This window comes from Chryseobacterium sp. PET-29 (assembly GCF_025736815.1).
In the GTDB taxonomy this organism is placed as follows: Bacteria; Bacteroidota; Bacteroidia; order Flavobacteriales; family Weeksellaceae; genus Chryseobacterium; species Chryseobacterium nepalense.
Genome location: NZ_CP107053.1, coordinates 980,413 through 1,095,755, shown reverse-complemented (window position 1 = coordinate 1,095,755; position 115,343 = coordinate 980,413). Strand labels below are relative to the sequence as shown.

The 115,343-nt window shown below is 36.8% G+C and carries 108 protein-coding genes (2 of these 108 only partly in view); 67 read left to right on the top strand and 41 right to left on the bottom strand.

The window, feature by feature from the left end; translation table 11 throughout:
* The 5 genes in view from ODE14_RS04865 to ODE14_RS04845 are tightly spaced (at most 38 nt apart) and all read left to right on the top strand, a layout consistent with a single transcriptional unit that may run on beyond the window.
* On the top strand, positions 1-1,916 hold the 3' portion of the coding sequence (locus ODE14_RS04865; RefSeq protein ID WP_263603175.1) for a response regulator. It extends 1,702 nt beyond the left edge of the window; the window shows 1,916 of its 3,618 coding nt (coding positions 1,703-3,618); its start codon lies beyond the left edge, outside the window; its stop codon occupies positions 1,914-1,916.
* A 15-nt stretch (positions 1,917-1,931) separates the two neighbouring features.
* The gene (locus tag ODE14_RS04860) at positions 1,932-2,297 is read left to right on the top strand and encodes a response regulator (RefSeq protein ID WP_263603174.1); all 366 of its coding nucleotides are present in this window, start codon (positions 1,932-1,934) and stop codon (positions 2,295-2,297) included.
* Entirely contained in the window at positions 2,297-3,127 is an 831-nt protein-coding gene (locus ODE14_RS04855) for a CheR family methyltransferase (protein WP_263603173.1), read from the top strand. The genes ODE14_RS04860 and ODE14_RS04855 overlap by 1 nt, the downstream gene beginning before the upstream one ends.
* Positions 3,127-3,705 carry a chemotaxis protein CheB gene (locus ODE14_RS04850; protein WP_248393278.1) on the top strand — a complete coding sequence of 193 codons (579 nt, stop codon included), beginning with the start codon at positions 3,127-3,129 and terminating at the stop codon, positions 3,703-3,705. Before ODE14_RS04855 ends, ODE14_RS04850 begins: the two co-directional genes overlap by 1 nt.
* A gap of 38 nt (positions 3,706-3,743) precedes the next feature.
* Positions 3,744-4,106, top strand: coding sequence for a response regulator (locus ODE14_RS04845; protein WP_072882970.1), 363 nt, complete (start codon positions 3,744-3,746; stop codon positions 4,104-4,106).
* Between the two features lie 68 nt (positions 4,107-4,174).
* On the opposite strand, the gene ODE14_RS04840 is transcribed toward ODE14_RS04845, so the two are convergent.
* A complete protein-coding gene (locus ODE14_RS04840) occupies positions 4,175-4,474 on the bottom strand; it encodes a hypothetical protein (protein WP_263603172.1) in 300 nt (99 codons plus the stop codon).
* A gap of 154 nt (positions 4,475-4,628) precedes the next feature.
* Positions 4,629-6,806 (bottom strand): outer membrane beta-barrel protein, encoded by a 2,178-nt coding sequence (locus ODE14_RS04835; RefSeq protein WP_263603171.1) that lies wholly within the window; start codon positions 6,804-6,806, stop codon positions 4,629-4,631.
* Between the two features lie 372 nt (positions 6,807-7,178).
* Here ODE14_RS04835 and ODE14_RS04830 point away from each other — a divergent pair, with 372 nt between their 5' ends.
* Positions 7,179-8,345 carry a cytochrome-c peroxidase gene (locus ODE14_RS04830; protein WP_263603170.1) on the top strand — a complete coding sequence of 389 codons (1,167 nt, stop codon included), beginning with the start codon at positions 7,179-7,181 and terminating at the stop codon, positions 8,343-8,345.
* Between the two features lie 327 nt (positions 8,346-8,672).
* Positions 8,673-9,134, top strand: coding sequence for an Lrp/AsnC family transcriptional regulator (locus ODE14_RS04825; RefSeq protein ID WP_248393285.1), 462 nt, complete (start codon positions 8,673-8,675; stop codon positions 9,132-9,134).
* Between the two features lie 103 nt (positions 9,135-9,237).
* Here the strand turns inward: ODE14_RS04825 and ODE14_RS04820 are convergent, their stop codons facing one another.
* Both ODE14_RS04820 and ODE14_RS04815 read right to left on the bottom strand, forming a co-directional pair.
* Positions 9,238-9,831 (bottom strand): Crp/Fnr family transcriptional regulator, encoded by a 594-nt coding sequence (locus ODE14_RS04820; RefSeq protein ID WP_263603169.1) that lies wholly within the window; start codon positions 9,829-9,831, stop codon positions 9,238-9,240.
* A gap of 194 nt (positions 9,832-10,025) precedes the next feature.
* Complete coding sequence (locus ODE14_RS04815; protein ID WP_263603168.1) at positions 10,026-10,622, bottom strand: ferritin-like domain-containing protein; 597 nt, start codon at positions 10,620-10,622, stop codon at positions 10,026-10,028.
* 175 nt (positions 10,623-10,797) lie between these two features.
* Between ODE14_RS04815 and ODE14_RS04810 the strand changes: the two genes are divergently transcribed.
* A complete protein-coding gene (locus ODE14_RS04810; RefSeq protein WP_263603167.1) occupies positions 10,798-11,565 on the top strand; it encodes a succinate dehydrogenase/fumarate reductase iron-sulfur subunit in 768 nt (255 codons plus the stop codon).
* A 154-nt stretch (positions 11,566-11,719) separates the two neighbouring features.
* Here ODE14_RS04810 and ODE14_RS04805 read toward each other — a convergent pair whose 3' ends face one another.
* Positions 11,720-12,322, bottom strand: a complete 603-nt coding sequence (locus tag ODE14_RS04805) for a hypothetical protein (RefSeq protein WP_263603166.1) — start codon at positions 12,320-12,322, stop codon at positions 11,720-11,722.
* 165 nt (positions 12,323-12,487) lie between these two features.
* On the opposite strand from ODE14_RS04805, the gene amyA reads away from it, so the two are divergent.
* Positions 12,488-13,963 carry an alpha-amylase gene (amyA, locus tag ODE14_RS04800; RefSeq protein WP_263603165.1) on the top strand — a complete coding sequence of 492 codons (1,476 nt, stop codon included), beginning with the start codon at positions 12,488-12,490 and terminating at the stop codon, positions 13,961-13,963.
* Between the two features lie 72 nt (positions 13,964-14,035).
* Here the strand turns inward: amyA and ODE14_RS04795 are convergent, their stop codons facing one another.
* Positions 14,036-15,406: a T9SS type A sorting domain-containing protein gene (locus ODE14_RS04795; protein WP_263603164.1), complete on the bottom strand. Its 1,371-nt coding sequence runs from the start codon at positions 15,404-15,406 to the stop codon at positions 14,036-14,038.
* Between the two features lie 291 nt (positions 15,407-15,697).
* Entirely contained in the window at positions 15,698-17,101 is a 1,404-nt protein-coding gene (locus ODE14_RS04790; RefSeq protein ID WP_263603163.1) for a helix-turn-helix transcriptional regulator, read from the bottom strand.
* A 203-nt stretch (positions 17,102-17,304) separates the two neighbouring features.
* Between ODE14_RS04790 and ODE14_RS04785 the strand changes: the two genes are divergently transcribed.
* A complete protein-coding gene (locus ODE14_RS04785; RefSeq protein WP_248393306.1) occupies positions 17,305-18,105 on the top strand; it encodes an HAD family hydrolase in 801 nt (266 codons plus the stop codon).
* A 61-nt stretch (positions 18,106-18,166) separates the two neighbouring features.
* Here the strand turns inward: ODE14_RS04785 and ODE14_RS04780 are convergent, their stop codons facing one another.
* On the bottom strand, positions 18,167-18,583 hold the full coding sequence (locus ODE14_RS04780; protein ID WP_248393309.1) for a hypothetical protein: 417 nt from the start codon (positions 18,581-18,583) through the stop codon (positions 18,167-18,169).
* A gap of 357 nt (positions 18,584-18,940) precedes the next feature.
* Between ODE14_RS04780 and ODE14_RS04775 the strand changes: the two genes are divergently transcribed.
* Positions 18,941-20,524 (top strand): Na+/H+ antiporter, encoded by a 1,584-nt coding sequence (locus ODE14_RS04775; RefSeq protein WP_263603162.1) that lies wholly within the window; start codon positions 18,941-18,943, stop codon positions 20,522-20,524.
* Here ODE14_RS04775 and ODE14_RS04770 read toward each other — a convergent pair.
* A complete protein-coding gene (locus ODE14_RS04770; RefSeq protein ID WP_248393315.1) occupies positions 20,510-20,839 on the bottom strand; it encodes a hypothetical protein in 330 nt (109 codons plus the stop codon). The two genes, ODE14_RS04775 and ODE14_RS04770, sit on opposite strands and share 15 nt — an antisense overlap.
* A gap of 388 nt (positions 20,840-21,227) precedes the next feature.
* Entirely contained in the window at positions 21,228-21,875 is a 648-nt protein-coding gene (locus ODE14_RS04765) for a DUF1349 domain-containing protein (protein ID WP_263603161.1), read from the bottom strand.
* A gap of 93 nt (positions 21,876-21,968) precedes the next feature.
* Here ODE14_RS04765 and ODE14_RS04760 point away from each other — a divergent pair, with 93 nt between their 5' ends.
* The 8 genes from ODE14_RS04760 to ODE14_RS04725 all read left to right on the top strand — a co-directional run bounded on the left by ODE14_RS04760 (position 21,969) and on the right by ODE14_RS04725 (position 29,904).
* Complete coding sequence (locus ODE14_RS04760; protein ID WP_263603160.1) at positions 21,969-22,736, top strand: response regulator transcription factor; 768 nt, start codon at positions 21,969-21,971, stop codon at positions 22,734-22,736.
* A 209-nt stretch (positions 22,737-22,945) separates the two neighbouring features.
* Positions 22,946-24,202 carry an aminotransferase class I/II-fold pyridoxal phosphate-dependent enzyme gene (locus ODE14_RS04755; protein WP_263603159.1) on the top strand — a complete coding sequence of 419 codons (1,257 nt, stop codon included), beginning with the start codon at positions 22,946-22,948 and terminating at the stop codon, positions 24,200-24,202.
* A 7-nt stretch (positions 24,203-24,209) separates the two neighbouring features.
* Entirely contained in the window at positions 24,210-24,839 is a 630-nt protein-coding gene (locus ODE14_RS04750; protein WP_066439332.1) for a TetR/AcrR family transcriptional regulator, read from the top strand.
* Between the two features lie 99 nt (positions 24,840-24,938).
* Positions 24,939-26,024 carry a DNA polymerase III subunit gamma/tau gene (dnaX, locus tag ODE14_RS04745; protein ID WP_263603158.1) on the top strand — a complete coding sequence of 362 codons (1,086 nt, stop codon included), beginning with the start codon at positions 24,939-24,941 and terminating at the stop codon, positions 26,022-26,024.
* A gap of 71 nt (positions 26,025-26,095) precedes the next feature.
* Positions 26,096-26,638, top strand: a complete 543-nt coding sequence (locus tag ODE14_RS04740) for a hypothetical protein (protein ID WP_263603157.1) — start codon at positions 26,096-26,098, stop codon at positions 26,636-26,638.
* Between the two features lie 400 nt (positions 26,639-27,038).
* Positions 27,039-28,118, top strand: a complete 1,080-nt coding sequence (locus tag ODE14_RS04735) for a bifunctional 3-deoxy-7-phosphoheptulonate synthase/chorismate mutase type II (RefSeq protein WP_263603156.1) — start codon at positions 27,039-27,041, stop codon at positions 28,116-28,118.
* Positions 28,119-28,226: 108 nt separating this feature from the next.
* Positions 28,227-29,153 carry a ribosome small subunit-dependent GTPase A gene (gene rsgA, locus ODE14_RS04730; protein WP_263603155.1) on the top strand — a complete coding sequence of 309 codons (927 nt, stop codon included), beginning with the start codon at positions 28,227-28,229 and terminating at the stop codon, positions 29,151-29,153.
* Positions 29,154-29,487: 334 nt separating this feature from the next.
* Positions 29,488-29,904, top strand: a complete 417-nt coding sequence (locus tag ODE14_RS04725; RefSeq protein WP_029293064.1) for a nucleoside-diphosphate kinase — start codon at positions 29,488-29,490, stop codon at positions 29,902-29,904.
* Between the two features lie 313 nt (positions 29,905-30,217).
* On the opposite strand, the gene rpe is transcribed toward ODE14_RS04725, so the two are convergent.
* The gene (rpe, locus tag ODE14_RS04720) at positions 30,218-30,868 is read right to left on the bottom strand and encodes a ribulose-phosphate 3-epimerase (protein ID WP_263603154.1); all 651 of its coding nucleotides are present in this window, start codon (positions 30,866-30,868) and stop codon (positions 30,218-30,220) included.
* 328 nt (positions 30,869-31,196) lie between these two features.
* Positions 31,197-32,270, bottom strand: coding sequence for a M42 family metallopeptidase (locus ODE14_RS04715; RefSeq protein WP_263603153.1), 1,074 nt, complete (start codon positions 32,268-32,270; stop codon positions 31,197-31,199).
* Positions 32,271-32,321: 51 nt separating this feature from the next.
* On the opposite strand from ODE14_RS04715, the gene ODE14_RS04710 reads away from it, so the two are divergent.
* Positions 32,322-33,026, top strand: a complete 705-nt coding sequence (locus ODE14_RS04710; RefSeq protein ID WP_248393363.1) for a DUF4294 domain-containing protein — start codon at positions 32,322-32,324, stop codon at positions 33,024-33,026.
* Between the two features lie 34 nt (positions 33,027-33,060).
* Here ODE14_RS04710 and ODE14_RS04705 read toward each other — a convergent pair whose 3' ends face one another.
* Positions 33,061-33,477, bottom strand: a complete 417-nt coding sequence (locus tag ODE14_RS04705; protein ID WP_248393364.1) for an NUDIX domain-containing protein — start codon at positions 33,475-33,477, stop codon at positions 33,061-33,063.
* Between the two features lie 379 nt (positions 33,478-33,856).
* Here ODE14_RS04705 and ODE14_RS04700 point away from each other — a divergent pair, with 379 nt between their 5' ends.
* The 5 genes from ODE14_RS04700 (at position 33,857) to ODE14_RS04680 (ending at position 36,967) form a co-directional block, all read left to right on the top strand.
* On the top strand, positions 33,857-34,855 hold the full coding sequence (locus ODE14_RS04700; protein WP_263603152.1) for a LacI family DNA-binding transcriptional regulator: 999 nt from the start codon (positions 33,857-33,859) through the stop codon (positions 34,853-34,855).
* An 18-nt stretch (positions 34,856-34,873) separates the two neighbouring features.
* Positions 34,874-35,779 (top strand): carbohydrate kinase family protein, encoded by a 906-nt coding sequence (locus ODE14_RS04695; protein WP_263603151.1) that lies wholly within the window; start codon positions 34,874-34,876, stop codon positions 35,777-35,779.
* Between the two features lie 107 nt (positions 35,780-35,886).
* Positions 35,887-36,021: a bacteriocin-like protein gene (locus tag ODE14_RS04690; protein ID WP_072882896.1), complete on the top strand. Its 135-nt coding sequence runs from the start codon at positions 35,887-35,889 to the stop codon at positions 36,019-36,021.
* A gap of 118 nt (positions 36,022-36,139) precedes the next feature.
* The gene (locus ODE14_RS04685) at positions 36,140-36,652 is read left to right on the top strand and encodes a DUF421 domain-containing protein (RefSeq protein WP_263603150.1); all 513 of its coding nucleotides are present in this window, start codon (positions 36,140-36,142) and stop codon (positions 36,650-36,652) included.
* A gap of 132 nt (positions 36,653-36,784) precedes the next feature.
* Positions 36,785-36,967 (top strand): hypothetical protein, encoded by a 183-nt coding sequence (locus ODE14_RS04680; RefSeq protein ID WP_263603149.1) that lies wholly within the window; start codon positions 36,785-36,787, stop codon positions 36,965-36,967.
* Between the two features lie 272 nt (positions 36,968-37,239).
* On the opposite strand, the gene ODE14_RS04675 is transcribed toward ODE14_RS04680, so the two are convergent.
* Positions 37,240-37,554: a DUF4286 family protein gene (locus tag ODE14_RS04675; RefSeq protein WP_248393375.1), complete on the bottom strand. Its 315-nt coding sequence runs from the start codon at positions 37,552-37,554 to the stop codon at positions 37,240-37,242.
* 148 nt (positions 37,555-37,702) lie between these two features.
* On the opposite strand from ODE14_RS04675, the gene gyrA reads away from it, so the two are divergent.
* Together gyrA and ODE14_RS04665 are read left to right on the top strand one after the other, a co-directional pair.
* Positions 37,703-40,282, top strand: coding sequence for a DNA gyrase subunit A (gyrA, locus tag ODE14_RS04670; protein WP_248393377.1), 2,580 nt, complete (start codon positions 37,703-37,705; stop codon positions 40,280-40,282).
* A gap of 29 nt (positions 40,283-40,311) precedes the next feature.
* Entirely contained in the window at positions 40,312-41,346 is a 1,035-nt protein-coding gene (locus ODE14_RS04665) for a tetratricopeptide repeat protein (protein ID WP_263603148.1), read from the top strand.
* A 69-nt stretch (positions 41,347-41,415) separates the two neighbouring features.
* Here ODE14_RS04665 and pncA read toward each other — a convergent pair whose 3' ends face one another.
* A complete protein-coding gene (gene pncA / locus ODE14_RS04660) occupies positions 41,416-42,021 on the bottom strand; it encodes a bifunctional nicotinamidase/pyrazinamidase (RefSeq protein WP_072882881.1) in 606 nt (201 codons plus the stop codon).
* A 156-nt stretch (positions 42,022-42,177) separates the two neighbouring features.
* On the opposite strand from pncA, the gene ODE14_RS04655 reads away from it, so the two are divergent.
* From ODE14_RS04655 to ODE14_RS04585, 15 genes are all read left to right on the top strand, one after another.
* Entirely contained in the window at positions 42,178-42,714 is a 537-nt protein-coding gene (locus ODE14_RS04655) for a YfiT family bacillithiol transferase (RefSeq protein ID WP_248393381.1), read from the top strand.
* Positions 42,708-43,169, top strand: coding sequence for a DUF1569 domain-containing protein (locus ODE14_RS04650; protein WP_248393383.1), 462 nt, complete (start codon positions 42,708-42,710; stop codon positions 43,167-43,169). The genes ODE14_RS04655 and ODE14_RS04650 overlap by 7 nt, the downstream gene beginning before the upstream one ends.
* Complete coding sequence (ytxJ, locus tag ODE14_RS04645) at positions 43,166-43,543, top strand: bacillithiol system redox-active protein YtxJ (protein ID WP_263603147.1); 378 nt, start codon at positions 43,166-43,168, stop codon at positions 43,541-43,543. Before ODE14_RS04650 ends, ytxJ begins: the two co-directional genes overlap by 4 nt.
* Positions 43,543-44,139, top strand: coding sequence for a Crp/Fnr family transcriptional regulator (locus ODE14_RS04640; protein ID WP_248393388.1), 597 nt, complete (start codon positions 43,543-43,545; stop codon positions 44,137-44,139). Before ytxJ ends, ODE14_RS04640 begins: the two co-directional genes overlap by 1 nt.
* A 538-nt stretch (positions 44,140-44,677) precedes the next feature.
* Positions 44,678-45,274: a Crp/Fnr family transcriptional regulator gene (locus tag ODE14_RS04635; RefSeq protein ID WP_263603146.1), complete on the top strand. Its 597-nt coding sequence runs from the start codon at positions 44,678-44,680 to the stop codon at positions 45,272-45,274.
* 44 nt (positions 45,275-45,318) lie between these two features.
* The gene (locus ODE14_RS04630; protein ID WP_263603145.1) at positions 45,319-45,933 is read left to right on the top strand and encodes a Crp/Fnr family transcriptional regulator; all 615 of its coding nucleotides are present in this window, start codon (positions 45,319-45,321) and stop codon (positions 45,931-45,933) included.
* Between the two features lie 214 nt (positions 45,934-46,147).
* Positions 46,148-46,945 carry a KGG domain-containing protein gene (locus ODE14_RS04625; RefSeq protein WP_263603144.1) on the top strand — a complete coding sequence of 266 codons (798 nt, stop codon included), beginning with the start codon at positions 46,148-46,150 and terminating at the stop codon, positions 46,943-46,945.
* 75 nt (positions 46,946-47,020) lie between these two features.
* Positions 47,021-47,653: a ferritin-like domain-containing protein gene (locus ODE14_RS04620; protein ID WP_263603143.1), complete on the top strand. Its 633-nt coding sequence runs from the start codon at positions 47,021-47,023 to the stop codon at positions 47,651-47,653.
* Between the two features lie 133 nt (positions 47,654-47,786).
* Positions 47,787-49,928 carry a catalase gene (locus ODE14_RS04615; RefSeq protein WP_263603142.1) on the top strand — a complete coding sequence of 714 codons (2,142 nt, stop codon included), beginning with the start codon at positions 47,787-47,789 and terminating at the stop codon, positions 49,926-49,928.
* 333 nt (positions 49,929-50,261) lie between these two features.
* A complete protein-coding gene (locus tag ODE14_RS04610) occupies positions 50,262-50,762 on the top strand; it encodes a CinA family protein (RefSeq protein ID WP_263603141.1) in 501 nt (166 codons plus the stop codon).
* A gap of 5 nt (positions 50,763-50,767) precedes the next feature.
* Positions 50,768-51,565 (top strand): SDR family NAD(P)-dependent oxidoreductase, encoded by a 798-nt coding sequence (locus ODE14_RS04605; protein ID WP_263603140.1) that lies wholly within the window; start codon positions 50,768-50,770, stop codon positions 51,563-51,565.
* Between the two features lie 6 nt (positions 51,566-51,571).
* Positions 51,572-52,324, top strand: coding sequence for an SDR family oxidoreductase (locus ODE14_RS04600; RefSeq protein WP_263603139.1), 753 nt, complete (start codon positions 51,572-51,574; stop codon positions 52,322-52,324).
* A gap of 16 nt (positions 52,325-52,340) precedes the next feature.
* The gene (locus tag ODE14_RS04595; RefSeq protein ID WP_263603138.1) at positions 52,341-52,508 is read left to right on the top strand and encodes a hypothetical protein; all 168 of its coding nucleotides are present in this window, start codon (positions 52,341-52,343) and stop codon (positions 52,506-52,508) included.
* A 21-nt stretch (positions 52,509-52,529) separates the two neighbouring features.
* Positions 52,530-54,053, top strand: coding sequence for an FAD-dependent oxidoreductase (locus ODE14_RS04590; protein WP_263603137.1), 1,524 nt, complete (start codon positions 52,530-52,532; stop codon positions 54,051-54,053).
* Between the two features lie 10 nt (positions 54,054-54,063).
* Positions 54,064-54,720 (top strand): DUF6766 family protein, encoded by a 657-nt coding sequence (locus ODE14_RS04585; RefSeq protein ID WP_263603136.1) that lies wholly within the window; start codon positions 54,064-54,066, stop codon positions 54,718-54,720.
* 266 nt (positions 54,721-54,986) lie between these two features.
* On the opposite strand, the gene ODE14_RS04580 is transcribed toward ODE14_RS04585, so the two are convergent.
* Positions 54,987-55,496: a pyridoxamine 5'-phosphate oxidase family protein gene (locus tag ODE14_RS04580; protein ID WP_263603135.1), complete on the bottom strand. Its 510-nt coding sequence runs from the start codon at positions 55,494-55,496 to the stop codon at positions 54,987-54,989.
* Between the two features lie 407 nt (positions 55,497-55,903).
* Here ODE14_RS04580 and kdsA point away from each other — a divergent pair, with 407 nt between their 5' ends.
* The 3 genes from kdsA (at position 55,904) to ODE14_RS04565 (ending at position 59,651) form a co-directional block, all read left to right on the top strand.
* Positions 55,904-56,713: a 3-deoxy-8-phosphooctulonate synthase gene (kdsA, locus tag ODE14_RS04575; RefSeq protein WP_248393417.1), complete on the top strand. Its 810-nt coding sequence runs from the start codon at positions 55,904-55,906 to the stop codon at positions 56,711-56,713.
* A gap of 117 nt (positions 56,714-56,830) precedes the next feature.
* Positions 56,831-59,050 (top strand): TonB-dependent receptor plug domain-containing protein, encoded by a 2,220-nt coding sequence (locus ODE14_RS04570; RefSeq protein WP_263603134.1) that lies wholly within the window; start codon positions 56,831-56,833, stop codon positions 59,048-59,050.
* 127 nt (positions 59,051-59,177) lie between these two features.
* Entirely contained in the window at positions 59,178-59,651 is a 474-nt protein-coding gene (locus tag ODE14_RS04565; RefSeq protein ID WP_263603133.1) for a DUF3347 domain-containing protein, read from the top strand.
* 75 nt (positions 59,652-59,726) lie between these two features.
* Here the strand turns inward: ODE14_RS04565 and ODE14_RS04560 are convergent, their stop codons facing one another.
* The 3 genes from ODE14_RS04560 to ODE14_RS04550 form a co-directional block, all read right to left on the bottom strand.
* Complete coding sequence (locus tag ODE14_RS04560; RefSeq protein WP_263603132.1) at positions 59,727-60,176, bottom strand: hypothetical protein; 450 nt, start codon at positions 60,174-60,176, stop codon at positions 59,727-59,729.
* 66 nt (positions 60,177-60,242) lie between these two features.
* Entirely contained in the window at positions 60,243-61,109 is an 867-nt protein-coding gene (locus ODE14_RS04555) for an RNA polymerase sigma factor RpoD/SigA (protein WP_002979276.1), read from the bottom strand.
* A gap of 555 nt (positions 61,110-61,664) precedes the next feature.
* On the bottom strand, positions 61,665-62,456 hold the full coding sequence (locus ODE14_RS04550; protein ID WP_263603131.1) for a S1/P1 nuclease: 792 nt from the start codon (positions 62,454-62,456) through the stop codon (positions 61,665-61,667).
* A gap of 311 nt (positions 62,457-62,767) precedes the next feature.
* On the opposite strand from ODE14_RS04550, the gene ODE14_RS04545 reads away from it, so the two are divergent.
* The 4 genes from ODE14_RS04545 (at position 62,768) to ODE14_RS04530 (ending at position 67,324) form a co-directional block, all read left to right on the top strand.
* Complete coding sequence (locus ODE14_RS04545) at positions 62,768-63,709, top strand: hypothetical protein (RefSeq protein ID WP_263603130.1); 942 nt, start codon at positions 62,768-62,770, stop codon at positions 63,707-63,709.
* 55 nt (positions 63,710-63,764) lie between these two features.
* Positions 63,765-64,679, top strand: a complete 915-nt coding sequence (locus ODE14_RS04540; protein WP_263603129.1) for a TssN family type VI secretion system protein — start codon at positions 63,765-63,767, stop codon at positions 64,677-64,679.
* A gap of 12 nt (positions 64,680-64,691) precedes the next feature.
* Entirely contained in the window at positions 64,692-65,831 is a 1,140-nt protein-coding gene (locus tag ODE14_RS04535) for a hypothetical protein (RefSeq protein ID WP_248393427.1), read from the top strand.
* A 311-nt stretch (positions 65,832-66,142) separates the two neighbouring features.
* Positions 66,143-67,324 (top strand): aminotransferase class V-fold PLP-dependent enzyme, encoded by a 1,182-nt coding sequence (locus tag ODE14_RS04530; RefSeq protein WP_263603128.1) that lies wholly within the window; start codon positions 66,143-66,145, stop codon positions 67,322-67,324.
* Positions 67,325-67,484: 160 nt separating this feature from the next.
* On the opposite strand, the gene uvrA is transcribed toward ODE14_RS04530, so the two are convergent.
* Positions 67,485-70,277 (bottom strand): excinuclease ABC subunit UvrA, encoded by a 2,793-nt coding sequence (uvrA, locus tag ODE14_RS04525; protein WP_263603127.1) that lies wholly within the window; start codon positions 70,275-70,277, stop codon positions 67,485-67,487.
* Between the two features lie 349 nt (positions 70,278-70,626).
* On the opposite strand from uvrA, the gene ODE14_RS04520 reads away from it, so the two are divergent.
* Both ODE14_RS04520 and ODE14_RS04515 read left to right on the top strand, forming a co-directional pair.
* On the top strand, positions 70,627-72,438 hold the full coding sequence (locus ODE14_RS04520) for a TonB-dependent receptor plug domain-containing protein (protein ID WP_263603126.1): 1,812 nt from the start codon (positions 70,627-70,629) through the stop codon (positions 72,436-72,438).
* A 75-nt stretch (positions 72,439-72,513) separates the two neighbouring features.
* Positions 72,514-73,236 carry a DUF2490 domain-containing protein gene (locus ODE14_RS04515; protein WP_248393432.1) on the top strand — a complete coding sequence of 241 codons (723 nt, stop codon included), beginning with the start codon at positions 72,514-72,516 and terminating at the stop codon, positions 73,234-73,236.
* A 55-nt stretch (positions 73,237-73,291) separates the two neighbouring features.
* On the opposite strand, the gene ODE14_RS04510 is transcribed toward ODE14_RS04515, so the two are convergent.
* The 10 genes from ODE14_RS04510 to ODE14_RS04465 form a co-directional block, all read right to left on the bottom strand.
* Positions 73,292-73,738: a phosphohydrolase gene (locus ODE14_RS04510; RefSeq protein WP_248393434.1), complete on the bottom strand. Its 447-nt coding sequence runs from the start codon at positions 73,736-73,738 to the stop codon at positions 73,292-73,294.
* Between the two features lie 102 nt (positions 73,739-73,840).
* Entirely contained in the window at positions 73,841-74,122 is a 282-nt protein-coding gene (locus tag ODE14_RS04505) for a hypothetical protein (protein WP_263603125.1), read from the bottom strand.
* 157 nt (positions 74,123-74,279) lie between these two features.
* Positions 74,280-76,058 (bottom strand): acyl-CoA dehydrogenase family protein, encoded by a 1,779-nt coding sequence (locus ODE14_RS04500; RefSeq protein WP_263603124.1) that lies wholly within the window; start codon positions 76,056-76,058, stop codon positions 74,280-74,282.
* A gap of 18 nt (positions 76,059-76,076) precedes the next feature.
* Positions 76,077-76,208, bottom strand: coding sequence for a four helix bundle protein (locus ODE14_RS04495; RefSeq protein ID WP_263603123.1), 132 nt, complete (start codon positions 76,206-76,208; stop codon positions 76,077-76,079).
* A gap of 53 nt (positions 76,209-76,261) precedes the next feature.
* A complete protein-coding gene (locus ODE14_RS04490) occupies positions 76,262-77,440 on the bottom strand; it encodes an acetyl-CoA C-acyltransferase (RefSeq protein WP_263603122.1) in 1,179 nt (392 codons plus the stop codon).
* 136 nt (positions 77,441-77,576) lie between these two features.
* Positions 77,577-79,970: a 3-hydroxyacyl-CoA dehydrogenase/enoyl-CoA hydratase family protein gene (locus tag ODE14_RS04485; RefSeq protein ID WP_263603121.1), complete on the bottom strand. Its 2,394-nt coding sequence runs from the start codon at positions 79,968-79,970 to the stop codon at positions 77,577-77,579.
* A gap of 102 nt (positions 79,971-80,072) precedes the next feature.
* On the bottom strand, positions 80,073-80,522 hold the full coding sequence (locus ODE14_RS04480; protein WP_248395005.1) for a MarR family winged helix-turn-helix transcriptional regulator: 450 nt from the start codon (positions 80,520-80,522) through the stop codon (positions 80,073-80,075).
* Between the two features lie 163 nt (positions 80,523-80,685).
* A complete protein-coding gene (locus ODE14_RS04475) occupies positions 80,686-81,609 on the bottom strand; it encodes an ABC transporter ATP-binding protein (protein ID WP_263603120.1) in 924 nt (307 codons plus the stop codon).
* A gap of 238 nt (positions 81,610-81,847) precedes the next feature.
* Positions 81,848-82,819, bottom strand: a complete 972-nt coding sequence (locus ODE14_RS04470; protein WP_248393440.1) for an iron ABC transporter permease — start codon at positions 82,817-82,819, stop codon at positions 81,848-81,850.
* Between the two features lie 15 nt (positions 82,820-82,834).
* Positions 82,835-83,389, bottom strand: a complete 555-nt coding sequence (locus ODE14_RS04465; protein ID WP_248393441.1) for a TlpA family protein disulfide reductase — start codon at positions 83,387-83,389, stop codon at positions 82,835-82,837.
* Between the two features lie 28 nt (positions 83,390-83,417).
* On the opposite strand from ODE14_RS04465, the gene ODE14_RS04460 reads away from it, so the two are divergent.
* Both ODE14_RS04460 and ODE14_RS04455 read left to right on the top strand, forming a co-directional pair.
* Positions 83,418-84,542: a flavin reductase family protein gene (locus ODE14_RS04460; protein WP_248393442.1), complete on the top strand. Its 1,125-nt coding sequence runs from the start codon at positions 83,418-83,420 to the stop codon at positions 84,540-84,542.
* A gap of 26 nt (positions 84,543-84,568) precedes the next feature.
* Positions 84,569-85,156 (top strand): ElyC/SanA/YdcF family protein, encoded by a 588-nt coding sequence (locus ODE14_RS04455; RefSeq protein WP_322926132.1) that lies wholly within the window; start codon positions 84,569-84,571, stop codon positions 85,154-85,156.
* Here ODE14_RS04455 and ODE14_RS04450 read toward each other — a convergent pair.
* On the bottom strand, positions 85,153-87,750 hold the full coding sequence (locus ODE14_RS04450) for a BamA/TamA family outer membrane protein (protein WP_248393444.1): 2,598 nt from the start codon (positions 87,748-87,750) through the stop codon (positions 85,153-85,155). The two genes, ODE14_RS04455 and ODE14_RS04450, sit on opposite strands and share 4 nt — an antisense overlap.
* Between ODE14_RS04450 and ODE14_RS04445 the strand changes: the two genes are divergently transcribed.
* Entirely contained in the window at positions 87,736-88,470 is a 735-nt protein-coding gene (locus tag ODE14_RS04445) for a TrmH family RNA methyltransferase (RefSeq protein WP_263603119.1), read from the top strand. The two genes, ODE14_RS04450 and ODE14_RS04445, sit on opposite strands and share 15 nt — an antisense overlap.
* A 68-nt stretch (positions 88,471-88,538) precedes the next feature.
* Here the strand turns inward: ODE14_RS04445 and ODE14_RS04440 are convergent, their stop codons facing one another.
* The 5 genes from ODE14_RS04440 to porQ all read right to left on the bottom strand — a co-directional run bounded on the left by ODE14_RS04440 (position 88,539) and on the right by porQ (position 91,706).
* On the bottom strand, positions 88,539-89,036 hold the full coding sequence (locus ODE14_RS04440; protein WP_248393446.1) for a phosphoribosyl-ATP pyrophosphatase: 498 nt from the start codon (positions 89,034-89,036) through the stop codon (positions 88,539-88,541).
* Between the two features lie 3 nt (positions 89,037-89,039).
* Positions 89,040-89,348 (bottom strand): phage holin family protein, encoded by a 309-nt coding sequence (locus tag ODE14_RS04435; RefSeq protein ID WP_248393447.1) that lies wholly within the window; start codon positions 89,346-89,348, stop codon positions 89,040-89,042.
* An 80-nt stretch (positions 89,349-89,428) separates the two neighbouring features.
* Positions 89,429-89,776: a YtxH domain-containing protein gene (locus ODE14_RS04430; protein WP_248393448.1), complete on the bottom strand. Its 348-nt coding sequence runs from the start codon at positions 89,774-89,776 to the stop codon at positions 89,429-89,431.
* A 94-nt stretch (positions 89,777-89,870) separates the two neighbouring features.
* The gene (gene cmk / locus ODE14_RS04425) at positions 89,871-90,545 is read right to left on the bottom strand and encodes a (d)CMP kinase (RefSeq protein ID WP_263603118.1); all 675 of its coding nucleotides are present in this window, start codon (positions 90,543-90,545) and stop codon (positions 89,871-89,873) included.
* Between the two features lie 168 nt (positions 90,546-90,713).
* The gene (porQ, locus tag ODE14_RS04420; protein ID WP_263603117.1) at positions 90,714-91,706 is read right to left on the bottom strand and encodes a type IX secretion system protein PorQ; all 993 of its coding nucleotides are present in this window, start codon (positions 91,704-91,706) and stop codon (positions 90,714-90,716) included.
* Between the two features lie 282 nt (positions 91,707-91,988).
* Between porQ and pyrH the strand changes: the two genes are divergently transcribed.
* Positions 91,989-92,696, top strand: coding sequence for a UMP kinase (gene pyrH / locus ODE14_RS04415; protein ID WP_248393451.1), 708 nt, complete (start codon positions 91,989-91,991; stop codon positions 92,694-92,696).
* Positions 92,697-92,759: 63 nt separating this feature from the next.
* Complete coding sequence (gene frr, locus ODE14_RS04410; protein WP_263603116.1) at positions 92,760-93,314, top strand: ribosome recycling factor; 555 nt, start codon at positions 92,760-92,762, stop codon at positions 93,312-93,314.
* Between the two features lie 63 nt (positions 93,315-93,377).
* Here frr and ODE14_RS04405 read toward each other — a convergent pair whose 3' ends face one another.
* From ODE14_RS04405 to ODE14_RS04385, 5 genes are all read right to left on the bottom strand, one after another.
* Positions 93,378-94,232: a hypothetical protein gene (locus tag ODE14_RS04405; RefSeq protein ID WP_263603115.1), complete on the bottom strand. Its 855-nt coding sequence runs from the start codon at positions 94,230-94,232 to the stop codon at positions 93,378-93,380.
* 110 nt (positions 94,233-94,342) lie between these two features.
* Positions 94,343-94,984, bottom strand: coding sequence for a hypothetical protein (locus ODE14_RS04400; RefSeq protein ID WP_263603114.1), 642 nt, complete (start codon positions 94,982-94,984; stop codon positions 94,343-94,345).
* 100 nt (positions 94,985-95,084) lie between these two features.
* Positions 95,085-96,545 carry an LptF/LptG family permease gene (locus ODE14_RS04395; RefSeq protein WP_263603113.1) on the bottom strand — a complete coding sequence of 487 codons (1,461 nt, stop codon included), beginning with the start codon at positions 96,543-96,545 and terminating at the stop codon, positions 95,085-95,087.
* Positions 96,546-96,686: 141 nt separating this feature from the next.
* Positions 96,687-97,334: a LolA family protein gene (locus ODE14_RS04390; protein WP_248393456.1), complete on the bottom strand. Its 648-nt coding sequence runs from the start codon at positions 97,332-97,334 to the stop codon at positions 96,687-96,689.
* Between the two features lie 161 nt (positions 97,335-97,495).
* Positions 97,496-100,006, bottom strand: a complete 2,511-nt coding sequence (locus tag ODE14_RS04385; protein ID WP_263603112.1) for an FtsK/SpoIIIE family DNA translocase — start codon at positions 100,004-100,006, stop codon at positions 97,496-97,498.
* 419 nt (positions 100,007-100,425) lie between these two features.
* Between ODE14_RS04385 and ccsA the strand changes: the two genes are divergently transcribed.
* The 11 genes from ccsA to ODE14_RS04330 form a co-directional block, all read left to right on the top strand.
* Positions 100,426-103,680, top strand: a complete 3,255-nt coding sequence (gene ccsA, locus ODE14_RS04380) for a cytochrome c biogenesis protein CcsA (RefSeq protein ID WP_263603111.1) — start codon at positions 100,426-100,428, stop codon at positions 103,678-103,680.
* Between the two features lie 269 nt (positions 103,681-103,949).
* Positions 103,950-104,816, top strand: a complete 867-nt coding sequence (locus ODE14_RS04375; protein ID WP_263603110.1) for an SPFH domain-containing protein — start codon at positions 103,950-103,952, stop codon at positions 104,814-104,816.
* A 50-nt stretch (positions 104,817-104,866) separates the two neighbouring features.
* Entirely contained in the window at positions 104,867-105,055 is a 189-nt protein-coding gene (locus ODE14_RS04370; protein ID WP_263603109.1) for an Arc family DNA binding domain-containing protein, read from the top strand.
* Between the two features lie 329 nt (positions 105,056-105,384).
* Complete coding sequence (locus tag ODE14_RS04365) at positions 105,385-106,935, top strand: aldehyde dehydrogenase family protein (protein ID WP_263603108.1); 1,551 nt, start codon at positions 105,385-105,387, stop codon at positions 106,933-106,935.
* Between the two features lie 118 nt (positions 106,936-107,053).
* Positions 107,054-108,376: an L-lysine 6-transaminase gene (lat, locus tag ODE14_RS04360; protein WP_263603107.1), complete on the top strand. Its 1,323-nt coding sequence runs from the start codon at positions 107,054-107,056 to the stop codon at positions 108,374-108,376.
* A gap of 61 nt (positions 108,377-108,437) precedes the next feature.
* Positions 108,438-108,668 (top strand): DUF2007 domain-containing protein, encoded by a 231-nt coding sequence (locus tag ODE14_RS04355; RefSeq protein ID WP_248393463.1) that lies wholly within the window; start codon positions 108,438-108,440, stop codon positions 108,666-108,668.
* Positions 108,669-108,895: 227 nt separating this feature from the next.
* Positions 108,896-109,408 carry a GNAT family N-acetyltransferase gene (locus ODE14_RS04350; protein ID WP_263603106.1) on the top strand — a complete coding sequence of 171 codons (513 nt, stop codon included), beginning with the start codon at positions 108,896-108,898 and terminating at the stop codon, positions 109,406-109,408.
* 117 nt (positions 109,409-109,525) lie between these two features.
* Positions 109,526-109,978: a transcriptional regulator gene (locus ODE14_RS04345; protein WP_248393465.1), complete on the top strand. Its 453-nt coding sequence runs from the start codon at positions 109,526-109,528 to the stop codon at positions 109,976-109,978.
* Between the two features lies 1 nt (position 109,979).
* A complete protein-coding gene (locus tag ODE14_RS04340) occupies positions 109,980-111,167 on the top strand; it encodes an efflux RND transporter periplasmic adaptor subunit (protein ID WP_263603105.1) in 1,188 nt (395 codons plus the stop codon).
* Between the two features lie 3 nt (positions 111,168-111,170).
* Positions 111,171-114,317 (top strand): efflux RND transporter permease subunit, encoded by a 3,147-nt coding sequence (locus ODE14_RS04335; protein WP_263603104.1) that lies wholly within the window; start codon positions 111,171-111,173, stop codon positions 114,315-114,317.
* Positions 114,318-114,396: 79 nt separating this feature from the next.
* On the top strand, positions 114,397-115,343 hold the 5' portion of the coding sequence (locus tag ODE14_RS04330; protein ID WP_263603103.1) for a TolC family protein. The gene runs 469 nt beyond the window's last position; the window shows 947 of its 1,416 coding nt (coding positions 1-947); the start codon lies at positions 114,397-114,399; its stop codon lies beyond the right edge, outside the window.

The window sequence follows — 115,343 nt, the reverse complement described above, 5'->3', positions numbered from 1 at the left end:
AAGTAATTCAAAGCTCAGGAAGCAGCCTTCTGACGCTGATTGATGAGATTCTTGATCTTGCAAAAATAGAATCCGGAAAAATGACACTGGAATATCAGGATGTGGAAATTAATGATATCGTTAAAGATTTAAAGAACCTCTTTAACCCGGTCTTCCAGGAGAAAAAGCTTCAGTTTAACGTGCAGATTGACAGGGAGCTGAACAATACCATTGAAACCGACCGTTTAAGAGTAGATCAGGTATTAAGGAATTTATTGTCAAACGCTCTGAAATTTACCACAGAAGGAAGTATCAATTTAAATATTAAAAAAGACAATAAGAAGAAAGACTTTATTGTTTTCTCTGTAAAAGATACGGGAATAGGTATTGCAGAAGACAAGCAGAAAATTATCTTCGAAGCATTCCAGCAGGCAGATGGTTCCACAAGAAGAAAATTTGGAGGTACAGGTCTCGGTTTGTCCATCAGCAGAGAAATTGCAAGGCTTTTAGGTGGTGAACTCACCCTGGAAAGCAAAGTAAATGAAGGAAGCGAATTCTGTCTTAGTATTCCGGTAAGCGCAATAACTGAATCTGAAATAGCACCAATGGAAACTGATCAGGATCTTGTAGAGATCATCCGAGAAGATGTGGAGGAAATAAAAAACATTCTGGATGACGGAGAAGAAGAGTATTATAACGCCATCAATTCCCTGGAAATTCCGGAAGATGTAGCTGATGACAGAGAGAGTATCCAGGATGGTGACAAAGTAATTCTTATTATTGAAGATGACACCAATTTTGCCAAAGCGCTTTTAAAATATGCCCGGATGCAGAAATATAAAGCTGTTGTAGTGGTAAGGGGAGATCACGGTATTTCTGCGGCATTGAAATATCGTCCGCACGCGATTCTCCTTGATGTTCAGCTACCGGTAAAAGACGGATGGCAGGTAATGGATGAACTGAAGTCCAACCCTGAAACCAGACATATTCCGGTACATATGATGTCTGTGCTGCATGTAAAAAAGGAAAGTCTGATGAAAGGAGCTATTGATTTCATCAACAAGCCGGTTGCATTAGATCAGATGACTGAAGTGTTCAGAAAGATTGAAGAAGTACTCAGCAAATCTCCGCAGAAAGTACTTATTGTTGAAGAAAATGCGAAGCATGCGAGTGCACTTTCGTATTTCTTAAGCAATTTTAATATCTCGTTATCGGTGCAGACGAATGTGGAAGATAGTGTAAAAGCACTTACCGCCAGTCATGTAGATTGTGTAATTTTAGATATCGGATCTTCAAAAGGAGATGAATACCAGATTATTGAATCCATAAAGAGCTATGACGGTCTGGAAAATCTTCCGATTATCATATTTACGGAACGGAATTTGTCTAAGTCAGAAGAACTGAAAATAAAGCAATATGCAGATTCTATCGTTGTAAAAACGGCACACTCTTACCAGAGAATTCTGGACGAAGTAGGATTGTTCCTGCATTTGGTTGAAGAAAAAAATAATTCTCTTGAAACCGTAAGAAGTAAAACACTGGGATCTTTAACTGAAGTATTAAGCGGTAAAAAAATACTGATTACCGATGATGATGTACGAAATATTTTCTCTTTAACAAAAGCACTGGAAAAATATAAAGTGGAAGTAGTTGTGGCAATGGACGGAAAACACGCCTTGCAGCAGATCAAGGAACATCCTGATGTAGATGTTATTCTGATGGATATGATGATGCCGGAAATGGATGGCTACGAAACGATAAAGCAGATTAGAAAAATGCCGATGTATACAAGGTTGCCGATAATTGCCATTACCGCAAAATCAATGATCGGGGAACGTGAAAAATGCATCACTGCCGGTGCTTCGGACTATATTTCGAAACCCGTGGATATTGATCAGTTATTATCCTTACTTAGAGTTTGGTTATATGAAATGTAAACAGCTAAAATTCTGATGAATAAAAAAATTTTGATTGTGGACGATGATCCGCGAAACATATTTGCCCTGAAACTGACCCTGAAATCCAGGGGATATCAGATAGAAAGCTGTACCATGGCTCAGGAAGCTATTAATATTCTTAAAAAAGACAATCAGTTTTCTGCTGTTCTTATGGATATGATGATGCCGGAGATGGACGGTTATGAAGCCACCAGGATCATCAGAAGCACGCCTGCAATCAGTGAAGTGCCGGTGATTGCCGTTACGGCTCAGGCTATGCCGGAAGACCGTCAGAAATGTATTGATGCAGGAGCCAATCATTACATATCAAAACCGATTGATGTGGATCAGTTAATAAATGCCATTGAAAAATTACCATAATGCTGGAACCTAGTATCATAAAAGATGAAGAGGTAGAATACTTGATTAAAGATGTTTATGATATGTATGGCTACGACTTTTCAGAGTATAGCAGGGCGTCTTTTAAACGCAGGGTAAACCGTATCTGTTTAATAGACCGTTTTACCAGTTTTGCCGAACTGCGCTATACCATTCTGAATGATCCGGAATATCTGAAGCGCTTCATTGAAGAAATTACCGTAAACGTTACGGAAATGTTTCGGGATCCGTTATTTTTTAAAGCATTAAGGGAAAAAATATTGCCCCAGCTGGGAACATATCCGCTGATAAGAATCTGGGTGGCAGGATGCTCTACGGGAGAGGAAGCCTATTCAATCGCGATTCTTCTGAAAGAAGCCAATCTTTACCACAAATCCCTTATTTACGGAACAGATCTGAATCCCTCAGTATTGGAAAAGGCAAGATCGGGAGTTTTCCCGCTGCAGCAGATGAAATTATATTCTGAAAATTACATATTATCAGGAGGAAAAAAGGATTTTTCGGATTATTATACAGCGAATTACGACAGTGTAAAATTTGATAAAAGTTTACAGGAAAAATTAATTCTTTCAACTCATAACCTGGTTTCAGACAGCTCTTTTAACAGTTTTCAGCTGATTATATGCAGAAATGTGCTGATTTATTTTGACCGGGGTTTGCAGGAAAGAGTTTTCCGTTTATTTGATAATAGTCTGGAAAATTTAGGTTTTTTAGCATTAGGTGCGAAAGAAACCCTAAGATTTTCTAAATTAGATGAAAATTATCATCAGGTTGACGATCAGAGAATCTGGAAAAAATTAGATCATAATTAATGATATTGAATAACGAAAATATAAAAACAGAATTAGTAATTATAGGAGGTTCCGCAGGAAGCCTCAAGGTTATTCTTGATATGATTAAAAAACTAAATGATGTAATATCTGTTCCTGTTTTGCTGGTGCTTCACCGGAAAGCACATTCTACCAATATTCTTCAGGCATTACTGCAGCAGTTATCGCCGCTGGATGTTGTAGAGATAGATGATAAAACAGAGATTGAAAACAATAAAATATATATTACCCCCGCAGATTATCATGTCCTTTTTGAGGATAAAAAAGTGATGTCGCTGGACAGCTCGGAAAAAATGAACTATTCCCGTCCGTCTATTGATGTAACCTTTAAATCTGCTGCTGAAATTTATGGTGAGCATCTAATCGGTGTACTTTTGTCGGGCGCCAATGCCGATGGTGTGGAAGGTTTATCTTATATCAAAAAAAACAGGGGGAAAGTATGGATTCAGGATCCGGAAACAGCAGAGGTTGATTATATGCCCAGGCATGCCATAGAAGCAGTACCGTATGACAAAATTATAAAACCCGAAAATCTATCCGAATATATCAATCAGTTATAATAAATATAAAAAGTAATCCCTAACAACTAAGTAAGAATATGAACAAAAAGAAAATCCTGATTTTTGATGATGACACTACGATTCTTGAGGTGATCAGCATCATTTTTGAAGAAAATGGTTATCAGGTGGAAATTTCCGAAACTTCGCACGATATTCTGGAAAGAGTGGCGCAATATAAGCCGGACGTTATTCTTATGGATAACTGGATTCCGAAAATCGGCGGGGTGGAAGCTACAAGACTTCTGAAAAATCATGAGGAATTTAAACACATTCCGGTCATTTATGTAACGGCCAATAACGACATCGTGGCTCTCGCCAAACAGGCTCAGGCAGACGATTATGTTGCAAAGCCATTCAATCTTGAAGATCTCGAAGAAAAGGTCGCCAATTTTTTACAGTAAAAAATGACAAGAAATTTACAAGCTATTTACACATAAATAATCCCGGTATTCGTACCGGGATATTCTTTTTATATCATCTGCATATGCTGAGAATCATTTCCGCGCAAAGATTTAATCTTTTCCATAATAAATTCCATACTGCATTTTTCATTATTAATTTCGATAATCAGTGATGTCAAAAACAATTTCAGTCCCGGTCTCGATAATATATTTTTCGTGAAAGTAGGAGCAACAATTGTTTTTTTAGAAACTAAATTTTCCGTTAGAGCATATTCTTTTTCAAGATTTATGTCAAGATCAAATTGTGATTTAACAGATATCGTTAAATATTTTTTAATCATCCTTCTTATTTCAGAGCTTGGTGTCATCTTAAGTATTTTTTAATATCTATAAAATATCCGTGCCATAATCCATAAAAATAAGACATTTGGCAATTTTTTATGATTGTTTAATGAAAGCTTAAAAGACGGATGATGAGCAATAAAGCTTCAACATCCGTGCTCTAAAATAAGGATGAATAATTTACTTACCTCCACCGCCGTTTTTCTCAACATCGGTCTTGGTGTTTTCTTTCACTTTCTGGTTTCCGAAACGTTTTACAAATGAAATGGAAGCACCGTACCAGTCCCATTTTGAAGAACTCCTTACAAATCCCTGCTGGTTGTACGTTGTGGCGTCATAATTCGGTCTCTGGAAAATATTCATCAGCTGAAGGCTGACTTCCATCTGTGTTTTAGGGAATATTTTGGTTGCAGAAATATTATGGAATACATTGGCTCTGTTGGTGGTGGAATTTCCATTATTCTGATTAGAAACTTCTACCCAGGCACTCAGGTTAATATTTTTATTAAAAAGGTTGGTGTAAGACAAATTGGTGGAAGCACTCAGGTAACTGATGTAGGCATTGCTTTTAATACCATTTTTCGCATTAAAATCACTATTGTCGATGTAATACCATCCAAGCCCGAGATTCACGGTAAATTTATTCTTAAAGAAAGTCTGGTTGGTGTTTGCATAAAGATAATATTTGTGAACTTTCCCGGTGAAGTTAGAAGGCTGAGTAATATTAATAGTTTCTTTTTTACCATTCACATCAATTTCTTCTTTAACATAATCCGTCCAGTAATCCTGATCGGTAAACATATACCTTGCAGAGATAAAATATTTTTTCAGGATTCCAAGCTTCATATACAGCCTGTCACTTGGATTGGGATTGAGTTCTATATTCCCGCGGCTGTAAATTCCGTCGGTATTCGGGGTCATAAACGGATTAAATTCTGCGTACCAGGGTCTCCAGATATTTCTGTTGTAAGTTAAACTCAGCTCATATTTATCGGAAAATGTATATTTCAGCAAAATATTAGGAAGAAAACTGCCGTAGCCGTCTTTTCGGTAAGCACTTCCTACATCCTGACGGATCCTGTAATCAATATATTCATAACGAAGCCCGATTCTTGTTTCCAGCTTTTTGAAGAATGTTCTGCTGTAGTTGGCATATAACGATGTAATCTGATCTTCATAATGAAAAACGTCATTTGCACTTAGTCCGCTCAGCATATTTCCGTATAAATTATTGGGGATCATGTTGTTGTTGAAGTTTATTTTACCGCCTACTTCAAAATTCGCACCCTCTTTTCCGATTGGTTGTGTATAATCAATCTTAGCATAATAATTTCTGTTTTCCGTATCTGTGATTACGCCCAGGTCTCTTGTGGATGATCCGTCTGCTACTGAGAAGATATTATTGATAAAATAGCTGTCATCGGATTGCCCATAATAATTGGTTCCCAGATTTACATCCAGAATTTTATTTTTTTCTTTATCATACCATTTGTAGAAGATATTGGTTCCCAAATTACGGTTAAGCCCTTTTGAATTCTGGTTTTGCTCGTAAGAACTTGTGAAATCGTTATTAATGAAATCTTTTCTGTTGGCTTCAGAATTGGAGTTAGAATTGCTTTGGTAGTATTCCAGAATGATACCTACCGTATTTTTATTGTTAATTTCAAATTCCGATGTTGATGAAACCGACGGACTTTTGCTTCTTCCAATAATATAGCTGTCGATCTGGTTGGTAGAATTATCCTGATACCATGTATAAAAGCTCGAATTTCTCTGAACATAAGTATTGTCACTATAGCTTCCGATAAGTGTTTGTGTAAAATTTTTCCTGTGATAATTCAGGTTAAAGTTGGTATACTGGGAATTTTTTGTATTCTGTCTGTTGTTAAGCGTAACACTGCCTTTTAGTCCTTCATCATCCCGTTTTTTAAGAACAATATTGATAACGGTTCCTGTAGCTTCATAACGGGAAGAAGGGCTTGTAATCACTTCTATTTTCATAAGATTGTCCGCCGGAATGGTTTTTAAATATTCCTTAAGCTCTTTTCCTGTAAATACGGATTTCCTGTCATTGATATAAACCGTTACAGATTCTCCCTCCGCCTTTATCGCATCATTATTATCAATACTTACCAGCGGTGTCATTCTCAGAACATCCCATGTTGTATTTCCTGCAAGGATTGAGCTGTTGGCAACATTGAAAACAGTGCGGTCTACTTTAGACTCTACAGTCGGCTTTCTTGCGGTTACCGTTACAGCTTCAATCTCTTTCTCCTGCGTTTTTATCGTGTCCTTTTCTGTTTGTGCAAAGGTAAGTATGCCGGCCAATAGGGCGATAGGTATTAAAATGGTTTTCATTAAAACTAAGTTTTAGATATAAGACACCTTTGTGTGGGTTATTGTTACATCGCTAGAATTAATTCTACCACATATTTTTCATTTATTTTATTTTTTTTAAATTATTTTTATTGATTATTTCTCAGCAAATATCCGTGTGTTTTTTATAAGCAGTTCATTATAGTGCTGTTATGGAAAATAAATAAGAGGGGCAGAAAAAAATATCAGGCAATTATAAATAAAAAAATTATAAATTAAATTTTCTTAATAATGCTGAAATAAAATGAAACAGCCGCGAATTACCGGCAATGTTTTTTTTGAAAGTGAATTTTTCAGTTTTTGCTAAATATAAATTATCCTTAAAAATATCTATTTTTGCTGAAATTGAATGCCATGAAGAATGCGATCAGCTGGATTCTCGTTTTATTTATTCTTGTATCAGTCTTAAACAATTGCCTGAATACTTCCGTAAAAAAGGAAATCAGGGAAAAGGCTGCTTTTATGGATAAACTGAGAAATTTGTATTCTTCCGGTGATCCTTCCAAATGGCCTAAACCTGTTCTTGATCCCGAATCTATCTCAACCTTCTCTGAAATAGGACATTTACCGGAAAATTCTTTTCCGTCTGATAATCAATATTCTTCCGAAAAAGAATTGTTGGGAAAAACACTTTTCTTTGATCCGCGTCTTTCAAAATCGGAACAGATAGCCTGTGCATCGTGTCATGATCCTGAGTTGGGATGGTGCAACAACAGAACTTTTTCTTTTGGCCACGACCGCCAGCTTGGAGTGCGAAATGCCATGAGTATCATCAATACAGCATATGCTAAAAATCCTTTCTGGGACGGCCGTGTCAATTCCCTGGAAGAACAGTCACAAAAACCCATTGAAGACCAACGGGAAATGAGCGGGCATATGGATATGGCAGCCGGTAAGATTGCTGCTATAAAAGGTTATCAGGTTTTATTCGAAAAAGCATTTGGCGATAAATCCGTTACTAAAGAACGTATTTCAAAAGCGATTGCAACCTTTGAGAGAACGGTTAGAAGTTCCGCCAGTAAATTTGATTATTTTATTGACGGCAAAGCTGATGTGTATACCGATGACGAATTAATGGGACTTCATCTTTTCAGAACAAAAGCTCAGTGTATCAATTGCCATAATTCAGGATATTTTTCCAACAATACATTTGAAAATATCGGGACATCGTTACTAGGGGAGCAGGGAGAGGATCTGGGAAGATATCTTGTAACAAAAAATGTAGATGATGCCGGAAGGTTCAGGGTTCCCGGATTAAGAGAAGTTTCCCGTACGGGACCTTATTTTCACAACGGATCTATGGCTACTTTACAGGAAGTAATAGCGTTTTATAGCAGAGGAAATCCCGAGTATTCCCAAAAACGGACTACCATTCATGAAGGCATTACTTTAAAATCGGAAAAATCCGGAATGGTACGAATGCTTGAACTGTCTGATAGAGAAATTGCCCAGCTTGAAGCTTTTCTGAAAACCTTGTCTTCTAAAGCAGAAAGAATTACAATCCCTGAATTACCAAAATAAAAAAGCAGTTATACAAAAAATGTAAAACTGCCTCCCCTAAGATTAATTTACTAATTGTAATTTTTAACTATATTATATTTGTTCTTTCTAAAAAAGAGAGCACTCCAGAAAAGGAGCGTCTCTCACATAAAATATTCCCTTTACTTTTTATTGAAACCATTCAGCGGAGTACGCTTAATGAGTTATTGTCTTTAGTAAAAATAGGGATAAAGAATAATATATTATACAATTGGAATTTATTAAGCAAAAAATACTTTTTTTAATGAATATTAAAGAATAAAATTCTTTATATTTGGTCCTGTATCAATATTTAAAGAATATTATTCTATGGACAATCTGGACGACAAAGATTTACAGCTGCTAAGATTACTGCAAAACGATTCAAAACTGACGGTGAAAGAACTTGCAAAAGAAGTAAACCTCTCACCATCACCTGTCTTCGAGCGGGTTAAAAGATTGGAGCAGGAAGGATATATTAAAAAATATGCCGCTATTCTGGATGCCGAAAAATTGAATCTTGGTTTCACGGTATACTGTCAGCTAAAGCTAAAGAGCAACGACAGCTATCTCGCCGTGGAATTTGAACGGGAAATCCTTGAAATTGAAGAGGTAGCAGAATGTTACAGTATTTCCGGTGATTTTGATTTTCTTCTGAAAGTGTATGTACGGGATATGAAGCAGTATCAAAACTTTGTTTTCAATATATTGGGAGCAGTTCCTTCCATCGGAAGTACACACAGTACTTTTGTCATGGCCCAGGTAAAGAACACCCATGGACTGACAATTTAAACAGTTATAATAACATTCGTCATTTAAAAATCAGATATACAACATAAGAGATTCCAGGAACCTGAAATCTCTTAATCAAATCATATAAAAAGTAATTCTATCTCTAATAATAAATTTTTCTGTTTTCTATTTTCACGAGGTTGCTGTTGTGCATTTTCTTGATGGTTCTTATTACTGTTTCCACACGGAGACCTGTAAGATTTGCAAGCTGCTGTCTCGTAAGCGGAACTTCGTATGAGTACTGGTTTTTATTGTTGTTCCCCTTAAGACAATCCATTACTGTTTTTATTTTCGATATTGGATCCGAAGAAGAAATATTAAAAAGCATAATATATTTATTGTATAAAATATCTGCAAGACACCGGAACATTTTTGAAGAAACTTCAGGATTATTCTTCAGAAGATTGATAAAATCATTTTTAGGAAGTTTAAGAATCTTGCATTCGGTTTTAGCCGTTGCGTTGGTAGGATACAATTTGTCGTCAAACAAAAAAGATTCTCCTAAACTCTGGCCCTGTCTTAAAATATTCTGAGTAAATTCCTTGCCGTCCTCATGATAGTTATTAAGCTCTACAATACCGCTGGAAATCTGAAAATAAAATTTAGGCATATTTCCTTCATAAAAGATCGTTTCACCGGGTTCATAATTTTCATAAAATGCCCCATATTTTAGTAATAAATCTTCACTAATTATCATATATTAAATTTTATCGTCCAACAATGAATTTTAGTTGAATTACTTTTAAATAAAATCAAATAATAAACCATGTGGTAGGGATATTATTAAAAAAAAATACCACATTTATACGATTTCTATAATATTTTAAATATTTAACCAAAAAAAAGAGACCTTTTGAAAAAGATCTCTTATTAATATGCTAAAATTTGCGTTTACATAGCTTTACTGTTAAGATTGGTATCGGCTACCTTAGTCAACAGTTCATCACATTTTTTTTCTTCATTTAGTGTTTCAAGAAGATATTTTAGGCAGTCTTCTTCTTTTAAGACTTTTGCAAATGCGGCAAGTGTTCCGTAGGTTGCAATTTCGTAATGTTCAACTTTCTGGGCTGCTGCAATAATTCCGGCATCTCTTACAGTTCCCGGCTCGGTTTCTTCAATAATGCTTTTTGCCTCATCAAGAAGTCCCTGCATGGCATCACATTTTTTTGCCTGTGCCTTTTTACCCAAAGCTTTAAAACATTCTTCAAGTCGTACTACCTGATTTTCTGTTTCGGCAAGGTGGTTTTCAATAGAGGTTTTCAGCTTTTCATCCGTAGCATTTTTCATCATTGTAGGCAATGCTTTTACCAGTGCTTTTTCTGCCCAATAGATATCTTTTAATGAATCTTCAAAAAGATCTTTCAGCTCTTTCGCTGCGCTTTTTTTAGCAGGAGTTTTTGCTGTTGATTTAGATGATGTTTTAGAAGAAGATTTAGAAGTTGTTGTTGTTTTTGCAGCCGTTTTTTTAGCTGGTGTTTTAGTTTCCATAATAAATTATATTTAGTGATTATTGATTGGTGATGAATCTGCAACTATAAGACCATCTTTGCACAAAATTCGTATATGTGGTATCTAAATATTTAGCTGAATATGAGGATGCTCATAAAAGCAGCAATGATTTTAAGTGTATATTTAAAAATTACCCAATCAAAAAAATAATTATATGACTGCTAAAAAAACACTGAATCTTACCTTGAAGATCTGGAGACAAAAAAACAGCAAAACAAAAGGACAATTTGAAATATATAAAGTTTCTGAAGTTTCTGTTAATTCATCTTTTCTGGAAATGCTTGATATTCTGAACGAACAACTGATTCGTGAAGATAAAGAGCCAATCGCTTTTGACCACGACTGTCGTGAAGGAATCTGCGGTACATGTTCTTTATATATCAACGGAAGGGCACATGGTCCGGATACCGGAATTACTACCTATCAGCTTCATATGAGAATGTTTACGGATGGTGAAACAATTGTTATTGAACCCTGGAGAAGTGTTGCCTTTCCTGTAATTAAAGATCTTATTACAGACCGCAGTGCTTTTGACAGGATTATGGCAGCGGGAGGGTTTATTTCCGTCAACACTTCAGGGAATACACTCGATGCCAATGCGATTGCTGTTCCGAAAGAAAATGCCGATAAAGCGATGGATGCTGCAGCCTGTATCAGTTGTGGTGCCTGTGTTGCCTGTTGTCCAAACGGTGCCGCGATGCTGTTTGTGGGAGCTAAAGTTTCTCATTTTGCACTGCTTCCGCAGGGAAGGGTAGAAGCCAGAAGAAGAGTTCTGAATATGGTAAAAGCAATGGATGAAGAAGGTTTCGGAAACTGTTCTGTGATAGGAGCATGCGAAGTGGAATGTCCGAAAAATATTTCGCTGGACAATATCGCAAGGATGAACAGAGAATATATTAATGCATGGATCACAACGAAATGATCAAGAAAGCAAGCTGGACTAAAAATTTGTAAGATAAACCTATTTATAATGCCTCTGAAATAATAATATATCTTCTGCAATTATTTACTCAAGACATACAAAACTGGGCATATGCAGAAGCGGCCACACTGCGGGAATGATATAAATTTAATTTTTAAAAATCAAGAAGACCTTGGGTAAGAAGTTTCCACTGTATCTTGGCGATACCGATCATTCCTCCGGCTGCAATCATGAAATTCCTGACTTTATCCATAAATACGGCATTAAAATTAGGTTTCTCATTCCTGCCGTAAACACCGACTTTCAGGATATTGCCTTCTTTAGCAATCATAATATTTGATGTTGCCGAACGATTGTAGAAATGAGCAATACGTCCTTTTGGCTGATGAGGATCCCTTGACGGTCTGCACGAAATAAGAAAAGATTCGCAATGATCTGTTTCCCGGTGGGCAATATTTACAATTTCTACCCAGTCATATCCTCCGGCTTCTTCCGTACCCGGGCCAGGAATGCCGATTCTTATGAAATCTCCTCTTTGAGGAATTCTCGTAACCGGCTGCCCGGATTCACTAAAATGTTTAAATTCTGAAGATGCCTTTCCGCAATACTTTTTCCATTCATTAATGGAAAAAAAACGTTTTTTAAGGATTTCAAATTGGGCATCTATTTCAATATCTTTATATGGCTTTGTACTTTCGGTATCATGAAATCCTCCGCTTTTCTGCTTGGGGACTCCGGGAATGTGTTTTGCTTTCATACAATTATGTTTATAGGTGTTTAACAAAGATAGTATCAATATTATGAACTAATTATGAGCAAAGTCACAATCATCTATTTCGAATTGAGTGCAATCATAATTTTTAATAAATTTATTTAAGATATTCGTTTAAATCAAATGAATAAGCGTAGAGTAGTATAGATTATGAACGGAGTAATTATACAATATTTCCATTGGTATTACAAAGGTAAGCTTTGGAATGAATTTGCAGAAAATGCAGAATATTTAAAAAGCCTTGGAATAAGCGCTGCATGGCTTCCGCCGGCTACAAAATGCAATCTGGGTCTCGAAGGAAGGGGATACGATATTTATGATCTTTATGATCTGGGAGAGTTTGATCAGAAAGGAGGAATTGCTACCCGTTACGGAACAAAAGAAGAATATGTAAATGCCATTGAAAAAGCGCATCACCACGGAATTGCAGTATATGCCGATATCGTGCTTAACCACAGAATGGGTGCCGATGAAGCTGAAAAAATAAAAGTTCACCAAGTGGACGAGGAAGACCGTAACAAGATTATTTCAGAACCATTTGAAGTAACTGCACAGACCAAATTTACTTTTCCCGGAAGACAAGGAAAATATTCGGATTTTATATGGGATTACCAATGTTTTAGCGGGATTGACATTGTTTATAAAGATGGCGGAGAACAGACCGGAATTTTTAAAATTCATAATGAATACGGTACAGAATGGACTGACGACGTAAGTCATCAATTAGGAAATTACGATTACCTGATGGGAGCTGATGTAGAATACCGGAATCCTCATGTTGTTCAGGAAATGAAAAACTGGATCAAATGGTATCTCGAAACCACCAAGGCAGACGGATTGCGATTGGATGCGCTGAAACATCTATCTTCCGATTTTCTGAAGGAATGGATTACTTACATAAAAACAGAGCTGAATCCTGATTGCTATATTTTAGGGGAGTTCTGGAAAGATGATGTTAAAAAAATAACGGCTTTTTCCGATAAAATGAATGATCTGATTTCCTGTTTTGATGCTCCTTTGCATTATAATTTTTTTAAAGCATCGGAAGAAGGAAAAGCGTACGATCTTAGCCGTATTTTGGAAGGAAGCTTGCTGGAAGAAAAACCTGTTTTTTCGGTTTCATTTGTTGAAAATCACGATACACAGAAGCTTCAGGCTTTGGAATCTACAGTGCGTGACTGGTTTAAACCTATTGCCTATGCCATTATTTTGCTTTCCGAAGATGCTTATCCCTGTATATTTTATCCGGATCTTTTCGGAGCGGAATATACCGATCTTGTAGACGGAAAAGAGGTAAGTGTTACCATGCCTAAAATTGAAGCGTTGCCAAAACTGCTGATCGCCAGGCAAATGTTTGCAATAGGGGAACAGATCAGATATTTTGATCATCCTGATTGTATTGCCTGGGTAAGAAAAGGTACCGATGAAAAATTCGGCTGTGTAACGATTATCTCCAACGGTGATGAAGGTTTCAAGGAAATAGATCTTGGACAGGAAAATGCGAATTCAAAATTTAAAGATTTTCTTGGTCACAGAACAGAGGTAATAACAACAGATGAAGCCGGTAAAGCAGTATTTTCAGTGAATGGCTGTTCAGTAAGCGTCTGGATAAAACTGCAGCCATAATTTTATAAAAAACCTGAGAACTTCAATATGAAATCCCCAGGCCATCCTAATTTACCGAATCTTTACTTTTTATTATTCTTTAATGATCTTTTTCACGGATGTGGCACCATTTTCCAATGTTACTTTCAGGAGATAAAATCCTTTAGCAGTACTGGAAAAATCAACCTGATTATCTGTAATCTTTGCATTAACAATCTGCCCGGAGGCGCTTATTATTTCCGCGGATCTTATTTTAGACCCGCTTTTAATTGTAACCGTTCCGTGGGTAGGATTTGGATATACTGAAAATGAGTCGTTATTTTTAACATCATTTACGGACAGCGCATTTAATGAAATTCTTTTTAAATTTGTTCCGTTCTCTGAATACGCTACAACCAGGTAATTATTCACAGGATCTACGGCAATATCATTAAAAGTAGAAACTCCGGATGAAATAAAATTTCCTCCCACTTTTATCCAGCTTCCGGTAGAAGCATCAAAGCGATATACAAAATTTCTTCCGTTATCGGAGCTGGAACTGTCCCAGACGGCAGCAATAACATATGGCGTTCCGTTTGGGGATACAGCAATGGCCGTGTTGTTTACAACAGTATCGGAAAAGTTGGCATTACCTACCTGTACCCAGGATGTACCGTTGAATTTTTTTACATTGAGTTTTCTTCCTTCTGCAGTACTGGAAACATATACTACAAAAGGAGTATCATTATACATCGCAATATCGGAATAAGAATTATCCGAGCTGTAAGCGTTTCCTGCCGGAGTACCGCCAACCAGTGTCCAGGAATCTGATGATGAAGCATTGGCGCTGATTCTGTAAACATTTACAGTACCACCTGTCACCTGACACGCATAAACATTATTATCAGAACCCACTGCCATTTCAGCAAAAGTGGCACCTCCCGCAAAGCCTGCATTTCCAAGTTGTTCCCAGCTTCCGTTGCTGTTATATCTCCTTACGGTTCCGGATCCGTCTGATCCATAAGCAAAAAGCGTGTTGTTAGATGATACCGCAAGCGCCTGATAGTTTACGATAGAATTGGTAGCTTGCGTAAGCACACTCCATGATCCTGCACTGAATTTTCTTACCGCCATTCCGGTAGTCGGGGAAAATGACTGATTACTGTAATAAATATTTCCCTGATTATCTGCAACCAAAGCGTTATAAGTGGCTGTTCCCTGAGTAATACCGGGAGATCCGCCAAGATAAGACATAGAGGTTCCGTCGAATTTTTGTACAGATCCCTGGGCAACAGATACATCATAATAAGAAACATAATAATTACCCAAGGCATCAACTGCCAGATTGTTATAACTCGAATTCCCTGCTGAAATAACTGAGGATGAGCCCACATTTTCCCATGACTGGCTGTGTACAAAACCAGTAAGTCCCAATCCAAAAAGAATGACAGCCTTTCTTAAACTAAAAGAAGCGTTTTTTACCATAATAATGTATTTGAATAAATGTTAAAAAATTAAATTACGGAAAGGGAATATTTGATGATATATGGTGTGATTCAGTCGGACAAATTTATATATTGGATTTAATTATTCATGTATTTTTTTAATGAATTAATAAGTATACAGATACTCATTTGATACTTTTAAGGGTGTTTAGTGTTTATTTTTAAACTTTTAATAATATTATTATTTTTTTTAGATCGATGTACAAGATAAAGAATCAGGCTTTGAAATAAATTTCAAAGCCTGATTCTTATGATTTTCGACAATGGCAATTTAAATAGTATCAATCCAGTTATAGATATCTACCGATTGAGGAATTTCTAGTTTTTTCCGTAATCTGTATTTTTTGTTTTGAACCGTCCGTGTTTCAATAAAAGTATATCTGGCGATTTCTTTCGTGGTAAGCTTTAATTTTAAAAGTGCACAAAATTCTATTTCCGACTGCTGGAGTTCCGGGTTGATCTTTAACAATTTGTCGGAAAATTCCGGGAATGCATTTTCAAAAGCAAACATAAAACCGGGATCATTATTTTGGATCAGTGTGATGAGATGATTATAAAGTTCATGAAGGTTGTGATTGTTTTCAATAGTCTTTTTCTTTTTAAGTCTCATATAAAAAAATACAGATGCAGCCAAAACAGCAATAACTGAAAAAATCCAGATTAAAAAACTTCTGAGCCTGTTTTTATTTTGTTCTTCTTCATCTTTATGGATAACTTCCTGCAGCGAATTGTATTTACTCTGAAGGATCTGCAGATCTTTTTGCTTGATCTTATTCTCATAATAAGCGGCACTGTCTTTTTTACCGGTTTCCGTATAAATTTCCTGAAGTGCAAGGTATGAATCGTTGAGATTAAGTTCAACACCGGTTCTGTGGATTATTTTGAGCGCTTTATGAAAATTTTCCACAGATTTTTCATACTCTTTTTTCTTTTTATAATACTTTCCGAGTACCATAAAGTTACTGGCCATGGATTTCTCTTCTGCCGTGACCATGGGTTTTATGCTGATCGATTTTTGAGCAAAGAAAAATGCGGAATCAATATCATATTCAGCATAAATGCTTGCGAGATTAGAGTAATTAAGATATTGAAAATCGGCATATTCATTCTTGTCATGAATTTCTTTACCGCTTTTTATTTCTTCCATTATCTTTTGAGCGGCCTTTCTCGGTTCGCCTTTGTCTAAATAAAGATTGGCAAAACTGCTGAGAAGATTGGCTTTTGCATAAAATACTTTCTTACTGTTCGATTGGTCCTTTTGAAGAAAGGAATAGGCTTTATTCAGATGAACAATGGCCTTGTCATAAAACTTATTAATGGAAAAGCTTTCAGCCATATAAACATTGGCCATGGCCTGATAATATACATCTTCATATCGTTCTGAAGCATTCTGAAGCTGATATGAAGAAAGAATAAGGCTGTCTACAAGGTTTTTATTGTAAAAATATCTGCACTTTTTCTCCAGAAGCTGCATTTCGGATATAGAATCTTTTAATATTCTGGAAGTTTTAATGAGACCGTTGATTTCAGGATAAGCCTTATTGATATCCGATGTGAAAAGTTTGGAATTTGCTTTTACTTTAAGTTTAAATTCTTCGCGGCTTGTTCTTGATTGTGAGTATGCTGTAATACAGACACATAAAAATAATAATAATGTCAGCCGGACGTTTTTCATTACTGAGAAATAAAAACTTTAGATTATGAATTTTGGGTAAATTTAAGAATAAAATTAATATTTAATTCATATTTTAAGATAATATAAATATAATTGGAAAGTATTTGTTGTATTGTTAATTAATATAGCAACGTGAATAGTAAAATTCTATTAAAATTTTAAATAATATATTTGTTTAAATTTTGACACTGAAAAATATTTTTATGGATGATATCAGGATGATTGTAACGGATATGGATGGTACTTTTCTCAATTCTGAGCATGAGGTAAGCCCCGAATTTCCGGAAGTATATGAAGAGCTTAAAAAAAGAAATATCTTATTTGTTCCGGCCAGTGGAAGACAGATGCTCGGCATTACCAAATATTTTGGGGATCTGGAAAACGAAATGGCATTTATTGCAGAAAACGGAGGTTATGTAATCTACAGAAATCAGGAACTGTTTGCCGATAAAATGGAACAGGAGCACATCGTTGAAATCATAAAATCTATCAGAAAAATTCCTGGTGCAATGGCGGTTCTGTCGGGTAAGAAAAAAGCGTATGTTGAAACCGATGAAGCTGCTTTTATCAAATATATTTCCCAATTTTATACTGATAATGAAATTGTAGATGATTTAACTTCAAAAAAAGACGATAGTGTATTTAAAATTGCAGTATATCATCCTGAAGGATCTGAATTAAACGTTTATCCTTTTGTAAAAGATTTTGAAAAATATAATCTGGAAGTTGTGGTTTCCGGGAAATACTGGCTTGATATCATGAATAAGAACATCAATAAAGGAAATGCTTTGGAAAAACTCCAGAATGCCCTGGATATTTCTCCACAGCAGACGATGGCTTTCGGAGATTATATGAATGATATTGAAATGCTGAAGAATTCCAAATATTCTTATGCGATGAAAAATGCACATCCTTCCGTAAAGGAAGCTGCAAGTTTTGAAGCATGCTCCAATGATAATTTCGGAGTTTTAAAGATCATAAAGAATTATCTGGATAAGAACTAAAAAAAGAAGCTGTTTCAACATTTGAAACAGCTTCTTTTCTGAATTAGAAAATATATTATAATTAAGATTCGGTGCCTACTAACCGGTAGCTCATGGTTGCCGGCTCTTTTCCGAACAGACATGAGAAAATATTCTGAAACTCATGAATATACTTACATCTGATCGAATTTCCATAGATTTTCAATCCCTCTACGATTTTTCTTGAGCTTAGGTCAATATCGTATTTAATAAATGCTTCCGGTCTTTCGTATCTGATACGTTGTTCAGAACTGTATGTTCTTGAAAAACCGAATTTTTCCAGCCATTCTTCAGTAATGTGTATCGGCTTTATTGATGCTGCCGGAACAGAAAAACTGTGAATGTCGTTTTCAATTTTCACAAAATAATCTTTTTCATTATCCTGAAAAATTTCAGTGATATTATAAATCTGATTTTTGTATTCTACTAAATTATTGATTTTTAAATCTGCAACGTTCATGATATTTTGTGTGTTTGAGTTATTATTCAAAGTTGGGTGAATGTGTTGATAGTAATGTTTACAAATACTATGCCTTATGTTTTGAATAATATCTTATTTAACGATTAATTTTTATTTTATTTATCTTGCAAACAACTGTATAACCCTTTACAATAAGCAGATTAACAGTTAGAAGCAGGAATTGGCAAAGTTAAAAATGTGGTACTCGTGTGGTAGGTGAAATTTTAACATTTTTGAAATTTATCAAATTTAAGTGATATAAAAATTTACGATATATAAAGTTATCTTATGTTTATTCTTTTCTTAAAGAAGATTTATTGCAGAAAATTATTACATTTAATGTTGAAAAATCACCGGATGATACAAAACTTTCCTTTCTATTTAGTACTGATTATTATTATTGTCCTTCTTATTATGCTGGCTAATAAAATTAAGGTTGCGTATCCTGTTTTATTGGTTGTTGCAGGTTTGATTATCAGTTCGATACCCAATATTCCTGTAGTAAAAATAGACCCTGAACTAATCTTTATCATTTTTCTGCCGCCTTTATTATATGAGGCTGCATGGGCAATTTCATGGAAAGAACTTTGGAAGTGGAGGCGGATTGTAGGGAGTTTTGCCTTTATTGTGGTATTTCTTACTGCTACAACAGTTGCATTCGTGGCCAATCATTTTATTCCGGGATTTTCTCTTGCGCTGGGTTTCTTATTGGGAGGTATTGTTTCACCACCGGATGCTGTAAGCGCTGGCGCTATTCTTAAATTTGTGAAAGTGCCGAAAAGAATGTCTTCCATTCTGGAAGGCGAAAGCCTTTTGAATGATGCTTCTTCCTTGATTATTTTCCGTTTTGCCATGATTGCCGTTGCAACGGGTCAGTTTATTTGGCATGAAGCTGCATTAAGCTTTTCATGGATGCTCATCGGAGGAATCGGCATAGGTGTGCTTGTCGGCTGGCTGTTTATGAAAGGCCAGAAAATTCTTCCTACGGACGCTAATATGGATACTATTCTTACCATTGTAGCGCCGTATCTGATGTATATTGCAGCGGAAGAAGTTCACAGTTCCGGCGTTTTGGCGGTGGTAAGCGGTGGATTATTGCTTTCGAATAACCGTCATAATTTCCTCAGTACCTCATCTCGTCTTCGGGGAATTAACGTTTGGGAAAGTCTCGCATTTGCTTTAAACGGAATTGTTTTTATTTTAATAGGTCTTGAACTCCCGGAAATTACATCCGGACTGGAAGGGGTGAGTATTTCATCGGCTGTCGGTTATGGTTTATTGATTACGGCTGTTTTGGTATTGGTAAGAATCCTTTCTGCGTACGGAGCCGTTGTTGTAACGCTGATTGCCCGAAATTTTATTGCGGTTGCAGACAGCAGGAATCCTGGGTTTAAAGTGCCGGCTATTCTGGGATGGACGGGTATGAGAGGAGTAGTGTCTTTAGCGGCCGCCTTATCGATTCCCGTAAAATTATATCCGGGAGGACCGGATTTTCCTCAGCGAAACCTCATTCTTTTTATTACATTCATTGTTATTCTCACCACGCTGGTTGTTCAGGGACTTACGCTGCCGCTTATCATCAGAAAAGTTGATCTTCCTGAATATGACGATCATCTGCCGGACGAAGAAGCGGAAGACATGATTCGTCGTGAGCTTGCTAAACTGACGGTTCAGCATTTAAAAGAAAATCATAGCGAGCTTCTCGGTAAAAGTGTTTTTCTGCAGCAGATTCATGAAAAATGGAAAGGTAAAATTGAAGAAGAATCTGATATTAAACTTTCCTCCGAAACCAAAAATGCCTATCTCCATCTTCTTGATGCACAAAGAGCATGGCTTATTGAGCAGAATCATGATGAAAAGCAATATTTTGATGAAGATCTTATCAGAAAGCACCTCATGAAAATTGATCTGGAGGAAGAAAGGATATTACTGGTTCATTAGGAACATCATAACCTTCTGCAGATATTCATCTTCTTTCAGAACTTTATTGTACGATTGCCTTGCATATACCGGTGATAGCTCGTAATTATCCGGTTTGGAATTGATATCTTCATTCTCAATATAGTTAAGGTGGCGGGTGTAGTCTTTAATAAGTTTGTTGATCGTCTTTCTTTTCATTTTGCATAAGGTATTGTTCTTTATCTTCTGCAGAGAATTAAGAATAAAAGATTTGTCACCGTGGAAGTTTACAACATTTTTCACAAAAGAAAGGTTGTGATTATCCTGCATTACAGAATGTTCATCTTCAAAAATCATGATCGTAAAAGGTATTAATTGTTTAAAATGGTTTCAAAACACTTATGGTTGATTTTGAAAATCAATTGACGGGTATGGAAAAAGACTTCCAAAATACCTTAATAAGGCAGTCTTTCTGAATAATAAAGTGAGTTGACATACTATTAATTTTAATGTTGGTGTGTAAAAAAAATAAAGACTTATTGTTTAAAATTTCATATTCAAATATCTAACCAAAAAAAGTAATTATTTTAAAATTATTAAATATTTGTAATAAATCCTCTTAAAATTGAAATAATTAACAATAAAAATGCAAAAACGTGGTATCTTCCGAATAATTATTAAATGAAAAACCTCTCTAATCAGGAGAGGCTGTAATAAAATTGACTATGTATTGAGTATTCTCAATCTATTTATTGCTTTCCAGCCATTTCAGACGGCGAAGATCCGGTAAATGTTTAACACTGAAATTTTCAAACACGGCATTAAAACCGTTCCCGTCCGGACATGCTGCCATAAGACCAACCATTACAGGTGAATTATCCTGAAGATAGGCATTGCGCATCATCGTATAGTTTTTATCATCAAAAGAGTAGAAAATTTCTACGGCGTCAAGTCTCCTTACGGCTTTTATCCAAACCTCCGAGGGCGTTTTATCAAGTGTGATAACACTCCAGTCGCTGGTAGTGTGGGTTACTACCGTACTCAGATTATACTTGCCGTCTACAAATTCAATTCCAGCTTTGATGTAATTTTCCTTATCAATCCTTAACATGAGCCCGGACTGGTCGAATCTGGTTTTGTAATTTCCTCTTATTTTCACCTTAGCTTCAAATTCTCCTCCGTACATGGTGTATAAGAACGGAGCATCATCAACAGTAAAGCCGTAATGAGAAATCCGCCAGTAATCGCTTTGAGGTGTTACAAACATATTCAGGGTGTTGTTTTTAATTTCCCATTTTTCAGGCTCGTTAAACCACATCATTTTTTCCAGTGTCTGTGCCATAGCTTTATTAATTATACATAGTGCAAAAAAACTTAAAAATATTCTCTTCATTCTTTATACGATATTTCCAATAGCTTTAATATTATTAACTTAGCAAAAATATCATTTAAAGACATTGTACTCAATACTGAAAAATAACCATTTATGGAGATCGTAAAAAAACTTAATCAGGTTCTTCTTCAGGAACAATATGATAACAGAAAATGCATGATGGACACGGAAGTGTACAAGAATATTGCAGATATGTATACAAAAACGGAGCATTCAATAGCCGTGCTCAGTGATATGCAGAATAACAGGAGTTATGTATTCAGTTCGGGAATAGCCTTGGAGCTTGGTCTTAATTTCCAAGATCGTCCTACAGTGATAGATTCTATATGGGAAGAAGAAATCCTAAAAAAAATGCATCCTGATGATAAGCTTAAGAAATATGTTCATGAGCTCAGATTTTTTGAATTTTCATTAGAAACGGAACCTGAAAAACGTTCAGAATTCAGCGTGCTTTCAAGAATAAGAATAAAAAATAAAGAAGGAATCTATAAATTTGTTGTACACAGGATGTTTTACTTTTTCTCACCATACAACACAAAATTACGATTTGCGCTCTGTCTGTATAATCTGGATTTTGATCAGTCTAAACTTTCACAGCCATCTTTTTCGATTATCAACTCGGTAAAAGCAGAAGTGGTTATAGAAGATAAACTTAATTATACCACTATTCTTTCTAAACGCGAATTAGAAATCCTGAAATATATTGGTGAAGGGTGTACCAGCAAGGAAATCGCAGGAATTCTTTCAATTAGCATCAATACAGTAAACAGGCACAGGCAGAATATCCTTGAAAAATTAAAGGTGAAAAATTCTGTAAGTGCTTTTAGCGAAAGTTTAAACTATAATCTTGATAAATTGTAAATATTTGAAAATAATATCTTTATCTTTTTATAATCCCTAAACGTTTATTGTCTTTTTATTGTTTTTTCATTGTATCTTTTGAAAATATAAACAGGTATTATGATTTTTTAATAGAAATTTTACAGCCTTATTGAAAAATACTAGTGAAATAGAGATTTGTTTTTTAAATTAATGTTATATTTGTTATAATAACAATTAACATAAAAAGGATGAACATTAATTTTTCAACAGCAACTTTCAAAGATTTTGAAAATATCCCGGGAATGAATATGATGGAACGAGCAGACATTTACTACGACTTTCTGGAGTATATGAAAAAGAACGGCCACAGATACAGATTACAGAATAATACAGGATGCAGCTCTGTAATGAGAGTCGGTACGGAAGAAATAACGAAAGAGTTCGTAAGTTTTGTAACAAGTGATTACCTGGGATTTACCCAGCATCCAAAAGTAAAACAGGCCGCTATAGAAGGGATAGAAAAATACGGTACGGGAACAGCTGCCACACCTCTTATCGGGGGGTATTATTCTTATCATAAAGATCTGGAAGCAAAAATATCTTCTTTTTTTGGCAGAACACAGGATGAAGCCGTAATTTTTACAACGGGATATACTACCAACAGCGCAACATTACAGATTCTTCTTCAGAAAGAAGATATTGCCATTTTAGATATGGCGGTACATGCCAGTGTTTATGAAGGATGTATCCTTACCAACAGAAAAACATTTCCTCATAATAATCTTGACGCACTGGAGCAGATTTTAAAAAAATCTGAAAACCAGTTCCGTACAAAACTCGTAGTTATTGATGGTGTCTATTCTCAGGATGGGGACATTGCTCCTATTGAAGAAATTTATAAATTAGTAAAAAAATACAATGCCTATCTGATGATTGATGACGTGCATGGAGTAGGGATTTTAGGAAAAACAGGAAGAGGAACAATTGAAAACACAGGATTGTTGGACAAAATAGATATCATTACCGGAACATTCAGCAAAACATTCGGTAATCTTGGAGGATATGTTATTGCAAATAAGACACTGGCCAATTTTATAAGATTCCAGTCACGTCAGCAGATTTTTTCTGCCACCACACCTCCTTCCACTGCAACAGGTATCATAAAGGCGATAGAATTGATAGATGAAGAACCACACTGGCGCATAAAGCTTTGGGAAAATATCAATTATTTTAAAAAAGGACTTGATGATCTGGGGCTTGACACCGGAACTACCTGCTCTGCGGTTATCCCTGTAAAAATAGGAGATCCTCATATTACAGGAGATGTAGGCAAAATGTTGCTGGATCGCGGGATTTATACAAACCCTATAATTTATCCTGCAGTAGCAAGAAAAGATGCAAGAATAAGAATGAGTATGACGGCAACACATGAGCGAGATCATATCGATAAAACACTCAATGCATTTGAAGATATCAATAAAAAATTGCATATTGCGAAAAAATAAATAACAAATGGCTAGAAAAGTTGTACAAGGCCCTATTAGGGATAAAGAAAAGACCAAGCAAAAGCTGCTGGGCGCGGTTGGAAAGATCTTAAGAACAAAAGGTTACTCGGGTCTGAAAGTAAGTAAAATAGCAGCTGTGGCAGGTTTTGATAAAAAACTGATTTATGAGTATTTTGGAAGCACCGAAAAACTGATTGACGAGTATATCAGAACTCAGGATTATTGGAGCAAAATGAATCAGGATAATATTGAAGTGGATATATCAGATGGTGGAAGGGAATTATCTAAAATGGCCATCCTTAATCAGTACGAACATATTAAAAAAAATAAAGAACTCCAGAAAATTATCCTTTGGGGACTTTCGGAAAGCAAACCGATTCTTAAAAAAATAGCAGACGAAAGAGAAGAGATGGGAGAAATGCTCTTTAAAAATATTGTAGACCCTTATTTTCAGGAAAAATCAACAAGATACCGTGCCATTGCCGCTGTTCTTGTATCGGGAGCATATTATCTTAACCTCTATACAGCGCACAATGCCAGTATGTTTTGCGGTATTGATCTGAAATCCGAAGAAGGTAGAAAAGAAATCGAAAAAGCAATCACTGAAATCATTGATTTCGCTTATGATCAGAAATAATGATGAGAAAAAATTTTCCTATTGACCAATGCTAAGTTTTTGTGGATAACTTGAAATTGAAAATTTTCAAATTACAACTATATTTCTTACTTTTGGCCAATGGAAAATTTTATCGTATCTGCACGTAAGTATCGCCCACAACAATTTGATACTGTTGTAGGGCAATCACATATTACGGATACTTTAGAACATGCGATTGGAGAAAATCAGCTGGCTCAGGCTTTATTGTTCTGCGGTCCCAGAGGTGTAGGAAAAACTACCTGCGCCAGAATCCTGGCCAGAAAGATCAATGAAAAAGACGGCTCCGTTTCAGAAGACGGTTTTGCATACAATATTTATGAGCTGGATGCGGCCTCCAATAACTCTGTAGATGACATCCGCGAACTGATAGACCAGGTACGTTTTGCCCCTCAGGTGGGTAAGTACAAAGTATACATCATCGACGAGGTGCATATGTTGTCTTCAGCAGCTTTCAACGCTTTTCTTAAAACTCTCGAAGAACCGCCTGCCCATGCGATCTTTATACTGGCAACAACCGAAAAACACAAGATTATTCCTACCATCTTGTCACGTTGTCAGATTTACGATTTCAAAAGAATCACTATCGAAGATATTCAGGGACATCTTAGAAGTATTGCTCAGAAAGAGAATATTCAATATGAAGATGACGCCCTTTATCTAATCGCCCAGAAAGCAGATGGCGCACTAAGGGATGCACTATCCATTTTCGACAGACTCTCTACATTTTCACAAAAGAACATTACTTTGGCAAAAGCCGCTGAAGTTTTAAATATTCTTGACTATGATCAGTATCTTAAAATTGTTGATCTTGCCAAAGAAGGTAAAATTCCAGATGTACTTGCTGCATTTAATGAGATCGTAAAAAAAGGATTTGATCCTCATATCTTTATTGCAGGACTTGGAAATCATTTCAGAGACCTTATGATGGCTCAGAATGCTTCTACGATTGACCTGATTGAAGTGGGAGAGCAGACAAAAGTTAAATTCGTTCAGCAGGCACAAAATTGGAATGCACAACAGTTGATTGATGCAATAGAAATATGTAATCACGCTGACATTAACTACAAAAATTCCAAGAATCCAAGACTTACGGTAGAAATTGCATTGATGCAGCTATCCTCACTTACTGCAGGTGCAGACATTTCAAAAAAAAAAAGTTTATAATATTAGCTCCTTTTCTCAATGAAAAACAGGAAATAAAAATACCTGCACAGATTATTGAAAAAAAAGAGGAGTTGGTTCAGTCTCAGACACAGGATATTACCAAGCCTCAGGAAGTAGAAATTAAGAAAACTACAAAACCTCTAACCAAGAGGGTAATTTCTTCAGAATTCAGCATTAATGCCCTTTTAAATAAGGAAGATATAGCTGAAGAGGAAGAAACTGTTGTAGTCAAAACAGAAGCTCTTCCTCAGAATCATTTTACGGAAACAGATCTGCAGGCAGAATGGAATCTATTGCTGAAACAGTTGCAAAAGAAAGATACATTCGTTTTCAATGCTATCAAATCATTCAAACTCGTTAAATCAGCCGAAAACCAGATTACCGTTTTCTTCCCTTCTGATTCTGCAAAGGTGGAGTTTGATAAAGTAGGCCGAGAGTTTTTTAATCACTTTAAAACAAAAGTTCACAATTTTTCTATTGAGATTATATACCAGCGTGATGTTGAAAATCTTAAGATTGAAGTAATGACCAAAAGAAAAATCTTCGAAAAATTCGCTGAGAAAAATCCGCTCCTTAAAGACCTTGACGACCTGATGCGATTTGACCTTACTTAAATTTTATAATTCAGGATATTCTACTTTAAATAAATTTTATATATTTGCTGAATATTTGTCCTGAAAATGCATTTTCGGCAAAATAAAATGTAACAAAAGCTTACAACAAACGATCAGCAATTGGAAAATTTAGTAAAACCATTTCTATCTGTTTTTAGACCCGCTACTTTTTTTAGCGGTTATTTTAGCTTTTCTACAGTGTATTACAGAAGTTCAGAAAAGAAGTATCGATTTTATTATTGGTATTGCTAACTGAATTTCTTTCCAAAAAATAACAGGAGAACAACAGCCTGATTCCTGATTCCATTAATATTTTTAACGGCATTTTTTAGAAAGAATTATAAAGTAACTTTATGATGCAATTGCTGTGGCTGTATATCAACAAAAATAAATAAGAATAATGAATTTAAAAGAATTGAAGAACGACTGGATTGATGCTTTCCCTCAACCGATGATGATTGCAGGGCCATGCAGTGCAGAAAGTGAAACCCAGATGCTGGAAACAGCGAGGAGAATAAAAGAAACACAAGCGCAAGTGCCTATTTTCCGTGCAGGAATATGGAAGCCGCGTACAAAACCAAACGGATTTGAAGGGGTAGGAGTAATAGGGCTCAACTGGCTTAAAAAAGTAAAAGAAGAGTACGGCTTCAGAACCGCTACCGAAGTTGCCAATGCACACCATGTGTTTGCTGCGCTTGAAGCTGATGTAGATATTTTATGGATTGGGGCGCGTTCTACTGTAAATCCTTTTACCGTACAGGAAATTGCAGTAGCACTCAGAGGAACAAAAAAGACCGTACTTGTTAAAAATCCGGTAAATCCAGATCTTGCCCTTTGGATCGGTGCTTTGGAGAGACTTTTAGGTCAGGACATCCAAAATCTGGGTGTTATTCACAGGGGATTTTCAACCTACCAGAAAACAAAATACAGAAATAACCCAAACTGGCAGATTGCTTTAGATTTTAAAAGCCAGTTTCCAAATATTCCTATGCTGATTGATCCGTCACACATCTGCGGAAACAGAACCGGCCTGGCAGATATTACCCAGGAAGCGCTAAACGTTGGATACCAGGGAGCTATTATTGAAACGCATGCTAATCCGGATGAAGCATGGAGTGATGCGGCCCAACAGATTACACCGGAAGTTCTGGCAGAACTTATAAGCAACCTTAAAGTAAGAAGTACTGATCTTGCAGGTTTTGAAGGAGACATGGGAAGACACAGGACATTAATTTCCGATATTGACTTCCAGCTGATTGAACTGTTATCCCAAAGAATGAAAATCTCCGAAAAGATAGGAAAACTTAAAAAAGAAAATGATATCGCTATATTCCAGCCGGAACGATGGAAGGTGATCACGGAATATGCAACGCAAAAAGCAGTGGAAACCGGCATGTCTAAAGAATTTATTGAAAAGGTATTTAAAACAATTCACGAAGAATCAATAGAAGTTCAGAATAATATTATGATCGACAGATAATCATATACTGATAATATTTAGTAATTCGGGGCTGAGAACTCAGGGGATGGTATAAACATTAGCCTGAATTCTTAGCCCTATTTTCTTATATTTGCAATAAGTTAATATATGAAAGGAAAAATCATTAAATCTACAGGAAGCTGGTATCAGGTTTTGGAAATGGAAACCGGGAGAATCTTTGAAGCAAGAATCCGGGGTAAATTCAAGCTTATAAAAACCAGGCTTACCAATCCGCTTGCTGTTGGTGATTTTGTAGAATTTCAGCTGGAACAAGATGATATTGCCTGGATCACGAAAATAGAACCCCGCAGAAATTACCTGATCAGGAAATCCGTAAACCTTTCGAAAGAAGCCCATATTATTGCTTCCAATATTGACCTTGCGTGTTTTATCTTTACTTTAAAACATCCGGAAACATCCCTCGGATTTCTGGATAGATTCCTGGCCTGTTGTGAAGCTTACAATATTACTCCTCTTATTTTATTCAATAAAATTGATGTTCTTCATGAAGAAGAGATTGAGATCGTAAAAGATGTAGAATTCCTTTATAATGAAATCGGATACGAGACACTTGAAATTTCGTCTTATTCCAGATTAAATCTCGATCAGCTCCAGGAACTTTTAAAGGATAAAACCTCTGTATTTTTCGGTCATTCAGGATGCGGTAAATCTACTTTGGTAAATGCTTTGCAACCAGATCTCAATTTGAAAACATCGGAAATTTCAGATACCCATCTTAAAGGAAAACATACAACCACTTTTGCGCAGATGCATTTCTGGAGTTTTGGCGGTAATGTAATTGATACACCCGGCGTGCGTGAATTTGCTATGATTGATATTGAAAAAGAAGAAGTGCAGCATTATTTTCCTGAAATCTTCAAAAAAAGAGAAGAATGTAAATTTCACAACTGCCTGCACATCAACGAACCAAAATGCGCCGTTATTGCCGGCCTGGAATCAGGAGAGATTCAGCATTCAAGATATTCTACTTATATCAAGCTGATGGAAGAAGCCGAGGAAGCAGCTCAAAAATAACTCAATTTTCTTTAAAAATAATTCACATTACTGTTCATTGATTTAAAATGAAGCAATAAATAGCTGGTTCTATTGCTGTTACGTTTAATGTCTCTTTTTTAATGATAAGAAATCGCTGAAAGTACTATAAATAAAAAACCCAGCCTAAGCTGGGTAAAAACTAATAACCATGAAAACTCAAATTAAACATGAGAATCGGAATATAAGAAACAATTATTATGCCAAACTTTTGTGAGTGATTTGTTAACAAATGTTATTTTAATGTTAAAATTTGTTTAAAATCTAACTAATCGTTTTTTTTTGTATTTTTGCGCCATTAAAAAAATATACATATATGTCTAACATTACATTCACCATGATTAAGCCTGATGCAGTTGCAGACGGACATATCGGTGCTATATTAGGTAAAATCGCAGAAGGAGGTTTCAAAATTAAAGCATTAAAACTTACACAGCTTACTGTAGCTGATGCTAAAAAATTCTATGAAGTGCATGCTGAAAGACCATTTTATGGAGAATTGGTTGAATTCATGAGTTCTGGACCAATCGTTGCTGCAGTACTTGAAAAAGATAATGCTGTAGAAGATTTCAGAACATTAATCGGTGCTACAAATCCTGCAGAAGCTGCAGAAGGCACTATCAGAAAAATGTTTGCAAGAAGTATCGGTGAAAACGCCGTACACGGTTCAGATTCTGACGAAAATGCTCTTATTGAAGCAAGATTTCACTTTTCAGGAAGAGAGATTTTCTAGTTAGAAAATTGCTTAAAAATACAGATCCGGTGAATGTTATTCACCGGATTTTTTATTGTTTGAAATAAGAAGCCTGAAAATCAGCTTCAAACCTTTATGAACAAAAGGAAATCCGTATAAATACCTAACGGTAAATTACGTATTTGTACGGATGGTTTTTATATAAAATTTCATCAATTTTACATCATAATTCAGAAGAGAATTACATAGTAAAAAAAGTCTTAACTAATAACCATAAGGACTCTGATTTTTAGCAAAGAAGAAAAGGCAGCCTCTTGAGCTGCCTTTTTGTCATATCTAACTTTAAAAAAATTTAAATTTTTAATAGTTCAATGGTTCTTTCCGGACTCTCTGCCGAAAAGACAGCATTGCCTGCTACCAGAACATCTGCTCCTGCTTCAAAAAGTTTCGCAGCATTGTCCACGTTTACACCACCGTCAATTTCAATAAGTGCGGTAGAATTGTTGCTAAGAATCAGATCTTTTGTCTCAGCAATTTTCTTATAAGTGTTTTCAATAAATTTTTGCCCGCCAAAACCCGGATTTACACTCATCAGTAATACAAGGTCAACATCAGCAATAATGTCTTCCAGCATGAGCACAGGAGTGGAAGGATTCAGGACCACACCAGCTTTTGCACCCAGACTCTGAATGTGATGAATGGTTCTGTGAAGATGTGTACACGCTTCATAATGTACTGAAACAAGATCTGCTCCATGATCGATAAATTCTTCAACATATTTTTCAGGCTCTACAATCATAAGATGCACGTCTACAAATTTTCTTGCATGTTGCTGAACGGTTTTCATCACCGGAAACCCGAATGAAATATTCGGGACAAATCTTCCGTCCATTACATCTACATGGAACCAGTCGGCCTGGGAGTTGTTTACCATTTCAATATCTCTCTGTAAATTTCCGAAATCTGCAGCGAGAAGGGAAGGGGCAATAAGCTTCGTTTTCATTTTACTTTTATACTTTACTTTGTTTTTATTTCTTATCTGCAAAAGTTTTAATACAAATACAGGAAAAAGCTGCCAAAAATAATGGTCTCAATAATTGCTAATTTAATATTGTTAATTTTGAGTACCAACAATCTGTCAATTATAAAATCCCAAAGGGACTATACTGAAGATGAGAAGCGTTTCGAGGACCATCTTGTACGAAGAACCAATTTTGGGAGGATCAAACCATTTATATACAATACCAAAAATAATATATCCGAAATATAATGCTGTCATAACAGATATAAATGTCGGCTTTCTGATAAGATGATTAAAAAAGCGCTTCATATTAATGATATTTCAGCTTCATTTCCGGCTGGATTTTTAACAGCGTTTCGTAAATCAGTTTAATCACATTTCCAACATCTTCTTTAGAAACCATTTCTACAGTCGTGTGCATATAACGAAGAGGAAGTGAAATCAATGCACTGGGAACGCCACCGTTAGAATGCGCAAAAGCATCAGTATCCGTACCGGTCATTCTGCTGGCCGCAGCCCGTTGATAAGGAATTTCCTTTGTTTTAGCCGTTTCAATGATCAGTTCCCGGATGGTATGATGAACACTTGGTGCAAAAAATACTACCGGACCGGCACCACATTTCTGATCGCCTTCCTTTTTCTTTTCGATCATTGGAGTCGTGGTATCGTGTGTGACGTCAGTAACGATAGCAATGTTAGGTTTTATGGTGTCTGCAATCATATCTGCACCATACAAACCGACCTCTTCCTGAACGGAATTGGTAATGTACAAACCGAAAGGAAGCATTTTTTTATTTTCCTTCAAAAGACGCGCAACTTCGGCGATCATAAATCCGCCGATTCTGTTGTCTAAAGCCCTGCACACAAAATAACGATCATTCATTTCAAAGAATTCGTCGGGATATGTAATCATACAGCCAACATAAATTCCCATATCTTCAACTTCTTTTTTAGATGTTGCACCGCAATCAATGAATATATTTTCAATTTTAGGGGTCGGTTCATTCTGATTGGTTCTTGTATGGATCGCAGGCCAGCCAAACACTCCTTTTACAATTCCGTTTTCACCATGGATGTGTACGATCTTGGAAGGTGCGATTGTCTGATCAGAACCTCCGTTACGGATCACATAAATAAGCCCGTCATCAGTAATATAATTTACATACCAGGAAATTTCATCGGCATGCGCTTCAATGACAACTTTAAATTCTGCTTCAGGATTGATAATTCCGTAACATGTACCATAATGATCTACCTCGATTTTGTCAACATAAGGCTTGATGTAATCCATCCAGACTTTCTGTCCTTCATGCTCATAACCGGTGGGCGAAGAGGTATTTAAATATTTTTCTAAAAACTTAAGGGATTTCTTATCAAATTTCATAAAAAGGAATGATTTTTGCGTTCTATTTTCTTTCTAATAGGTGTAAAAATAATGAAATTTAGCAAGATTATTTGTCTTTATCTTTTCTTTTTTGGGGTGAGTGTTTTCGGGCAGAGAGACTCTGTGATCGCAAAACCTTTAAGCCAATATCCTCAGGAACTTTTAAAGGTAGACGAATTCGGAAATAAATATTTTTATGATGAAAGACAGAAGGCCAAAATTTACGAGATCAATGGTGAAACGGTAGTGGTAATGGATGAACTTGTCTTGCTGAATAAACCAAGGTTTAATAACCAGCTCGACAGAAACTATTACTATTTTCTTAATAAAAAACTCTACAGGGTTTATCCTTTGTTTTTAACTGCCCTGCAACAATACAGGGATATTCAGGGTGAGATGAATAATCTGGACAGCAAAGCGAAAAGAAAATACATTAAAGACCGGCAGAATATGCTTGCCGACCAGTATGAGAAACAGCTGAGAGATCTTACAACAACCGAAGGACAGATCTTTGCAAAACTAATGAACAGAGCTACCGGCAAAAATGTTTATGAAATCATAAAAGAATTAAGAGGAGGATGGAGTGCCTTCTGGTGGAATGTAAAAGGTAAAATGGCAGATATAGACCTTAAGGATAAATATGATCCGCATGTAAACAGAACGGATGAATATCTTGAATCACTGCTTCAGTCTAACTGGAACTCAGGCTATTTGCAACCATACCCAGGAGCGGCAAATTTCAGAGTCTACAAATAATAAATCAATATAAAGAAAAATTCCTGTAATATTTTTACAGGAATTTTTCTTTCAGCTTATCGAAAACAACTTTATCGATGGGAAGAACAAAAGGATTGTCTGCTCTGTCAATATCAATCCATTCTGTTTTTTCAATGCAAGGGTCAAGAATAAGGAAATCTTCTTCATTAATGATATTCACGAGATAATAAACAGTAAGCAGTTGTTCATTCTCCCTAAAACGCGAAACCATAAAATTTTCCTGGGTGTAAAAATGTTCCAGGATCTCTATTTTAACATTCAGTTCTTCGTCAAACTCGCGGTGCAGGCATTCTATCAGCCCTTCCCCAAATTCAAGCCCGCCTCCTGGAAACTTCATTAAAGGTTCACCTGCATACTCCTCAAACAAAGTCAGAACTTTATTATCCTTCACCGCACAGGCATAAACCCTAACGTTTATCTTATCTATCATACATAATAATTTGTATAGCTAAAGTAAGAATTATGAAGGAGGAGACAAAACGAAAATCATTTATAAGATAAAAAATAAAGTTTCCATTCAGGATAAATTTTCTCTTCTGATTTGAATTACGTTTATTTTTGATTATATTTAAGTATAAACGTTTAACCAAAATAATCCGTAAATGTTATTATTTTAATTTTTTGCATAAAATAAACAAAAAAGTGTAATTTAAATAAAAGATTAAATAATTGTAAATCAGAAACTTATTTGTATCACCGTCACCCTTTAATAAATCCGCGAAACTACAATTATTTTTCAAACATCCAAAAAATAATCCTATTGTTTTTTATATCTATAATAGAATATTTTTGCGATAAAGCCAACAATTATGAAGCGAGCTTCAATAAAAGATATAGCAAGAATTGCAGGAGTTTCAGTAGCGACAGTATCTTATGTTCTTAACAAAAAAGAAGGAAGCCGGATTAGCGAAGCAACCCGGGATAAAATTCTGAAAGTTGCACAGGAAATCAATTATACACCCAATAAAATCGCCAAAAGCCTTAAGATGAGTAAAAGTAAATTGATAGGTCTTATCGTAGCTGATATTTCCAACGATTTTTACTCAAATATTGCCAGAAGTATTGAAGATGAAGCCATGAAAATGGGATATACACTTCTGATTGGCAGCTGTGACGAAAATCCTGAAAAATTCGGAAAACTTACCGAATTGTTTTCTGAACAGCAGGTTGACGGGATGATTCTTGCTCCTGTAACTGGATCTGATGATGCTATTAACAGGCTTGTACGCGAAGAATATCCTATTGTGACCATCGACAGATACCTGAAGAATATAGATCTTCCGGGAGTGATGATCAATAATTTTGAAATCTCGGAACAGATTTGTGACCATTTACTCATGAAAGATTTTGATGAGCTTATTTATGTAGGCTATGACACAGAACTGCCACATTTGCTCGACCGGCAACACGGTTTTGAAACAAGAGCCGAAAATTCTGATGTTACCATCAAACGGATTTTAACGGGAATTCATAATATCACCGAAGAAGTTCATCTGCAGCTTCAAAATAATCTTGATCTTTCTAAAAAAACGGCTATTTACTTTTCAAGCAACAAGCTCGGAATCGCAGGATTACGCTATCTTATCGATAATAATATTAAAGTTCCCGAAAGTGTTTCATTGGTTGCGTTTGATGAGACGGAAGCTTATTACCTTTTTCCAACCGAAGTAAGTTTTGTTCGCCAGCCTTTGGAAGAAATGGCCCGCGAATCCGTAAAGCTTCTGGACAGCCAGATCAACAGCTATATACAACACGGTAAAAGAGCGACATTGCAGGCAGAATTTGTAGAACGAAATTCTGTAGAATAATAAAAATTTATTGATTTAATGACAGATAAACAATCTTATATAGTATGTTTCGGCGAAGTTTTATGGGATCTATTTCCTGAAGGTTCCAGAGCAGGCGGGGCGCCCTTTAATGTAGCATATAATGTGCATAAAATGGGTATTGATGTAAAGGTGATCAGCAGAACCGGAAACGACAATCTGGGTGAAAAATTAAGACAGCAAATCATTAGCTGGGGGATTTCTACTGAACTGATACAGGTTGATCAAAATTATCCTACCAGTACCGTCATCGCAAAAATTGATGAGCATAATGAAGCAACTTATGAAATCACCAATAACGTAGCCTGGGATCATATCGAATATTTTCCTGAGTATGATAATTGGCTGTTCAATGCTGAAGCTTTTGTCTTCGGAAGTCTTTCTTCAAGAAACGATGAAACAAGAAATACGTTATTAAAACTTCTCGATAAAGCAAAGCTCAGGATATTTGATGTTAATTTCAGACCTCCGTTTATTGATAAAGAATTAATAAAAACACTTTTACATAAAGCGGATATTGTTAAGATAAACCAATCCGAGCTGCAGCAGATCATTGAGCTGATAGGGGAAAAATTTCAGACGGACGAAGAAGCGGTGAAAGCTATTCAGGGAAGTTTTGCTGTTGATGAAATCGTTTTAACCAAAGGAAGTAGAGGAGCGAGCTATTTTGTGCATGACAAAAGCTACACACTTCCGGCTGTACCGATTACGGTTGCAGATACCGTTGGAAGCGGCGATGCTTTTCTTTCAGGATTCATTTCAAAAAGAATTACCAATGAAGATCCGGAAGAAATTATCAGAAATGCAGTGGCACTCGGTGCATTTATCACTTCTAAAGCCGGAGCATGTCCGGATTATGATTATTCCGATTTTGAAAAATTTAAAAGAATGCACTTTCAAAAATGATTTAAAAATTTTATTTAATAAATGAAAATCATGAAAAAATAAAATGAAAATCTGTAATAATCTAGAATAAAATTCGTTCTATATTGAACCAACAAAATTAAAACGATATGAAAAATTTAAAGAAACTAACAAAGACGGAACTTAAATCCGTGTACGGAGGGCAGCCAAAACAATATTGTGTGTACTGCGAAAGATTAAATAAGCTTGTCTGCAGTGAAGCTCAAATTTCACAATGTCCTTAATACTTACAGCCGCTTTAAGCGGTTTTTTTATTTTCTATAGACCATTCTAATCTTTACTTTTATTCATTTTTCAAATTATACGCAAAAATTGTTACATTTATTGTATAATTAAATTGTAGTGAATCCCATTTTAGATGTCGTTCTACGCTCACTTTGTGTTTATCTTTTCATGGTAATCGCAATCCGTCTTTTTGGTAAAAATCAGCTTTCACAGCTTAATGCCGGCGATGTTGTCCTGCTGCTGCTTATTTCCAACGCAGTACAAAACGCAATGGTGGGGGAAAACACCTCGCTACAGGGAGGGCTTATAGCTGCACTTGTTCTTTTTATTGCGAATTTTATTGTTAAGCGTTTTATGTTTTCCAACAGGAAATTCGAGAGTTTCCTGGAAGATGATCCGGTAATTCTTGTAAAAGATGGTAAAGTGGATGAACAAGCTTTAAATAGGGTGAAAATTAGCAGAAGCGAACTAGATGAAGCGGTGAGGGAACATGGAGTAGACGGCATTGAGAATGTAAAACTATCTGTTCTTGAAGTTGATGGGAATATTAGTGTAATCTCCGAGGATGAGCATAGCAAACAAACACATTATTCAAGAATTAAAAGAAAATATAAGCGAAAATATCATTAATTCTATTTTTTGTTTTCAGGTAATATTGCATGTAAAGACTGTTTAACAACGGTTTTTATCATTTTTTAACATAAAATCATTTTTTTTTGGCATTAACATTGTTGCCTTAACCTGAATTTGAAAAGTGAAAAAATGAAAGGATTGATTAAAATTGTTGGAGTGACAACAGTGATGATGATGACTTCATGTATTGTTCATGAACATCATGGTAGAAGAGGGATGCCTCCGGGACATGCAAAGAAAGTGTATATCTACGAGAAAAGAGGACATGGTCCTGGCCACGGGCATCACAGAGGACATGGACGTCACAGGTGAAAATGAAAAAAAATAAAAAGCATCGGATTATCCGGTGCTTTGTCGTTTAGTTGTGTTTCAGTTGCTTTATAATTTGGCATTCCGCTTGATACCTATATATCAATCACAAAAACTGTTTTTATGAAAAATTTATCCAAAATGTTATTGGCGCTGGCGCTGTTTGCCGCGCTTTCTTCATGTCTTCCAAGACCACCGGCTCCGCCAAGGCCGCCGGAACCACCGCACAGACGATAAAAAAACAAGCCCGGAAATTTTCCGGGCTTTTATTATATTTAAAATCTTGTCTTTCTTGGATTCAAAAAAGTATTAAAAATCATTACTTCAGTTCCGAACCTGGCTTCTACACGTTCTGCAATATTCTTAAGTTCGCTTTGTACAAAGTCTTCCCTTAGATCATCATTATCAAAAACCAGCAGGAGATTATAATTTTTTCCTTCATCAATATAATCACTATGCACCTCAGACAGGATATATTTATTGACATCCAGTAAATTTTCTGCCATCAGAATCAATGTTTCATCGATATAATTTTCCCATTCTTCCAGATTGTTTTTCGTACAGTGGAAAGTTATACTTAATACGCTCATATTTTATGATTTTTTTAATATTTTGAGTAAAATTCTACGGCAAAAATCGGCAAATTTTTCGTAAATTAGCCCGTTAATAAAAATTCAAAAAAAATAATTTTCAGACATACAGCTAAGGGTCTGACTGTCATTATAATAAAATTTGTTTATGCAAAAAGAAGGAGAAAGACTGATTCCCATCAATATTGTTGATGAAATGAAGTCGTCTTATATCGATTATTCGATGTCTGTTATCGTTTCAAGGGCGTTACCTGACGTGAGAGACGGCTTGAAACCCGTTCATAGAAGAGTACTTTACGGTATGTATGGATTAGGGGTTTTTTCTAATAGAAAATATTTAAAATCTGCTAGAATTGTTGGAGACGTTTTAGGTAAATATCACCCTCACGGAGATTCTTCTGTATACGATGCAATGGTAAGAATGGCTCAGGACTGGAGCCTTCGTTATCCTCAGGTAGACGGGCAGGGTAACTTCGGTTCAATGGATGGTGATCCGCCGGCAGCAATGCGTTATACCGAAGCAAGATTAAAAAAGATTTCTGATGAAGTACTTTCAGACTTAGACAAAGAAACGGTTGATTTTCAGAATAACTTTGACGACAGCTTGCAGGAGCCAACGGTTTTACCTTCTAAAATCCCCAATCTTTTAGTAAACGGAACTTCCGGTATTGCGGTAGGGATGGCCACCAATATGGCACCACACAATTTATCGGAATCGGTGGATGCTATATGTGCTTACATCGATAACAGGGAGATCACTATTGATGAACTGATGCAGCATATTATTGCTCCGGATTTCCCTACAGGAGGTATCATTTACGGATATGACGGCGTAAGGGATGCATTCCACACCGGGAGAGGAAGAGTAGTCCTTCGTGCTAAAGTTGCTTTTGAAGAGATAGGAAACAGAAATGCAATCATTGTAAATGAAGTTCCTTATCAGGTAAATAAAGCCGAAATGATTGCCAGAACGGCAGAACTGGTGAAGGAAGAAAAAATCCCGGGAATCTACGAAATCAGAGATGAATCAGACAGAAGAGGACTTCGTATTGTTTATGAATTAAAAAATGATGCAATTCCGAATGTTGTCTTAAACTTATTATATAAATATACTTCACTTCAGACTTCTTTCAGTGTTAATAATATTGCGCTGGTACATGGGAGACCGGAGCAGCTGAATCTGAAAGACATCATCCACCATTTTGTGGAGCACCGTCATGAAGTAATCGTAAGAAGAACCCAATTTGAGCTTAGAAAAGCAAAAGAAAGAGCTCATATTTTGGAAGGTTTCATGAAAGTGATCGGAACACAGGATTCACTAGACAGAGCCATCTCTATCATTCGTCACTCTGCCAATCCGCAGGCTGCAAAAGAAGGATTAATAGAGGCCTTTGAGCTTTCTGAAATCCAGGCGCAGGCAATTCTTGATTTACGTCTTGCCCGTCTTACAGGAATGGAGCTTGATAAGATCCGCGATGAGTACGATACGATTATGAAAGAAATTGCTGATCTTGAAGATATTCTGGCTAATGAACCAAGAAGATTCCAGATCATCAAAGATGAATTAATTGAAGTTAAGGAAAAATATGGTGACGAAAGAAGAACCGAAATCGATTATTCGGGAGGTGAAATGTCTATCGAAGATATTATTCCTAATGAATCTGTAGTACTTACCATTTCGCATGCCGGATATATCAAGAGAACTTCGCTTTCAGAATACAAAATTCAAAGCAGGGGAGGTGTAGGAAATAAAGCGGCAACAACAAGAGACTCTGATTTCCTTGAGTATATCGTTTCCGCCACCAATCACCAGTATATGCTGTTCTTCACAGAAAAAGGAAGATGTTACTGGTTAAGAGTATTCGAAATTCCTGAAGGTTCCAAAACGGCCAAAGGAAGAGCGGTTCAGAATTTGATTAACATCGAACCGGATGATAAGATTAAAGCTTACATCAGAACCAATAATCTTAAAGATTCTGAATATGTAAACCAAATGAGTGTAGTAATGGTTACTAAAAACGGGACCATCAAGAAAACATCACTGGAAGCGTATTCAAGACCGAGAGTAAACGGGGTTAATGCCATCGAAATCCGTGATAATGACCAGCTATTAGGAGCTTATCTTACCAATGGTACATCACAGATTATGATTGCTACTAAAAATGGTAAATGTATCCGTTTCCCGGAAGAGAAAGTAAGAGAAGTAGGAAGAGGATCTATCGGGGTACGTGGAATTGCAATGGATGATGATGATGAAGTAATCGGGATGATTGTGGTAAACGATGTAGAAAAAGAAACCGTTCTGGTAGTATCTGAAAAAGGATACGGAAAAAGAACTGCCGTAGAAGATTACAGAATTACCAATAGAGGGGGAAAAGGAGTTATCACTTTAAATATTACTGAAAAAACAGGAAATCTGATTGCCATCCAGAATGTAACGGATGAAGACGGATTAATGATCATTAATAAATCCGGAGTTGCCATTAGAATGGGAATGGATGAAATGAGAGTAATGGGAAGAAATACCCAGGGTGTACGATTGATCAACCTTAAGAAAAATGATGAAATTGCTGCTATTGCAAAAGTAGCAATGGATAAAGAAGTAGAAGATTCTGAAGAGAATGAAGAAATAGAAGGAACAGTAGCTGATAACCACGAAAACGATACAGAAGCTCCGCAGACAGATCATAATGCAGAAGACAGTGAGAATTCTGATTCGGAAGAATAAAATTGTATAATTAATATAAAATAGTGATTATGAAAAAGCTAATTTTAGGGATGGCTATCGTAGCATCAGCTTTTGTTTTCGCACAAAAAGGAGATGTGAACGCTCAGCTACAAGAGGCTAACAAAACAGCAATGGATGCATATAATGCTAAAAACTATGCTGTAGCGGCTCCTAAGTTTATGGAAGTTTACAACTTACTTAAATCGAATGGACAGGACAATAAAGTATATATGTATTACGCAGGACTTAATTATGCTTTGGCAAATGATTATCCGCAGGCTTCAAAAATATATACCGATCTTATCAACTCTGGCTATACCGGCGTTGAAACAACCTATACTGCAAAAGATAATAAAACAGGACAGGTGTCAAGTTATGATCAGAAAACATGGGAAATACTGAAGAAAACAGCTTCCAAAGATTATTCTGACTTCAAAACTCAACAATCGCCTAGTGTAGAATCTGATCTTTATGAAACTTTAGCAACGATTTTACTGAATACCAAGAAAAATGATGAAGCACTGGCTATCATTGAGAAAGGTTTGGCAAAGTTTCCCAATAATGCTAAATTAAAAGAATATCAGGGAACTGCATTGTATGCATCCGGAAAAACAGATCAGTTTATGCAGAATCTTAAGGATCAATTGGCTAAAAATCCTAATGATGCTACCAACTGGTATAACCTAGGAGTTCTCCAGTCTAAAAACCCAGCGACGGTAAATGAGGCTATTACTTCATTACAAAAAGCTATTGAACTGAAGCCGGACTTTGGAAATGCTTACCAGAATCTTGTTTACGCCGTAATTGGTGATGATGAAAAAGCAGTGAATGAAATCAATGCATTAAGAAAAACAAAACCAGACGAAGCAACAAAGCTTATTGAAGCAAGAAAGGACAGATTCAGCAAAGCATTACCATACGGAGAAAAATGGTTGCAGGCAATGCCGAATGACCTTACAGCTGTTCAGACTATGAAAGATGTCTACAACACAACAAAAAATACAGCTAAAGCTAATGAAATGAAAGCTAAAGAAGCTGAACTTCAGGCCAAACAGGCAAAATAAATAGAAAAACCGAAACAACATTGTTTCGGTTTTTTTTATGTTTAAATCAGGGATTAAATACAATCTCGATTATCCGAGAACAGTTACTCCCTTCTGAATCATATCATAGATTGCATCTCTGCCGTTATCCGGCTTTACATTCACAGCTCTTGTCCCGTTAAAATGGAGACAAGTAACATATCCGTTGTCTACAGCATCAGTACATGTATATTTTACACAATAATCCATAGCAAGGCCAACAATCTCCAGGAGCTGAATATCATGATATTTCAAAAAATCATCAAGTCCGGTTTTCATGAAATGATTATTATCCTGAAAACCGCTGTAGCTGTCAATCTCAACATTTTTTCCTTTCTGGATAATGTGGGTAACTTTATCTCTGTTAAGGTCTTTGTGAAATTCTGCACCAAAAGTCCCCTGAATACAGTGGTCCGGCCACATGAACTGCGGAACGCCGTTTAAAATAATACTTTCTCCTACTTTTCTGCCATTATTGCTGGCAAAACTTTTATGATTAGCAGGATGCCAGTCCTGTGTCAAAACAATCTGATCGTATTCATTTTCTTCCATCAGGGCATTGATGTACGGAATTACCTCATTGGCTCCCGGAACCGCCAGTGCGCCGCCTTCACAAAAATCATTCTGCACATCTACGATTATTAACGCTTTTTTCATATTTAGAATTCTCGAATTTTTGATAAATTTACAAAAACAAACAGCAAATAGTCATCCAAATCAGATTTATCGGACAAATAGACATTTATGAAATTCTCTACATTCCGGGACTTCAGGACAATCGGTGATTAAAACGATTTAAATCTCAATAAAAAAATGAACGATATTGAACAAAAAAAGTTCCCTATAGGTACCTTTGAAGTACCTGAAAATATTTGTGATATTACACTCGACGAATATATAAAAGTCATCAAAGATTTTCCCGGAAAACTTAAAAACCTGATTGAAGACTTCTCCGATGATCAGCTTGACACCCAATACAGACCAGGAGGCTGGACCGTACGACAGCTGGTAAACCATATTGCAGACAGCCATATCAACAGTTTCATCCGATTCAAACTGGCGCTTACAGAAGAAAATCCTACAATAAAACCTTATGACGAAGCGAAATGGGCAGAACTTCAGGACAGCCTGAATATGCCTGTAAAACCTGCCATGAGAATGATCCGGGGAACGCACCAAAGGTGGACAACATTGTTGAAAAGTATGACCAACAAGCAGTTTGAAAGAACCTTTCATCATCCGGAACATAACAAAAACTATGATTTAAGACATTGCCTTGCCTTGTACGCCTGGCATTGCAACCATCATTTTGCTCATATCGAAAATCTTAAGAAAGAAAAAGGGTGGTAAAAAAAAGCCTTCATAACCCTGAATGTTTTGAAGAAATCATAAACAGAATTCATCTTCTGGACAAAAATTCCCATGCGCTGTGGGGCAAAATGAATGTCTGCCAGATGATGAGACACTGTAATCATGTGCTTCAGGTTCCGCTCGGGAAAATAAAACTTCCGGAAATTAACCGTTTGTTTGCAATGGTTGGAAAGATCACCAAGTGGGAGATTCAGGTTTTTAATAACGGAATTCCCAGAAATATGCCTACTTTTCAAAAACTTATTATTAATTTTGAATGTGATTTTGAAGAAGAAAAAGAAAACCTTCTGCAAACGCTTGAAGAATACAGCACATGTTACAAGAATAATAATCTCCCGGGACGCCATGTTCTTTTCGGTTTAATGAAAGAAAAAGATTGGGGATTTCTGGAATATAAACATCTTCATCATCATCTAAAACAATTTAAGGTATGAGTTTTTTTGACAAAATATTCGGTGGAAAAGAAGAAGGTTCTGAAAAGAATCAGCTCTGGAAATATATAGAATCTGAAGAGAATCTTAAAAAAGCAATCGAACATTCCTTCACCAGGAAGATTGCCATCTTCAAACATTCCACAAGCTGTTTTATCAGTAAAACGGTTTTAAGGAATTTTGAAAAAGAAATTGAAAACTCAGACCAAAAACCGGACTTGTATTTTTTGGATCTGCTTGCCCACAGGGACTTATCCAATAAAATAGCTTCGGATCTTGGTATAAGACATGAAAGTCCCCAGTTACTGGTGATTGAAAACGGAACAGTAATCAGCAATGCTTCGCATCAACATATATCGGCAGACCAAATCGTATAATGAAGAATATCAATAATTATTTATCCAAAGTTCTGGACGTTCCTTTAGAAAAAGTGAATTTGTGTAGTCTGCATTATGAAGTAAAGAAAATACCTAAAAACCAGTTTCTTTTGCAGTACGGCGAAATATGCAGATACATTTATTTTGTTGAAAAAGGATTGCTCAAAATGTATTCTATTGATAAAAACGGCAAAGAACATATTATTCAGTTTGCTCCGGAAAGCTGGCTTATTTCAGACCGTAGCAGTCTTTATTTCAATGAAAAATCCATTTATTATATAGAAGCGGTAGAAGATTCGGAAGTTTTGCTCCTCCATCCTGATTTTATCAATAAGCTGATTGGTGAGTTCCCCAACAGTCTTGAAAAAAGCGATATTCTTCTCCAGAAACATATAAAAAGCCTTCAGGACAGAATCAATTCTTTATTAGGAGAAACCGCTGAAGAACGCTATATGAAATTTATAAAAATGTATCCGGACCTGCTGATGAGAGTTCCACAATGGATGATTGCTTCTTACCTGGGAATTACTCCCGAAAGTCTGAGCCGCGTACGAAAGGAGCTTGCAAGAAAGAATTTTGTTCCGGACAGCAAATAGACTAAAATATTGAAATTGACCATAGCTAGCTATCGGTCTTTTTTTATGATCATAATCATGTTTTTTCTAATAGAATATATTTAACTTTGAAAGACACACCAAAATATAATATTATGAAATTTACAATTCCAGAGCATATTCGGCTTATCACTGCAAACGGATTCCGGACAGAATCCTGAAGATTGCAAATTACCTTAACAATAACCACTACTAGCCATTCTACCAACTGTTATTGAAACAGCTGATAAAAAATATACCTATTTCTGATAAAAAATTAACCGTTTATTAGTAAACGGCTTTTTTATAGTTATATATCAAAAAATCATTATTGAATTTAATAATGTCAAATAGTTAATGATGTTGACAATTAATAATTTTTATATTGAAAATAGATATTAAAAATTAAAACATAAACATTAATACATTAAATTGATTAAACAAAATGCAATAAGGTTCAAAATTTGCATTCATATTAATATGAACTAACCAATACTATTTACTAGGAATGCTCACTATTTAACATTTAAAAACAGCTAACATGGTTATTAAAGAAGAAGTTCTGCATTCAGTAGGCGCAATTATCAGGCATTACCAGCCTGGAGAAATTATTTTTAACGAAGGAGATGTGCCAAAATATTATTATCAGATCATAACAGGCCAGGCAAAACTGAATAATTACAGCGACGATGGTAAAGAGATCATACAGACTCTTTTGGAAGAAGGTCAAAGTATAGGAGAATCATTACTTTTTATTGATAAACTATATCCTGTCAATGCTGTTGCCATTACAAAATGTTCTGTCCAAAGGCTGCCTAAAACGGTTTTTCTTGATTTGATTAAATTGTATCCTGAGATTTCATTTGAAATGAATAAAACACTTTCTCAGAAGCTTTATTTCAAGCTGATTATGGCACAGAATCTATCATCCCAGAACCCAACAGCAAAACTTACGGTATTAATGGATTATCTGAAAAGTTTTCAGGAAAATCAATCACAATACTCTTTCATGATCCCACTTACAAGACAACAGATGGCAAGTCTTACAGGTCTTTGTGTAGAAACGGCCATCAGAACCATTAAAATAATGGAAAGAGATAAAATTGTAAAGATTAAAGACAGGAAAATTTTGTATTAAATCTAATTTTTTTTAATTTAATACGGTCTTAAAAACTTTTAAAAATGAAAACAGTCAGCTGCATGAATATCGAGCCTGAACTCCTTTTCTCATACGGTGCCGAAAATAAATTGTACAGGCATAATGAGATGATATACAGAGAAGGTGACCATGCGGCTTATTACTATCAGGTTGTTAAAGGAAAGGTAAAACTAAACAGCTATAACGAAGAAGGAAAGGAATTCATCCATAATATTGTCGGTGAAAAGCAAAGCTTCGGGGATGCCATGATTTTTGTTGAAAATTTCTATGTAATGAATGCTGTTTGCATCGCTGATGCAGAACTCATAAGACTTTCCAAAAACAACTTTCTTAATCTTCTTAAAAACAATCCCGATGTATCCCTTGAAATGAATGCCTGCTTATCGCAAAGATTATATTTCAAGGCTATTATGTTGCAAAACATGTCTTCACAAAACCCCGTTATCCGCCTGGAAGGATTACTCAATTACCTTAAAAGCTATCACGACGGAGATTGCGGACAATGTTTCCCTGTAGAACTCACCAGACAACAGATTGCCAATCTTACCGGTCTTAGGGTGGAAACCGTAATCAGAACTCTGAAAAAAATGGAAAAACAGGGAAAACTTACCATAAAAGACCGAAAAATTTTATATTAATATCTTTCAACATGATTTGGGTCATAAAATGGTGATATATTCTAACGTACATTTGAGTTAATTAATTCATCCATATTCTTAAAGCCTCGTACTGGGGTACATCTTAAGCTCTTTAGCTTTTATGTTCATGTAAATTAACCAAAACTCATTGCTGTCTAATACTAGTCACGGCCGGCAATACCATCACTATAATATTAATATAAAAAATTCAGTTATGAACACTAGAAATTCAAGAAATCGTAGAGGAAACTCCGGTTCATCAAGCAATCTCGAAGAAATTTATCAGTTAGGTTATGACCATGGTTATAACGATGCGTCACAGGACGAAGAATATGATGATGATTTCTCAGAGTATGAAGATTACTTTGACGAAGATGATGATGAAGACGAAGATTACGACGATGAAGACTATGATGATGAAGATTACGATGATGAAGATTATGAAGATGAAGACTACGATGACGATGACGACGATAATAGAGGAAGAGGCAGAGGAAGATCAGGAAACGGAAACCAGCAGAGAGACAGCCAGGGAAGATTTACTTCCGGAGGCGGTAGAGGCGGTTCTCGTGGAGGATCAGGACGTGGTTCTGGTTCTGGATCAGGATCATCGGGAAGAGGAAGAAATTCAGGAGGTTCCGGAGGATCAAGATCAGGAGGAAGAGGCAGATCTTCAGGTTCATCAAACTCAAACAGTGATAACTATGATCACAGACATGATAATCCGGGCAGGCCAAGAGGAAGCAGGAACGGAGGTGGAAGATCTTCAGGATCAGGATCCGGCTCAAATTCCGGTTCAGGCAGATCAGGATCAGGATCAGGAAATAATGGCGGTTCAGGTCGAGGTTCCAATTCAGGTTCTGGTAACGGATCATCAAGAAGAGGTTTTGCTTCCATGAGTAAGGCAGAACGTACAAGAATCGCTCGTATGGGCGGACAGGCCTCTCACGGCGGCGGAAGATCTTCAGGTTCGGGCAGATCCGGATTTGGAGGCAGACGTAATAATTCATAATTCTTTTTCCATGATTACCTCTTTATTAATTTTTTAAAGGGGTAATCTTTTAAAATCAAACACCACATTCACATTATGGCAACAAAAACATTAGATAATAAAGATAACAGTACTAACGGTACTGGGACATCATCATCCACCACTGGATCAACAGGTTCATCAAAAAAAACAGCTTCGGTAGACAATGCTACCGTAGATCAAAATGAGATGCAAAACTCTCCATTACACAAATTCTTCGTTTCTGCACTGAAAGATGTGTATTATGCAGAAAACGCGATCATTGAAGCGTTGGGAACAATGCAGGAAGCAGCTACCACCGACGAGCTGAAAGAAGCTTTTGAAGATCACCAGCTGCTTACCCGGAAACACGTAAGCAGACTTGAAAAAGTTTTCAAGCTGATTAATGAAATGCCTGAGAAAAAAGAATGTAAGGCTATAAAAGGGATCATCGAAGAAGGTGAAGAAATCATCAAATCCACGGAAGAAGGTTCCATGACACGGGACGCTGCCTTAATTATCGCTGCACAAAAAGTTGAACACTATGAGATCGCAACCTATGGCGGACTGGCACAGCTGGCTATTACCATGGGGCATGATAAAGCGGCAGACCTGCTTGAAAAAACATTACAGGAAGAAGAAGATACCGATTATGAACTGACGGAAATCGCTGAAACCTTCATCAATTTTGATGCGGAACAGGAAGATTAATCATACAATAATATCAGCCATATGGAGCTTTCTGTATGGCTTTTCTTAAATCTAAAAATAGCTAATGATAAAATTCTATTATTTCTGAATAGTTTATTTAAACTAAAAAATACCACACCAAATATAAAGAATTATGAAAGACAACAAACCGAACAACGAAAAACTGAACCAGCTGGAAGCTCACATGACATCCAATGAAAATGAAAAGCTGACGACCAATCAGGGGCTGAAAATCAATAACAATCAGGATTCCCTGAAAGCGGGAGACAGAGGTCCTACTTTGCTTGAAGATTTTATTTTAAGAGAAAAAATTACCCATTTTGATCATGAAAGAATTCCTGAAAGAGTAGTTCATGCACGTGGATCAGGAGCACACGGCGTATTTAAACTTACCAAAAGCCTCGCAGAATTCACAAGAGCCAATTTCTTATCCGAAGTCGGAAAAGAAACTCCTGTTTTCGTAAGATTTTCAACGGTTGCCGGAAGCAGGGGGAGTACTGATCTTGCAAGGGATGTAAGAGGATTTGCCGTAAAATTTTATACTGATGAAGGAAATTATGATCTTGTCGCCAATAATATGCCTGTATTCTTCATTCAGGATGCTATTAAATTCCCGGATCTTGTACATGCCGTAAAACCGGAACCTCACAACGAAATACCGCAGGCGCAGTCTGCACACGATACCTTCTGGGATTTTATCTCTTTAATGCCTGAAAGCATGCACATGATCATGTGGCTGATGAGTGACCGGGCAATCCCGAGAAGTTTTTCAAGAATGGAAGGATTTGGAGTTCATACCTTTAAATTAATTAATGATGAAGGAAAAGTACACTTTGTGAAATTCCATTTTAAACCGAAATTAGGAGTACATTCTGTAGCGTGGGATGAAGCTCAGAGAATCTCGGGAGTTGATCCTGATTTCCACAAAAGAGACCTTTGGGAATCTATTGAAAACGGGATGTTCCCGGAATGGGATTTCGGAGTACAGCTGATTCCTGAAGAAGATGAATTCAAATATGATTTCGACCTTCTTGATCCTACTAAGATTGTACCCGAAGAAGAAGTTCCGGTTCAGCTTATCGGAACATTAACATTAAATAAAAATCCGGAAAACTTTTTTGCTGAAACGGAACAGATTGCTTTCCATCCCGGACATGTGGTTCCCGGAATTGATTTCACTAATGATCCGCTCCTTCAGGGAAGACTGTTTTCTTATACCGATACACAACTTATCAGATTAGGTGGCCCTAATTTCCATGAAATCCCTATCAACAGATCCGTAAATGTTGTTCATAATAACCAGAGAGATGGTTATATGAGACAACAGATCGCGAAAGGAAAAGTAAGCTATGAACCGAATTCAATCGGCGGAGGATGTCCTTTCCAGGCAATGATGAAAGAAGGAGGTTTTGTTTCCCAGGAAGCAAGAGTTTCCGGAGCTAAAGTAAGAGAAAGAAGCAAAAGCTTTGTAGATCATTATTCACAAGCCAAATTATTCTACAATAGCCAGTCGATGCCGGAAAAAATGCACTTGCAGAATGCACTGATTTTTGAGCTTTCAAAAGTGACCATCCCTGCAATCAGAGAGAGAATGGTAAGCCAGCTTGCTTTTGTTGATAAAGCTCTTGCTTCAAAAGTTGCGGCTAAAGTAGGGGTTGAAGTAAAAGAACTCAACTTCCCGAATCAAAGTATTCCTGCAGACGCAGATCCTTCAACGTTACAAAGCGAAGAAAGAGAACCTGAAACAAAAATTTCAGAAGCATTAAGCATGCAGAATACCGTTAAAGATACCATTATGGGCAGAAAGATCGGCTTTATTATGGGAGACGGGGCAGATGCAGCAGCAATTAATGATTTAAAAACTCAGCTGGAAGCAGAAAATGCAGTGGTAGAGATCATCGGAACAAGTATGGCTCCCGTAAAGGTAAGTGACGGCTCATCACTTATTCCGAAACATTCTTTAACAAGCAATTCCAGCGTTTCCTTTGATGCTCTTTACATTGCGGCAGGAGAAAATTCCACCAAAGAATTACTGACTCCCGAAAACAAGCAGCCTGCTCTGAATTATATCAACGAAGCATACAAACACTGTAAAGCCATTTATTTTGGCGAAGGGACCGAACCATTATATATGAACAGTAATATAAGCATGAAAGATCATATCGATCCTGCTATCGTTATCGCTGAAGATGAAAATCCTGCAGATAAATTTATTACAGCAATTGCAAATCACAGAGTCTGGGATCTTGAAATAGAAAGAAATGCCAGAAAATAATTAGGAAGGCAGTAAGAAGGGGAGGTATCGTCCAATTTTAGATGTTTATCCGGTAAATTATGATAATTTCAAACTTGGACAGATTTTTGATAAAGTATTACTATCAAGGCCGGCCAGTGCAACGTTCATGCAATTATTGATGAATTGATGGATCATGTGCAAAGCGGCAGAGTAAAACTGGATGATATTATCCCCATCAGCTTTCACTTGAAGAGGTTTCAAAAGGATACGAAATCTTTGATAAAAGCAGACGGATGTAAAAGAGGTCCTTGATCCCCGTAAGACTTCACGTCTTAAAAAAAAATACACACTAACACACTAAATATTAGAATTATGGAATTTCAAAAAAATCTTCTGGAGTATATCAGCCAGTCATTAATGACCACTGATGAAACGATTTCAGTTGCAGAAAGCGTTACCTCAGGATGTTTACAGCTTGCTTTCTCACAGATGCCCAACGCTTTAATGTTTTACAAAGGCGGCCTTACTTCATACACCTTGCAGGAAAAAGTAAGGTTATTGGGAGTCGATGCACATGAAGCAGAAGAATGCGACTGTGTTTCAGAAAATATAGCTGAAACAATGGCCCTCAATGTTGCAAAACTTTTCGAATCCGACTGGTCGATTGCAACAACAGGGTATTGTACCCCTATACGCAATTCTTCATACAAAATTTTTGCCTTCTTTTCATTTTCTTACAAAGGAGAGATTATTTTAACGAAAAAGCTCGAACTTCATCCTAAGACACAGGCCTTAAATGCCCAGTTGTATTATACTGAATTTATTTTAGGATGTTTTAAAAGTGAGATCAATCAGTTATTAATTCTAAAGTAAGGTCTATGAACAGAAAAAATGAATATGCGCTGGTTACGGGAGCAACCAGTGGGATCGGTTATGAGCTTGCAAAACAGTTTGCAAGCAACGGATATGATCTTGTGATGGTTGCCCGCAATCATGATGAGCTGAAAACAAGAGCCGATGAATTTAAAAGTTTCGGCATTAATGTAATTACCATCGCTAAAAATCTTTTTATTGAAGAAGACGCCTATTCTTTATATTCTGAATTAAAATTAAATGGTATCAGTCCTTCAATCCTTGTGAACGATGCAGGGCAGGGCGTTTATGGAAAATTTCAGGATACGGATCTGCACCGTGAAGTGGATATTGTTAATCTGAATATCGTTTCTGTCCTTATTTTGACCAAAATGTTTTTGAAAGACCGCTTACCGAAAGGTTCCGGAAAGATCCTGAATCTGGCTTCTATTGCAAGTAAGGCTCCGGGTCCGTGGCATTCGGTGTATCATGGGACCAAAGCATTTATTTTATCATGGTCGGAAGCCATTAGAGAAGAATTGAAAGATACCGGAATTACAGTAACAGCCTTATTACCCGGGCCTACGGATACCGATTTCTTCAATAAAGCAGATATGAATGAAAGTAAGATCCTGGAAGATAAAGACAATCTTGCATCACCGGAAGAAGTAGCTATTGATGGTTTTAATGCCTTAATGAATGGTGATGACAAAGTTGTTTCGGGATTAAAAAATAAACTCACCGTAGCCATGTCCAATATTGCAACAGACAGCATGGCCGCACACAGAATGGGAGAAATGCAAAAACCGGTCAATGAAAAATAGATTATTATGGCAAATTTAAAATTAGAAAATAAAACAGCACTCATCACAGGAGCAGACAGCGGAATTGGTAAGGCAGTAGCATTACTTTTTGCAAAAGAAGGAGCAGATATTGCCATTATTTATTATTCTGATGATGAAGATGCAGAACAAGTAAAATCAGAAATTGAAAACCTGGGGAGAAAAGCTTCTATTTATAAGGGAGATGTTAATGATTATAAATTCTGTGAAGAGACCACCCAAAAAATAGTTTCCGAATTTGGAGGAATTGATATTCTTGTCAATAATGCGGGAACACAGATTCCATCGGACAATATTGTTGATCTTGAGGAAGAGAATATCAGAACCACGTTCAATTCCAATATTATAGGAATGATCCTCTTGACAAAACTTGTTTTTCCTCATTTAAAACAGGGAAGTTCTATCATCAATACAACATCCGCGGTAGCCTATCAGGGACATGAAGAACTCCTGGATTACTCGGCTACAAAAGGAGCGATTGTTTCTTTTACACGCTCTTTGGCTTTACAGTCGAAACCGAAAGGCATTCGCGTCAATGCTGTAGCTCCGGGACCGGTAGCCACGCCATTAACCAAAGAAACTTTCGGGGAAGAAGAAGACGATCCGAACAAGCCGCCTTTCGAAAGAAATGCAACACCGGAAGAAGTGGCTACAAGCTACTTGTTTCTTGCAAGTGAAGACGGCGCGCAGATTACGGGACAGGTACTTCATCCAAACGGTGGTATTGTCGTTAACGGATAATCAAAACCTAATAATTATGAAAACTACTACTTTATTGCTGGGGATTATAAGTCTTTTCGCACTGTCATCATGCAAATGTGATTTTGACGAAGACGAACCTAAAAACAAGTATGACGGAAACAATTCCGGCACCAACAAAAACAATGGCAGTACATCTGAAAAAGATACACTGCAGATCAAGTAAGTTTAACCAAAATTCTAAATCATGTACAGAGACGGGGCAAGAAAAAGTATATGGCAGGAAGAAATCAGGAAATTTTCCTCGGATGCCGACCTTCAGCAACTCTACGATGTCGCAGTAGTTGGTGGAGGAATCACCGGCATTTCTACTGCCCTAAAGCTGCAGCAGGCCGGAAAGAAATGCATTCTTCTGGAAGCTGCCAATATCGGTTTCGGAACAACCGGCGGAACAACCGCACACCTTAATGATTTTTTTGATACTACCTTTAATCAGGCCATCAGCGATTTCGGACAGGAAAATGCACAATTGCTGGCAGATACAGGTCAGGAAGCCATTCGGATTATAGAAAACAATATACAGCAATATCAAATAGACTGCGATTTCCAGAGAAAGATCGCTTATCTCTTCGCTTTAGACGAAAAACAGGAGAAAGAGCTTGCCGATATTGTGGAAGGTGCCGAAAAAGTAGGCCATACCATGAATTATGTAGATGAAATTCCTTTTCCGATACCATTTAAAAAAGCGGTGACTATTCCTGACCAAGCACAGTTTCATCCGATAAAATATATTAAAGGACTTTGTGAAGCATTCATCAGTTTAGGCGGGATTATTCAGGAAGACTGCCGTTGTGAAAGCCACGATGAACAGGAAAATTATGTTGCCTTAGAAACATCCAAAGGAGAAATCAAAGCTAAAAATGTGGTGTATGCTACCCATATTCCACCCGGACTCAGTGTTCTTCATATTACCAATGCACCTTACAGAAGCTATGCTATTGCCTTCAGCCTTAAAAACGGCAAATATCCTGAAGATCTGGGATATGATCTTATCGATCCTTACCATTATTACAGAACCCAGGAAATTGAAGGGCAGACACTGCTTATCGCAGGAGGTGAAGATCACAAAACCGGCCACGAAGAAGATACGGGCGAATGTTTTTCGCGCCTGGAAAATTATGTAAGGAAATATTTTGATGTGGAAACAGCTTATTACAGCTGGTCCAGCCAATACTATGAACCGGTAGACGGATTTCCGTATATAGGAAAACTTCCGGGAAGCAGCGGAAAGATTTTTACGGCAACCGGATTCAGAGGAAACGGGATGATATTCGGAACCATTTCTTCACAGATTTTATCAGATCTTATTGTTACGGGAAGCAGTAAATACGAAAATGCTTTCAGCCCGTCCAGAATAAAACCTATTGCGGGCTTTGCCGACTTTGTCAAAGAAAATGCAGTGGTCGCTTATGACTTTATTAAAGACAAACTTTTTGCAGAAAAGATTAATTCGTTGGCAGAAGTAAAAGAGGGTGAAGCAAAAGTTGTGAAATATGAAGGTGAATCCTATGCTTTATACAAAGAAACGAACGGAAAAGTACATTTGGTAAAAAGCACCTGTCCTCATGCCAAATGTGAAGTACGGTGGAACAGCGCAGAACTCAGCTGGGACTGTCCGTGCCACGGTTCAAGGTTTAACGTCAACGGAAAACTTCTTACCGGACCTACGGTGAAAGATCTTCCGAGAGTAGATACAGATTCAGAAAATTAACAATAAGGTTATGTCTAAAAAAGGGTTTTTATATCGAAACAGTTTGAGTATTGTTTTGATTATCTTTATGATTTCCTGTCTTGCTGCACAATTTTTTACGGGCTGGAAAACAGAAAATAAAGAATTGGCTGAAAACGGAGAGGCTGCATTAAGTATCGGACAATATGTTCACAGCGGACATTTTATCCAGGCTACTTTTGAAAACTGGGAAAGTGAATTTTTACAGATGATGCTGTATGTTGTTTTAACGGTTTCACTTCGTCAGAAAGGCTCAAGTGAATCAAAATCACTGGAAGGAGAGGAAGATGTAGACAAAGAGCCTGTTCCTCACGCTAATGCTCCATGGCCCGTTAAAAAAGGCGGAATCTGGCTGAAGATTTATAAACATTCTTTATCCCTGGCTTTTGCTCTCTTGTTTATCATCAGTTTTTCACTTCATTTTTACGGAAGCCTGAAAGATTATAATGAAGAGCAGATCTCAAAAGAAAAACCTACGACTACTGCAACAGAATATATCACCGAATCCCGTTTTTGGTTTGAATCTTTCCAGAACTGGCAAAGCGAATTTCTCGCCGTGGCCTCACTGGTAATTCTCTCCATCTGGCTTAGGGAAAAAGGTTCTCCGGAATCCAAACCGGTGGATATGCCACATAATGAAACACCTTAGTTTCCTCAATTCTAATTAAAAAAGGGCTGCATCATTTTAATGCAGCCTTTATTGTATTTAAACCGTTTTGTATATTTGATTCATTTCGTCACTTTGAGTAGATTTTTGAAAAAAATCGTATCGAAAAGTTTTCAATTTTGAAGATAAATCCATTCTCGATACATTTTTTCTCCACTTTGTTGCGAAAAACACTCGAACTGAAGAAACTACTATCAAATTCTTCCAAATGCACAACGGGTTTATTTATTAACTTTTATGAAGGTGATTTAAACCTGTGCCTTTCCTTCAACACCATCTGAGTTATCCGTTGTATTTCCGGTAACAGCAGCGGTTACAAAATTAACAAGACTTACGAGTTTGCCTACTTTAGTATCCCAGTAATAAGATTCTGTAGGTTCTACACGGATAATGGAAACATTAGGATCATCTTTTCCTTCCTCAAACCATGCTTTTGCCATTGGTGACCACTTATCTTCAATGGTTGAACGGTCTTTGTAAATGGTAGCATTCCCAAAAACCGAAAGATACTGATAGTCACCGTTATTCATAAAGAACAACTGAACTCTTTTATCATCTTTAATTTCAAAATTTTTGTTGCTTGTATCACCACTGATAAACCATAGATTTCCTTCGTCATCCGTTTCCTGAAGAGTCATTGGCCTTGAATTGATAGGGAGCGTCTCCAGCTCCGTACAAAACATACAGATTTTTGCACTTTCGGATAAATCCTTGATTTTTTTAATAGCGTCCTGGTGAGTAAGATTTTCTGTTGACATAATTTTATATTTTAGTGATTTGATAAAAATTACAGTTTACTATTCAAAAATCCGACCATAGTGACGTCTCGATTCAAAAATTATAAACAATACAGCACTTGTAATAATCTCTTTTTCTATATAGAAAATCAAACTATTTAGCTTTAAGGCATTAATTTATTCATGAATAATTTCAGACTATAGAAAAGGATACAAGAATATGATAAAAACCTGCGCAGGTTTTATCCAAAAGGTGCTTAGGTTTTGTCTAAAAGGTGCTTAGGTTTTGATCAAAAGCTGCGCTGGTTTTTAATCGAAAAAGATTCAGGCATTTTTTTATAAACAGGAAGGAGTTCAGTATTTGATATAAATTATTTCTGATTCTGAAACTTTCTCAGTATTTTTACTGAACTTTTAATTTAAAGAAAATGATTCAATACTTAGATAATATTCATCACAAAGATTCAAAAAACTTTTTTCTCATCGCAGGTCCTTGTATTATTGAAGGCGAAGATATGGCGCTAAGGATTGCCGAAAAAGTTGTGGAACTTACGAATAAATACAATATTCCGTACATTTTTAAAGGAAGTTTTAAAAAAGCCAACCGAAGCAGGGTAGATTCTTTCACGACAATTGGTGAAGAAAAATCGCTGGAAATTCTTAAAAAAGTAGGAGAGACTTTTAATATTCCGACAACAACGGATATCCACGAAAATGAACATGCTGCTTTGGCTGCACAATATGTAGATGTACTGCAGATTCCTGCATTCTTGGTTCGTCAGACCGATCTGCTGGTTGCTGCTGCAGAAACCGGGAAATGTGTGACCCTTAAAAAAGGACAGTTTCTTTCCCCTGAATCCATGAAATTTGCAGTTCAGAAAATAACAGATTCCGACAATCAGAAAGTGGCGATTATTGAAAGAGGAAATTCCTTCGGATATACCGATCTTATTGTAGATTACAGGGGAATTCCGACGATGAGAAATTACGCCCCGGTGATTCTTGATGTTACGCATTCCTTGCAGCAGCCTAATCAAAGCTCAGGTGTTACAGGAGGCCGGCCGGATCTTATAGAAACGGTGGCAAAAGCCGGAATTGCGGTAGGTGCAGACGGAATTTTCATCGAAACACATCCTACACCGGAAACCGCTCTGTCTGATGGCGCGAACATGCTGAGACTTGATCTTTTGGAAGATCTGTTACAAAAATTAACGCGGGTAAGAGAAGCAATACTTTAATTGGCATTTTTACCTTACTGAAATAACATTTAAAGCGATCTTAATAAATGTTAACAAAGTATAAATAAGTTAAAATAAAATTTATATATTCACGTTTGAAATTTTAAAACATTTCTTTTGAAAAAACTAGTTTTACCATTGAGCCTTATGGTTCCTGCATTAGTATTCTCCCAGGTAAGAAAAAAGAAGGATACGATGAAAACCGCGAATATTGAAGAAGTGGTGTTTCAGAAAAAAGTGACAGGAAAAACCAATGACCTTACTACGGTGAAAATATCGGCCAAAGATGCTCAGAATGTTGCGAGTATTTCCGGAGGTATTGAGGGAATTATCAAAACATTACCTTCCGTAAATTCAAATACGGAACTTTCTTCACAGTATATGGTTCGTGGCGGAAACTACGATGAAAACCTTATCTACATCAATGATATTGAAATTTACAGACCTTTCCTGATCAGAAATTCTCAGCAGGAGGGGCTTAGTATTATCAATCCGGATATGGTTTCTACGGTAAACTTCTCTGCCGGCGGCTTTGAACCCAGATATGGGGACAAGATGTCTTCGGCACTAAATATTTATTACCGTGAACCTGAAAAATTCGAGGTTTCAGGAGAAGGAAGCTTAATCGGCGGAAGACTTACCACAGGTTTTGCCGCAGGAAAGGATAAGGAAGGAAATAGGAAATTAACGGCTTTGTTCTCAGCCCGGTACAGGAATACCAATCTTGTTCTTAACACATTAAAGGAGGATACGGATTTCAATCCGAAGTATATGGATTTTCAGACGTATCTGAATTATCATTTCAGTCCGAAGTTAACACTGTCTTTCATAGGATTCTACTCTAATAATGATTATGAAATGATTCCAAAAGAAAGGGAAGTGGATTTCGGAAGCCTGCAGCAGCCTCTCAAGCTGAATGTTGCTTATGGAGGTCGTGAAGATGATAAGTATAAAAATATGATGGGAACCGCATCATTGAATTTCAAGCCCACGGACAAATGGCGATTTACCCTTGATGCATTTGCTTATCAAAACCGTGAAAGAGAATATTACAGTATTGCTTCGGCGTACGTTCTGCAGACTTTTGATCCGGTAACCGGAGATCCGGTAACATCATACGATGCAGGGGGGCAGATTGAGCATGCACGGAATGACCTTTTTGTAAAAACATACGGTGCACAGTTCAGGACGCGCTTCTCACCAAACGTGAATACGGATGTTGAAGTAGGATTCAAATATGAAAAAGAAAATCTTAAAGATTTTACCAATGAATGGCGGCTTGTAGATTCTGCAGGATACAGTCTTCCGCACGAAGCATTTATCGATCCCAGAAATGCAGGCGACTTAAATCTGATGTACAATATTGCAGGCAGAAACCATATCCAGCCTACAAGGATGTCTGCGTATGCACAATATTCCCAGAAATTTTTCTGGGGCAGCAATAAAGTATTTGTAAATGCCGGAGCTAGAGTTGCCCACTGGAGTTTTAATAATGAAACCATATTTTCTCCAAGAGCTCAGTTTGCCATTAAGCCGGATTGGGATACGGATATGTTGTTCAGACTTTCGGGAGGAATTTATTATCAGGCGCCTTTCTATAAGGAAATTAAAGACCTTGAAGGCAACTTCAATTCTTCTATAAAATCTCAGCGATCCATACAGGCTATTTTAGCCAACGACTATGAATTTTATATGTATGACAGGCCGTTCAAATTGACAACAGAACTGTACTATAAAAAAATGAATGACCTGATTCCTTATTATATGGACAATGTAAGAATACGGTATACAGGAAAAAATAATGCTTCAGGATATTCCTACGGAATTGATACCAGGCTTTTTGGGGAATTTGTTCCGGGTGTAGATTCATGGCTGTCTGCAAGCTATGCAAGAGTATATGAAAATATCGACGGGAAAGGGGATATTCCCAGACCGACAGACCAGCGATTCAGGTTTGCGATGTTCTATCAGGATTATATGCCGAGATTTCCTGCTATGCGTGTTAACTTAACTCTTGTCTACGCAATGGGCCTTCCTACGGGAGCACCGATGCTTACTGATCCCTATCAGTATCAGAAGACATTGCCATCTTACAAAAGGGTAGATCTTGGACTTTCTTATGCATTTATTGATCCTAAAGAAAAGAAAAATACTTATGGATTCTGGGAGAATTTTGAAGAACTTACTTTAGGTGTTCAGGTATTTAATGCCTTTAATATCAGAAATACGGTGGCCAACCAATGGATTACGGATGCCAATACCAATTTTATGTATCCGGTTCCGGTACGCCTTACCGGAAGGTTTTTCAATGTAAAACTTGAATTTAGAATCAAATAATGAATATAAAAGAACTTCTGGTAAGAGGTTCTTTTTTTCTGAATTGTGTAACAACCTTACAAAATTTTATAACAACAATACCCTATATATTTTTATATTTGTTCATTAATAATTTATCATTTAAGGAATGAAAAAATATGTCATTGCAGTTGTATTAACTGTATTTTCCATAATTTCGGCTTCAGCACAGTCTAAAAAGAATGCACAGGTTTCCGTGTTGTATCAAAACTATATTACCATTAAAACGGCCCTGGCTTCCGATGACGCTGAAAAAGCATCAAAAGCGGCATCCCAGTTTATTAAATCCTCTTCAGAAGTCAATAATAAAATAATTTCTGAAAAAGAATTAAATACGCTTAGAGAAGACGCTAAAATTATTGCAACTTCCAAAAATATTTCAGTTCAGAGAAAATCTTTTTATCAATTATCTGATCAAATGATAGCATTGGCAAAAGAATTTAAAGTATCACAAAATCCGGTATATGTTCAATATTGTCCGATGGCTGAAGGAAGCTGGCTGAGTGATGAATCAAAGATTATTAATCCGTATTACGGGAAATCAATGTTGTCGTGCGGGAATGTAAAGTCAACAATTAAGTAATAAAATGCTTAATATAAATAGTAGATTCTTCTGCATTTCAATGTTTTATAATCATTAATATAAAAACATCTTCAACTATATAATTGAGTTCAAATCGAAATCAACGGTATTAAAATCAATAAATATTTTATACTGCGCGTGCATCAGTCCCTGTCCGAAACTACCTTTTATTCTTAATTTTCCATTTACGCTAAATTTAGAATCAAAAGGAATTTTTTTGGGAACATGTTGAAAAAATTCGTCACTGTTGCTGATGTGTAAAATCGGCTGAGCCATGCCGAAGGGTTTTGTAAAAAGCATAATGAATATTTCCTGATCTAAAATAACAATATCTGCCTTGTTGAATTGATATCTGTAAGCGAGTTTGGCAACAGATTCCATTTCCATATCAAGTTTCTTGAATAGAATGTATTGTTTTCCTTTTAAAGATTGTAAGAAAGCTTTATGCTTTTTCTTATAATGTAAATGAATTGCCAGATTTCCAAATATGAAAAAGCAAACCATTGCGCTTAAAATAAAATACATTTCCATAGTTTGCAAAATAAAAACGGAGCCTGAAAATCAAGCTCCGCCATGTATTTAACTTAAAAATTATTTACCCAGATAAGATTTTAAAATCTTACTTCTGGTGTTGTGTTTCAATCTCTTGATCGCTTTTTCTTTGATCTGGCGAACCCTTTCTCTCGTAAGGTCAAAAGTTTCACCGATTTCTTCAAGGGTCATCGGATGTTTGCCGTTCAGTCCGAAATATAGCCTTACCAGGTCTGCTTCTCTCGGTGTAAGTGTATTTAATGCTCTTTCGATCTCAATCTGTAGCGATTCAAGCATCAGATCTTTATCCGGACTCGGTGATTCTCCTGAACGTAATACATCGTAAAGATTGGAATCTTCTCCTTCTACCAAAGGTGCATCCATAGACAAATGTCTTCCGGAATTTTTCATCGATTCCTTAATATCTTCCTCACTCATATCAAGAACTTCTGCCAATTCCTCCGGTGAAGGCGGTCTTTCATTTTCCTGTTCAAGGTGAGCGTAAGCTTTGTTGATCTTATTGATAGACCCGATTTTGTTCAATGGTAATCTTACAATTCTCGACTGTTCTGCCAAAGCCTGTAAGATCGACTGACGAATCCACCAAACTGCGTAAGAGATAAATTTGAAACCTCTAGTCTCATCGTACCTTTTTGCCGCTTTCATAAGTCCCAGATTACCTTCATTGATCAAATCCGGTAAAGAAAGACCCTGATTTTGGTATTGTTTAGACACCGATACTACGAAACGAAGGTTAGCCTTGATTAATTTTTCCAACGCGGCTCTGTCACCGGCACGGATCCTTTGTGCTAATTCTACTTCTTCATCCGCAGTAATCAATTCAACCTTACCAATTTCCTGCAAATACTTGTCTAATGAAGCAGTTTCCCTATTGGTTACCTGCTTAGTGATTTTTAATTGTCTCATCTATTTTTTCCTCAAAAAAGAGTTTCTATACTATTATACGTTGGAGATAAGCAAAAGGTTACAAATATTTCAATTAATTTTTATTGAATTAAATTACATCTGGGAAAATAATTGTAAATTATGCGTTCTGCACTCTTTAAGGCGATTTTAATTCCAGCATTACTTTAGAAATGTTATTCAGGGAATTTTATTTTTTAAGCCTTAATTGAATGAGCTTTTAATTTAGAATTGTTCTATTATTAGGAGCTTCTTCCCGCTTTCCGCACTCGCTATTTTTATATTTTCGGCGGCATGTACTTTGCCTGCCGAAAATATAAAAATGAGCTTAAACAAAGCTTCAATCGGGGCTAGGGTGGTAGTTATCCTATTAAATGTAAAATTAGTAACCACATCCACAATATTTGTCATCCTGAAAGGATCTAACCAAGCTTAAAAAATTACGTTGAGATGCTTTCAGCATGACAAATTACAGGTAATAGATTAAAAAAAGCGAAACCAAAGTTTCGCTTCAATATTATAACAAATAGTAATTGACTATTTACATTAAGTTCATCTTTAAAAAAGATCATTCAGCCATTTTGCCAGTCGTAATCCACCGTATAAAAGTTGTCTTTCCATCGTATTATTGAATTTATACTGATAGTCATAAGACAGTTTGGAATCATTTGGGGTCTGTGCATAAATTGTATTGGCAATTTTATGAGAATCATACAGCCAGTCTTCAAGAGTACCTTTCTGGATTTCCTTTACTTCTGCATCAGATTTAATGTCTAATAATGTTGCATACTCGGTATAGCTGTATTTTTGAGAATCTACGAGTTTTCCATCCCAGACAGAATGCAAATTGGTCTTATCTCCAAAGTAAGTAACATTAATTTTATTTCCTCCCAGATCTTCCGCTCTCCCTACATGCAAAGGCTGCGCAAGATCACCCATAATATGAATAAGGAAAATCAAAGCAATTTTTCTGTCTTTCTCAGCAGTTTTTTCATTTTTGATCTGACTGGAAAGAACATTCACCTGAGTATATAAACTTGGTCCGGCCTGTCCTTTCAGTTTTTCTTCAAAAATTTTGAAATCAGTCTGCGGATCGATATTTACATAATGCCACGATGAAGCCTGTTTCCAGGCACCTGTTGTATCAGATTTAATAAAATCCGGCCAGTTGGCCCAATAAGCCAGCCGTTCTCTCCCCATCATTTTTTTAATTTCCCGCCTTGCTTTCCCAGAAAGGTGATTTTCGGCAATTTCCGCAATAATTCTGTGCCCTGTCAATCCCCACGCATATGAATACAGCGAAGATGCCATGAATGCTAAAACCAAAATTTTAGAATAAATACTTTTCATTGTAAATAACATTTTCAGGATGCAAAGATACGGTTAATTTTGAGGTTAAAATTAAGGTAGAGAAAAGGAGTGGAAGATTTAATCAAATCTTAATTTCAATTTTAGATTAAGGTTCGGTCAAGGATAAGGTAGGTTAAATTTAGTGCGAACTAATTCATGTAATTTAATCTCAACCTCAGTCTTAACCTTATTTTTGCCGTTTCTTCTTTTACTCGTAATTATTTACTATTTTAGAATAAAATTAATCAACAATTATTTTTTCAATAATTTGAGATATAGTATTTTTATAAGCCAAAATCACAGCAGACACTATGTATGAGAACAATATTGTAGAGATGCATTACAATAAACTGCAAACAGATTTCAAAGCAGAAGCTGTAGCAGTAAACCTCTTGAAATATCACAGAGCAGTAAGCAATATATTTATCCAGCGAATCGGCATCAATGACCGGGCCTATCTTAAAGATATTAAAAGTATTACCAGCGATTACCTTGGTTTCGACGAAGAAGTTTTTATTATAGAAACCTATAGGGAAGGTATCTACGATTATCTGCCGGAAGGACTTTTCCACCCGCCATCTTTGGGTGCAACGAGGAAAAACGTGGAAAGTGTCGTGAAGGAAATCCGCAAACAGAAAAGGGTAGAAGAAGATGCACGAAAGTTCTTCAGGCCTTTTGAACTGGAAATTTTTTTTACCGAAGTAAGTGCTTTGCTGAAAGAATTCGACTTTGAAATTGCCAGTGATACCGATGCTCTGCTGAAAACGGTAAGTGAACTCTGGCCGCTTGTAAAAATGATGGATAAACAAAACGCCTATATATTCATCCATATTTTGCCTTTTTTTAATCAGATCCGTGGAGATAAAGCATGGTTTGAAAGGTGCATGACCGCTTTTCTGCAAATTCCTGTTATGGTAACCTTTGCTCCAAACATTATCGATGGTGTAGAAGAGAATGATGACTCTATGTTGTTAGGGAATTCCCGCCTCGGCGTAACTTATATTCCGAGTGGGAAACATATGGACGGACAGAGAAACTGGGTAGTTAATATCGGCCCTATTCCTTATGGGGAAATGAAAAAATATATCAATGGCAGCCCGTTCCGGAAAGTACTGAATGCCATGTATGATTATTTCCTTCCGGTAAGTGTGGATATTGAAGAGAATTTTATCACCGAAAAAGAAGCCTTTTCATTCGCTCTGGAAGATGATGAAAGAAATTCAAACCGACTTGGATACTCTACATTCCTCTGAAAATTTTTAACTATATTTACTAAACCAATTAAAAATATTAATTCGAAAAAGACACATGGAAATTTCTTCAGTAAAGGGAATCTTTTTAAGGTATATTCTCATGCCTTTATTTGCGGTTATTATGATGGTAATCCTCGGAATTATCAGAAGAAATAAGCCTGCGATAAAAATAAAAACCATTATCATCTATGTTCTGCTGTGCAGTTTGTGTCTTGCCATTCCGGGATTTTTCGGCTTCGCGGGAAATCTTTTCAATCCGTACTGGTATCTAATTGCACAAATCATTTATCTGATTCTGGGAATAATACATGTGAACCTTTCAGACAAATATTTTAAAAAACATTTTAGTTCTTTAACGAAAAGCATACTATTTGAATCCATTTTATCCGTTACCTGTGTCGGTTTTGGAGGATATTTGTTTTATTTAATATTCAACTGGATGAGTAAAGGTACAGGATATCCCATAATGGCCGCGACAAGTATTTTAATATTCCTTGTTCCATTGGTTTTCCATTACTGCTATGTTCAGTTAATTAGTATTCCGGTTGATATATATAAGACCTGGCGCTATTCTCCGGAACAGAAACTACCGGACTTTGAAGGAGCAGATTTCGACAGGCTGATGGTTCTGAATGTTGAGCTCAGCAAAAATCTTGAAGATGCCAACAGATTTCGGATTAAAGCCAAAACATTGCCTACGGGAATTACTTTCGGAGATTGGTTTTACAGGGTAGTGGACGATTACAACCATAAAAACCCGAATTCCGTGATTCATTTATCAGATCAGCAAAACGAATCGTATTATTGGATTTTCTATACGAAAAAGTCATTCTTCAGCTTTAGAAAATATATTGATTTTGAACAGGATATTACAGAAAACAGGATTTCTGAAAACGATGTGGTGATCTGTAAAAGGGTCATCCAGCATGAGGAAGAAGGAATAAGAAGAACACAATCTCACACCATTTAAAAAATATTGAATATGATACAGCCTATTAAGCATTTTGCCATCAATTGGGTTGACGGGATGAAGGTTTCCCAGAGACATCTTAACGATCAGGATAATTTTTTAATCGATACCATCAGAGATTCCAGTTCATTGGGAATCACCGCATATAACTATGGGCTTCTGCCTATTTCAAACGAATTTACAGACCGTAGTATTTTTGATGTCCACAATACGGCTACTAATGATGTACAATTGGTCATCAAGCGTTGCAGCGCAGTAACGCTTGCCGGTTACAGAATTGAACTGATTGACAGAAGAGTAAGTGTAAAATCTCTCGCAAAACTCATGAATGATGAACAGGCAGATGGCGATTACTATATTTTAATTTCCGTAAATCCTTTTGATAAAGTGCCTTTTGGAGATATTGACCCCGAGGAAATTCCGCCGCGTCACCCGAATACACAGCCGAACCATCATATTGAACTGCTTCCCGTAACATCGCTCAACAGCAGCTATTCCGGAGGAAATTACCTTATCATTGGCAAAGTAGATCTCAAAGGAAATATTGCCCAGGTAGATTCTAACTTTATCCCGCCATGTACTTCGGTTCAGAGCCATCCCGCACTGCTGGATTATTACAATACTTTTGCAAAGTCCGTCGGGAATCTTCAGCAATATGCCTTTAAAATCATTCAGAAGGCATCGCATAAAAACCAGAATACTGCTCTTGCGCAGAACGTTAAGTTTTTATGCAATACCATGATCAATACATTTGGGGATATGTATTTCCAGTTCAGGAATATAACACCATATCAGCCGCCGGTATTTCTGATTGAATCTTTTGCAAAGCTGGCACTGCGTCTTTACAATGCAACTCAGGTCCTTGTTCCGGCTGAATTGGAAGAAATGCTGAACTACAGTCTGGAATGGAGCGAAATTGCACCTCACACTTTACTGAATCAGCTGTCAATTGTAGCAGAAACCAATTACGATCATCACAACTGCGGCGAACCGTTGATCTATATTCAACAAATGCTGAGAAGCCTTGAAACAATTTTCTCCAAATTAAGCGAACTTGATTATATCGGTCAGCGAAAAGAAAATATAATTGTTAATGAGCAGGAAGTATCCAACAATAACAATCCTAAAAGAGGCTGGAGTGTTTTAGATTAATGTTGAAATATTCTTTAAAAGATAGTGATCCCGAAATTTGTTATTCGGGATTTTTTATATAAAAACTTGTTTTAAACTTTCTATCTAACCACAAAGACCAAAAAGATTATTTTAAAGTTCTTATTAGATAAATAATGTTCTCAAAGATAAAAATCAGAGATTTTTAAAAACTGTTGTCCTCTTTATCTTCATATTAATTAACTTTAAATATTAAAATATCTAAATCTTTTGCATCTTTTGCGGTTAAATTTAAAATCAGCTTAAACAGTTAAACAAAATTACAATCAAATAAGATTAAAATCATTTTACAAATGAATACAGAAAAAATACGACAGGATATCAGGGGGCTTTCGGACGGAAAAATTTTTCTCAATAATGCAGGATCGTCTTTAATGCCATCAATCGTAGTAGATGCAATGAAAGAATATCTTGAACTGGAAGAACAGATAGGAGGGTATGAAGCAGCAAACAGAAATGCAGAAACTCTGGAAAAATTCTATGATGAAACGGCCAGATTGATTAATGCAAAGCCTTCCAATATTGCTTTTGCAACCAGCGCTACCGAAGCTTATGCTAAAGCTTTATCCAGCATTATGTTTGAAGAAGACGATGTTATCATTACCACTGCAGACGATTATATTTCCAACCAGATTACTTTTATCTCACTCCAGAAAAAATTAAAGGTAAATATAATAAGAACTAAAAATCTTCCCGATAATGAGCTGGATCTTGAAGACCTGGAAAATTTAATTAAAAAATACAATCCGAAATTAATTGCAGTTACTCATATCCCGACAAATTCGGGATTAATCCAGAATGTGGAAGGTGTCGGAAGACTCTGTAAACAATATGATGTTTTGTATCTGGTTGATGCATGTCAATCGGTAGGCCAGCTTGCTGTAGATGTTGAAAAAATCGGCTGTGATTTCTTATCGGCAACCGGAAGAAAATTCATGCGAGGACCAAGAGGAACCGGCTTTTTGTATGTTTCAGACAAAGTTTTGGAACAGAATTATGCACCGCTACTCTTGGATATGAGAGGTGCAGACTGGACGGAGTTTAACAATTATGAGCTATTTAAAACAGCAAAAAGATTCGAAAGTTGGGAAATTTCATATGCCTCGTTAATGGGCTTTACAAAAGCTTTACAATATGCCAACAATATAGGATTGAACGCGATTGAACATTACAACAGAGGATTGTCTGTAAGATTAAGGGAAAACCTAAGAAACAGCGGCTTTAATGTCTGGGACTGGGGTGAAAACCTGAGCAGCATCGTCACTTTTTCCGGTCCGGACGGTGATCTGGAAAAAATTCAGCATGTTTTGAAAGAGCATAATGTTTTCTTTTCAGTAACGCATAAAAACTCCGCTTTAATAGATTTTGCACGGAAAAATATTAGTGGGATTGTGCGTTTGTCACCGCATTATTTTAATACCGTTGAAGAAATTGATGTTGTCTCTAATGTTCTAAAAAGAGCTTTTTTTAGATAGAATGAGGCTTCGACAGGCTCAGCCTGACAACGCTTAAACAATATCCTAAGTATTTCGTAATGTCATCATTAGCTTGTTGAAGGATTAGTTGTAAGATAAATATTTTTCCTGCGCTAAAGTAATTACTCATAAAAAAGAGAGCCTTTCGACTCTCTTTATATTATTGTTCCAGCTTTTCCTTAATGTATTTTGCGGTGTGCGATTTTTTATTTTTGGCAAGATCTTCAGGAGTTCCTGTAAATACTACTTCACCGCCGTATTTTCCTGCTTCCGGACCTATATCAATGATATAATCGGCGGATTTTATAATATCCGGCTGATGTTCAATCACAATTACCGAGTGGCCAAGATCAATCAAAGCCTGTAAAGATTTCAGTAATTTTTGAATATCATGGAAATGCAGACCTGTGGAAGGCTCATCAAAAATGAAAAGCGTCTTATCCGTTGTTACTCCTTTCACCAGGAAAGATGCCAGCTTTACACGCTGCGCTTCTCCGCCCGAAAGAGTAGAAGAACTTTGTCCCAGCTGCAGATATCCCAATCCGACTTCCTGTAACGGCCTCAGTTTGGTTACAATTTTATCTTCATGATTGTCTTTGAAAAATTCCAGCGCGTCATCTACGGTCATGTGAAGAATATCGGAAATATTTTTTTCATCATATTTTACTTCCAGAATTTCACTTTTAAAGCGGGTTCCTTTACAAACCTCACATTCCAGTTCGATATCTGCCATAAACTGCATGGATACATTGATTACCCCTTCTCCTTTACACTCATCACATCTTCCGCCATCAACATTAAAAGAGAAATGTTTCGGTTTGTAACCCATCATTTTTGCTACTTTTTGTTTGGCAAACAGGTCCCTGATGTCGTCATACGCTTTAAGGTACGTCACCGGATTGGAACGTGAAGATTTCCCGATCGGGTTCTGATCGATCAGTTCAATATGTTTGATGAGTTTTTTAGGAAAATCAACAGAGTCATAATCTCCTTTTTTACCGCCCATTCCCAACTGAATCTGGATGTCATTCGTAAGAATTTCCTTCATTAAGGTAGACTTTCCGCTTCCTGAAACTCCGGAAATAACGACAAGATTTTCCAAAGGAACATCTACATCAACATTTTTAAGGTTATTCTGACGGGCTCCTTTAATGTGAATCCACTCTTTCGCTTTCCTGCGCTCTTTAGGAATTTCTATTTCCAGTCTTCCGGTGAGATATCTGGAAGTTAGCGTATCTGCACTTTTCAATTCTTTATAGTCTCCTGCAAATACAAGTTCGCCTCCCAAATATCCGGCTTCCGGACCGATATCAATAATATAATCTGCCGCTCGCATTACATCTTCATCATGCTCAACAACTATTACGGTATTCCCGAGATCCCGAAGGTTTTTCAGAACACCGATCAGGTTTTCCGTATCTCTTGAATGCAGCCCGATAGATGGTTCATCAAGAATATAAATAGAACCTACCAGTGAGCTTCCAAGGCTCGTTGCCAGATTAATCCTCTGGCTTTCACCACCTGAAAGTGTGTTAGAAGTACGATTCAGCGTTAAATATCCCAATCCGACCTTTAATAAAAATTCAAGACGGGTTGTTATTTCATACAATAATCTTTTGGCAACTTCCTGATCATGATCGGAAAGTTTTAAGTCTTTTATTAAAGAAAAAAGTTCATCTAAAGGAAGTTCGATCATCGACTGGATATTATGTCCGCCAACTTTTACCCAGCTGGTTTCTTCGCGCAGTCTTAATCCTTCACATGTAGGGCAAAGCGTTTTTCCGCGGTATCTGGAAAGCATTACCCGATATTGTATTTTGTATAAATTTTCTTCAAGCATCCTGAAGAAATTGTCAATGGATGGGAATGTACTTTTTCCGTCACCTTTCCAAAGGTATTTTTTCTGCTCTTTGGTAAGTTGGTGATATGGTTTATGAATCGGGAAATCTTTGGCCTTTTTAATAAAGTCTTTTTTCCACTCGCTCATGCTTTCTCCTCTCCAGGAAGCCACCGCATCCTCAAAAATGGAAAGCGCCTTATTCGGAACTACGAGATCTTCATCAATTCCGATTACCTTTCCGTATCCTTCGCAGGTAGGGCACGCTCCATAAGGATTATTAAAGCTAAAAAAATGAACATTCGGCTCTAGGAATTCTATTCCGTCCAGTTCAAATTTATTGGAAAACTCTTTTACTTTTCCGGTATCTGTATTCTTCAGGTAACAGTATCCGCGTCCTTCGTAGAAAGCCATCTGGATAGAATCTGCAAGACGTTGCAGGAAACTTTCATCTTCTTCGTACGAAAACCGGTCAATCACCAGATTGATTTCCATATTCTTTTCGGGAGTAAATCCGAAGCTTTCCAGATCTTCTATTCCGGCTACATTACCATTGATTTCAAGTCTGGTAAATCCTGCTAACTTCAGAACATTAAGACTTTCAGCAAAATTATCGGCATCATAATTCAAAGGAGCCGTTAATAAAAATGACGAATCCTTTTTGGATGATTTAATAAAATCTACCACATCAGAAACCGAATCTTTCTTTACTTCTTCTTCGGAAACCGGTGAAAATGTTTTGCCGATTCTTGCAAAAAGCAGCTTCAGATAATCATAAATTTCCGTTGAAGTTCCTACTGTAGACCTCGGGTTGGAAGAAATTACTTTCTGCTGGATAGCAATAGAAGGGGCAAGACCTTTAATATCATCAACTTTCGGTTTTTCCAGTTTACCTAAAAACTGTCGTGCATAAGAGCTGAGACTCTCTACATATCTTCTTTGTCCTTCCGCATAAATGGTATCAAAAGCCAGTGAAGACTTTCCGCTTCCGGATACTCCTGTAATGACAATTAATTTATTTTTCGGGATAAGAACATCAATGTGTTTCAGATTGTTAAGATGTGCGTTCTTAACGAAAATCTGTTTTTTAATATCTATATCTGTTGTTTTAGCCATAGTAAAATTAAGACTAACAAAATTACGAAATTTTGGCGGATTTGTTAGGGTTAATGAGATCCAAATTCTCTAAAGGATTTTTTGAATATTTTTGCATGTATTTAACATAATTTTATTTTAAAAACATTGCATACTGTTATAAAATTATCTAACATTGCAGGATCAATGTAATTAGATATGAGAAAGTTCTTAAGAGATCTGATTGCACATTTGATGAGAAAAAGATAACAACGATAATTCCAAAAATGCAGTTTTTAAAAGCTGCATTTTTTATGACAACTATCATTTGTAAGTATTCGTGAACTCCATTACTTTTGGCATCACAAATAATTAGCTATAAATCTGACATATGATACGAAAAGCAGGAAGTATTTTTTTTCTCGCAACCTTATTTTTTGCACAGGCACAGGAAAAGTCTACCGATATTGAAGCCATTGAAATTCAGGGAAAACTTTTTTCCACCCCGTACAAAAGTGCCAACCAGAATATCTCGGTGATCACCAGAGAGGAAATTATTAATTCTCCTGCGAAAAGTATTGATGAAATCCTGCAGCAGGTAACGGGAATGGATATCAGAAGGCGAGGGGCCAATGGAGTGCAGAGTGACATCGGTTTTCGGGGAAGCTCTTTTGAGCAGGTTCTTTTGCTTCTTAACGGAATCAGGATGAATGATTCCCAGACCGGCCATAATTCGATGAACCTTCCTGTCGACCTCAGTGATGTAGAAAGAATTGAGGTGATAAAAGGTCCTGCAGCAAGGCGTTTCGGGCAAAATGCCTATGCCGGCGTCATCAATATCATTACCAAAGTAAATCCTGGAAAAAGGGTGAAAATAAATGTTGAAGGCGGAGATTATCAAACCTATGAGCTTGGATTCAACGCGCAGGTTGGAACTGAAAAATTTTCCAATTCGTTACAGGCTAATTCTTCCGGGTCGCAAGGCTATATGTATAATACGGATTATGAAATCAGGAATGTTTTTTATCAAAGCAAACTGAATATAAAAGACGGAAATATAAGGCTTCAGGCAGGATTTTCAGAAAAAAAATTTGGGGCTAACGGATTTTACGCTTCAAAGGCGGCAACTGAGCAATATGAAGAAGTGCAGGCTTCCGTGATCAGCCTTGCGCATCAGCAGACCTTTGGAAGATTAAAATTAAATTCAAATGTATATTGGCGAAGAGGGCAGGACATGTATTTATTTAACCGACAGAAGCCTGAAATTTACCGCAATATGCATATCGGAAATAATGTGGGAGGGGAAGTCAATTCAGGCTATGACTGGTCACTTGGAACAACAGGAATTGGTGTTGAACTAAGAAAAGAATTTCTGGCAAGCAATAATCTGGGAGAAAGAAACCGTTTTGTTTCTCAGGTGTTTTTCGAGCATCATTTTTCACTTTTAGACCATAAACTGAATATCAGTCCGGGAATATCATGGGCCAATTATTCTAATGAGGGAAACTTTTTCTATCCGGGACTGGACATCGGATACAGCTTTAACCAGAATAACAAAGTATACGGAAATATTGCCAAGGTACACCGTATTCCGACCTTCACCGATCTTTATTATACAAGCAAAACCGAACAGGGAAATCCTGATCTTCTACCTGAAAATGCAGTCTATGCAGAAATCGGGTACCAGTTTCAGACCAAGAATATTTTAGCTAAAGTAAGCGGTTTTTTAAGAGATACCAATGACGCTATTGATTGGACAAAGATGAAACCTGAAGACCCGGTATGGTATGCCCGAAACATAGGAGAAACCACGGTAAAAGGAATTGAGGTAGAATTCAATCACCAGTTGAAGTACTGGCTGAAATATACTATTGGCTATACCTACCTAGATAACATATTAAACAAGCCCGCAGATTTTTCGGCAAGATATTTATTAGATAATTTAAAGCACCAAATTATCGCGAAACTAGAAACACGCTTCCTGAAAAATTTCACAAATGAAGTGGTCTATCGTTATAACGAAAGGCTGAATAACGGCAGCTACAACCTGGTAGATGATAAATTAAGTTTTGTTAAAAAAGATTTCTCGGTGTATGTTCTAATTAATAATTTAACAAACATCTCATATACAGAAACATTCGGTGTTGAAATGCCACAAAGATGGTTTCATATAGGATTATCTTACAATTTTAATATTAAATAATTGTTAACTATTAATGAATCAAAGTTAATATTAACAAATTGTTAATTAATTTACATTTGCAAAAATTTTTTTCAGATGAAATTGTCATTCGGTTTAGGTTTGGGGTTATTTTTAAGTGTAATATCCCTCAAAGCACAGGAACATATTTCCAGTTTTAATGCATTGACCATTACCTATAAATTTCATCCGAAGTTTTTTCTATACGCTGAAGGACAGTCGAGAGGAATCCAGGAATACACGTATCCGGATTACTATGAAATAAAGGGCGGACTGGGTTATAACCTTACTAAAAATCACAAGCCTTTTATCGGATTGGGAAGATATGCCACTTACAAGGACCAGAAAATTAATAAAGAAGAATTCAGGGTCTGGCTTCAGGACGTCATTGATTTTAAAAAAGGCATCGTGAAATTTGAAAACAGGCTTCGTGCGGAAAAGAGCTGGTTCTATGAACCTCAAACCGACAAAAGCTCTGAAAGAATGCGCTACAGATACCGTCTGAACATAAGTGTGCCGCTGAATGCAAAAGAAGTGAAAAAAGGAACTGTTTTCGCCAATGTGTATGACGAAATTTTCCTTGTAAGCCCGATGAAGCCTACTTTCGCCAGGAACAGGGTATATGGCGGTTTCGGCTATCAGATTGACGACTACTTCGGTGTTCTCGGCGGTTATTTATGGCAGAGGGAATTTGAAGCTTCGGGAAATAAAAATTTCCACTTTGTATATTTGGCTTTAAACGTTAATATCGACGGGACGAAGCATCCCAAAAAGACCTATGACTTCCCTGGCGCGGATTAAGCTGTTTTCTTAATTCTTATTACAAACTGGTTAAATTGGATATTAGCAGTCCCTATCAATATTTTTCAATAAGATAATGATAGGCCTTAAGATATTTGTTAAATCTTTTGATGTCTTTAGGAGTCAGCTCTCGGTTTACTCTTCGAAGATCCATATTATCCCTTAAATCATTAAGTTTTACGGCAACGGCTAATGGTGAACGCTCGGTTCTTCTTACAAAATCGTCATACTCTTCATCCGGGTCAAACTTAGTAAGGCAGCTGATCGCAAAAATGATATATTCCGGAAAGCCTTCGCCACGCAGATAATCCAGGCTGAATTCCTGTGGATGGTCTTCAACAACATCATGGAGAACGCCTACGATTTTTTCATCCAACGTTTTTCCGTATTCCATGACACGCATGACATGGGCAATATATGGTGCATGGTATTTATCCGTCTGTCCTTTATGTGCCTTGTCGGCTATTTTTATTGCTCTGTTGAGCAGTTCTTCTTTTGTCATCGTTAATAAGTAGAGTACAAAAATAAAAAATGCCTCAACATCTGAAACATTTTTTTAATAATAATTTTGTGTATTACACATGCCGGCCTAATTCAAATATAATTATTTATTATCCGAATCTTTTTCAGGTATTATAGAATTAAGCATCTTATAATCCGTAGTATCTTTTCTTTTGTCTTTGAGGCTGGAATATACCGACTCATCAGGTTTTGCAGAAGGCATTTTGTATATTTTTCTTTGAGGATCGGACGGCTTCATTTCTTTATCGGGGAAATAAGACTTCTTGTATTTCGTAGTATCATGGGGTATCAGAAGTTTCTTTTCTTTCTGCTGTCCCGAAGCAGACACTGCAAACAATATAACCGGAAGTACTAGTATTTTCATCAGTAAAAATTTTTAATATTAAACTATAATTAGGCATAGTAAAAACAACTTAAATCTTATTTTTATTACATTCTACACTTCATTTTGGTATTCTTTGTTGCAATAAAAAAGCGTCTCAACATTGAGACGCCTTGAAATCAAATTTATATATAAAAGACTAATAAGCTCCTTTTTCAATATAATGGGCAGCAATTTTTTCTGTTAATGCCACTACATTCGGATGGTTGGTATATTTTGTAAACCTTCTTAATCCGGACAGCATCATTCTCTGCTCATCGCCTTCAGCGAAAGAAACAATACCTTCTTTTGCTGCAGTAATGATTTTTTCAACGGCTTTGTAAAGATTCAGCTGAGCCATTGCTGCTTCTACAGAATCCGGTGAGAAATGTTTTTCGGCTCTCAACACTGTAGATTCTGCCATATAGATCTGGTTAAGAATTTCAGAGGCATTCAGTAACAAATGCTGCTGTTTTTCAATATCCATCATATATTTCTGAAGCGCAGCACCTGAAACCATTAAGAATACTTTTTTAAGATTGGCAATGATTGCTTTTTCTTCACTCATAAAAGCAGAGTAGTCAGGAACCTCAAACGACGGAATTCCCATCAGTTCTTTGCTGATTGCCATGGCCGGAGACAATAAGTCTAATTCTCCTTTCATTGCTCTTTTGATCAGCATTCCAACGGCAAGAAGTCTGTTGATTTCGTTGGTCCCTTCATAAATTCTTCCGATTCTTGCATCTCTCCATGCAGATTCCATTGGAGTATCTTCTGAGAATCCCATTCCTCCATAGATCTGGATTCCTTCATCTGCTGTATTTTGTGTAAGATCTGAAACAAAAACTTTAAGAATCGATGCTTCTACCGCAAACTCTTCAACACCTTTTAATTCAGCTTGCTGATGATCCATTCCGCCTGCAACTAATTCTGCAATTTTATCTTCAACATTTTTTGCCAAACGGTAAGATCCCGCTTCACTTACAAAAACTCCGGTGGACATTTCCGCAATTTTCTTTCGGATTGCTCCGAAAGTTGAGATAGAAACGCCAAATTGTTTTCTTTCATTTGAATATTGAATAGAGTGGTTTAAGATCCTTCTTTGTCCGTCAAGATTAGCTGCCGCCAACTTAATTCTGCCAACATTCAATGCATTTAGAGCGATTTTGAAACCATTATTTCTTTCACCCAACATATTTTCAACAGGAACTTTCATATCATTGAAGAAAACCTGACGGGTAGAAGACGAACGGATTCCTAATTTATGCTCTTCCTCACCGAAAGTTAAGCTTTCAGGATTTTCAAGTTCAGAACGGTTGATGACGAAACCTGTGATGTTTTTATCATCATCTATTTTAGCAAACAAAGTGAATGTATCCGCAAAACCTGCATTGGAAATCCACATTTTTTGTCCGTTGATGATATAATGTTTTCCATCCTCAGATAATTTCGCTCTTGTTTTTCCAGAGTTGGCATCAGAACCGGCATCGGGTTCCGTTAAACAATAAGCTCCGAATTTCGTTCCAGTAGCCAGATCCGGAAGATATTTCTTTTTTAATTCTTCACTTCCGTAAAGGAGGGTTGGAAGTGTTCCGATTCCAGTGTGAGCTCCGTAAGCTGTTGCTAATGAACCATTTCCTCCCGAAACATAGTCGCAAGCAAGCATTGTGCTTACGAATCCCATTCCAAGACCGCCGTATTCTTCAGGAACGGTGATTCCAAGAAGTCCCATTTCTCCAAGTTTACGCATTGTTTCTTCTGTTAATGCATAATCTTTTTTCTCAAAACGATCATGATGCGGAACGACTTCTCTGTCTATAAATTCTTTCGCAGAATCGCGAAGCATTTTCTGTTCTTCATTCAGTTCTTCAAGACTGAAGATTTCGTTTGCAGGAATTTCTTTAATTAAGAATTCACCACCTTTTACTATATTTCCCATTTAATACTTGATTTTTATTTATTTTTTTGAGACTTTTAGATAATCAGATAAATATTTTCTATGATTTGCTAACAATATTTGTGTCTGCAATTCAAATGATGAACCTAAAGAAATATTAAAAAAATGACTAAAAGATTTTTTTATAATCATTCATCATTTCTTGTGTTTAATCTATTATCTATCTGTCTATTCTCTTTTTATCTTTAAAGCAATTCAAAAATACTTGCTGCTCCCTGTCCTGTTCCTACGCACATGGAAACCATTCCGTATTTGTTTCCGCGTTTTCTCATTTCGTCAAGAAGCTGAACGGTTAACTTCGTTCCGGTACATCCAAGAGGGTGACCCAAAGCGATTGCTCCTCCGTTTACATTGAGAATATCCGGATTTAAGCCTAATTCTTTTTTAATAGCAACAGACTGCGATGCGAATGCTTCGTTTAACTCTATTAATTCAATATCTTTTAATTCTAAACCTGCTTGTTTTAAGGCCTTTGGAATAGCGTATATAGGTCCCATTCCCATGATTCTCGGTTCTAATCCTGCAGCTGCATAAGCAACCAATCTTGCTTCCGGCTCAAGACCCAATTCTTTTACCATCTCTTCACTCATAACCATCACAAAAGCTGCTCCGTCACTCATCTGAGAAGAATTTCCGGCGGTTACGCTTCCACCATTAGCAAAAACAGGTCTTAATTTTGTAAGACCCTGCAGAGACGTATCAGCTCTCGGACCTTCATCTACTGAGAAATCGAATTTTTTAGACTGTATCTTCTGATTTTCATCCAGAAAATTATATTCAACAGGAATCGGAACAATCTGACTGGCAAATCTGCCTTCCTGATTGGCTTTTAAGGCTTTCATATGAGATTCAAAAGCGAACTGGTCCTGTTCTTCTCTCGTAATATTATACTGTTTAGCCACTTCTTCAGCAGTATAGCCCATTCCCCAGTAATAATCGGGGTTTGTTTTGGCAATATCTGTTTCAGGAACAGGTTTATATCCTCCCATCGGAATGTATGACATCGATTCTGTACCTCCGGCAATAATACAGTCTGCCATTCCGGCCTGAATTTTTGCAGAAGCAATGGCAATCGCCTCACTTCCTGATGCACAGTATCTGTTTACGGTAACTCCAGGGACTTTATCGGTGTTTAAACCCATTAAGGAAATCAGACGTGCCACATTTAAGCCTTGTTCAGCTTCGGGCATAGCGTTTCCTACAATCAGGTCATCGATTCTGTTTTTATCTAATTGCGGAAGTTCAGCCATTAATTTTTCAATTACGGTTGCCGCCATTACATCGGGTCTTGTGAATCGTAAACTTCCTTTGGGTGCTTTCCCAACGGCCGTTCTGAACCCTTTTACGATATATGCTGTTTTCATTTGTTTAAATTATTTCGGATTTACACCGGTTTTCACCTGATGCTATTTTATTTCGCCCTTTCCGGGCTCAAAAACTTTAGCTTTTATCAATTTTATATTATTCTGCTATTAACAGTTCGCTCCTACGAAGCTTCTGTTAGTTTCTCAACGGTTTGCCATTTTGCAACATATATTGAATTCTCTCTAATGTTTTTCTTTCTCCGCAAAGCTCCAGGAAAGTTTCTCTTTCAAGATTCAATAAATACTGTTCTGTAACCACAGTTGGTTCGGAAAGATTTCCTCCCACCATGACGTAGGCTAATTTGTCTGCGATTTTCTTGTCATGTTCGGAGATATAATTTCCGGTAAGCATCTGGTCGGTTCCTACATAGAACATTCCAAGCGCATCTTTACCTAAAACTTTTACCCTTTGTTCGATAGGCTGTGTGTAACCATGTTCTGCTAAGCTTTTAGCCAGCATTTTTGCGGTTTTAATCTGCGTTCTTTTGTCAACTGCCACGATATCTTTCCCATGTTCAAGAATTCCCATGTCGTACGCTTCATAAGCGGAAGTAGCTACTTTTCCCATCGCTATATTCATGAAAGCATCACGCAATCTGTTGTTTTTCACATCATCATTGTGGAATTCTCTTGAAGTTCTCAAGGTCAATTCCTTAGTTCCTCCACCGCCGGGAATAACACCAACTCCGGTTTCAACCAGTCCGATATAGGTTTCCGCTGCTGCAACCACTCTGTCGGCATGCATGGTCATTTCGCAACCGCCACCCAGTGTCATTCCGTGAGGAGCAACAACTACAGGAATAGATGAGTAGCGAACTCTCATCATTGATTTCTGGAAATAAGCGATTGCCATGTTCAGATCATCCCAATCCTGCTCGATAGCCATCATCAGAATCATTGCTAAATTGGCACCTACAGAGAAATTGGTTCCCTGGTTTCCGATTACCAATCCGTCATATTCTTTTTCAGCTAAATCAATCACTCTGTTTAATCCATCCAGAACTTCGCCTCCTAAAGAGTTCATTTTAGAACGGATTTCAAAGTTGATGATTCCGTCGCCCAAATCTTCAATAGCGGCACCAGAATTACTCCAAAGTGTTTTATTCTTTCTGATATTATCTAAAATAATAAAAGCATCCTGTCCCGGAATATTGTTGTATTCACCGGAGTTTTTATCAACGTAAATGCTTTGTCCTTCATCATTAACTTTATAAAATGTTTCTACATTTTTAACCCAGTCTGAAACTTCATACCCCGCATCTTTAGCCAATTCCACACCTTTTTGAACGCCAACGGCATCCCAAATTTCAAACGGGCCATTTTCCCATCCGAATCCGGCTCTCATGGCATCGTCTATTTTGTAAACTTCGTCAGAGATTTCAGGAACTTTATGAGAAACATAAGCGAACAATGCACCTAAAGATTTTCTGTACAGTTCTCCGGCTTTATCTTTTCCGCCGATCAATACTTTAAATCGGTCAATTGGCTTGTCAATTGTTTTGGTTAATTCCAGCGTCGGGAAAGAAGATTTCCCCTGAAGTTCATATTCTAAAGTATCAAGATTTAACCCATGAATTTCAGATTTGCCTTCTGCATTTTTTACCTTTTTATAGAAGCCCTGTTCTGTTTTAGATCCCAGCCACTTGTTATCAACCATTTTCTGAATGTAATCCGGAAGTGCAAAGACATCATTAAAATCATTAGCTTCAGCACCACTTTGGCGAACACCATTTGCTACCATAACCAAAGTATCCAGACCTACAACATCAGCAGTTCTGAAAGTTGCAGATTTCGGACGGCCAATTACAGGACCTGTCAATTTATCAACTTCGGAAACGGTTAAACCTAATTTCTGAACATTGTGAAGCAAATCCATCATAGAAAAAACACCGATTCTGTTGGCAATAAATGCCGGTGTATCTTTTGCTAAAACCGTTGTTTTTCCTAAAAATTTAGCACCATAATTCATGTAGAAGTCAATTACTTCAGGAAGTGTATCATGAGTTGGAATAATTTCTAAAAGAGGAAGATATCTTACGGGATTGAAAAAATGGGTTCCTGCAAAGTAATGTTTGAAATCCTCACTTCTTCCTTCTGTTAAAAAATGAATGGGAATCCCTGAAGTATTGGAAGAAATTAATGTTCCTGGCTTTCTGAACTGTTCTATTTTTTCATAGACCGACTTCTTGATATCCAATTTTTCAACAACTACTTCAATGATCCAGTCGGTATTTTTTATTTTAGGTAAATCATCATCGAAGTTTCCAACTTTAATTCTGTCAGCAAATTTCGGAGAATAGAGCAGGGCAGGACTCGCTTTTTTAAGTTTTTCAAAGTTTTCCGAGGCAATCCTGTTTCTTACTGCCTTATCATCTTTGGTCAAACCTTTTTTCTGTTCCGCTTCAGTGAGTTCAAAAGGAACAATATCGAGCAACGACACCTGAACGCCAATATTGGCAAAATGCGCTGCAATACCGCTTCCCATAATTCCTGAACCAAGAACTGTGACGTGTTTGATTCTTCTTTTCATTTGATTTATTATTTGTAATTGTTTAATTTTATTGCTATTCTGAATGGCGAAAGCTCCCGTTATGTATTTAAAAGATCCTGTTTGTCAGAAGACCTCTTTACATTATTTCCTGTTGTTTAAATCCGTAGCGATCTTCATAATTTCATTCATGACTTCCTTAAAAGTTTCGAGCTTTTCAGGAGCAATTTTCTCCATGATTCTTTTATTGAAGTTAACCACTACTTCTTTAGACATATTTCTTGACTGAAGTCCTTTATCAGTAAGTTTTATGATAACTTCTCTTTTATCGGTGGTCGTCTTTTCTTTGTAGATATATCCATTATCTTCAAGAAGCTTGATAATTCTTGTTAAAGATGTAGGTTCAATTGCCATTTTGGGACCAAGATTTGTACTTCTTGTTCCTTCTTTCGGATCTATTTTAAGAAGAGTGAGTGCCTGAACAGCCGTAGAATCGTGTTCCTGAGCCATTTCAGTGTACATCTTTGAAACGGCAAGCCAGGTTTGTTTGAGAATTAGATCAACATTTTCTATTTTATCTTTTTTATTATCCATCATTTTCATATCAAGGTTTAACCAAATATACTAAATATTATGCATGCATAGCATTTATTTAAGTTAAAATTTGTTAACGCATTGATAATAAAAAGATTAATTGATATGACGCGCATAATACTATGCATGCATAATATATCAATTTAATATAAAAGAGAAAGTATTAATGAATGGTTTTTAATAAAACAACAATATCTTCAAAAGATTCACATTGATGAATGTCTGCAAATCCTGAAATCGTCCACTGTTTATTGTGTAATTCAAACGTGAATCTGGAAAGATCTTTTCTGAAATTTTTCTGTAGTAATGAAAACAACATTTCTTTGTACACATCCGGAGCAATGATATGTGGCGGAACAAATTCCGGATTGATCTCAAAGAGCGTAGCACGGGTAAGTTCTTCATGCTGCAAAAGAATATCCTCCACCATACCGGTATATAAATTTTGATCTTTTACATACCATATTTTATCGGCAAATTCTTTAGCAAGCCTCCAGTCGTGAGAAGAAAACAGGATAAGTTTATGATGTTCTTTGGCTAAAGAACGAAGTGTTTTGAGAATAATGATTTTATTTTTTTCATCAAGATGCGTTGTCGGTTCATCAAGAATGATAACGGGAGAGTTTTGTGTAATAGCCCTTCCGATAAATGCTTTCTGCAGATTTCCATCCGAAAGGTTTCTGAGTGGCGTATGTCTATACTGAACCAAATCCAGTTTTTCAATAATATGTGCGACTTCGTCTCGGTCTTCTTTTTTAAGTTCAAAATAAAAAGGATAATAAATATATTTTCCCAATGAAATCAAATCTTCAACCGTATAATTCTGAGGAATAACCGAACTTGAGAAAACAACAGCGATCTGCTCTGCAATTTCTTTCGCCGAAAGTTCTTTTATATTTTTGTCATTAATGCTGATTTCACCTTTAAGAAGCGGAATCTGGTGTAAAATGGATTTAATTAAAGTTGTTTTTCCGACCCCGTTATTTCCAATAAGCAGACAAACCTCTCCCAGATTCAGATGGGTATCTGCATTTGAGATTAACGTTTTACTGTAACCGAGGTTTGCTTGTCTGATTTGTAGGTGCATTTTGTTTTTATTTCCCACGTATTTCGAGGATTTCCACAGATTTTTAAGCTATTACTAAATAATATGTTTAATTTTTATATTTATTTTGTCATGCTGAAAGCATCTCTACAAAGTTAATTTAGATTCCTACGGAATGACAAACTTGGAATAAAATTAAAGTATACTCAAAAATCTCCGCCATCTGCAAAATCCGCGAGAGAGTTTTAAAATTAACAATTTACTCATTCACAATTCATTTTCATACTTTATTCTGCTTCAAAAGCATTCCCAAAATCACAGGAATTCCAAAGACTGAACTTATCACATTCAACGGAATCTGAGTTTTTTCTGCGATTATTGAGAAGATCAACATGATCAGCATTCCTAAAAACATGTTTAAAATCCATTGCTGCCAGAGTTTTGCCGGATTATAAATTAATCTGCAGAAGTGTGGAACAATAATTCCTATAAACAAAACAGGACCTAAAAAAGCGGTTACCGAAGCGGAAAGCAGGGATGAAGCAACAATAATGAATATTTTAAGCTGGTTCAGATTAACTCCCAGGCTCTGCGCATACGATGTTCCTAACGAATTTCCGATTAAAGGTTTTATACTTTTAAAACAAACCCATAAACCCACTGAAACTAAAACTGACAAGACATAAATCTGATTCCTGGAAACCATATTATTCGCTCCGAAGGACCACAAAATATAATTTTTTAAACTTTGATTTTCTGCATACAATTGTAATAGAGAAACAACGGCTCCGGAAAAGGCAGAGATCAGAAAACCGAAAATAATTAAATAAGATTTATTCTGAAGTTTTTTGGTGACAGAAAGAAAAATCAGCATCATCAGTAAACTTCCTCCAATGGCAGAAAAGCTTAAAAAGCTGTTCTGGAGAATTTCCGGAATCAGCAGATCATGTGAAAAAAAAATGTAAAACGCCACCGATAAACTTGCCACAGAAGTTATACCGAGAATATCCGGCCCGGCAAGAGGATTCTGAAAGTATTCCTGCATCAGAAACCCGGAAGTCGGAATAGAAATTCCCGCCAAAAGCATCATCAACACGCGGTTTACACGAATTTCCGCAATCTGGCCATTTGCTGATTCTGTAAAAAAGTCCTGAAGATCTAAACTTAAGAACCCCGTATTCAGGTTAATGATTGCTGCCAATAAAATGGCAAGAAATAAAACCAAACACAGGATTTTAAATTGATCTGACATAAAAAGTCTGATGTTTTATTTTAAAAGAGAATTGATTTTTTCGGTAAGCTGTTCTTCGCTTATCATTCCCAAAGTTTCATCGGTCTTGTCACCTCTTCTCATAAAAGTAAAAGGAATTGCGCCCCCATCCCAGCTTTTAAAATTAGCAGCAAAAAAATCGCCTCCAAGAAGCTGTCCGTCAAGCAGAACTGTGTTGTTGCGGATTCCCTGTGCATCTACAAACTGGGGAACTTTTGTATTCCAGTCGGTTTTGCTGTCTACACTTACGAATGTAATTTTAACCGGCTTTCCTTTAAGTTCCTGTATTTTATTTTTAAAATGAGGGATTTCCTTCACGCAAGGTCCACACCAGGTGGCAAAAAAATTGGTAACGTATAAGGTGTCATTCTTTTTACCTAAAAACTCGGAAGTCTGTTCAGCAGTGTACATTTTTAAAGCAGCGGGAGCTTCTGTGGTTTCTGAAACAGAAGCAGAATCCTGCACAGCCATTCCGTCTTCTGTTTTAGCAGATTCTTTTTTACAACTGAAAACCGAAATCAGGAAAAGGGTGGATAAGATTATCTTTTTCATTATTTTTTATCTATTTTTGAATTGAAGTATGGAACAACAAATCTATAAGGGGAAACTTACAAAGTTTCATTGGCTAAAAATAACGAAAAAGGAAGAACTGACCAAAAATACTTTTTCTCTCGAATTTGAAATTCCCGGCAATATGAAAGAGAATTTCAGGTTTGAGGCAGGGCAGTTTGTCAGTATAAAATTCAAATCTCATGATGAAGATGTTATCAAAGATTATTCGATAACTTCCGCACCTTATGAAGAAAAAATAGCGTTGGGTATAAAGATAAATTCATCTGAAGGAGATGCTGCAGAATTATTCAGAAATTATCATGTGGGAGATCTTTTGTTGATAAGCGAACCTGCCGGAAGATTCACACTGATTTCCAAGCCAAGTGAATTCAGAACCATTGTAGGCTTTGCAGCGGGTATAGGAATTACCCCTATTCTCAGCCATTTTAAAAACATCCTGCATAATGAGCCCAGAACAAGGCTTTTCCTGTTCTTCGGCAATCAATCTTCTGAAGATATGATTTACCGTGAGCAACTCGATACTCTTGCCCGGAATTATGGCGACAGGCTCCAGATTTTTTATTTCTTTTCCAAAGAAAAACAATCAAACAGTTTATTCCACGGAAGACTTGATGATAAAAAGCTGAGTCTTATCATCAATCAGATTCTGCATCTGGATGATACCGATGAAGAATCTACGATCTGGGATGCCGTAGACGAAGTACTGATCTGCGGAAAAGGGGATATGATTAAAACACTGGCCAACGCATGTTATCACCACGGAATCCCCAAGAATAATATTCATTTTGAGCTTTTTGAGGAATATAATGACGATATTTATCCTGTGGAAAAAGAATTTCCTGTTATCGAAAATATTGATGTAGAGTTTTCCATGCTCGGGAAAAACTATTTTACTGAACTTCCGGATAATAAGGAGAGAATATTGCAGCAATTGCTGATTCAGAAGTTTGCCGTACCGTATTCCTGTAAGTCGGGTATCTGCGGAAGCTGCGAGTGCATTCTTGAAGAAGGTGAAGTAGAGCTGCTGGAAAATGAATATCTTACGGAAAAAGAAGAAGAAAAAGGACATATCCTGGCTTGTATGTCTATTGCTAAAAGCAAGAAAATAAAGCTTAACTTTGATCTGAGTTGAGAATAATAAGAAACATATTTAACCTCATGTTAATATCAGTGGAAATCATGATTCTGCTGATATGCCTTGCTAATGCCTGGGTTTTTGCCCTCACTGACGGGCGGACATACAACAAGATCTCTAAAATTCCGCCGAGAGAAGTCGCCCTGGTGCTGGGAACTTCACCAAAAATGCGATCCGGGCAATCCAATCCGTATTTTACCAAACGAATGGACGCGGCGGCATTGCTTTATCACCATGGAAAAATCAAAAAAATATTGGTGAGTGGTGAAAAAAGCAAAGGATACGATGAGCCTGCAGCCATGAAAAATTACCTGATCTACCAGGAAGGAGTTCCTGAAGAGATCATTATCGAAGACCCGAAAGGATTTAATACTTACCGCAGTATTCTACGCTGTAAAGATGTATATAAAAAAGATAATGTAATTATCGTGTCGCAGGGTTTCCACAATCTCCGGGCACTTCTTTTTGCGAGAAACAACAATATGAACGCCCTGGGATTTGATGCGCGCGATGTTACCAAACCCGAAAGTTACTACAGAAACCAGTTCCGGGAGATTTTGGCCAGAACGGTTGCTGTTGTTTATTTTGCATTAGGAATTTCTCCGGATTAGAACGGATATCCGAATGCAATATTCAATGTTGGTTTAAACGGCTGGAAGTACTTTATTCTCCATCGGTCGCCTTCAGGTTTATTAGGATCATACATTTTATATGCGAGGTCAAGTCTTAAAGTGATATAAGCAATATTTGCCCTTAACCCGAAACCACTTCCAACACCAACCTGTTTTAGGAATTTATTAAGCTTAAATTCATCCGCAGCAGCTTCATTAGAGTTTTTTAAAGACCAGATATTACCGATGTCGGTGAAAAGTGCTCCTTCGTAGGTTTCGTTAAATGGAACCCTGAATTCAATATTGGTAGTAAGTTTCAGATTTTCCGTAATATAAGTACGTACGCGTTCGTCAATTTGTGAATCTGAAGGACCAAGTCCGCCAAAAGGAACCCACGCCCTGATATCATTGGCTCCTCCGTTAAAATAGGACCTGATCACCGGCATACTGGAAGAGTTTCCGTAAGGAATCCCAAGACCTACAAACTGCCGCAATACAAGAGTATTATTATTAAATTTAAAATATTTTCTTATATCAAAATCAAATTTTACGAATTGTGCATACGGAACGCCGAAAATAGTTCGTTCCGGGCTGGTAATTACTCCGCCGTCATTTCTTTTCTGATTAAAAATGCTGAAGATATTTCCTGCAAGCTCTACTTTCCCGTTGAAATAGAATGAGTTCGGATAATCTTTTTTCCCGATTTCATTATACACGAAATTGTAGATAAACGAAGAGATTAAGACATCCTGTGTCTGGCGGTCTTTATTGATAAGGGTTCCTACAAAGGCTACAAACCTGTCGGCTCCCTGCTGGTCGAGTGTTCCCACATATTGTGTATCTAATGTAATTAATCTCGAAACTTCGTCTATCGTGCGTTGTCCTGCGGTGAATTCCTGCGCCAGGGAAGGGTTGAATGCAAAGTAATCACTGAATATTTCCCTTCTTATTTCATCATCATTCACAAAATAATCATAATAAGCATCTTTATTCTTGGTTAAACTCAGCTGAGTATTGAAAATTGTAAGTCTGTGAGATACTTTATCATTTACGGTGGCGAGATAATTTAAACCCGTATTAAAGTTTACCCTTCCTAGACCGATATTATTCTGGACTGAAGCTCCCAACACGATGGATGAAGTTGGGCTGTACCTTTTCGGAAGCAATTTATAGTAATCGAATGGCAGCAGTAACCTTGGAAAGTTCAGAGATGCCTGCGCGGAAATTTCATAAGCCAGAACCCTGCTGTTGATATCTTTGGTACTTCTTATCGATCCGAAAGTTCCCGACAGACTGGTGGAAAGGTTTTCTGCTCCGCCAAAAACGTTTCTTGTCGTAAGATCTACGGAAGGAGAAACCCCCAGATTCAGCAACTGGGAATAGTTGACATCCGTACCGAGCTTGAGTTCGTATTTCGGGAGCGGTTTAAGAACATACATTACATCGATGATACTGTCATTCGGTGCAGCACCGCCTCCGTGTCTTAAAGAATCCCTTGATCTGAGTATACTGAAGTTATTCATCGCCAAAAGATTCCTTCTGGTAAGATCAAATTTTTTCTGGTCGTAGACCTGTTTATTTCCGATTGTAATTGCTCTCCATATTGCTCTTGAATCATATTGATTATTAACTTTATGAAAACGTATTCCTCTTAAACTGTCTTTTTTTGTATTTTTAGGATAATCACTTACTTCATCTACAATGGCAACATCAATATTCCCTATTGTAGAGACTTTATAAGGGCTGTCCAGAGAATCTTTATGAATTTCAAGGGTTAAAGGTACCTGTTTTCTGCTTTTCAGAGAATCGGCTACGAAATAAATCTCGTCACCAAGGTTATTAAATCTGTAATATCCGTAATCCCTCATCAGGTCATTGATCCTCGTCACTTCCTTTTCAAGAACTGTCTGATCCAATATCTGTCCCTGTCTGATCAGACTTCCCCTGATCTTCTGCTGATAAATATTCTTTACGGCCGGATCTGTGATATTATAATAATATTCTTTGATATAAGTAGGATCTTTATGAGTAATAAAATAAGTTACCGCTGCTTTTTTTGCTGCTGAATCAAGATCATGTTTAAATTTCACTTCTGCATCCCAGTATCCGCGATAGGTAAGTCTTTTCTCTATTGATTCTGCACTTTTTTCCGTTTTAGTCTGATCAAGAATTACAGGTGCCGAACCCCAGTTGTGATATAACCTGTCGAAAAACAGGCTTTTCCCGACACTGCTTTTCATATTGTATTTAATGAAAAGAGAATCTCTTAATTTCTGATTTCTCAATTCATTGGGATATGTCATATACTCATTCAGAAGGGTATCATATTTCGGGTTGGCGGCATTGTAGAGCCACAAACTGAGCGGCATAAAAAGAAACTGCCTTTTATTGGGTTTTTGCTGTACGTATCCTTTCAGTTCACCGTCAAATGGAGTTTTTTTATCTTCAAATTCAAAATTATTTTGTACCAGCAGATATTCTCCGTCCGGAACCTTTTTTGTGGTGCTACAAGCATAAAGGAGACCTACAAATGTTGCAAATGATATAATTTTATAATACTTTTGAGGAGAATTCTTATAATGCTTACAGCTCATACAATAAAAGTTTTACAATCTTTAGATAAAAAGAAGTTCAGACAAAAATACAATTTGTTTTTGGTTGAAGGTAATAAAACCATCACTGAACTTTTCAATTCTAACTTTAAAATTAAAGAAATATTTTCTACCGATCCTCAAAAATTGGACCGAGCGGAAGCTCCGATAACCCATATTTCTGATAATGAGCTTAAAAAAATAAGCTTCCTGCAAAATCCCAAAGATTCTGTTGCTGTTTGCTACCTTGGTGAAGAGAAAAAACTGAATGATGGAAATCTTCAGCTTATACTTGATGGTATTCAGGATCCGGGGAATATGGGTACAATTATACGCCTTGCCGACTGGTTTGGTATTGAGCAGATTATCTGCAGTAAAGACACTGTTGATTTTTACAATCCTAAAGTGATTATGGCCAGTATGGGATCTTTTACAAGGGTAAATATTATTTACACCGACTTAGTAGAATATCTTTCCGGGACTAAGAATATCAATATCGGTACGGATATGGAAGGGGAGAATATCTATTCATTTAGCAAACCGGAAAAAATGAATCTGATTCTCGGAAATGAAGGAAATGGAATGCGTCCTGAAACCGAAAGACTTTTAGAAAAAAGTGTAATGATCCCCAGATTTGGGCAATCACAATCCACAGAAAGCCTGAATGTGTCTATGGCAGCCGGAATTATTTTAGGACAGCTTTTCAGTGAAAAAGGGCAATAGGGTTTGAGAGTGGGAGAGTTGATGAGTTAGAAATAACTTAAAACACTCAAACGCCCCCACACTCCAACTCAAATAAGTTGTTCCATACTTGAAACACTTTGGTTTTTCTGGTAGTTTTCCAATTTTTTTCTGATAAATCTCAATGCAATCGGAGCAAGATAGATTAATGCTACTCCGGCAACTTTCCTTTTCCAGTTTGAACTCTTAAGGCTTTTTCTGGCATAGTTTCCTACAATGGCAGTAACGCCGAGTTTAATCAGCATATCTGCAGCATCCCCTTTAAAAGCAGATCCCGCAATTCCCATTGCTGTATTTTTATTGATTAATGCTCCTTTTATTTCAGAAGTGATCTGTTTGGCGATTACGTCTTTTTTCAGCACTACTTTTTCGTCGCCGTCTTCATCTACTTTTTCTTCGAGATACTGATCTGTCAAACCATTGGTGAATGCACTTAAACTTTCTTTCGTATTCTTGAATGTAAGAAGATCTTCCAATCCTTCGATTTCCTGTTTCAACAGTTTTTTCTTTCTTCTTAATTCTTCTAAGCTCTCATACTTTCTGCCCATAGTTTAATGATTTAAAAATTTAATAACCTGATCTGCCACATAATTTACGATTTTCTTTTTTAATACCATTAAAATCATCATGATAAGAAAATAAAATGCTGCTACAATCAGAAATCCATAAGATGTACCGCCCACAGCTTTTCCTATGAGAAAAGCAATCCCAAAGTTGAACAGGATAATGAAAAAACCAAAGGCTACCAACATTAAAACAAGATAGGTAACAACTCCGGCTGAAAGTGAAGATTTTTCTGTGGCTTCAATTTTCAGGAGGTCAATTCTTTTCGATGCGTATTCTTTAATAGTTTCAATCATTGTTTTTCTTTAAAGTTACAAAAAAAGGAACTTTTGTTTATAAAGTTCCTTCTCATAATTTACCTAAAAAATAAATTATTTTATTGTTTTAGATCGTTTAGTTCAGATTCTACATTTTTTACTACATCTGCAGTTTTTGAAACAATCTGATCCTTGTATTTATCGTATCCGTCTTTCATAGTATGAGCTACGTTACTTGCTGTTTCTTTGAAAGTAGAAGAAATACTGCTGTACTGGTCTTTTACCTTTTCAGAAACCTCTCCGTATTTGTTTTTAGCCTGATCTTTAATATCATTAGCTTTTTCTTTAATTTTTTTTCTGGTTTCCTTACCTTCTTCCGGAGCATAAAGCATTCCTAAAATTACACCCGCCGCAGCACCTGCAAGAAGCCCTGCCAAAATACCCGCTGTATTGTTTTTCTTAGACATTTTCGTTTTTTTTAATAGTTAATAATACTAGTTTTACTTGCTTAATATTTGTACAATTAATATACCAAAGGAGCCAAACATCTATTAAAAAGTGTTAAATGTTTTTGATGTATGAAAGAATACTTTCTATCGTTTCTTCTTTCGAAATGGTGGTATTGTCTATAACGATAGCATTATCCGCCTGCTTAAGAGGGGCTATTTCCCGCTCACTGTCAATCTTATCGCGTATAATAAGGTTTTCTTTTACCTGTTGTTCATTGGCTTCGATTCCCAGGCTTATCAGTTCCTGATAGCGTCTTTTTGTTCTTTCATCAATACTTGCCGTCAGGAAAAACTTATAGTCCGCATTTGGCAGAACTACTGTCCCGATGTCACGTCCGTCCATAATAATTCCGCCTTTTTCTGCCAAAGAACGCTGAGACTGCAGAAGAAAATCCCTTACTTCCTTCTGTTTTGCGACAAAACTTACATTTTCTGACACTTCATTGGTACGGATCGCTTTTGAAATATCAATATGATTTAAGAAAAGAACCAGCTCGCCATTATCATTTTTAAATTCAAGTTCTATTTCATCGAAAGAAGAAAACAGACTTTGAAGATTAATTGATCCGTCGTCGCTCAAACAGTTCTGAAGGGCAAACCAGGTAACGCCTCTGTAGAGTGCACCCGTATCCAAATGAATAATCCCAAGTTTTTGGGCAATAATTTTAGATATTGAACTTTTTCCGGTAGACGAGTACCCATCGATTGCTATAACAGGTTTTTTCATGGCACAAATTTCCAGATTTTTTATTAAAAACCAAGTAAAGTTTGAGGATTTTATTGATGATGATATGCATCAAGTTGTATAAAAGTATTAGAACCGGCTTTCCATCAAATATTTAAATTAAAAATCCCCGAATAAATTCAGGGATATATGTAAATGATTTTACTTTAATTATTCTCCGGCATGGCTTACAAGATCTACCGAAACACCAATCTGATTAACATTGGTTGAATTATGATATCTTACATGTGCATAATCGATTCGGAATCTTGATAATTTAATTCCAAATCCGGCTGAAAGCCCGGAGAAATTTCTCTGATCGGCCACTGCCAGTTCATTTCCGCGTTTTACATTATATCCCAGCCTGATGTTGAATCCTTTTTCAGGGAACAGTTCTGCACCAATAGAGAAATGATCGGCAATTTTCCTTCCCACATTTACTTCCTGACCGTTTACATTGTATTGTGAAGAAATATCGAATTCCTGAAGATCGTGTGCCGTAATGGTAATCGCCAGCGGAATAGCTTTTAAAATCCGGGTGTATCCCAAATCTACGCGAAAAGGAAGATTTTCCCTGGTTCCGTTGAATGATTTAAACTGATATCCAAAATTTCTGAATACCAGAGAGGCCGTTTCTTTGTTCTTTTTATTATGATACGTAATTCCTGCGTTTCCTGATATGGCAGAAGAGGTGTAGTTATCAATCTTAGAAGTGATAAAATTTAATCCTCCGCCTATCGTCCAGTCTTCTTCAAACTGATAGGCATATCCAGCACCAATGGCAACATCGGAAGCCTTGAATGTGCCGTTTTCGAAACCACTTTCATCGGTTCTCGGAATGTCACCATAGCTCATATACCTTGCATTAATGGTAGCCATATGACCGTTGTCAAAATCTTTGGCATAGGCTATTGTTCCGTATTTGGAATCGGCAAGATATGATGCAGCATTCACGGAAAGCTGGTTATCGGAATCTTTATTGAGCAATGAGGGGTTTGCAATGGCAAAGGAAACATCATGATCTCTTACAGAAATTGCATCGCCGCCAAGAGCAGCCTGTCTCGCAGAAACCGGAATATTCAAAAACGGGTAAACGTTTGTTCCTGTTTGTGCATAAGAAACAATCCCTGACAGAAATAATGAAAAAATGACAATTTTCTTCAATTCAGTTTATTAGTAATGCAAAAATAATCCTTTTTCGTACTTTTCAAAATATTTCTCACATTATTTACCGGTAAATTTTAAGTTTTTTAAAAATTATGGTTTTATCGTTAAATCCTAAAGGTTTTTGAAACCTTAAAGCTGTGTTGGGAATATCTTTCAAAATAGCCATTTAAACAAGATTTAAAAATTTAATCCAGAATTAAAAATCAACCTTATTAATGATTATATTTGCAAAGTCAAATTTCTGACAAACCAACAGATAAAATTTATTTAATAATAAAGATGAAATATAAAAGAATCCTTCTGAAACTTAGTGGTGAAGCCTTAATGGGAAACAGACAATATGGTATTGACAACGAAAGACTTCAGGAATACGCGGCCGAGATCAAAAAAGTAGTGGACAAAGGTTGCGAAATTGCCATTGTGATTGGAGGAGGAAATATTTTCCGTGGTGTGGCAGGAGCTGCAAAAGGAATGGACAGAGTACAGGGCGACTATATGGGAATGCTTGCAACGGTAATCAACGGAATGGCACTACAGGGAGCCTTGGAAGATGCCGGCATTAAAACAAGATTACAGTCTGCCATCGAAATGGACAAAGTAGCGGAACCTTTCATCAAAAGAAGAGCCGTAAGACATCTTGAAAAGGGAAGAGTGGTGATTTTCGGGGCAGGAACAGGAAATCCTTATTTCACAACCGATACAGCGGCAACATTAAGAGCAATCGAAATCGGAGCTGATGTCATTTTAAAGGGAACAAGGGTAGACGGAATTTATGACAGTGATCCTGAAAAAAATGTAAACGCCGTAAAATATAATTCATTATCTTTCGACGAAGTTTATGCCAAAAATCTTAAAGTTATGGATATGACTGCTTTTACTTTAAGTCACGAAAATAAATTGCCGATTATCGTTTTTGATATGAACAAAGACGGAAATCTTGAAAGAATTGTAGACGGAGAAGCTGTTGGTACTTTAGTTGATTTGTAATTGCTTATTACTCATCACTAATCATTTATATTAATGTGTAACTTATCAAATTTTTATTATATAATGGAAGAATTAGATCTTATAGTAGAGTCTGTGCAACACGATATGGAAGCGGCTGTTAAGCACCTGGATCATGCATTTCAAAGAATCAGAGCGGGACGTGCGTCTACAAACATGGTTCAGGATGTAATGGTAGAATATTACGGGGCATTGACTCCCATCAACCAGGTAGCCAATGTTTCTATTCCGGATGCCATGACGATTTCTATTCAACCTTGGGATGCTAAAGCAATTAATGATATTGAGAAAGCCATCATTAATTCTAATCTTGGTTTTGCTCCTTCCAATAACGGGATCAATATTATTCTTAATGTTCCGCCGTTAACGGAGGAGAGAAGAAGAGAGCTGGCAAAACAGGCCAAATCTGAAACTGAAGATACGAAAGTTGTAGTCAGAAATGCAAGACAAAACGGTCTGAAAGAACTTAAAAAGCTGGATGGTGTTTCTGAAGATGTTATTAAAGGTATCGAAGCTGATATCCAGGTTCTTACCGATAAATATGTGAAAATTTGTGATGAACATCTTAAAACAAAAGAAGCTGAAATTATGAAAGTATAATTTTCAGTTTTTTAAATAAATAAAGCGGCTTTTAGGCCGCTTTTTGTTTTGATGTGTTATTAATTAATTATTGGGCTCTGCAATTACAATATAGCCTATGAATAACGACGGATCAGTAGAAGAATACTGCTTCATCAGAGCAATCTTACTTTTTGTAGTGATCCAGATATTTACGGGGATATCATTTTTAATCGATTTTTTAAAATTCTGAGTATATCGGTCTTTCATATCTGTATTCCCCTCGGAATATGTAGGTGCTGAATAATATTTGGCCAGATAATTATAAAGGTATTCCTTATCCATCTGCTTAATCTGCGTATCAGTATAACTGTACATATTATCCCAAATATTAGTTACTAAAACATAGGGATGCTGATTTTCAAAACCGTTGAAAAAGCCTAGCGTATTTTTCTGCAGAATATTGTTATATCCTGTTGCCGTATCTGTCGCCGTAAAACCGTTCCAGTTCACTGCTAAAAAATCATTATTGTCAGTAACATTTACAGAAGTCTGGTCAGTATATATTTTCTTCCCGTCCTTGAAACCTTCAATGCTCACCGTATAATTGCCAGGATAATAAAAATGATAATTAAAGCTTGTGGTCACGGAATTTCCATTTTGTGTTTTCTCAAAGATAATTTTTTCTCCTTCAGTATTTGAAATTTTAAAGGTCAGCACATCAAGATAATCTGCAAGTATTCCAAAATAGGTTGATTGATTTTTTTGAGAAAGTTTAAAATCAATATTTTCAAAAATATTAACACCGGATTTATCTGCTGTTATTTTAAGCCCTAAACTGGTTAAAGCGGGATCGTTTTTTATTTGTGTTTCTGTAGGATTGGAGTCTGCCATTTCTGTGTCAGAACATGAAAAAAGTAATAAACCTGCTACAGACAGCGCCAGAATTTTTTTATACATTTCACTTTTATTTGAATAAATCTACACAAAAGTATGTATTCATAAAATGATATAAAATCTTATGCGAACCTGTTTTATATGAGATAAATCAGAAAGTAAATCAATACACCTTATAAGCATTGTATTTCGCCTCTTGTGTTTTTATTTTTTAGAATAAGCTGATATTTTTTCATAAGTTCTGCAACATCGCATTTTATTTCTTTATTAGATATTTTTTCAGGATCTGTATTATTTCCCTTGGAACGTACCGTATAATTTTTCTCGAAACACTGAACCGCTTTATTATTTAGAATATAAATTCTTTTTTCTTTAATATCGTCTTTGGTTTCGGGCTTTTCAGGAGTTCCTCCGTCATCAAAATTCCAAACCGTTTCATCATTGAAAATAAAAAACACCTGATTATTTTTCACAAAATAAGTTGTAGATGAGGAAAAGTGACTGTGTTCTGCATAAAAATCCTTTACAACTGCAAGTTTTTTATTTTCGAAATATAAAGTGACTTCACCTTCTCTTTCATCACAATTATAAGTAAATCGGGTAGAATCCAGTTTTTTTGACCTAAGCATACTGTTGAGATTAGCATACTCATTTTTTATATCATCAATGGTCTTTATGGTGCCATTTCCTGATTTCAACGGGGTATCTTTTTTTACTAACTGCTCTTCAGAACGTTTTTTATCAATTATTTCCGTTGCTTCTTTCTTACAGGAAATGATCATCAAAAAGCTTAGGCTCATCAATATAATTTTCATATTTAAATGGTTTTGACTGCCTCATTAGTACAAAAAACATGCTATGACAATCTGCCTATGCTGAAAAGAAAAGATCCGGAAATTCCGGACCTTTCTATTATTACTGATATCTTTTATGTTCCTGATTTTTAACGAACAGCTTCGTGACGGGTTTAAAGAATGTCTTATATTTTTCCGCATCAAATAATTGCGAATCGGTAAGTGCCTTATAAGTCATCCAGATCCCGAACGGAAATAAAACGAGATTAGGAATCCAGGCTGCAAGATAAGGATTTACTTTACCAGACCAGGCCATATTTTCCACACCTACGTTAATGACATAAAATATAATGAAAATAACAATGGCAATAATCACAGGCAGTCCCATTCCTCCTTTTCTGATGATAGATCCGAGACTCGCACCGATCAGGAAGAAGATAATACAGGTGAATGAATAGGTAACAATCCTTTGCTGATAGATCACCACTTTCCCATAATATTTAACAACAGGATCAATTTCGTTATTTTTACCATCAACAGTACCTTTTAGGCTTTCAAGGCGGGTATACGCATTATTAATAATCTCCAGTTTTTTGTCATTTTTTAAAGTATCAAGCTTTAAAAGCTGCTTTGGTTTTGCTTTCGACCTGTTCTGTTTAGTGTCCATGTAAGTGATCACCGAATTGGTCTGGCCCAGAACATCATTATTAACATTTGTAAAGAATTTGTTGTTGTCCTTTTTGGTCTGATCGATGGTTTTATTAAGCTGGTTGAATGTCTGAAACCGGTAATCGTCCGTAATTCTTTCTTCTTCTATCGCTTTATTAATGATTTCACTTACATCAAAATGGGAGGTTAGCGAATCAAATTTTATAGCCTGATCAGGCTGTTTTAGACGCACATTTTCTGCTTTCCCCGCAAAGTTATCTTCATACACGTATCCGTTGTAAAGAATGAGTTTAAGATAATTTTTATTGGCAGCCGGTACGAATTTTCCTTTTTCTGCAACAATCGACTGTTGATTATCATAGGTTGTCGCTTTCTTATGAATAAAAACGCCTTCAATATTTTCACCGTTTTCTCCTGTTATTTTATCAAATTTCACCATGTATCCGGGAATCTGATCGATAAACTGTCCGGGTGTGAAGTTAAGCGCGGGTTTGGTCTGTGCAATATTGAAGAGCATATTTTTGGCCTTCCTCTGAAAATCCGGGATAATATTATTGGAGAAAAAATAAAGCATGATCGATAGAACAACCGTTACTCCCAATAAAGGCAGCATTACTCTTGTAAGGGAAATTCCCGCCGCTTTCATGGCGGCAAGTTCGTACCGCTCCCCAAATTCTCCGAACGACATGATACTTGCAAGAAGAATTGTAAGCGGTAATACCATACTGATAACGCTTACTCCAAGATAAAAGAGAAGTTTTAAAATCTGCCAGGTACTGAGTCCTTTTCCCATAAATTGCCCCAGCTGAACCCAGATGATATTTACAATAAATATGAAAAACAACACGCTGAATATAAAGAAAAACGGTCCGAAGAAGGTTTTTATGATATATCGGTCAAGAATTTTTAACATGTGCCAAAATTAATGAAAAAGCCACAAAGTTTCCTTTGCAGCCTTTATATTTTATGAAATTTTTATAATCTGTAAAACGGCGAGCCTTTAAAATGATAAAACGGGTATTAAAAGCATTTTTAAGTTTCACAGATGTTATTTTTAAAGTTCAGTAACCAGGTAATTTTTGTATTTACTTTTATCAAAAACAAACATTCCCGGATCCAGAGTCTGATTTTCTTTATACTCTTTAATGGCAATTACCGCAACATCTTTATTGGTTCCGTGCTGTTCAAGCTTTACCATCTGTTTTTTTGCCGAATCTACAAAGATGTAGACATGCTGTATTCCATTTGATTTTACCGGTGTCAGTTTGATAAAATCGGCATTTACACCATTCACGTTTTTCTTTCCGTTATAGGTTACGTTATAATCATTTCTATACGTTGAAAGATAGTTGATAGGGGAGAACATAGACCCGCTTCCGTTTGGTTTTGCAACGGTTACTTCCATATCTTCCGTATTGATATTGTAGATTTTGTTGCCATCAAAGATCTGTTCCGTTTCCATGATCTTTAACTTATACTTATCTCCGGCAGCATAATAAATTCCCGGTTCTGTCTTTGAAACCTGCCCGTTTGTTCCTGTTCCGAAAGAAAATTTAAAATAAGAATTCTTCTTGGAATTATAGTTTGCCGTAATATCATCCAGTATTTTTTTAGCCTTAGCATCAATCTTCTGGGCATTAGTAATTCCTACTGCACCCACAACCATACCGCTTACTATAATTTTTGAAATAATATTTTTCATTTTTATTTAAATCTTTAATCTTTAGACTTACTTTAGTGTTAGAAGTTAAACCACCGCTGGGCATTAACTGCGCAGATCTTTCAAAAACTGTTCCAAAGAATGCTGCTGTTTTTTATCATTACAAATAGAAATGGTAGACAATATTTTAGAATTTTCTCAGGTTATCCTTTTAAATCATCCAGAAACTGTTCAAGCGAATGAAGATCACTAATGAGAACCTCTCTGGCTTTAGCACCGTTAAATCCGCCTACAATTCCGCTTGCTTCCAGTTGGTCCATAATTCTCCCAGCTCTGTTGTAGCCAAGCTTTAATTGCCTTTGAAGCATGGAAGTAGAGCCCTGCTGTGTAGAAACAATAATTCTTGCCGCTTCTTCAAACAAAGCATCTTTCTCATTAGGGTCGAAAGCTCCTACCGTACTTGCAGAATCTTCGGAAACATATTCAGGAAGAATAAATGCTGAGGCATATCCTTTTTGTTCACCGATATATTCAGCAAGTCTTTCTACTTCCGGTGTATCTACAAATGCACACTGAAGTCTTAAAATTTCATTTCCGTTAAAATACAGCATATCTCCCTTACCAATCAGCTGATCTGCACCCGGAGAATCCAGAATCGTTCTGGAATCTACACTTGAAATTACCCTGAAAGCTGCTCTAGCCGGGAAGTTGGCCTTAATCATACCCGTAATTACGTTCACAGATGGTCTTTGGGTGGCAACAATTAAGTGAATTCCCACTGCTCTGGCAAGCTGCGCCAGTCTTGCAATCGGAAGTTCAACTTCTTTCCCGGCAGTCATGATAAGATCTGCAAACTCATCAACAACCAGAACAATATAAGGTAAATAACGGTGTCCGTTTTCAGGATTCAGTTTTCTTTCTGAGAATTTTTTATTGTATTCTTTTAAATTTTTACAGAATGCATTTTTCAGAAGATCATATCTTGTATCCATCTCAATACAAAGAGAATTCAGGGTATTGATTACCTTATTCGTGTCGGTAATAATGGCTTCCTCTGCATCCGGAAGTTTCGCCAGATAATGTCTTTCTATTTTTGAATATAATGAAAGTTCCACCTTTTTAGGATCTACCATTACGAATTTCAATTCACTCGGATGTTTCTTATATAAAAGTGAAGTAAGAATTGCGTTAATACCCACGGATTTACCCTGTCCCGTTGCACCTGCCATTAAGAGGTGAGGCATTTTGGAAAGGTCTGCCATGAAAATTTCGTTGGAAATCGTTTTCCCGAAAACCACAGGAAGATCCATATCCGTATTCTGGAATTTCTGGGATGCAATTACCGAACGCATAGAAACCATGGTAGGATTTTTTCTTGGAACTTCAATCCCGATGGTTCCTTTACCCGGCATCGGAGCAATAATCCGGATTCCCAGTGCGGAAAGATTCAGGGCGATATCATCCTGAAGTTTTTTTATTGCCGCAACACGGATTCCCGCTTCCGGAACAATTTCATACAAAGTTACTGTCGGACCTATCGTAGCCTTGATTTCAGCAATGCCTACATTGAAATTTTTAAGCAGTCCAACAATTTTATTTTTGTTTTCTTCCAGTTCTTCTTTATTAATAGAAATTTCCTCATTTCCGTAATCCTTTAAAAGATCAACAGTCGGCATCTGGAAATTAGCTAAATCTAATTTATGATCGTACAGTCCGTGTTTTTCTACCAGTTCCTGGGATTTCCTGTCGGAATCATCCAAAATATCCACTACAGGAGCAACTTCTACTTTAAATTTAATATCATCTTCAGCCACAATTGCTGTTGAAGCCGCCGGTTTGATGTCAAAAGCCTGTTCAGGACTTGGCATTGGAACAGAAGGCTTCGGACTCAGATCTACGTGTAATGGTTGTGAAAAATCATTTTTATCATCTTCAAAAGATGTTTTGTTTGGGGTTACGATCGTTTCAACTTCAGCAGCAACCGGTACATGTTCCGTTTTAACGGGCTTTATGGTTTCCGTAACGGTAATTTTGGAAGGAATATTCTCTGCATTTTCAGCTTCTTCAATGAGTTCATCATCCGCCTCAAAATTTTCATCAGAACTTGGCATCATGGATTTTACCCTCCCAATAGTATTTTCATTGAGGTCATTCAGCTTAGATTTGATAGAACTCGGACGAAGATTGAATTCTAAAATAAAATATAACGCAATGCTTGAAATTAAAACCAGCCAAAGACCATAAGAGCCAATAATTGTATTCAGGGAATCCATAATCTGATACCCGTACACACCGCTCAGAACACCCTGACCCTTTGTAATAGCTCCGAATAAAATGGGAAGCCAGCAAATAAAAAACAAGGAATGTCCAACAGTTTTCCACGGTTTAAACATTTTCTTTTTAAGAATAATCGTTCCGAAAACTAAAAACAGAAAAGCAATGATGAAAGAAGCCACGCCAATACTTTCGAAAATGAAAATATTTCCGAGCCAGTCGCCCAGCTTTCCGAAGAGGTTGGAAGATTTAATGCTTTTATCCAGCATGGTTCCGGCCTGACTCTGGTCTGCCTTCCAATTCATCAGATAGGAAACAAATGAAAAGGTGAGAACCACGGAAAAAAGAATGAAGGTAAGCCCGAAGAATACTCTCGGCTTCGATAAAAATCTGCCTTTTTCAGGCAATTCCTGTTGTTTTTTTTGTGTGTTTTTATCCATAATGTACTGTGGCAAATTTAATGTTTTTCAACATTAAAACTGGTGTATTACCGGGAAGAATATTATTATTTATTTGTCGGAAAATTATCAACGTGATTCCGGTTTACAGAAACTAAAATATTTAAAATAATTCAATTTTGATTTAATTTTTTTCATTAAAGTTTTTGTAAAGAGTGTTGTTGCCAATGCGCTGTTTTAGCAGATACCACACATTAATTTAAATAAAATTATTATAATCTCTAAATAACAAATTAAATTATCATGAAAAAATTCTTAATTATTATATTTTTATCAGTCTGTTTAATATTATTAAGAACGGTTAAAAATAACACTTATCAATGGCAAAGTGATAAAAAACAGCTTTTTTTCACGGCATTGTAGTTTATCATCCTTATTTTTGCGTATCAAGTATATATAACATGAAGAAGCTCCAGGATATTCTTATCTCGACCAGAACAATGGCTGTGTTGTTACTGGTGTACGCATTTGCGATGGCATATGCAACGTTCTTAGAAAATGACTACGGAACTCCAACAGCAAAAGCTTTAATTTATGAGGCATGGTGGTTTGAATTAATCATGCTTCTGCTTATTCTCAATTTCATAGGAAATATTGGAAGATACAGACTCTGGAAGAGAGAAAAATGGCCGGTGCTGGTTTTTCACCTTGCCTTTGTACTGATATTTATTGGTGGTGCCATTACAAGATATATCAGTTTTGAAGGGACAATGCACATCCGGGAAGGAGAAACCTCCAATGAAATTGTAACGGATAAAAACTTCCTTAAAATTCAGATTGAGGAAAAAGGTGATGTTCTTAATTATCAGGATATTCCGTATCTAATGTCTCCATTACACAAAGATTTACAGGCTACCTATGATTTCCATGGAAAAGAAGTGAAAGTCATTGCAAAAGAGTATGTTCAAAGAAAAAAAGATAGTCTCGTGGCTGACCCTAATGGCGCCGAATATCTTCATTTGGTATCAACAGGACAAACCGGAAGACAGAATATTTTCATTAAACCCGGAGAAACAAAATCAATCAACGGAACACTGGTGACTTTCAACAGAGCCATTGAAGGTGCGGTTGAATTTAAAAATGAAGGCGGAAAGTTATTCATCAAAACACCGGTTGATGCGAGCTATATGACCATGGCTACTCAGGCTACAGGAAGTACAGTAAAAGACGAATTCCAGCCATTGGCTTTAAGAAGTTTATATTCAATTAATGAATTAAAGCTGGTTGTTCCTGAAGGTCTTAAAAAAGGAAAATTAATGGCAATTGAAGGCGACAGAAAAAAAGATCAGGCTGTGCCTGATATGCTCACTGTTGAAATTCAGGGTCCGAAAACAAAGCAGCTGGTAGACCTTTCAGTTGAAAAAGGAAATCCGAATGCCTACAAACAGGTTACAATGGACGGATTGAATATCATGATTGGTTTTGGTCCGAAAATTTACAATACGCCTTTCTCACTTAAACTCGATGATTTCGTAATGGAAACCTATCCTGGAAGCTCATCTCCAAGTGCTTATGAAAGCCATATTAAAATCATTGATGAAGGCAAGCAGACCCCATTTAAAATTTATATGAACCACGTTCTCAATCATAAAGGCTACCGATTCTTCCAGTCGAGTTTTGATCCGGACAGAATGGGGACGGTACTTTCCGTAAATCATGATTTCTGGGGAACATTGATTTCTTACATTGGCTACACGTTCTTATTTGGTGGAATGTTCTTTATGTTCTTCTGGAAAGGAACTCATTTCTGGAAGCTTAATAAAATGCTGAAAGATGTCAACAAGAAAAGGGTAGTAACTATATTATTAATATTACTAAGCTTCGGACTGAATGCTCAAAAAATAGAGACCCACGGCACTACTGACGGCAGCAGGGAACATATCCACACAGAGGGAGAACAGCATAATCATGATGCTGAAGTTGCTCCGGCCCAATCAGGTTCTGCAGCTCCTTCCGAATCTCATACAAAAATCAGAAGCGTTTCCGCTGATGAAATTATCGCACAAAACAAAATCAGTGCAGAACATGCCGATAAATTCGGGTATCTTCTTGTTCAGAATTTTGAAGGGAGAATTGTTCCTCTCAATACACAGGCTCTGGATGTTTTAAGAAAGCTTTACAAAAGAGATGAATTTAAAGGGACTGATGGAAAATCACTTTCTGCTAACCAATGGTTTTTATCAATCAATACAAATCCTGATAACTGGATTGCAGTTCCTTTAATAAAAGTAGGAACAAAAGGTGGAGACGCCCTGAAAGAAAAAACAAAAGCAGATGAGGACGGATATACCAGTTTATTAAATCTTATTCCTTCTGATGCCAACGGAAATCTTCATTATGTGTTGGAAAAGGATTATAATACAGCCTTCCGTAAAAAAGCTTCCGAGCAGACCAATTATGACAAAGAGGTAATTGCCGTTAATGAAAGAGTACAGGTATTCCAGGAAATATTCTCAGGACAGTTTATGAGAATTGTTCCTGTGAAAAACGATCCTAACCATACATGGCACTCCTGGCTAAATCAAAAGTTTGAACCAGATACAGAATCTCAGCAGGTAATGGGACCATATCTTGCGGAAGTTCTTGTTGCCCAACAAACCGGTGACTGGAAAAGAGCGGATGCAGAGCTTACAAAACTTTCGGACTATCAGCAGAAGTGGGGTAAGGCAGTCGTTCCTGCCAAATCCAAAGTTGAGCTTGAAGTTTTCATGAATAAGGTGAATATCAATTTCAAACTATTGATTTTCTACACGATCATCGGCGGACTTCTTTTACTACTGGGATTTGTAGAATTATTCAAACCGAATAAAGTCTTAAACAAAACCATTAAAGCGATTATTGTAATCGGAGCTATAGGGTATTTCTTCCATTTCCTTGGACTGGTGGCAAGATGGTATATTTCCGGACATGCACCATGGAGTAACGGATATGAAGCGATTATTTTCATTTCGTGGGTGGGAATTACAGCAGGACTATTATTATATAGAAATTCAAACGCCTTGATTCCGGCAGCCGGATTTATGGTTGCAGTTATCATGATGGGATTTGCGCACGGCGGTTCGGCTCTTGATCCACAGATTACACCGCTGGTTCCTGTACTGAAATCGTACTGGCTAATTGTACACGTAGCCATTATTACATCCAGCTACGGATTCTTTGCCCTGTCGATGATTATTGCCGTGATCAGCCTTGTATTTTATATCATTTCAAATAAAGGAACTTACAAATTACACCACGATACAACTTTGAAAGAACTGGTGATTGTTTCTGAAATGTCTTTAACAATAGGTTTATTTGCATTAACGGTAGGAAACTTCCTGGGAGGAATCTGGGCCAATGAATCGTGGGGAAGATACTGGAGCTGGGACCCGAAAGAAACATGGGCTTTCATTTCCATTATGGTGTATGCGTTTGTTCTACACATGAGATTGGTTCCTGGTTTACGAAGCAGATGGGCGTTCCACGTGGCAACAATGTTTGCATTCTGTTCGATGGTAATGACATATTTCGGAGTAAATTATTACCTGAGCGGACTTCACTCTTATGCAGCAGGAGATCCTGTTCCGGTTCCGGCTTGGGTATATATCGGACTTGGAACAATGGCACTCTTATCAGCCGTTTCGTATTACAAGTTTAGAATCTTAAATAAAAAATAAGTTTAAAATTTATCATTCATACCATCCCTGAAATTAATTTTTCAGGGATTTTTTTATACTGACTATTTAATTTAAACCGAAGGACAAATGTCTGATTCGCGCAAGTTTTAGGGATTTTACGGATTGTATTAAAATTTTAGCATTCAGATTCCAAGCCTGAACTTTTGTTTCTTTAATTCAAATCAAAAAAATTTAAAATAAATAATTTTAATGTAAAAAAATCATATCTTTATGATATCAAATTAATATCAAAATTAAAAATCAATATCATGGAAAAAATCCTTAAACCGATGTCCGGATATATTACTTTAGTAATCTGTCTTGGACTTTTCATTGCTTCAATTTACCTGTTCGCAATAGGAGTTGATGAGAATATCACATTTGTTGTTCTTTCAATAGTTGCCTTTATTGTATTCTGTTTCTTCCTGAAAGGCCTGATGATAATTCAGCCGAACCATTCAAGAGTACTGAACTTTTTCGGGAAATATGTCGGCACCGTAAAAGATAACGGTTTGTTTTTCATTAATCCTTTATATTCTTCCCAAAGAATCAGTCTTCGTTCCGAAAATTTACAGGGCCAGACACTGAAAGTAAATGACAAAATGGGAAATCCCATCGAAATTGCTGTCGTTATCGTATGGAAAGTTGGCGATACTTACAAAGCCGCTTTTGATGTTGAACGTTATTCTGATTTTGTAAAAATGCAGAGCGAAGCTGCGGTACGTCATTTGGCAATGAGTTTTCCTTATGACAACCTGGAGGACGATCATGCCCCGATTACATTAAGAGAAGGCGGGGAAAAAATCAATGCCATTTTGGAACAGGAACTTACAGAGCGTCTTTCAAAAGCAGGAATTATTATCCAGGAAGCTAGAATTTCCCATCTTGCCTACGCATCGGAGATTGCAGGCGCCATGCTTCAGAGACAACAGGCTACAGCGATTGTTGCGGCAAGAACCAAAATTGTGGAAGGAGCCGTAGGAATGGTAGATTTAGCATTAAAGAAACTTTCCGAAGAAAATATTGTGGAGCTCGATGACGAAAGAAAAGCAGCGATGGTGAGCAACTTAATGGTTGTTTTGTGTGGTGAAAAAGCGGCAACACCTATTTTAAATGCCGGGACACTTTATAATTAAATCAAGATCAGAATTTTGTTTATACAAACGTCAGAAAAAAGTTAACAAGAATGAAATCAGAAAAAACTCATAATACTTCCGAAAATAAAGGCAAAAAATCTTTTGTTTTAAGGATTGATGAGTCTACCTATAAGCTTCTTGAAAAGTGGGCCAATGATGAATTCAGAAGTGTAAACGGACAAATTGAGTTTCTGCTTCATCAAAGCTTGCTCCATTCCGGGAGGAAGAAAAAAGAATAAGATGATACAAACAAACAAAAGCCGAGAAAATTTCTCGGCTTTTTATTTTATACAACTTTGAAGCGTATCTGCCCCAAAGTAAAATATTACCAGCCAAATCAGCCCCTTAATGGTAAAGAAGGCAAATCCTGCCCATCCAACACGCTTAAACCATTTTTTAAACTTCGAATTATTTTCCTGAGAGCTTTCCATTTCTGTGTGTCAAAAGATTACCATACAAATATAGTCATGTTTATAATTAGTCCAAATAAAAAATCCGTTAAAAAAATTTAAATTTTGCAGTTCGTTTAATATTTTTAACTTTAGGGAAAACGAAAAGTAAAATTTTTATGTCTAAAAAAGTAAAAGATTTTGGGATTGAAAACACGCTCAAAAATCTAGGAATTAAGAATGAAAATAAGGGGACTTCAACAGGCGGAAAATACTTTGCATCAGGGCAAACCATAGAAAGCTATTCTCCGGTAGACGGAAATCTAATTGCGAAAGTGAAAACTTCCGGAACATCTGATTACGAAAAAGTTCTTGAAGCTGCGCAAAATGCTTTTAAAGAATTCAGGCTCATTCCTGCACCCAAAAGAGGTGAAATCGTAAGGCAGCTTGGCCAGAAATTAAGACAGTACAAAAACGATCTTGGTAAACTTGTTTCTTATGAAATGGGAAAATCCCTGCAGGAAGGCTTAGGCGAAGTTCAGGAAATGATCGATATCTGCGATTTTGCAGTGGGGGTTTCAAGACAGCTTCACGGTTATACCATGCACTCCGAAAGACCGGGGCACAGAATGTATGAACAATATCATCCACTTGGAATCGTCGGGATTATTACCGCTTTTAATTTTCCGGTTGCCGTATGGTCGTGGAATACTGCTTTAGCATGGATCTGCGGAAACGTCACCATTTGGAAACCATCAGAAAAAACACCGCTTTGTGCAATTGCCTGCCAGAATATCATGAATGAAGTTTTAAAGGAAAACAATCTTCCCGAAGGAATTTCAAGTGTTTTGGTTGCAGATCATGAAATCGGACAAAAACTGGTTGATGATAAAAGAGTAGCCTTAATCTCATTTACCGGTTCTACCAGAGTCGGCAGAATGGTTTCTGCAAATGTGGCACAACGATTCGGGAAATCTATCCTGGAGCTAGGAGGAAATAATGCGATTATCATTACTCAGGATGCGGACATCAATATGTCAATTATCGGAGCTGTTTTCGGAGCGGTGGGTACAGCCGGACAAAGATGTACTTCAACAAGAAGATTGATCATCCACGAAAGTGTTTATGATGAAGTGAAAAATCGTTTGGTAAAAGCATACGGACAGCTTAAAATCGGAAATCCTTTAGACGAATCCAATCATGTAGGGCCTCTTATTGATACAGATGCCGTAAATATGTACCAGGAAGCTATTAAAAAAGGTAAAAAACAAGGTGCAAAATTCATTGTGGAAGGAGAAGTACTGAAAGGAAAAGGCTATGAATCCGGATGCTACGTGAAACCATGTATCGCAGAAGTAAAAAATTCTTACGAAATCGTTCAGCACGAAACTTTTGCCCCGATTTTATATCTTATCAAGTATAAAACATTAGAAGAAGCCATCGCCATTCAGAATGATGTTCCGCAAGGTTTATCCTCTGCAATCATGACGCAGAATTTAAGAGAGGCAGAATTATTTCTTTCGCATGCAGGTTCAGACTGCGGTATTGCCAATGTAAATATCGGAACATCCGGTGCGGAAATCGGTGGTGCATTCGGTGGAGAAAAGGAAACCGGCGGCGGAAGAGAATCCGGTTCAGACGTCTGGAAATATTATATGAGAAGACAGACAAATACCATCAACTATACAACAAACCTTCCTCTGGCACAGGGAATTAAGTTTGACCTTTAATTTAAAAATATTTAGAAATACGGAGATTTAAAAATTAAAAATTGTCAACTTTTAACAATACTAAATCTCTTTGTTTCAACATCATTAACTTATTTAATCAACCCTAAGATTAATTAAAATGGAAACAATTGACATACAAGTAAACAAAGTAAAAGAAATAGTAGGAAAGCACGTTCTGGCCGATGGATTCGATTTCGTAATGGATATTGAAAAATCGCACGGATCATGGCTTTACGATAAACTCACCAATAAAGAATATCTGGATATGTTTTCCATGTTTGCCTCAGCATCCATTGGTTACAATCATCCTTACCTCATGGAAAAATCTGAATGGCTGGGAAAAATGGCAGTGAACAAACCGACACTGGCTGATGTATATTCTGAAGAATATGCTCATTTCCTGGAAGTTTTCGAAAGAGTAGTGATCCCTGAAGAATTGCAGTATGCTTTCTTTATTGAAGGCGGAGCATTGGCTGTTGAAAATGCCATGAAAGCTTGCTTCGACTGGAAAACACGCAAGAATTTTGAAAAAGGACTTGATATTGAAGCCGGAATATGCATTCATTTCAGACAGGCATTCCACGGAAGAAGCGGATATACATTAAGTCTTACAAATACTTCAGATCCAAGGAAATATCAGTATTTTCCGATGTTTGAATGGCCAAGAATCCTGAATCCTAAACTTACCTTCCCGATAACGGAAGAAAACCTGGAGGAAACCATTAAAAACGAAAGGCTGGCTCTCTTAAATATTGAAGAAGCTATTTTAATGAATCCGAATAAAGTGGCATGTATCATCATAGAACCGATCCAGGCAGAAGGTGGAGACAACCATTTCAGGGATGAATTTTTATCAGGATTAAGAAGAATATGCGATGAAAATGAAGTTCTTCTTATTTTTGATGAAGTTCAGACAGGAATTGGAATTACCGGGAAAATGTGGGCATTTCAACACTTCACCGCAAAACCGGATATCATCTCTTTCGGGAAAAAAACGCAGGTTTGCGGTATTTTGGCCAATAAAGAAAAGTTTGATGAAGTTCCTGATAATGTTTTCCGTGAAAGCTCGAGAATCAATTCTACTTTCGGAGGTAATTTTATAGACATGCTCCGTTTCCAGCTGGTAATGGAAGTTATTGAAAAGGAAAATCTTGTTGAAAATGCAAGAGTTATGGGCGATTACCTTCTTGAAGGCTTAAAAAGCCTTGCCGAAAAATATCCTGAAAAACTAACCAACGCAAGAGGAAGAGGATTGATGTGTGCTGTTGACCTTGTCACTCATGAGCAAAGAAATACTCTGAGAGACGAGCTCTGGAAAGACGGAATGATTATTCTGGCCTGCGGAGATCAGTCGTTGCGTTTCAGACCACATCTTAATGTGACCAGGGAGGAAATCAGGCTTGCACTGGATAAAATTGAGAATAACATTAATAAAATTTAAATTACGGATTTGTAATTTTAAAAAAAATGTCATAAATTTAGATACTCAAACGTAACAGAACATGGAAAGAAGTACAAGAGTATCCGTTTTTGAAAGTGATAAACCTGCAGAAATTCAGCTGATTAAATCCAAACTGGATGATGCGAACATTACCAATGCCGTAGAAAACAACTACCTTACTTTTACAACTACGCCTACGGCAACGTCGCTGAAAGTATTGGTAAAACTGGAAGATGAAAAAAAAGCATTTGAAGTAATTGATGCCTATCTCCAGCAAAATGAAAATCAATAAAACAATTTCATAATTTTAAATTTTACTACTTCGAACCGAAAATTAATAACAATTAGTTTTCGGTTTTTTTTGGTTACATCACAACTGAATAATAATAGTTCAAAACCATCAGCAAACATTGAATAATTAATTATTCATGCAGTGTCGGTCTAAGCATCATAATTTAGCGTTTACGAAGTAGCATATTTAAAACAAAATAATCTTATTAATTAAAATTTTTCACAATAATGAATTCAGAAACCCAATTAAGAAAAGCGGAAATGGCGGACAGAGAAGTTATCTGGGACATTTTACAGCAGGCGATAGAAAGAAGAAGAAAAGACGGGAGCGACCAATGGCAACAGGGATATCCCAACAGTACTACCGTGGAAAGTGATATAGAAAAAGGGTTTGGATATGTTATGACCGTAGACGGAGAAATTGCAGTATATGCTGCTCTTATTTTAAATGATGAACCGGCTTACAGTACAATTGAAGGTGCCTGGCTGAGCAACGGAGAATTTGTTGTGGTCCACAGAGTAGCGGTGGATGAAAAATTTGCCGGGCAGGGAATGACAAAAAAGCTATTTGACCATATTGAAGAATTTACAAAATCTCATGGAATTCAGAGCATTAAAGTAGATACCAATTTCGATAACATGGCCATGCTGAAAATTCTTGAAAGCAAAGGCTACACCTATTGCGGGGAAGTTTATCTGGCTGGCGGAATCAGGAAAGCATTTGAGAAGATTATAATTTAAAGGAAAAGTTAAATCCAACTTCATTGATTTTTTAAAAAAAGTAAAATTTATAAACTCTATCAGGTTTGTTCGTTTAGTTCAGAACTAATTTTTATTTTTGCTCAAAATTTATATACAATGCATAAGAGTATAGAAATTGATGAGAAAATTTTCCAGGATGCTGTAAAATTCTATGGCACAGTTTTCAATATACCTCCTCTGGCATCAAAAATATATGCTTACCTGTTATTCGATTATGATAAAGTAGGTATTCCTTTTGATGAATTTGTGGAAGTATTTTCGGCCAGTAAAAGTTCCGTATCAACAAGTATTTCGCTTTTATTAAATGCTGAACTGATTATTGACCACAACAAGATGGACGAACGCAAACGGTATTTTTTCATCAATGACGGCTATAAAAAAATCAGATTTGAAAAAATAGTACAGAAAATGAAAGACGAATTAAAACTTTTAGACGACCTGGACCATTTTAAGAAAAATCATAATGGTTACGATGAAAAAATAGAAGCTTATAAAGCGCTTTTAAATAAAAATATAATAAATATTCAGGAATCTCTTAATAAACTATAAAATGAATAATAAGCTAGTTATACTTTCTCTTGCTGCCCTTTCCTTAGTGGCCTGCAAAAAAGAAGCTCCTAAGCAGGACGGCCCGAAACCGTATCCTGTTGTAAACGTGGAAGCGAAAAATATAGTGGGTTATCAGACTTTTCCGGCTACCATCCAGGGTAAGGTAAACAATGATGTACGTGCCAAAATCCAGGGATATATCACACAGGTTTTGGTAGACGAAGGACAGTACGTAACCAAAGGACAGCCTTTGTTCCGGCTTGAAACCAATATCCTGAACGAAAATGCAGCAGCTTCAAAAGCAGGAATTGGTGCTGCCGAATCTAACATTGCCGCTGCCCAGGCTGCTGTAAGTGCAGCAAACGTAGAGGTAAATAAACTGAAACCCCTGGTGCAGAAAAATATCATCAGTAATGTACAGTTACAGACTGCTCAGGCAAATTTAGCGCAGGCGCAGGCACAGCTGAAACAGGCACAGGCGGCTAAAAGCCAGGCGGTGGCCAATTATAAAGGAGTAGAAGCCAATATCCAATATTCCATTATCCGCGCTCCTATTTCAGGAGTAATCGGTAAACTTCCTTTAAAGGTTGGAAGTCTTGTCGGACCATCAGATCAGACGCCTTTAACCACCATTTCAGACACTTCAGAAATCTACGCATACTTTTCAATGAACGAGAAGGAATATTTTGATTTTCTTGAAAAATCTGTAGGGGCTACCATGCCGGAAAAAATCAAAAATCTTCCCATGGTAGAGCTACAATTAGCCAATGGAAGTATTTATCCTGAAAAGGGAAGAATAGAAGCCATTACAGGACAAATTGATCCTACAACAGGGACCATACAATTCAGGGTTTCCTTCACCAATGCTCAAAAGCTCCTTAGTAACGGAAACAGCGGAACCATAAGATTTCCTCAACATTATGACAACGTACTGGTTGTACCGGAAAGCGCTACTTACGAACAGCAGGGAATTGTCTATGTATATAAAGTTGATAAGAGCGACACTGCAAGAAATGTTGTTGTCAATGTGATCGACAGAATTGATAACATGGCACTGATAAAAACCGGTGTTAATAAAGGAGAAACGGTAATTGCAGCAGGAATCGGTGGACTTAAGCCAGGAACTGCCGTTAAAAAGCAACCTGTAAAAATGGATAGTCTTGTTCAATCTATAAAACCGAAATTCTAAAAAATGATTAAAAATTTTATAAACAGACCGGTTTTATCTACCGTAATCTCAATTTTGATTGTGATTCTCGGGGTACTGGGGCTTACTGCACTTCCGGTGACACAGTATCCGGACATTGCTCCTCCAACCGTAAGTGTTACGGCCAACTATACCGGAGCCAATGCGGAAACTGTAATGAAAAGTGTAGTCGTTCCTTTGGAAGAACAGATCAACGGGGTGGAAGGTATGGATTATATCACTTCCAGTGCAGGAAATGACGGTTCAGCCAATATCCAGGTGTTTTTTAAACAGGGAATTGATCCTGATATCGCAGCAGTAAACGTTCAGAACCGAGTAACAAGAGCAACTCCATTACTTCCAAGTGAGGTGACACGTTCAGGAGTTGTTACCCAGAAACAGCAGACCAGTGCTTTGATGTATATGTCTTTCTATTCTGAAAATAAAGACCTAGATGATGTATATCTTCAGAACTTTTTAAATATCAATGTTATTCCGAATTTAAAAAGGATTAACGGAGTAGGTGATGCCAACGTTTTCGGGGGTAAAAACTATTCCATGAGAGTATGGCTGGATCCTGCAAAAATGGCAGCCTACAGCATTACTCCAACTGATGTTACCAATGCCATCAATGAACAGAGTAGAGAAGCGGCAGCCGGTTCTATCGGACAGAACAGCGGAAGCTCTTTTGAATATATCATTAAATATGTTGGTAAGTTCAACGAAAAAGAACAGTATGATAATATCATCATCAAATCTCTCGGAGACGGACAAAACCTAATGCTGAAAGATGTTGCTAAAGTAGAATTGGCAGGACAGTCTTATACCGGAATCGGTGAAAACGGAAACTATCCTTCCATCAGTATGGGGATTTTCCAGACGCCGGGTTCTAATGCTCAGGAGATCATTAAAAATATCAAATCATACCTGAAATCTGCAGAAGGAACTTTTCCGGAAGGAATTAAATACACGTTTAACTTTGACACCAATGAATTCCTTGAAGCGTCAATTGACAAAGTAGTTCATACATTGATTGAAGCATTTATTCTTGTATTTATTGTAGTGTATATTTTCCTCCAGGATTTCAGATCAACGCTTATTCCTGCTATTGCAGTTCCGGTTTCCATTGTGGGTGCGTTTTTCTTCCTGAATTTATTCGGGTATTCCTTAAACTTATTAACACTCTTCGCATTGGTTCTCGCCATTGGTATTGTGGTGGATGACGCCATCGTCGTCGTCGAGGCCGTTCATGCCAAAATGGAAAACGGAATTTCCGATGCGAAAAAGGCAACCGTTGAGGCGATGGATGAAATCACAGGAGCTATTATTTCAATTACCCTGGTAATGGCATCCGTATTTATTCCGGTAACTTTCATTACGGGACCTACCGGAGTTTTCTACCAGCAGTTCGGTATTACGCTTATTGTAGCGATTATTATTTCTGCAATTAATGCCTTGACTTTAAGTCCGGTTTTATGTTCTTTATTCTTAAAGCCTCACGATGCACATCATACGGAATATAAGAATTTAAATTTTATTCAGAAGTTTTTCTATAAGTTTAATATTGCTTTCAGAACAACCACAGAACGTTACGGAAGAGGATTTATTTTCCTTTTAAGACATAAATGGGTTACCCTGATCATCTTTGCCGTTACAGGAGGAATTTTATACTGGGCAAGTACCACGATGAAAAAAGGTTTCGTACCGACGGAAGACAGAGGGATTATCTTTACCGATGTTCAGCTTCCTCCGGGCGCTTCCATGGAAAGAACGTACAACGCTTTGAAAACGCTTCAGGCAAAAGCCTTAAAAGTTCCGGGGGTTCAAAACGTTACCATTTCAACCGGTAGAGGATTCCTTTCCGGAAACGGAAGTAATAACGGTCTTGCCTTCGTGAAGCTGAAACCTTTTGATGAAAGGAAAAAGGATGGGCAGACATCAGAAGACATTACTAAAAGACTGTTCGGGATTACGGGAGCTGTTCCGGATGCCAAAGTAGTATTCTTCCAGCCACCGAGTGTACCCGGATTCGGGAGCAGCGCCGGTTTCGAGATGGTTCTTCTGGATAAATCAGGAGGCGAATATGTTGACTTGGATAATAAAACGAATGAATTTATCGGAAAGCTGATGCAAAGACCTGAAATTGAATTTGCACAGACTTCATTCAACACAAAATATCCGCAATATGAAATGCAGATTAACGTTCCTTTGGCCAAACAGCTTGGGGTCTCTGTAAGTGACATTCTTGCAACCATGCAAGGGTACATCGGAGGAATTTATACTGCAGATTTTACGAAGTACGGAAAACAGTTCAGGGTAATGGTGCAGGCTCTTCCTGAAAACAGACAGAAAATTGAAAACCTGAATGAATTATATGTAAAAACAGGATCAGGAGCAATGTCTCCGATTTCCCAGTTCGTTACTTTAAATAAAGCATACGGACCGCAGTCGGTAAGCCGTTACAACTTGTTTACCTCCGTAAAAATAACGGGAGCCAATTCCGCAGGATTCAGTTCTGGGGATGCAATTACAGCCGTTCAGGAGGTAGCAAAAGAAACATTAAACCAGAATTATGATGTTGAGTTTACCGGATTGACCAGAGAGGAATTGAATTCCGGATCTCAAACCGTGCTTATCTTCGCTTTAAGTTTGATCTTCGTTTACTTCATTCTTTCAGCACAATATGAAAGTTATATTCTTCCGCTGATTGTGGTAATATCTCTTCCTCTTGGGGTAATGGGAGCATATTTCGGGCAGAAAATCATGGGACTGGAAAACAATATTTATTTCCAGATTGCATTGATTATGTTGGTGGGGCTTTTAGCGAAAAATGCCATCTTAATTGTGGAATTTGCCGTTCAGCGAAGACATCATGGGGAAACAATCGTCATGTCTGCTATTAACGCTGCAAAAGCAAGGTTAAGACCTATCCTGATGACTTCATTTGCATTTATCTTCGGACTTTTACCATTGGTATTAGCAAGCGGAATCGGGGCCGTTGGTAACAGATCCATCGCTACAGGAGCCGCAATCGGGTTATTGATAGGTACTATTTTAGGGCTTTTCGTTATTCCTGTACTATATGTTATTTTCGAATACCTGCAGGAGAAAGTGAAACCTATTAAACAAGAGGACATCAATTTAGCAGAATAATTAAGCATGTTCAGGGTTTTCAGATTAAAAGTTTAATACTGATCCGTGGCCCTGAACTTTAAACCTTAAACTTCAAATAATGAAGAATATTTCAAATATTATAAAAGGACTCTCTTTTTCAGTGGTACTTCTGGCAGTTGTATCATCTTGCATGGCCAGAAAAGAATACAACAGACCCAATAATGTGGTCGATGAAAAACTGTACCGCACAGACATGCTTCCTTCAGACAGCACCAATATCGCCAATGTTTCCTGGAAAGAAATCTTTACGGATCCTATCCTTCAGAGACACATTTCTAAAGCGTTGGAAAACAATCTTGACATAAGAATTGCCTTACAAAGTATAGCTTCTGCAGAAGCATATCTGAAACAAAGCAAAGCGGCTTATCAGCCAACTTTATCTGTAGGTCCAAACTATACTTTTCAGACCCAGTCTATCAACACACAGTTCGGACAGATTATCGGGGAAAGAAGATATGTGAATCAGTTTGATATCACAGCAAGCATCGGCTGGGAAGCAGACATCTGGGGAAGACTGAAATCACAGGAAAAAGCGCAGTATGCCGCTTATCTTGGAACCATTGCAGCACATAAAGCCGTAAAAAGTGATTTAGTAGCATCCGTAGCTTCGGCTTATTATCAGCTTCTTACTTTTGATGCACAGAAAAGAATCATCAATGAAACCATTGCGGTGCGCGAAAGAAATCTTGAAACAACGAGAGCTTTAAAAACTGCAGGAACCTTAACCGAAGTTGCCGTACAGCAGAGTGAAGCATTGGTCTTTAATGCAAAATCTTTATTGATCGATATCGATACCCAGATCCAGCTTTTGGAAAATACCATAAGCTTTCTGATGGGAGAACCTTCGCATACTATAGAAAGATCCACACTGGAAGGCCAGAGCCTGCCAATTGATGTTAAGCTTGGATATCCTGCACAACTTTTGGCCAACCGTCCTGATGTGATGAGAGCGGAGTACAATCTGATCAATGCTTTTGAGCTAACTAATTCTGCGAAGGCACAGTT

Bases quoted from the DNA above. Each gene is read 5' to 3' on its own strand.
- ODE14_RS04795 (WP_263603164.1), bottom strand. From the start codon at position 15,406: ATGGTAAAAAACGCTTCTTTTAGTTTAAGAAAGGCTGTCATTCTTTTT.
- ODE14_RS04695 (WP_263603151.1), top strand. From the start codon at position 34,874: ATGACAGATAAACAATCTTATATAGTATGTTTCGGCGAAGTTTTATGG.
- ODE14_RS04605 (WP_263603140.1), top strand. From the start codon at position 50,768: ATGAACAGAAAAAATGAATATGCGCTGGTTACGGGAGCAACCAGTGGG.
- ODE14_RS04805 (WP_263603166.1), bottom strand. From the start codon at position 12,322: ATGAAAGCAAAACACATTCCCGGAGTCCCCAAGCAGAAAAGCGGAGGA.
- ODE14_RS04655 (WP_248393381.1), top strand. From the start codon at position 42,178: ATGAACGATATTGAACAAAAAAAGTTCCCTATAGGTACCTTTGAAGTA.
- ODE14_RS04540 (WP_263603129.1), top strand. From the start codon at position 63,765: ATGGAAATTTCTTCAGTAAAGGGAATCTTTTTAAGGTATATTCTCATG.
- ODE14_RS04355 (WP_248393463.1), top strand. From the start codon at position 108,438: ATGGAAAGAAGTACAAGAGTATCCGTTTTTGAAAGTGATAAACCTGCA.
- ODE14_RS04435 (WP_248393447.1), bottom strand. From the start codon at position 89,348: ATGATTGAAACTATTAAAGAATACGCATCGAAAAGAATTGACCTCCTG.
- ODE14_RS04485 (WP_263603121.1), bottom strand. From the start codon at position 79,970: ATGAAAAGAAGAATCAAACACGTCACAGTTCTTGGTTCAGGAATTATG.
- uvrA (WP_263603127.1), bottom strand. From the start codon at position 70,277: ATGGCTAAAACAACAGATATAGATATTAAAAAACAGATTTTCGTTAAG.
- ODE14_RS04475 (WP_263603120.1), bottom strand. From the start codon at position 81,609: ATGCACCTACAAATCAGACAAGCAAACCTCGGTTACAGTAAAACGTTA.
- pncA (WP_072882881.1), bottom strand. From the start codon at position 42,021: ATGAAAAAAGCGTTAATAATCGTAGATGTGCAGAATGATTTTTGTGAA.
- ODE14_RS04775 (WP_263603162.1), top strand. From the start codon at position 18,941: ATGATACAAAACTTTCCTTTCTATTTAGTACTGATTATTATTATTGTC.
- ODE14_RS04780 (WP_248393309.1), bottom strand. From the start codon at position 18,583: ATGAACGTTGCAGATTTAAAAATCAATAATTTAGTAGAATACAAAAAT.
- ODE14_RS04765 (WP_263603161.1), bottom strand. From the start codon at position 21,875: ATGAAGAGAATATTTTTAAGTTTTTTTGCACTATGTATAATTAATAAA.
- lat (WP_263603107.1), top strand. From the start codon at position 107,054: ATGGAAACAATTGACATACAAGTAAACAAAGTAAAAGAAATAGTAGGA.
- rpe (WP_263603154.1), bottom strand. From the start codon at position 30,868: ATGAAAACGAAGCTTATTGCCCCTTCCCTTCTCGCTGCAGATTTCGGA.
- ODE14_RS04490 (WP_263603122.1), bottom strand. From the start codon at position 77,440: ATGAAAACAGCATATATCGTAAAAGGGTTCAGAACGGCCGTTGGGAAA.
- ODE14_RS04725 (WP_029293064.1), top strand. From the start codon at position 29,488: ATGTCTAACATTACATTCACCATGATTAAGCCTGATGCAGTTGCAGAC.
- ODE14_RS04620 (WP_263603143.1), top strand. From the start codon at position 47,021: ATGGCAACAAAAACATTAGATAATAAAGATAACAGTACTAACGGTACT.
- ODE14_RS04785 (WP_248393306.1), top strand. From the start codon at position 17,305: ATGGATGATATCAGGATGATTGTAACGGATATGGATGGTACTTTTCTC.
- ODE14_RS04530 (WP_263603128.1), top strand. From the start codon at position 66,143: ATGAATACAGAAAAAATACGACAGGATATCAGGGGGCTTTCGGACGGA.
- ODE14_RS04735 (WP_263603156.1), top strand. From the start codon at position 27,039: ATGAATTTAAAAGAATTGAAGAACGACTGGATTGATGCTTTCCCTCAA.
- ODE14_RS04545 (WP_263603130.1), top strand. From the start codon at position 62,768: ATGTATGAGAACAATATTGTAGAGATGCATTACAATAAACTGCAAACA.
- ODE14_RS04350 (WP_263603106.1), top strand. From the start codon at position 108,896: ATGAATTCAGAAACCCAATTAAGAAAAGCGGAAATGGCGGACAGAGAA.
- ODE14_RS04560 (WP_263603132.1), bottom strand. From the start codon at position 60,176: ATGTATTTTATTTTAAGCGCAATGGTTTGCTTTTTCATATTTGGAAAT.
- ODE14_RS04715 (WP_263603153.1), bottom strand. From the start codon at position 32,270: ATGAAATTTGATAAGAAATCCCTTAAGTTTTTAGAAAAATATTTAAAT.
- ODE14_RS04625 (WP_263603144.1), top strand. From the start codon at position 46,148: ATGAACACTAGAAATTCAAGAAATCGTAGAGGAAACTCCGGTTCATCA.
- ODE14_RS04825 (WP_248393285.1), top strand. From the start codon at position 8,673: ATGGACAATCTGGACGACAAAGATTTACAGCTGCTAAGATTACTGCAA.
- ODE14_RS04520 (WP_263603126.1), top strand. From the start codon at position 70,627: ATGATACGAAAAGCAGGAAGTATTTTTTTTCTCGCAACCTTATTTTTT.
- ODE14_RS04500 (WP_263603124.1), bottom strand. From the start codon at position 76,058: ATGGGAAATATAGTAAAAGGTGGTGAATTCTTAATTAAAGAAATTCCT.
- ccsA (WP_263603111.1), top strand. From the start codon at position 100,426: ATGAAGAAGCTCCAGGATATTCTTATCTCGACCAGAACAATGGCTGTG.
- ODE14_RS04665 (WP_263603148.1), top strand. From the start codon at position 40,312: ATGAAAAAGCTAATTTTAGGGATGGCTATCGTAGCATCAGCTTTTGTT.
- ODE14_RS04450 (WP_248393444.1), bottom strand. From the start codon at position 87,750: ATGAGCTGTAAGCATTATAAGAATTCTCCTCAAAAGTATTATAAAATT.
- ODE14_RS04585 (WP_263603136.1), top strand. From the start codon at position 54,064: ATGTCTAAAAAAGGGTTTTTATATCGAAACAGTTTGAGTATTGTTTTG.
- ODE14_RS04600 (WP_263603139.1), top strand. From the start codon at position 51,572: ATGGCAAATTTAAAATTAGAAAATAAAACAGCACTCATCACAGGAGCA.
- ODE14_RS04700 (WP_263603152.1), top strand. From the start codon at position 33,857: ATGAAGCGAGCTTCAATAAAAGATATAGCAAGAATTGCAGGAGTTTCA.
- ODE14_RS04515 (WP_248393432.1), top strand. From the start codon at position 72,514: ATGAAATTGTCATTCGGTTTAGGTTTGGGGTTATTTTTAAGTGTAATA.
- gyrA (WP_248393377.1), top strand. From the start codon at position 37,703: ATGCAAAAAGAAGGAGAAAGACTGATTCCCATCAATATTGTTGATGAA.
- ODE14_RS04395 (WP_263603113.1), bottom strand. From the start codon at position 96,545: ATGTTAAAAATTCTTGACCGATATATCATAAAAACCTTCTTCGGACCG.
- ODE14_RS04830 (WP_263603170.1), top strand. From the start codon at position 7,179: ATGAAGAATGCGATCAGCTGGATTCTCGTTTTATTTATTCTTGTATCA.
- ODE14_RS04810 (WP_263603167.1), top strand. From the start codon at position 10,798: ATGACTGCTAAAAAAACACTGAATCTTACCTTGAAGATCTGGAGACAA.
- amyA (WP_263603165.1), top strand. From the start codon at position 12,488: ATGAACGGAGTAATTATACAATATTTCCATTGGTATTACAAAGGTAAG.
- ODE14_RS04750 (WP_066439332.1), top strand. From the start codon at position 24,210: ATGGCTAGAAAAGTTGTACAAGGCCCTATTAGGGATAAAGAAAAGACC.
- dnaX (WP_263603158.1), top strand. From the start codon at position 24,939: ATGGAAAATTTTATCGTATCTGCACGTAAGTATCGCCCACAACAATTT.
- ODE14_RS04385 (WP_263603112.1), bottom strand. From the start codon at position 100,006: ATGGATAAAAACACACAAAAAAAACAACAGGAATTGCCTGAAAAAGGC.
- ODE14_RS04615 (WP_263603142.1), top strand. From the start codon at position 47,787: ATGAAAGACAACAAACCGAACAACGAAAAACTGAACCAGCTGGAAGCT.
- ODE14_RS04470 (WP_248393440.1), bottom strand. From the start codon at position 82,819: ATGTCAGATCAATTTAAAATCCTGTGTTTGGTTTTATTTCTTGCCATT.
- ODE14_RS04630 (WP_263603145.1), top strand. From the start codon at position 45,319: ATGAAAACAGTCAGCTGCATGAATATCGAGCCTGAACTCCTTTTCTCA.
- ODE14_RS04680 (WP_263603149.1), top strand. From the start codon at position 36,785: ATGAAAGGATTGATTAAAATTGTTGGAGTGACAACAGTGATGATGATG.
- ODE14_RS04755 (WP_263603159.1), top strand. From the start codon at position 22,946: ATGAACATTAATTTTTCAACAGCAACTTTCAAAGATTTTGAAAATATC.
- kdsA (WP_248393417.1), top strand. From the start codon at position 55,904: ATGATTCAATACTTAGATAATATTCATCACAAAGATTCAAAAAACTTT.
- ODE14_RS04840 (WP_263603172.1), bottom strand. From the start codon at position 4,474: ATGACACCAAGCTCTGAAATAAGAAGGATGATTAAAAAATATTTAACG.
- ODE14_RS04440 (WP_248393446.1), bottom strand. From the start codon at position 89,036: ATGGGCAGAAAGTATGAGAGCTTAGAAGAATTAAGAAGAAAGAAAAAA.
- ODE14_RS04345 (WP_248393465.1), top strand. From the start codon at position 109,526: ATGCATAAGAGTATAGAAATTGATGAGAAAATTTTCCAGGATGCTGTA.
- ODE14_RS04390 (WP_248393456.1), bottom strand. From the start codon at position 97,334: ATGAAAAATATTATTTCAAAAATTATAGTAAGCGGTATGGTTGTGGGT.
- ODE14_RS04400 (WP_263603114.1), bottom strand. From the start codon at position 94,984: ATGAAAATTATATTGATGAGCCTAAGCTTTTTGATGATCATTTCCTGT.
- ODE14_RS04835 (WP_263603171.1), bottom strand. From the start codon at position 6,806: ATGAAAACCATTTTAATACCTATCGCCCTATTGGCCGGCATACTTACC.
- ODE14_RS04855 (WP_263603173.1), top strand. From the start codon at position 2,297: ATGCTGGAACCTAGTATCATAAAAGATGAAGAGGTAGAATACTTGATT.
- cmk (WP_263603118.1), bottom strand. From the start codon at position 90,545: ATGAAAAAACCTGTTATAGCAATCGATGGGTACTCGTCTACCGGAAAA.
- ODE14_RS04635 (WP_263603146.1), top strand. From the start codon at position 44,678: ATGGTTATTAAAGAAGAAGTTCTGCATTCAGTAGGCGCAATTATCAGG.
- ODE14_RS04850 (WP_248393278.1), top strand. From the start codon at position 3,127: ATGATATTGAATAACGAAAATATAAAAACAGAATTAGTAATTATAGGA.
- ytxJ (WP_263603147.1), top strand. From the start codon at position 43,166: ATGAGTTTTTTTGACAAAATATTCGGTGGAAAAGAAGAAGGTTCTGAA.
- ODE14_RS04760 (WP_263603160.1), top strand. From the start codon at position 21,969: ATGGAGATCGTAAAAAAACTTAATCAGGTTCTTCTTCAGGAACAATAT.
- ODE14_RS04555 (WP_002979276.1), bottom strand. From the start codon at position 61,109: ATGAGACAATTAAAAATCACTAAGCAGGTAACCAATAGGGAAACTGCT.
- ODE14_RS04335 (WP_263603104.1), top strand. From the start codon at position 111,171: ATGATTAAAAATTTTATAAACAGACCGGTTTTATCTACCGTAATCTCA.
- ODE14_RS04370 (WP_263603109.1), top strand. From the start codon at position 104,867: ATGAAATCAGAAAAAACTCATAATACTTCCGAAAATAAAGGCAAAAAA.
- ODE14_RS04510 (WP_248393434.1), bottom strand. From the start codon at position 73,738: ATGACAAAAGAAGAACTGCTCAACAGAGCAATAAAAATAGCCGACAAG.
- ODE14_RS04845 (WP_072882970.1), top strand. From the start codon at position 3,744: ATGAACAAAAAGAAAATCCTGATTTTTGATGATGACACTACGATTCTT.
- ODE14_RS04770 (WP_248393315.1), bottom strand. From the start codon at position 20,839: ATGATTTTTGAAGATGAACATTCTGTAATGCAGGATAATCACAACCTT.
- ODE14_RS04595 (WP_263603138.1), top strand. From the start codon at position 52,341: ATGAAAACTACTACTTTATTGCTGGGGATTATAAGTCTTTTCGCACTG.
- pyrH (WP_248393451.1), top strand. From the start codon at position 91,989: ATGAAATATAAAAGAATCCTTCTGAAACTTAGTGGTGAAGCCTTAATG.
- ODE14_RS04815 (WP_263603168.1), bottom strand. From the start codon at position 10,622: ATGGAAACTAAAACACCAGCTAAAAAAACGGCTGCAAAAACAACAACA.
- ODE14_RS04535 (WP_248393427.1), top strand. From the start codon at position 64,692: ATGATACAGCCTATTAAGCATTTTGCCATCAATTGGGTTGACGGGATG.
- ODE14_RS04505 (WP_263603125.1), bottom strand. From the start codon at position 74,122: ATGAAAATACTAGTACTTCCGGTTATATTGTTTGCAGTGTCTGCTTCG.
- ODE14_RS04690 (WP_072882896.1), top strand. From the start codon at position 35,887: ATGAAAAATTTAAAGAAACTAACAAAGACGGAACTTAAATCCGTGTAC.
- ODE14_RS04405 (WP_263603115.1), bottom strand. From the start codon at position 94,232: ATGTATAAAAAAATTCTGGCGCTGTCTGTAGCAGGTTTATTACTTTTT.
- ODE14_RS04790 (WP_263603163.1), bottom strand. From the start codon at position 17,101: ATGAAAAACGTCCGGCTGACATTATTATTATTTTTATGTGTCTGTATT.
- ODE14_RS04610 (WP_263603141.1), top strand. From the start codon at position 50,262: ATGGAATTTCAAAAAAATCTTCTGGAGTATATCAGCCAGTCATTAATG.
- ODE14_RS04565 (WP_263603133.1), top strand. From the start codon at position 59,178: ATGAAAAAATATGTCATTGCAGTTGTATTAACTGTATTTTCCATAATT.
- ODE14_RS04710 (WP_248393363.1), top strand. From the start codon at position 32,322: ATGAAATTTAGCAAGATTATTTGTCTTTATCTTTTCTTTTTTGGGGTG.
- frr (WP_263603116.1), top strand. From the start codon at position 92,760: ATGGAAGAATTAGATCTTATAGTAGAGTCTGTGCAACACGATATGGAA.
- ODE14_RS04550 (WP_263603131.1), bottom strand. From the start codon at position 62,456: ATGAAAAGTATTTATTCTAAAATTTTGGTTTTAGCATTCATGGCATCT.
- ODE14_RS04495 (WP_263603123.1), bottom strand. From the start codon at position 76,208: ATGATTATAAAAAAATCTTTTAGTCATTTTTTTAATATTTCTTTAGGT.
- ODE14_RS04460 (WP_248393442.1), top strand. From the start codon at position 83,418: ATGGAACAACAAATCTATAAGGGGAAACTTACAAAGTTTCATTGGCTA.
- ODE14_RS04455 (WP_322926132.1), top strand. From the start codon at position 84,569: ATGTTAATATCAGTGGAAATCATGATTCTGCTGATATGCCTTGCTAAT.
- rsgA (WP_263603155.1), top strand. From the start codon at position 28,227: ATGAAAGGAAAAATCATTAAATCTACAGGAAGCTGGTATCAGGTTTTG.
- ODE14_RS04640 (WP_248393388.1), top strand. From the start codon at position 43,543: ATGAAGAATATCAATAATTATTTATCCAAAGTTCTGGACGTTCCTTTA.
- ODE14_RS04820 (WP_263603169.1), bottom strand. From the start codon at position 9,831: ATGATAATTAGTGAAGATTTATTACTAAAATATGGGGCATTTTATGAA.
- ODE14_RS04340 (WP_263603105.1), top strand. From the start codon at position 109,980: ATGAATAATAAGCTAGTTATACTTTCTCTTGCTGCCCTTTCCTTAGTG.
- ODE14_RS04430 (WP_248393448.1), bottom strand. From the start codon at position 89,776: ATGTCTAAGAAAAACAATACAGCGGGTATTTTGGCAGGGCTTCTTGCA.
- ODE14_RS04590 (WP_263603137.1), top strand. From the start codon at position 52,530: ATGTACAGAGACGGGGCAAGAAAAAGTATATGGCAGGAAGAAATCAGG.
- ODE14_RS04445 (WP_263603119.1), top strand. From the start codon at position 87,736: ATGCTTACAGCTCATACAATAAAAGTTTTACAATCTTTAGATAAAAAG.
- ODE14_RS04375 (WP_263603110.1), top strand. From the start codon at position 103,950: ATGGAAAAAATCCTTAAACCGATGTCCGGATATATTACTTTAGTAATC.
- ODE14_RS04580 (WP_263603135.1), bottom strand. From the start codon at position 55,496: ATGTCAACAGAAAATCTTACTCACCAGGACGCTATTAAAAAAATCAAG.
- ODE14_RS04480 (WP_248395005.1), bottom strand. From the start codon at position 80,522: ATGGATAATAAAAAAGATAAAATAGAAAATGTTGATCTAATTCTCAAA.
- ODE14_RS04465 (WP_248393441.1), bottom strand. From the start codon at position 83,389: ATGAAAAAGATAATCTTATCCACCCTTTTCCTGATTTCGGTTTTCAGT.
- ODE14_RS04365 (WP_263603108.1), top strand. From the start codon at position 105,385: ATGTCTAAAAAAGTAAAAGATTTTGGGATTGAAAACACGCTCAAAAAT.
- ODE14_RS04860 (WP_263603174.1), top strand. From the start codon at position 1,932: ATGAATAAAAAAATTTTGATTGTGGACGATGATCCGCGAAACATATTT.
- ODE14_RS04675 (WP_248393375.1), bottom strand. From the start codon at position 37,554: ATGAGCGTATTAAGTATAACTTTCCACTGTACGAAAAACAATCTGGAA.
- ODE14_RS04705 (WP_248393364.1), bottom strand. From the start codon at position 33,477: ATGATAGATAAGATAAACGTTAGGGTTTATGCCTGTGCGGTGAAGGAT.